This window comes from Streptomyces sp. NPDC059452 (assembly GCF_042750035.1).
Lineage (GTDB): Bacteria > Actinomycetota > Actinomycetes > Streptomycetales > Streptomycetaceae > Streptomyces.
Window position 1 is genome coordinate 166,852 of record NZ_JBHYVE010000006.1, and the last position, 114,403, is coordinate 281,254.

The window sequence follows — 114,403 nt, forward strand, 5'->3', positions numbered from 1 at the left end:
TACCGACCGCCACCCGGACGTCTGGACTACGTGGCTTCCGCCGGCCGGCTGACGGCCGGGCGCCCGGCCCCTTCCCGGGGCCGGGCGCCCACCGGCGGACCGGTCACCGTACCCGTACGGTGGCCAGCACGTCCCGGTCCGGCTGAAGCGTCAGACTCGGTACGGGCTCGATGACGCCGGGGTCGACGTCCAGGTCGAAGCGGCGGGCCAGCACGGCCAGGATGAGGACCGCCTCCACCATCGCGAAGCGCGTACCGATGCAGACGCGGGGCCCGCCGCCGAACGGGAACCACGCGTACTCCGCGATCTCATCACCCCTCTCCGCGTCCCAGCGCTCGGGCCTGAACTCCTCCGGCTCCGGGAACCACCGCGCGTCACGGTGTGTGGACCACTGGCTGGTCCACACCCGGGTCCCCTCCGGAATCGGCAGCCCGCCGATCCGCGCACCCTCCTTCGCCACTCCGGTGATCAGCCAGATGGTGGGATACAGCCGCAGGGTCTCCTTCACCACGGCCTGGGTGTACGTCAGTTGGGCGTAGTCGTCGAAGCCCGGCTCCCGGTCGCCGAGGACCCGGTCCAGCTCCCCGGCGAGGACCTCCCGGACCCGGGGGTTGCGGGCGAGCAGGTACCACGCCCACACCAGCGTCGAACTCGTCGTCTCGTGACCGCCGATGTACAGCGTGACCGTCTCGTCACGGATCTCCTCGTCGCTGAGCCGTGTCCCGCTCTCGTCGACGGCGGTGAGCAACCGGCTGAGCAGGTCCGGGCGTTCGGTCTCACCGTCGCGGTGCCGGGCCACCACCCGCCCCACCTCGGCGTCGATCACCGCGGCGGCCTTCTTGATCCGCGCCCGGCCGGGGGTCGGCACCCAGTCGGGCAGCAGCGCCCCGATCCCGGCGAACTCCTTGCCGATCTCCATCTGGGCGACGTCCATGGCCCGGCCCATCGCCTCCGAGTCCGCCGGGGTGTCCACGCCGAAGATGGTGCGCACCGCGATCTTCTGCGTCAGGGCCGCCATCTCCCGCTTGACGTCGACGCGTTCACCGTCCGACCAGGCGTCGGCCAGCTCCACCGCGGAGGACGCCATGGTGGCCGCGTACGACTTGACCTGCTTGGGCCGCACCGAGGGCTGGACCAGCGACCGTTTACGCCGCCAGTCCCGGCCCCGCGCCACGATGATCCCGTTGCCCATCACCGAGCGGAAGGCGACCCCGAGCCGGGGCTGGTCGAAGGAGTGCTCCGTCTCGGTGAGCAACTCGCCTATGCAGTCCGGGTCGGCGAGAAACACGCAGCGGTTGCGCCCGAACCGCCAGCGCACCATGTCCCCGTGTCCCCGAAGGAGTTCGAAGAAGGCGAGCGGGTTCTTCGCGAACCGCGGCAGGTTCCCCAGCAGCGGCAGCCCCTTGGGCCCCGGTACGAGCGCATGGCCGCGGGCCGGGGTGTCGAGCGCCGGGCCGGTCTGCGTGGACATCGAAGGACTCCGCTCCCTGGGGCGCGCCACGGGCGGCGCGCAATCGTTCGAACCCATCGAACGCGATGGGTCGGCACCCCGCCAGGACGTCGGACCGCCGTGGCCGGAATCCGTCATCAGCCTTGTGGGGCAGGTGAGTTGCCGAGCGTAGCCGCAGGAGCTGCCGGATTCGAAGTGCCGAGGAGGTCGGCCCACTCCTGGGGACGTACAGAGCCTGGCCGGATCAGGGCTCGACAACCGGTACGGGTCGGCGGACCATGCGCGTATACGCGTGAGCTACGGGGGATGAGTATGAGTGGCGCGGGAGATCCGGACGGCTGGGCGTCGGCGGGTCGCTCCAGGGCGAGCGGCAACCCACCCGGTGGGGCCTCAGGCGGTTACGGCGGGATGATGCCCCCGCCGGTCAGGAACCTGCGCGTGCTGCTGACCGTCCTCGGCGGGGTGCAGGCCGTCGTCGGACTGGGGCTGTTGACCAACAGTGTGGCCGTCGCGACGGCCATCTGGGGCGAGGGTGACGCGTCGACCCCGTGCTGCACGACTCCGGGCGAGGACCACGCGGGGATCATCATCTTCGTCGGGGTGCTCGTGCTGGCGATCGCCGCCTGGGGCATCCTGACGGCCCTCAAGTTCCCCGCACGCCAAGCCGCTGTGCGCCTCTCCGCCGTTGCTTACGGCTGGACCGCACTGGCCTTCACCTGGGTGCTCTTCCAACTGCTGCCCATGCTTGCCCTGGGGATCGCCTGGGTGGTCGTGGTGATCTTTTCCCTGGTCCGCGCGAGTCAGCCGGAGTCCCGGGCCTGGTTCAGCGAGCGTGCCTGACCTGATGACCTGATGACCTGATGACCTGATGGCCGGGGGCCGGGGGACTGCCGTCACGGGCCGTGTGAGCGCCGGGGTGGGTCAGTTTCTGTTCAGGGTGCGGGACACACCGGCGACGACGGCTGTGGTGAGGAGCCAGCCGGCGGCGATCAGGAGGTAGGCCAGCCACTGGGTTGTTCCGGTCCAGTGCCAGGCGCTGCGCTGGCCGAAGTCGCCGATGGGGAAGAGCAGGTCGACGGTGTAGATGAGCGCGTTGAACGGGTCGCCCTCCCCGTCCTTCGTGCGGACCGGTGAGCGGGTGCTGAACACCAGGCTGCCGAGCAGGCAGAGCAGGGTCATCCACAGGGCGGCCAGCCAGGGCCGGTAGCCGTAACCGACGGCGCCGTCGAGCAGATATCCCCACACCCGCCCGGGCGCGCGCAGGGTGCCGCGGCGGTGGCGCTGCTTCTCCAGCAGCACCCTGCGGGCGTCGTCCTCATGGCCCGCCTGGCGGTAGCAGGCGGCGAGCTGTTCGTACGGCTGCGGGGTGTAGCCGGGGTTCCGGCGGAGCCAGGCCAGGCGGTGGGTCACATCTTTCTGCGAGGGGGTCCCCTCGGAGCGGAGGGAGCCGTAGACGAAGCCGTCCAGCCGCACCTCCTCCGGCCAGCTCCGCTCACGGTCGAGCAGGACGGTTGCCCGGGCGCCCTGCAGGTCCACCGCTCCCGCAGGCTGTGCGGCGAGGCCGAAGTCGAAGGTTCCCACCTGCATCCCGACGCCGAACAGCGCCGTGCCGCTGCCGCCGAGGGTGGCTCCCTCAAGGGTCAGCAGGTCCGATATCTGCGCACCCCGCAGCCGCAGGGTCCCGGTTGCGCCGAAGCCACCGGACAGGTCCACCACCGTGGTCGTCACATTGTCCGCGACCAGCGCCTCACCATCGGGGTTCTCCACGCGGGCGCCCTGCATGAACAGGCCACCGGGCAGTTGTGCGCCCACCAGCCGCACCCCGCCCCGCGCGGTGAAGCCGTTCCGGCAGAAGACGGCACCGCCCATGACCAGGCCGCCCGCGAAGACCGCCCACCGCCTGGACGCCGATATCCGGGCCCCGTTCAGGAGCAGCTCCCCGGCCACATGGGCGTTGATGAGGGAGAGACAGTTCGCCTCCATCACGGACCCGCTCAGATCGAGATGGCCATCGACACGAGCCAGTCCGCCGTCCACGCCGGGGACCCAGCTGCCCGTGATCCGGATCGTCCGCGTCGAGGCCGCCGAGAAGCCGACCGCCTGCTCCAGGCGGCATTCCTTCAGCCAGAGCAGATGGCTGATCTCCGCACCGGCCAGATCGAGGTGTCCGGTGATCCGTGCGCCGGCCAGGCGCAGGGAAGCGACGCTGCCCGACAGCTCCGTGTTGCCGCCCAGCAGAAGGGCGGCCACGACCTCGGCGCGGACCGTGCGCTCGGCCCCCCACCGCGCCCCTCCGGCGGGATCGTCGTCCTCGGGCACTCCGGTGCGCAGGTCCACCCACCGCCCTTCGGGGAAGGAGTCCCACAAGGCACGTTCGGTCGCGGTCAGTTCGCCGTAGGTCAGCACCGGTACAGGCTACGACCGCTTCATGGCTGCCGCGTACGGCTGCAATGATCAGGCCGTCACGGGGCAGCCCTCAGAGGCCCACGATCAGCTGGATGCAGACGATCTTGACCAGGATGGCCAGCGCGAAGAGCGTCGAGTAGCCGTTGTTGATCCGGCTGTCGCTCGCCCGGCTGTTCGCGTACGCCACGATCGCCGGGTTGCCCACATAGCCCGACAGCAGCCCCATCGTCCGCTCCCGGCTCTGCCCCAGCGCCTTGGCGACCAGCACCATCAGCGAGTAGCTGACCACCGCACCGATGGCCAGCACCGCCACCAGCTTCAGGCCGAAGAGCGAGAAGGCGTTCTCGCGGAACGAGTAGCCCGAGGTCAGCCCCACCACGGCGAGGAAGAGCAGCAGGCCGATCTGGCGCAGGGTCAGGTTGGCCCGGGTCGGCAGGGTCCAGACCAGGGGCCCGGTGCGGCGGCGCCACCCCAGGATCATGCCCATCACCAGCGGTCCGGCTCCGGTGCCGAGGGCGAGGGTGGTGGAGCCCAGGGTGAGGGAGGGGATGCCGATCAGGAAGCCCAGTGCGAGGCCGAGGCCCAGGCTGACCGCGCTCACCTCGCTGACCTTCGCCTCCGTGTCGCCCAGGTACGTCGTGACCTCGCCCGTCCGCTCGCGCGGCATGACCACCCGGACGCGGTCGTCGAGCTGGAGCAGCAGATCGTCGTGGGCGAGCATGTCGAAGTCCCCGCGCCGCACGCGGCTGACCACGGCCCCGTACTTCTCGCCCAGGCCCAGTTCGGCCACCGTGCGCCCGGCCAGGTCGGGGTTGGTGAGCAGGACCCGCCGGTAGTCCACCGTGGAGCGGTCGTCCAGGAGGTGATGGGGCGCCTGTGTCCCGAGCGCCCGCGTCGCCGCCCGTACGTCGTCCTCGCCGCCCACCAGGACGACCTGGTCACCGGGGGTGAGGCGGTCCAGCTCCCGGGCGACCCGCGAGGTGGCCCCGGCGGGGCGGTACACACTGGCCAGCACTCGGTGCGCGGCCACCCCGGGGACCTCGGCCCAGCGGGTTTCCCGGGCCACCAGGACCGTACGGGTGATGAGGGTGGAGGGGAGACCCGAGCCGGGGTCGCGGCGGGCCACCCAGGTGCGGCGGGCCGCGACGGCCGAGACGAACATGATCGTGATGACGACGGCGAGCGGGTAGCCGATGGCGTACCCGACAGCGGGCTGGGCCGGGTCGGCCGAGGCGTCCTGGGCGGCGGCCAGACCGGGGGTGGTGGTCCCGATGCCCGCGTAGCCGCCCGCCAGGAACGGGCCGCTGATGCCGAACCAGCCGTGCCCGACGAGGCCGACCACCACCGCCGTGACGGCCAGGGCCACCACGGCCCCCGCCATCACCGCGAGCTGGCCGCGCAGTTCACGGAAGAACGAGGGGCCCGACTCCAGGCCGACCGTGTACACGTACAGGGCCAGACCCAGCGCCGAGACCCCGGCGGGTACGGCGGCGGCGATGTCCTCGTCCAGCGCGCCCACAAGCAGGCCGACGAAGAGGACACCGGCCGCCCCCAGCCTCACCGGGCCGAAGCGGACCAGGCCGAGCAGCGCACCCAGCGCGATCACCGCGAACACGGTCACCCAGGGGTTGTCCGCGAAGAACTGCCACACCGGCCGTGCCTCCCCGTCTCGAAGCGGTCCCGTTCAGGATCTTCGAGGGGCGGGGAGGCTGCCAGTCGGCGACACCCCTGGACGGGCCGTCAGGCCCCGACCGTGGGCCCGGGAGGCGCGGCCGCAGGCCTCCCGGACCCTGTACGGAAAGCGCGGCCGCGGCTCTCTCAGACCCCGTGCGGTACGTGCGCCGGGCGGCCCCGGCCCCGCGTCAGCGAGTAGCCGAACACGGCCGCGAGCGCGGCGAGCACCCCGCCGCCGACCGTCCACAGCCAGCGGCCGGTCCACCAGCCGGAGGCCCAGCCGTCCTCCGGATCGGCGGCCGTCGGGGCCTTGGGCGCCGCCGAAGCGCCCGCGTCACCCGCCGAGGCGATCGAAACGCCCGGCACCAGCGGCTCGGCGAGCGTGCCGTCCACGTGGTGGGCGCCGCCCTGGTCCACCGAGTCGGCCCGCACCTCGGCCTCGAACGGCAGCCCGAGCTCGTCGGCCGGGAGGTTCACGACCGTCAGCCGCACGTAGTAGCTGCCCGGCAGCGGGTCGTTGGCCCACGGTTCGGACCAGGACCGTACGGTGCGCAGCACACAGGACAGCTCGACCGCCGACGCGTCGGCCACCGCCTTCCTGGTCTGGTGGCCGTACTGGCACGCCTGGCGGCGGCGCAGCCCGTCGTACACGTCGATCTGCCAGGTGGAGCCCGAGCGCTTCGCCTCGTCCTGCGGCAGCTTGACCGTCGCTCGGACGGTGGCGCGCTGGCCGATGTCGGCGGGGAACACCCAGTACAGGTAGTCGCCCGCCGACGCCTTCGCGCTGCCGGTCTGGCCCTGCTGGAGCGGGGTCGCCGTGCGGAAGGTGGTGCCCGCCTCGGTGGGTCCCGAGCCCTCGTCACCGGGGCTCGCGCTCGCCGACGGGCCGTCGGCCACGGCCGCGCCCGCCGAGGTGAACAGGGTCAGCCCGGCGAGCAGCGCCCCGGCGAACGCGCGCCGCGCGGTGCGGGGACGGGAGCGGCGGGATGTCGTCGTCACCATCAGTGGGTCCTCCATACGGCGATGCGCCAGCGCGTGAGCCAGCCGGTCAGCAGACCCGCGACCAGTCCGGTCAGGACGAGGACGCCGAGCAGCCACCAGCCCCGGCCCAGGCCGAAGGCCGCCACGTCGGACGCCCGGTCCGGTCCGTCCACCAGGTCCACGGTCAGCTCGACCGGCAGACCGGGCGACCTCTTCACCGAGGCGGGCGCGGAGAAGGAGTTGGCGAGCTGGAGGCATACGGTCTCGGCGGCGGGCTTTCCGCTGCCGTCGTCGCCGTCCGCCACTTCGGCCTTCGGGTAGCGCAGGCCGGACGAGATCACATCCGTACGTCCGGTGCCGGACTCCGAGCCCCGGACGATCTCGCGGCCATGGACCGTCACCGCGCGCAGCAGCACGCCGTAGTCGTTGTCGACGGCACGGTCCGCCGCCACGCTCGCCGAGGCGCGCAGCTCCTGGCCGGGCAGCACGTCGACCCGGTACCAGCGGTGTTCGCCGATCTTCTCGCGGTCGGTGTAGAGGCCCGGCTCCAGCTTGGGCGCGGCGGCGCAGCTTGCCGCCCCCTCGGTCGCCACCGGGGTGACCGTCGGCTCGGCCGCCCGCTCCACCAACTGCGTGACGCGGCGCGAGAGTTCGTCCTTGTGCTGGACGGCGGTGTAGGTGCCGCCGGTGGCGTCGGCGATGCAGGTGAGCTGCTGTCGGATCTTGGCGTTGGGCACCAGGCCGAGCGTGTCGATGACCAGGTGGGTGCCGCGCGCGGCGATCTCCCGGGCCACCTCGCACGGGTCGAGCGGACCGCAGGTGTCCTCGCCGTCCGTGATGAGGACGATCCGGCGGGTGCCGTCGCCGCCTTCGAGATCGTCGGCCGCGCCGAGCAGCGCGGGGCCGATCGGGGTCCAGCCGGTGGGGGCGAGGGTGGCGACAGCGGTCTTGGCCTCGGTACGGTCCAGCGGGCCGACCGGGTAGAGCTGCCTGGTGTCCTTGCAGCCGACCTTTCGGTCGTCGCCCGGATAGTCGGCGCCCAGGGTACGGATGCCGAGGTGGACCTGTTCGGGAACCGCGTCCAGGACGTCGTTGAACGCCTGCTTGGCGGCGGACATCCGGGACTGGCCGTCGATGTCGCGGGTGCGCATGGAGCCGCTGACGTCAAGGACCAGCTCGACCTTGGGGGCGGGGGGTGCGGGTGGTCCGTCGGCGGCGGCCGGGAGCGCGGAGCCGAGTCCGGCGGCCAGGGTGGCGAGCGCTATGCACACCCCGGTCGTCAGCCGTTTTCTTGTGATCATCGCCGGATCTTATGGAAAATCAGTTGGTATTCCCAACTGGGGTCGTCGGCAACCGGCGTCGGTCCGCCCGTCAGCCGCCGAGCAGTGGCGCAGAGGCCCGGTCCAGCACCGAGGTGACCCGCTGCCAGGTCTCCATGTCCCGCTCCCGCGCGTCGAGTTGGTGTCCCGTGTCGCCCGCGCCCCAGGAGGTCGCCAGCGCCACCGGGTCCCCGCCGCCCGCTGCGGAGGCGGCGAGCGCCGCCGCGCCGAGGGCCACCAGCTCGCCGCCCGCCGGGATGACGAGCGGGCGGCCGGAGAGTCGGCGGACCGTCTCCACCCAGCTTCGCCCCTGCGCCCCGCCGCCGATCAGCCGCAGCGGGCGGGCGGCCACCTCGGGGGCGTCGGGATCCAGGCCGCAGGCCCGTAGCAGCGTGTCCAGCGCCCGCAGGACGGTGACGGCCGCGCCCTCGTAGGCGGCGCCGAGGAGTTGCTGCGGGGTGGTGTCGTGGCGCAGGCCGGTGAGGAGGCCGGAGGCGGTGGGCAGGTCGGGGGTGCGTTCGCCGTCGAGGTAGGGCAGGAGTACGGCTTCGCCGCCGGGGGCCGTGTCCTCGCGGTGCAGGCCGAGGAGGGTGGCGACCTTGTCCACGGCGAGCGTGCAGTTGAGGGTGCAGGCCAGCGGGAGGCACGTACCGTCGGCGGCGGCGAACCCGGAGAGCGCCGGGTCGGTGGAGCGGGTACGGGAGGCGGCGAAGACCACGCCCGAGGTGCCGAGGGAGAGGACCGGGTGGTCCAGCAGCCCGGACCCGCCCAGCCCGAGGCCCACGGCCGCGCTCATGTTGTCGCCCGTCCCCGCCGCCACCGCGATGCCCGGGGGCAGCCCCAGCGCCTCGGCCGCCGCGTCCGTGAGCGAACCGATCCGGGTGGCCCCGGTGGGCGCGACCTCGGGGAGGAGGGCCGGGTCCAGGCCGAGGAGGTCCAGCAGTTCAGGGTCGTACGCGCCGGTCGCGGTGGCGTACCAGCCGGTGCCGGAGGCGTCCCCGGGGTCGGTCGCGGCGGTGCCCGCGAGGCGTTCGGTCAGGAAGTCGTGCGGCAGCCGCACACCCACGGCGGCCTTCGCCGCCTCGGGGTCGTTCTCGCGCAGCCACTGCCACTTGGCGGCGGTGATCGAGGCCACCGGCACCGAACCGGTCCGCGCGGTCCAGGCGCCGGGCCCGCCGAGCGCGGTGGTGAGGGCGGCGGCCTGCGGGGCGGAGCGGGTGTCGTTCCACAGCAGCGCGGGCCGCAGCGGACGGCCCGAGCGGTCCACCACGACGAGCCCGTGCTGCTGTCCGGCCACCGCGATGCCGGTGACCGAGCGGGCGGGCAGCCCTGACTCCTTCAGCCCGGTCACCACCGCGTCGCCCAGCGCCCGCCACCAGATCTCCGGATCGCTCTCCCGGGCGCCGCCCTCCCCGGTCACGACGTGCGGGGCGCGACCCACGGCGAGCTGCTCACCGGTCACGGCGTCGATCACGGCGGCCTTGGTGGACTGGGTGGAGCTGTCCACGCCGATGACGACGGTACGTGACGACATGGGCGGCCTCTTTCGGGTGGCGAGGTGGGGCTCATTCGGCTGTGCCGCGAACAAATTACGTGATCCACGGCCCGGGCAACAGGCCCCCGGCCCGCTCGCCTTCAACCAGGGGGTTACGCCGGGCGGAGGCCGTGTGCATGATTAGTCATGACAGTAAACAAATAGGGTGCCGGGCGCGCGGCCTCGGCTCCCGACGGCAGGCGAAGGCGGTCGGACGACGATGACGGAACGCTTCACCCCCACCTCCGGGGACAGGTTCACCCCCACCCCCGAGGACAGGTTCAGCTTCGGTCTGTGGACCGTGGGCTGGCAGGGCCGCGACCCCTTCGGTGATGCCACCCGCGCGGCCCTCGACCCCGTCGAGTCCGTACAGCGGCTGGCCGGACTGGGCGCCTGGGGCGTCACCTTCCACGACGACGACCTGATCCCCTTCGGCTCGACGGAGACGGAGCGCGAGGCGATCGTCAAGCGGTTCCGGCAGGCGGTCGACGCGAGCGGGCTCGTCGTGCCCATGGTGACGACGAACCTGTTCACCCACCCGGTCTTCAAGGACGGCGCTTTCACCGCCAACGACCGGGACGTACGCCGTTACGCGCTCCGCAAGACCCTGCGCAACATCGACCTCGCCGTCGAACTCGGCGCCACCACCTTCGTCGCCTGGGGCGGCCGCGAGGGATCGGAGTCCGGCGCGGCGAAGGACGTCCGCCTCGCCCTGCACCGGCTGAAGGAGGCCTTTGACCTGCTGGGGGAGTACGTCACCGAGCAGGGCTACGACCTCCGCTTCGCCATCGAGCCCAAGCCGAACGAGCCGCGCGGTGACATCCTGCTGCCCACGATCGGCCACGCCCTCGCCTTCATCGAGCGCCTGGAGCGCCCCGAGCTGGTCGGCGTCAACCCCGAGACCGGCCACGAGCAGATGGCCGGGCTCAACTTCCCGCACGGCATCGCGCAGGCGATGTGGGCGGACAAGCTCTTCCACATCGACCTCAACGGCCAGTCGGGCATCAAGTACGACCAGGACCTCCGCTTCGGCGCGGGCGACCTGCGCCAGGCGTTCTGGCTCGTCGACCTGCTGGAGAGCGGCTACGAGGGCCCGCGCCACTTCGACTTCAAGCCCCCGCGCACCGAGGACCACGACGGCGTCTGGGCCTCGGCCGCCGGGTGCATGCGCAACTACCTGATCCTCAAGGAGCGTACGGCGGCCTTCCGCGCCGACCCCGAGGTGCGGGCGGCGCTGCGGGCCTCCCGCCTGGACGAACTGGCCCGCCCGACGGCGGGGGACGGCCTCGCGGCCCTGCTCGCCGACCGCACGGCGTACGAGGAGTTCGACGTGGCCGGTGCCGCGACCCGCGGGATGGCCTTCGAGGCGCTGGACCAGCTGGCCATGGACCATCTGCTGGGGGTGCGCTGACGGTACGGGGGTGTGGCCCGGCTCCTGGAGAGGCGCCGGGCCGGTGCCTCACGCCCCGGGCGCCGCGGGGCCGGTGTCCCGTACGCCCCCTTGGTCGCCCCCGCCTCACACCCCCGACGGCTCCGCGTACGCCACCGGGTCGTCCAGCACGTCCTGCACCACCAGCGCCGCCGCGCCCCGTGCCGCGTCCCCCGCCACCGATGAGGCGCGGAGCCGACCGCTGTCCCGGGTCCAGAGCCCCGACACCACCCGGCCGGCCAGCTCCTCGTCGGCGGGCGGTGCCAGCCACGGCATCAGGCCCCGGTAGATCCCGCCGAGCACCACCGCGTCCGGGTCGACCAGGTTCACCGCCCCCGACACCACCCGGCCCAGCATCCGCCCCGCCCCGGAGAGCGCGGCCACCGCCCGTTCGTCCCCGGCCCGCGCGCGCCGCTCCAGCTCCACCACTCCACCGCCGCCCCCGGCCCCCTCGACCCAGGCCGTCCGCAGCAGCGCCGTCTGTCCGGCGTACTGCTCCAGACAGCCCCGGGACCCGCACCGGCACTCCGGCCCGTCCGGGTCCACCACCACATGGCCGATCTCCCCGGCGAACCCGTGCGCACCGCGCAACAGCTCACCGTTCAGCACGAGCGCGCCGCCGACCCCGATCTCACCGGTCAGATACAGGAAGCTGCGTACGTCACCGAGGCCGCCGAACCACAGCTCGGCCAGCGCCGCGAGATTGGCCTCGTTCTCCGAGGCGACCGGCAGCGCCCGGTGGCCGGGGCGCAGCGTGGCGAGCGCGTCCGCGAACAGCTCCTGTGCCGGGACCTCGTTCCAGCCGAGGTTGGGGGCCTGCCGTACCGCTCCGCCGGAGACCAGACCGGGCAGCGCCAGCGTGGCGCCCACCGGCCGCAGCTCCTGCTCGCGCGCCGAGTCCAGGGTCCGCGCGGCGATCCGGGCGGCGCGGGCGAGGACCTCCTCGGCGGACGTGCCCCGGTTGTCGAGGTGTTCGGTCTGCCGGACCCGGCCGGTCCCCGCGAGGTCGACGACGCAGACCGAGACGTAGTCGATGTTGATCTCCACGCCGAGCCCGGCGGGACCGGTGCGGGCCACCTTCAGCGCGGTGCCGGGGCGCCCGGCCTGCCCGCTGAACGTCTTGCCCGACTCGGTGAGGAAGCCGCTGTCCATGAGCTGCTCGACGAGCGAGGAGACCGCGGCCCGGGTCAGTCCGACCCGGGCGGCCACTCCGGCGCGGGTCGCCTCCCCGCTCTCGCCCTCGTCCCGCACGGCTCGCAGTACCAGGCTCAGATTGTGCCGCCGCACGGTGTCCTTGTCGGCCTTGGGCCCCAGCGGAGTGAGGATGCTCTTCATATCGTCGCCGAGCCTATGTGATGCCGGGCACCACGGGCAGTACGGCGGGGGCGGCCCCCTCCCGGAGACCCCGGGAGGATCCGGGAACGTCCGGGGAGCGGGGCCGCCCCGCACTCACGGCTTGGCGCCCCGGGCCTTCAGCATGTCCGTCATCAGCCCGATCTCGGACTCCTGGCCCTTGACCATGCCCTGTGCCAGGTTCCGGATGACGTCCGTCCCGGCCTTCTCGACGCCCGCCTGAGCCATGTCGACACCCGCGCGGTGGTGCACGGTCATCAGCCGCAGGAAGAGCACCTCGGCCTTCTTGCCCTCGGCGGCCTTCAGCGCGTCGAGTTCGGCGTCGGTGGCCATGCCGGGCATCAGCGAACCGTCGTCGGTCGGCTCGAAGGCGTGCCCCATCCACGCCATCGGCGGCTCGGCCGAGCTCTTGGGGAGACCCCACTGCTCCAGCCAGCCCAGCATCATGCCGCGCTGGTTGGCCTGGGTGTTGATGATGTCGTACGCCAGCCGCCGCACGTCCTCGTCGTCGGTGCGGTCGCGCACGATGAACGACATCTCGACCGCCTGCTGATGGTGGATCATCATGTCCCGGGCGAACCCGGCGTCCGCCGACTCCTCCGCCGGAGCGGACAGCGCCGCCCTCCCGGACGGGGAGGCCGCGGACGGCCGTACGACCATCAGCACCACCAGCCCCACCGCCAGCAGCAGCACGGCGGCGCCCGCGAGCACCATCCGGCGGGTGGCGGGCCCGGGGCTCGTCAGGGCGGTCACTTGTCGCGCCCGCCCGTGCAGGCGGCGCCCGGCTCGGGCGTCTGCGGGCCCTGCACGTACTTGCTGAAGAACTGCCCGACGCGGGAGTCCGAGGCGTCCTTCACCGTGACCTGCTTCCCCCACGCACTGAGCATCAGCGGGTCCTTCTGGTCCTTGACCGGGCTCATCAGGGAGTACGGGGTCTTCTTGACCTTCTCCGTGAGCGTCTTGATGTCGGCCTCCGAGGCGTCTTCGTTGTACGTGACCCAGACGGCACCGTGCTCCAGGGAGTGGACGGCGTTCTCGTTCGGTATCTCCTCGGTGTAGACGTCCGCGTTGCAGTTCATCCAGACCTGGCTGTGGTCACCCCCGACGGGCGGGGTCATCGGGTAGTCGACCTTCGTCTCCACGTGGCCCTGCTTCAGGTCCTTCCACGTGCGCTCACCGGAGATGGGGCCACTGGCGGCCTTCTCCTTCTCGTTCGCCTGGTACACCAGGTAGCCGCCTCCGGCGACCAGCGCGGTGACCACGGCGACCGACGCGCCGATGGTGAGGAGACGGCCCCGGCGCTCACGGGCGCGCTCCTTGCGGCGGGCCTCTTCGAGCTTGGCGCGGCGGACGGCGGCGGGGGAGTTCTGGTTCTTGGCGGCAGCCATGAAAGGTCCTCGTCGTTCAGCGGATGCTGCGGACGCATCCGGTCGATGCAGGGATGGGTCGATACAGGGGTGGGGAGGGGAAACAGGGCATACGGGCGGCCGCCCCCGGACTCCGGCACGAGGCGCGGAGGGGGAGCGGACCCGGCTCTAGATCCGTTGAACCTGAAGACGCAGCTGATCGACGGAGTGGGCACCGTCGTGGGCGGGCCCCCGGATGGCGGCCGTCCCGGTCAGCGGGGCGACGGGACGGAGGGCCACGGGGGAGGGGAGCGCAACGGGGGCGGACGGCACCGGGAGCACGATGGCCGCCGAGTGGGTCGAGCCGCCGTGGCACGAGGTGCCGAGCCCCCGGTCGGCGGGGACGGCCATGACCATGCGTTCGACGGCCGCGTCGGGCACCGGAGTCAGTGTCCGTACGGGGGCGGGGCTCCCGGCGCCCACCGCCACGGGCGCGGCGGCGGCCGAGGCTGCGACCGAGCAGCAGAAGAGCACGGCGAGCAGGACGAACACCCAGCCCAGCGAGACGGGCACGCGTGAGCGGTACCGCTGCCGGTCGGTCCGAGCGCTCACCGTGGTCATGGCCCGTCATCGTAGTAGGTGTATGAAGATTCAAAGAATATGGGTCACTGGGCCTGCGGGATAGTGTGCCCCAGTGACCACGCAATCGAACATAGCCGCGGGCTGGTTCCCGGATCCTCATGGCGCGCCTCAGCTGCTGCGCTACTGGGACGGCAGCCAGTGGACCGGGCACACGCATCCCGCCGGCGGCCAGCAGCCCCCGGCCGCCGCGGGGCTCCCCGCCCAGCAGCCGGCCGCCCAGCAGTCGGTCGGGCAGCAGCCCGCCGGTCAGCAGCAGCCCGCCGGTCAGTATCCGGATCCGGTCGGCCACCAGGCCGCCGGTCAACAGCCCGTCTCCGGTGGCTCGCTCTTCGATCAGCCGGTCCTGGTGGTGAACCAGAAGGCCAAGCTGATCGAGGTGACGAACGAGTACCGGGTGTTCGACCAGCACGGTGCGACCGTCGGCTCGGTCGTCCAGGTCGGCCAGGGTGCGCTGCGCAAGGTGCTCCGCTTCCTCACCAGCATCGACCAGTACCTGACGCACCGGCTGGAGATCCGCGACGCGCACGGCCGGCCGCAGCTCCTGCTGACCCGCCCGGCGAAGTTCATCAAGTCCCGTGTCATCGTCCAGCGCCCCGACGGGCAGCCGGTCGGCGAGATCGTGCAGCAGAACGCGATCGGCAAGATCAATTTCGCGATGATGGCCGGGGGTGTGCAGGTCGGCGCGATCAAGGCGGAGAACTGGCGCGCCTGGAACTTCGCCATCGTCGACCAGCACGGCACCGAGATCGCCCGGATCACCAAGACCTGGGAAGGCCTCGCGAAGACCATGTTCACGACGGCCGACAACTACGTGCTCCAGATCCACCAGCGGCTGCCCGAGCCGCTGCTGAGCCTCGTCGTGGCCACGGCCCTGACGGTGGACACCGCGCTCAAGCAGGACGCCCGCGGCCTCGGCTGACCGTGCGCCACCTGGGACCGACCCGGCGCCGCCGCCCCTTCGGGGGTGGCGGCGCCCTGCTGTTCCCGCCTCCCCGCCGTCAGTCTTTTACGGGTGTAACACCTGCTAACGTGTATGGGTGAGTGATACACCTGTCCGCCCCGGGCGGCCCGCCGGCCGCACCTTCCCCCTGGTGGCCCCGCTCCGGCTCCAACGCCCCTCGGACATCTGGTTCAAGCCCGCGCTGAGCGTGGTCGTCGCCTCCGCCGTACCGCATCTGACGCTCCTGGCCGTCGGCCGGCTCGACCTCGTGATGTACACGATGGCCGGTTCGCTCTGTGCGCTGTACGGGCACGGCCTGCCGTACGCCCGGCGCGCCCGGACCGTGGCGGGCGTTGTCCTGGGCATGTCCGCCGGGCTCGCGGTCGCGCTGGTCACCGCCTCGCTCACACACTCCACCGCCGTGCTCGTGGCGGTCGGCGCGCTCCTCGCGGCCGCGCAGAAGGTCCTGTGCGACGCGCACCGGACCGGCCCGCCCGGCCAGGTGATCCTGACCTTCGTCAGCTCCGCCGCGCTGTTCGCCCCGCAGCGCCTCGGCCAGGTCCCGGCCCACCTCGCCCTGACCCTGGCCGCCGGGGCGGTCGCCTGGCTGGTCTGCGTCGGGCCCGCGCTGATCCGCCGGGAGGGGCCCGAGCGCCGGGCCGTCGCGCGGGCGCTCGACGCCGCCGCCGACTGCGTGGCCGACCCCGGGCCCCGTACGCGCCACGGGGCGGCCACCGCCGCGCACGCCGCCTGGCAGTGCCTGCTCGCCTCCGGCCGGCCCACGCCCGTACGGCGCGCCCTGGAACGGCTGGTGGCGCACGCCGAAGCGGCCACCGCCGGGGTGTGGCCTGGGCCCGGCCGGGCCTCGGGACCCCTCGGGCGAGGCGCGGCCGCCCCGGACCGGCTGCGATCCTGGGCCGCCCTGACCCGTGCCAGGGGCCCCGTCCCCGCACCGCCGCCCGCCCCCGGCACGGCCGACGAGCTGTACGGGTCCGGGGTCGAGCGGACCGAGCCGTACGGGATCAGAGCCGAGCGCACCGAGCCGTACGGGATCGAGGCCGAAGGTGCCGTCCTGCGCGGGCCCGAAGGCCGTCGCGCCGCACGCCGTGCCCTGCTGCGGAGCCTCGGCCCCGGGTCGCCCCTGCTGCCCGTCGCCGCCCGTACGCTCATCGGCTGCGCGCTCGCCGGTTACCTCTGCGCCGCCCTCGGTGTCGGCCGCCCCTACTGGGCCATCGTCACCGCCGCCTCCCTCTACCAGGCCAATGTCACCCTGACCTGGAACCGGGCCCTCCAGCGCACCCTCGGCAACCTCCTGGGCGTCCTCGTCTTCGCTGCCGTCCTGCCGCTCTCCCGTACCGGACCGCTCGCGCTCGTCCTGTGCTGTCTCTTCTTCGCCTTCGCCGCCGAGGCGCTGATCACCCGGAACTACTGGCTCGGCTCCGTCGCCGTCACCCCGATGGCCCTCCTGGTCCTGGAGTTCGGCGGCGCCCACCCGGCCGGGGAGCTGATCGGTGACCGGGTCCTGGACACCGTCCTCGGCGCGCTCGTCGGCTTCCTGGCCGCGACGCTCGTCACCAACCGGCGGGCGGCTGGGCGGGTGGAGCGCGCGTTGGAGGCCACCGAACGGGCCCGCACCGCCACCGAAAGGGCGTACGCCGAACGGGCCCGGGCCGCCGCCCGCCCCGAACGGGCCCACGTGGCCTCCGCCGAACGGCCCCCCGCCGCCTCCGCCGAGCTGGACCGGGCCCGCCGCGCACTGACCGCGAGCCTCGTCGAACTGCGCGAGGCCGCCGACACGGCGGCGGGGGAGTGGTGGCAGCGCGTCCTGCCCGAGCAGCGGCTTCTCGCGGCCGAGCGGGCCGGACACCGTACGCTCGCCGCTACAGCACAACGGCTGGGACCGCAGGTCCGCGCCCCGCAGACGCGGCGCGGCGGGGTGGTCCACGCCCTTTCGATCGGAGCGGAGTGACCGACGACATCGTTGCCTCGGTGGTGCGGCAGTGGAAGGCCGTCAACCCCGAGCTGGACACCGGACCGATGGAGCTCATCGGCCGGATCAACCGCTGTGCCGCGCTGCTCCAGCAGGCGGAGGACGCCCCGCTGCGCTCCGCCGGGCTGACCCGGCCCGAGTTCGACCTGCTCGGTGCCGTACGCCGTACCGACCGCGAGCTGACCCCGGGTGAGCTGGCCCGCGAGACCTTCTCCTCCGGCGCGGCCGTCACCAAGCGGCTGCGGGCCCTCCAGGAACGCGGCCTGGTGGACCGCCGGGGCGACGAGCGGGACCGGCGGGTCGCCCACGTCCGCCTCACCGAGGAGGGCCGCGCCCTGGTCGACCGGCTGCTGCCCGAGCAACTTGCGTACGAGCGGACCGTGCTCTCCGGACTCGACGAGCAGAGCCGGAGCGAACTCAGCACCCGGCTCAGCGCGTTGCTGGTGCAGTTGGAGGGGCGGATCGGCGGGGCGCGGCGCTGATCGGGGCCGTACGGGCGGGGTCATGGGCCAGGCGTCGGCCCGGACCGTACAAGCAGCGCCGCCGACTCCCGTAGCCGCTCCGCCCGTTCGGCCAGCGCGGCGTCGTCGGACCGGTCCGTCGGGGCCGCCGCCACCAGGGCCAGCCGGTCGCGCCAACTGGACCCGGCCAGTGATACGGCCACCGTGGTCATGCCCGGGACGGACGCGCCCCGGCTGACGGCGTGCCCGGTCCGGCGGATCAGGGCCAGCTCGTCCAGCAGGGCCGTCCGCGAGGTGAGCGTGGCCGGGGTGACCGGCTCCAGCTCCTCGTACGGATAGAGCGCGCACACCTGGTCCGCCGTCATCCGGGAGAGCAGCAGCTTGCCGCCCGCCCCCGCGTGGGCCGAACCCGTCCGCCCCAACTCCAGTGCCACGCGCACCGGATGGGCCGACTCGCGGCCGTCGGTGACGATGACCTGGTCGCCGATGAGCGCCACGCTCCACACCGTCTCGCCGGTCCGCCCGGCCGCGTCCGCCAGCACCGGCCCCAGCCGTTCGCGGGCCGCGCGGCCGAATCCGGCGGGCCGACCCAGCCGCACGAGCTCCGGCCCCGCCGCGTAGCCGCGCCCCGAGGTGTCCCGGATCGCGAACCCCCGGCTCTCCAGCGTGCTCAGCACCCGGTGCGCGGTGGACCGTCCGACGGAGAGCCGCTCGGCGGCCTCGGTGACCGTGAGGGTGTCATGGGTGAGGAAGAGCCGCATGGCGCGGAGCCCCGTATCCAGCGAAGCGATCGTGTAGTCACCCGTCCCCGTCATGCTCCCGCCCGCTTCCTCTCGTCACTCCGGGTATGCCGTCGGCGCCACCGCAGGGGTGGTGCCGACCGCCATGATTCCCGCTGCGGCACCGTGAGCGCCCGGGTTCGGCCGGTCCGGGAGCGGGTCCGTGGAAACGGCGGTTGTATACGCGTCAGACCAGCGATTTTCCTGGTCACCCCCCGAGTGGTCGGGAATCTGCTTCTTTCGATCCGGTTCGATCATCTGTGCCTCTGTCCTGCTGTGCGGTACGAAGTCGGCTGCGGGGCAGCGAAAGTGACCGGCTGTCAGGCATCCGGGGCCCATCGCTGTCCCTCCAGCCGGTACGCGGCAGGAGCTGAGCGGCTGGATTTTCGCCACCGTCACTCCATGCGCACGCTTCACAGCGGTGAGTGCAAAAACTGGTGAGTGTATTCCTCTTCGCGCGCTCCCGCAGGGGGTTGGGTGAATATGCCGATCCCCTGTTCTGATCTGGCTAAGCTCACGCGCAGTGAAGTCGAGTTGATACGAATTCGAGCACTTGTTCATGAGTCTCCGCTCACGTGCGTATACATCCCGGTACATCCAGGAATCAACCGCCAGAGGGTTTTAGATGGTCCGTGTTGAATCACCGCCGACCGACAGAGCAGTCCCCGTCGTCCGCGTAGTCCTGCCGCCCGTGGTCCTGCTGGCCGGCGCCACCGCCGCCGGTGCGGCCCTGGTGGTCCCGGCCGCGCGGATACCAGTCGCCGTGTGCGGCGCGATCACCACGATCGTGGTCGCCGTGCTCACCGTGGCGCTGCACCGCCGCAAGCGCGCCATGGCCGCCCAGCGCGCGGAGTACGAACAGCGCATCGCCTATCTGGAACACCGCATCCTCAGCCATGACTCCGAGACGGTGCGGCTCACCAAGGAGGTCATGCCCGCCGCCATCCGGCGTCTGCGGGTGGGCAATTCGCCCGAGGAGGTGATGCGCGACATCGTCGACGCGGATGCGGCCAACCGCCATCTGCCCAAGGCGCTGCGCGAGCAGATCTACCAGGTCCTCGAAGTCATCGACAACGAGGAGGCCCGGCGTGACTCCGCCCAGCGTGCCTTCGTCAGCGTCGCCCGCCGGGTCCAGGCGATCGTGCACCGGCAGGCCAGTGAACTGCGGGAGATGGAGGACCACTACGGGCGCAACCCCGAGGTCTTCGACGACCTGCTCCGTATCGACCACGGCACCGCGCTGATCGGCCGGCTCGCCGACTCCATCGCCGTTCTCGGCGGGGCCAGGCCGAGCCGTCAGTGGCCCAAGCCCGTACCGCTGTTCAGCGTGTTGCGCGGCGCGATGTCCCGGATCCTGGAGTACCAGCGCGTCGATCTGCACTCGATCGCCAAGGTCGCCATCGTCGGCACCTCGGTCGAGCCGCTCATCCACGCCTGCGCCGAGCTCCTCGACAACGCGACCCGCTACTCCCCGCCCCAGACCCGGGTGCACGTCACCGCGGTCGAGGTGCAGACCGGCATCGCCATCGAGATCGAGGACGGCGGCGTCAGCCTCAGCGAGGAGGCCCGCGCCCGGGCCGAGAACATGCTCGCCCAGGCCCAGGCCGGCATCAACATGAACGACCTCGGCGAGTCCCCCCGGCTCGGCATGGCCGTCGTCGGGCGGCTCTCGCGGATGTACCAACTCCAGGTCTCCCTGCGTCAGTCGGCGTACGGCGGTGTCCGCGCGGTCCTCATCGTGCCGCGCGACATGATCACCACCGGGCCCGCCCCGGGCATCGCCCACGGCATCGGCGCCACCTCGCGGCCCACCAGCTCGCTGGACATGTCGCAGCTCCAGCACGTCGTGCCGCCGCCCGGCAAGCGCAAGCCCAAGCCCGCCGCCACCGGCCCGGTGCCGTCCGTCTCCGCACCGGCCCCCACCGGCGCCCCCACCGCGGCCGCCCGTCCGGCCGTGCCCGCAGCGGCCATGGAGGACGACCTTCCGGTGGTCACCGAGTGGACCGAGAACGGACTGCCGCAGCGCCGCAGCCGGGGCCGCGCCCCGCTCGGCTCGCACAACCTGCCGCAGCAGCCCCCGCCGCCCGCCCCCGTCAACGGCGGGCTGCCGAGCCGGGGCGGACACCCGGACGGCGGCGGCCACGGCGGACAGGGCGGCCACGGCGGTTCCGGTGGCGAGAAGCCCCCCGGCCTCTGGCTGGAGGCCTTCACCAAGGCCGTCAACGGCGTACCGCAGGAACCGAAGCACGGCGAAGACTCCGATGACGCGTGGGACAAGGGAGACCTGAAGTGATCCAGCAGCGGGGAAACATGGACTGGATGCTCAAGGAGCTGGCCGACGACGTGCCGAGCATCCACCAGATCGTGGTGCTCTCCTCGGACGGGCTGCGCATCGCCATGCACGGCGGCGACCCCGATGTCGCCGACCGGCTGGCGGCGGCCTGCGCCGGGCTGCAGAGCCTGGCCGCTGCCGTGGCCACCGAGATCCCCTACAGCGACGGCCTGATGAAGCTCGTCGTCATCGAGGTGACCGGCGGCTTCTTCTACCTGATGGCGGCCGGGACCGGGGCGTATCTCGCCGTGCTGGCGGGCGAGACCGTGGACGCCGGACTGGTCGGCGCCCGGATGCGGGACATGGTCGTGCGGATCGGTGCCCACCTGACCAGTCCGCCCCGCCACGGCGGGCAGTCCGGATGAGCGGACCCCGACGAGAACGCCGCAAGACCGATCCGGCGCTCATCGACCCGGAACGGCTGTACGTGATCACCGGTGATCTCGACGACAGCGAGCGGGCCGCACTCGACCTGGTCACGATGGTCGTCGCGCAGGCCGAGCCCTCGCCGACGTTCCAGCCGGAGCAGGCCGCGATCCTGCGGCTCTGCCAGGCCCCGTTATCGGTCGCCGAGATCTCCGCCTACCTCAGCCTGCCGTTCAGCGTGGTCACCTCGCTCCTGAGCGATCTCCTCGCGACCGAACTCATCGAGTCGCGTGCGCCGATCGTCCGCGCCACACTCCCCGACAGGTCCCTTCTCGAAGCGGTGATGCATGGACTTCAGAAGCTCTGACACGATCACCGGACCCCGCAGCGAGGACGTCCTCCCCACCACGGCCACCGCCGCGGTGAAGGTCGTGATCGTCGGCGGGTTCGGGGTCGGCAAGACGACCATGGTCGGCTCGGTCAGCGAGATCCGGCCCCTGACGACCGAAGAGACCATGACCCAGGCCGGCGTCGGCGTGGACGACAACGCCGGGGTGGAGACGAAGACCGCCACCACCGTCGCCATGGACTTCGGCCGGATCAGCCTCAGCGAGGAGCTGATCCTCTACCTGTTCGGCACCCCCGGCCAGGAACGCTTCTGGTTCCTGTGGAACGGCCTCTTTGAAGGGGCTCTCGGCGCCGTGGTTCTCATCGACACCCGGCGGCTCGAAGTCAGCTTCGACGTCATCGGGCGGCTGGAGGAGCGCGGAGTGCCGTTCGTGGTGGCCGTCAACACCTTCCCCGACGCACCGCACCACCCGGTCGAGGCCCTGCGCAGAGCCCTCGACCTGCCGGACGAGGTCCCGATGATCGACTGCGACGCCCGGCTGCGGGCCTCCAGCCGCGATGTGCTGATGACCCTGATGCGCTATCTGCACAGCCTGGCCGTCCCGCTCGCCTGACGGCCGGGAACGGTCGCGGCCGATCCGCCCGCCGAGGGCCCGGAACGGCTCCGGCCGCCCCCCTCGCCCAACGCCCGTCGGCCTCGGGACGGTTCCCGGCCGTCCCGACGCCGGGGGCGTGCGCCGGTCCCCCGGTGCGCGCTCCCGTACACCCCCGTACACCCCTCTTGCCTGCTGCCCGTGCTCGAACCTCGGCCCTCCTGATCCCTGGAGCCACTGTGACAACCCCCTTCCACCACGAACCCGGCGCCGTCCCGCCGCCCCAGTGCCCGGCCCACAACCTCGGCATCGGCCCCGGCGGCCTGCGCCGGCTCTACGGCCCCGAGGCGGAGAACGACCCCGCGGGCCTCTACGCCAAGCTCCGCGCCGAACACGGCACGGTCGCCCCGGTCCTGCTCCACGGCGACGTGCCCGCCTGGCTGGTCCTCGGCCACAGCGAGAACCTTCACCTCACCCGTACGCCGTCCCAGTTCTCCCGGGACTCCCGGCGCTGGCGGGCCCTCCAGGACGGCAGCGTCGCCCCGGACCACCCGCTCGCCCCGATCTTCACTTGGCAGCCCGTCTGCGTCTTCGCCGACGGCGCCAAGCACGAGCGGCAGCGCGGCGCGGTCACCGACAGCATGGAGCGCATCGACACCCGGGGCGTGCGCCGCCACATCAACCGCTTCAGTAACCGCCTGGTCAACGACTTCTCCGAGAAGGGCAGCGCCGACCTGGTGAGCCAGTTCGCGGAGCATCTGCCGATGATGGTGATGTGTGCGATCTTCGGCATGCCCGAGGAGTACGACGAGCGGCTCGTCCAGGCGGCCCGCGACATGACGCGCGGCACCGAGACCGCCGTGGCCAGCAACGCCTACATCGTCGGTGTGCTGACGCGCCTGGTGGAGCGCCGCCGCGCCGAACCGGCCCCCGACTTCGCCTCCTGGCTGGTCGAGCACCCCGCGACGATGACCGACATCGAGGTCGTCGAGCATCTGCGCCTCATCCTCATCGCGGCGTACGAGTCCACCGCCAACCTCATCGCCAACGTGCTGCGCATGGTCCTCACCGACCCGCGCTTCCGCGCCCGGCTCAGCGGCGGCCACATGACCGTGCCCGAGGCGGTGGAGCAGACCCTCTGGGACGAGCCGCCCTTCACCGCCGTCTTCGGCCGCTGGGCGGTCGGCGACACCGAGCTCGGCGGCCAGCAGATCAAAGCGGGGGACGCCCTGCTCGTCGGGATCGCCCCGGCCAACACCGACCCCACGGTCCGCCCCGACCTCACCGCCAACATGGAGGGCAACCGCGCCCACCTCGCGTTCAGCGGCGGCCCGCACGAGTGCCCCGGCCAGGACATCGGCCGGGCCATCGCGGACGTGGGTGTCGACGCCCTGCTGATGCGGCTGCCGGACCTGGAGCTCGCCGCCGACGAGAGCGAGCTGCGCTGGGTCGGCAACATCATGTCCCGCCACCTGGTCGAGCTGCCGGTGAAGTTCGCCCCCAGCCCGCAGCAGAAGCTGGACTCCGATCCGCTCTCGGTGATGGCCCGCGCGGTCCGCCCGGCGGGTGACTGGGAGATCTCCTCCCCGGCCCGCCCCGTTCCCGAGCCCGCGCACTCCGTCGCGGGGATGCAGCCCGCCCACGCCCCGGGCGCACCGCCGCAGCACCGCCCGGCCGCCGCCCCCGCGCCCGTACCCGCCCCGGCGACCGGTGAACCGGCCCCCGGCACGGCGGTGATCCCGAGGCAGCGCCGCCCGGCCGCCCCCGCCCGGCTCTGGCAGGCCGTCTCCCGCTGGTGGAACGGCTACTGACCCGCTCCGGTGGTGGCCCCGGACCCGTACCTGCGGACTCCGGGGCCACCGCCGAGCGCGAGCCGGGGCCGCCGCTCCGGCGTGCGCGGACCCCACCCCCGTACCATCGAGCAGCGTGAAGCTGACAATTCTTGGCGGTGGCGGATTCCGGGTGCCTCTCGTGTACGGGGCCCTCCTCGGCGATCACGCCGAGGGCCGCGTCTCCCGGGTCACCCTGTACGACACCGACACCGACCGGCTCACCGCCGTCGCCCGCGTCCTGGCCGAACAGGCGCGGGGCATCCCGGACGCGCCCGCAGTCGTCGCCACCACCGAGCTCGACGAGGCGCTGCGCGGCGCCGACTTCGTCTTCTCCGCGATCCGCGTGGGCGGCCTGGCCGGACGGGCCGCCGACGAACGCGTCGCCCTGGACCTCGGCGTACTGGGGCAGGAGACGGTCGGTGCCGGAGGCATCGCGTACGGGCTGCGGACCGTCCCCGTCGCCGTCGAGCTGGCCCGGCGCATCGCCCGGCTCGCCCCGCACGCCTGGACCATCAACTTCACCAACCCGGCCGGACTGGTCACCGAGGCCATGTCCCGCCACCTGGGCGACCGGGTCATCGGCATCTGCGACTCCCCGGTGGGGCTCGGCCGCCGCATCGCCCGGATCCTGGGCGCCGACCCGGACCGGGCCTGGATCGACTACGCGGGCCTGAACCACCTCGGCTGGGTGCGCGGCCTGTACGTCGACGGGCGCGACGAACTGCCCCGGCTGCTGGACGATCCCGCGCTGCTGGGCTCCTTCGAGGAGGGCCGCCTCTTCGGCACCGATCTCCTCCGCTCGCTCGGCGCGATCCCCAACGAGTACCTGCACTACTACTACTTCAACCGCGAGGCCACCGCCGCCTACCAGGAGGCCGAGCAGACCCGGGGCGCCTTCCTCCGCGACCAGCAGGAGGGCTTCTACGCCCGGATGCGGGAGCCCGGCACGCCCGCCCTGGCCACCTGGGACCGCACCCGCGCCGAGCGCGAGGCCACGTACATGGCGGATAACCGGGATGTCGCCGGGGCGGGCGAGCGCGAGGAGGGCGACCTGGAGTCCGGCGGCTACGAACAGGTCGCCCTCGCCCTGATGCGGGCCATCGCCCGCAACGAGCGCACCTCGCTGATCCTCAACGTCCGCAATCGCACGGCCCTTTCGGCGCTGGACGCCGAAGCTGTGGTGGAGGTGCCCTGCCTGGTCGACGCCAACGGGGCCCATCCGGTGGCCGTTTCGCCGCTCCCGTACCACGCCGTCGGTCTCGTCACGGCGGTGAAGGCCGTGGAGCGTACGGTGCTGGAGGCGGCGGAGAGCGGGTCGCGGGCGGCGGCGGTGCGGGCCTTCGCGCTGCACCCGCTGGTGGATTCCGTCGCGGTGGCCCGGCAGTTGGTGGAGGGCTACCGCGAGGCCCACCCTCAACTCGCCTACCTCGACACTCCCTAGGGCGCGGGAACCGCGCTCCTGGCCCAGCTCGGCGCGACCCCCGCGAGCTGGCAGACCATCAGGAACAGCGGGATGGGCGGGGTGTACGGGGTGAGGCTGTCCGGCGAGTGGATCAGCTTGGGGCGCACGGCGGGGACGTCGGCGCCCCGGGCGTACATCACCTGCTCGGGCCAGTCCAGATCCAGGTCCGATCCGGCCGGGACGATCCACCACCAGCGGTCCGCGTCGGCGAACACACAGCCGGTGCGCGGCAGATGGGACATCAGCCGGAAGCCGTGCCGGGCGGGCACGCCGACCGCGTCACAGCCCAGGGTGGCCGACATCGAGGGCGGCAGCGACAGCTGGACCCGGCCGCCGCCGGCCTCCTCGGCGGGGCGCGAGCGGTGCGCACCGCGCAGCCGGGACAGGGCGTTCCTCAGCATGGCCGCTCCGAGCCGTGCGCCAGCTCCGCCCAGACGATCCGGCCGGAGTCGTCCCCCGCGTCGTGCGAACCCCATGAACTGCTCATCGAGTCGACCAGCAGCAGACCCCGCCCGTGCTCGTCGTCCGAACAGCGGCGCAGCCGGGGGCCGCCGGGCTGGTGACCCTGGTCCTGCACGGCTATCCGCAGCCGTCCGCCCAGACAGCGCAGCTCGCAGACCACACGGGTGCTCGCCGTGTGCACGACCGCGTTGGTGACCAGCTCCGACACGATGAGGACGGCCGCGTCGTACACATCGCCGCCGACCTTCCAGGTCTCCAGCCTGGCCCGGGTCAGCTCCCGTGCCCCGGCCACCGACTCCGGGTGCGCGGGCAGCGCGAAGCAGTAACGGAGCGCTTCCGTCCCGGGGCTGAGATCCATGAGCCGGGGGATGAGCGCACTGCCAGGTGCCACGACCGATTCCTCACAGTGGGGGCTGCGTCACGCCCCGTCCCCCGGTGTCCGGGAAGCGGCCATGACTGAGCGAACTGGTTCGACATCCAACTCTCCCCCTGTCGAGGACACTTGGCAAGGGGCACTCTGAAAATTGCAGAGTGGCTGTGTCGTTGGGGGCGCACCCATGGCACACTGCTGGCAAAACAGCGCATGGGGAGGTCTGAAGTGAGCGAACCGCGGTCCGCCCCGACCGTGGGCCAGGTCGTGCTCGGCAAGCGGCTGCAGGACCTGCGGGAGCGCGTCGGTCTGACCCGTGACCAGGCGGCGAAGGTGCTCCGGGTCGCCCCCGCGACCATACGCCGGATGGAGACGGCCGAGGTCGGCCTCAAGATCCCCTACGTCCAGCTGCTGTTGAAGGCGTACGGGGTCGCCGACGCCGAGGCCGACGCCTTCGTCGAACTGGCCGAGGAGGCGAACAAGCCGGGCTGGTGGCAGCGGTTCCACGACGTCCTGCCCGACTGGTTCAGCATGTACGTCAGCCTGGAGGGCGCCGCGAGCCTGCTGCGCATGTACGAGCCGCACTTCGTCCCCGGACTGCTCCAGACCGAGGAGTACGCGCGCTCCGTGATGCGTACCGGAGCCGTCGGCCAGACCCGGCCCGAGGAGATCGAGCGCCATGTGGCCCTGCGGATGGAACGGCAGGCACTGCTCGCCAAGGACGACGCCCCCAGACTCTGGGTGATCATGGACGAGACCGTCCTGCGGCGGCCCGTCGGCGACGCGCAGGCGATGCGCGCCCAGACCGACAAGCTGCTCGAAGCCACCGAGCTGCCCCATGTCACCCTGCAGATCGCGGAGTTCGCGACCGGCCACCACCCGGGCACCTACGGTCCCTTCGTCCTCTTCCGGTTCGCCATCCCCGAACTGCCGGACATGGTCTTCAGCGAGTACCTCACCGGAGCGGTCTACTTCGACGCCCGCCCCGAGGTGGCCTCGTACCTCGAAGTCATGGACCGCATGGCGGCCCAGGCCGCGACTGCACAACGCACGAAGGAAATCCTCCGGGACTTCCGCAAGGAGCTGTGATGAACCACATATACAACGGCATGCCGGCCGCCGACCTCGGCTCCGAAGGCTGGTACAAGCCCTGGAGCGGCGGGAACGGGGGCAACTGCATCGAGGCCATGAAGCTCGCGGACGGCCGGGTCGCGGTCCGCCAGTCCGCCGATCCGGACGGCCCCGCGCTCATCTACTCCAACGGCGAGATCGCCGCGTTCATCCAGGGCGCCAAGGCGGGCCAGGCGGATTTCCTTCTCACCTGACGCACCATCACGTACATCCGGACCACTACCCATGGAGTGCGCCATGACCGGGCAAGACCCTCAGGCCGTCGAGATCGACACCACCAAACCGCATCCCGCCCGGATGTACGACTGGTTCCTCGGCGGCAAGGACAACTACCCGGTCGACGAACAGATGGCCCGGCAACTGCTCCAACTGGACGCCCGGGGCCGGGACATGGCCCGGGTCAACCGGGCGTTCATGCACCGGGCCACCCGCTGGCTCGCCGAGCAGGGCGTACGCCAGTTCCTGGACATCGGCACCGGCATACCGACCGAGCCGAACCTCCACCAGATCGCCCAGCGGACCGCCCGCGACGCCCGGATCGTCTACTGCGACAACGACCCGATCGTGCTGGCCCATGCGGCGGCCCTGCTGCGCTCCACCCCCGAGGGCGCCACCGAGTACATCCAGGCCGACGCCCGCGAACCCGGGACGATCCTCGCCGAGGCGGGCAAGGTCCTGGACTTCACCCGGCCGGTCGCGCTCTCCCTGCTGGCCCTGCTGCACTTCATCGACGACGAGGACGGCGCGGCCGAGCTGGTGGACAAGCTGGTCGACCAGCTCCCCTCCGGCAGCTATCTGGTGCTCTCGCACACCACCGGCGACTTCAACCCGGAGGGCGCGGCGCAGGCCCGGGCCATGTACAAGGAGCGCGGGATGACGCTGCGGCCCCGTTCCCGCGCCGAGCTCACCGCCTTCTTCGACGGCCTGGAACTGGTCGAGCCGGGCGTCTCGCTCTCCGCCGACTGGCACCCGGAGCTCGGCGAGGTCATCGACGTCCCCGGTGACGAGCCGATCCCCGGCTACGCGGGAGTCGCCCGCAAGCCCTGACCGGACACGGCCGGACCGCGCCCCGTCAATGGCGGCTGACGGACCGGGTGATGCCCGCGGCGATCGTCGTCGCGAGCAGCCACCCGGTCACGATCAGCAGATACGCCAGCCACTGGTACCACCCCTGCGGGTTGAACGCCTTCTCCTGGCCGAAGTCGACGATCGGCAGCAGCAGGTCCAGGGTGTAGAACAACGGGCTGAACGGCGGCGCCTCGTCCTCCTTCAACGGCCCGGGATGGTGCGTCGCGTACGCCACCGTCCCCACGAGCAGCAGCGAGAACAGCCAGCCCGCCGCCCGCACCGGCCGGAACCCGTACCCCACGGCGGCGTCCTGGAGGTACCCCCAGAGCCGGCCGTACGCGGGCAGGGTCCCGCGCCGTCTGCGCTCCTTGGCCAGGAGCACCGTACGGGCCGCGTCGTCGTCACCGATCCGCCGGTACGCCGCCGTCAACTGCTCGTACGCGAACGGTACGTACCCCTCCTCCTCCCGCTCCAGCAGCGGCAGCCGCCGGGCGGCGGGCAGATGGGGGAGGAGCGAGGTGTAGGTGAGCCCCTCCAACTGGACCACGGGCGGCCAGACCGACGGATCGGCGTGCAGCACGTCGAGCTGGGAACGCCGCAGGTTCACCAGGCCCTCGATCGGGGCCGCCTCCCGCAGCCACAGCTCTCCCACGGTCATGCTGCTCGCCCGCAGAGCCACCCCGCCCGGGTGCGTGAGGCGGGCGTACGCGAAGTTCAGCTGGCCCGGTATCCGGCAGCCCCGCAGGTTCACCCGCCCCCGGACCCGGACGCGCATGGCGTGCAGGTCCGAGCCGACCGTGACGTTCTCCGCCTGGAGTGCGGTGCCGCCCGGGTTCCACAGCTCGGAGTCGTCCATCCGGATCTGCCCGGTGACGGCCGCCCCGTCGATCCTGGCCTCGCCGTGCACCACCAGCCGGGGCCACCACAGATCGTCCTCGACCACCGCGTGGTTCAGCCGCAGGACCGGCTCGTCGTTCGCGGCGGTGGAGCCGTCCGCGTGCACCCCGATCCTGGTCCCGTCCAGGACGAGGGCGCGGGCGATCCGGGAGGCGCCGAGCCGCACCGGACCGGGTATCCGGCAGCCGCTCAGCTGCACCACCCCGTCGACCCGGATCGTCCCCGCGACCAGCCCGGGCAGCACCGAACCGCTCAGGTTCAGCTGCCGCAGCTGCGCCCCGTACAGATCGGGCGCCTCGTCGAAGTGGCAGCCGGTCAGCAGCACCGCGCACTCCGCCACCGCGTAGCGCCCCCGGAGTGGCCCGGTGATCCGCGCCCCCATGACCCGTAACGCCGGAACCTCCCCCGGCGTACGCTCCCCGCCGAGCAGCAGGGCGCGCAGCACCTCGGCCCGCACGGTCCGCTCCGGCCCCCAGTCGGCGCCGCCCTCGGGGTCGTCCGCCGCCGCCGATCCCGTACGGAAGTCGACGGGGGCACCGCTGGGGAAGGCGTCCCGGACACGGCGTTCGGCGGGCGTCAGCTCGTTGATCTCCACGCGCCGGACTCTCGCCCGAGGCCCCGCGAGGTGTCAACCCCTGCTGTGAGCGGCCGTGTTCCCCCGGTGACCGGGCGCCCGCCTGCCGGGCCGGTCCTGCCGGGCCACAATGGACCCATGTCACGACGCCCCTCCCGCCCCCGGCAGCCCGCCGCCCCGCGCATCACTCCCGCCTCGCCCTGCCCCTGCGGCCTCACCGCTGCCTACGGGGAGTGCTGCGGCCGCTTCCACTCGGGCAGCGCCGCCGCCCCGACCTGCGAGGCCCTGATGCGCTCCCGGTACGCGGCCTTCGCCGTCCAGGACGCGGCGTACCTGCTGCGCACCTGGCACCCGGAGACCCGCCCGCCCGGCGTCGACTTCGACCCCGCGATGCGCTGGACCGGGCTGGAGATCCTGGACACCACCGAGGGCAGCGCCTTCCACACCACCGGGACCGTCACCTTCCGCGCCCGCTACAACGACGACGGCCGCCCCGACTCCCTCCACGAGCAGAGCCGCTTCGTCCGCCACGAGGGCGCCTGGGTCTACGCGACGGCGGTCTTCGCCGACTGAGCTCCGCCCCGCTCCTGGGACCGCGTCCGGCCCGAGGGCTCAGGCCGGGGCCCGGAGGAGTCAGGCCGGGGCCCCCACCCGCGTCGAACCGCCCGGGTGGGGGTCCGGGGACAGCTCCTGGGCCAGGTCCTCCGCCAGCAGCCGTTTCGCGATCATGTCGACGGCGATCCGGAGCTGGGCGTCGTCGGGCCGGGCGCCGTCCTCCGCCAGCCGCTCGTTGAGCCAGCGGCCCCAGGCGTCGGAGATCACGGTCGCCTCGCGCCGCCCCGCCGCCGTATGGGAGAAGAGCCGGCCGTCCCCGGTGAGGTAGCCCTCCTCGATCATCCGGTCGAAGACGGGGACCAGGACCTCCGGCGGCAGCCGGTGCCGGGCCGCGATCAGCCTCAGCCCCGCATGGCCCACCAACCGGGTGAAGAGGTCCACCTGCATCACCGCCCAGGCCCCCGCCAGGTCCAGCCGCGTGTCGGACTCCCTGACGATCCGGCGGGCCGTGTCCGGACCGGCGCCGTGCAGGATCGCGGCCACCGAGATTTCGAGAAGCTTCTCCGAGTCGCCGCTGCCGGGCTGGGCGAAGCCGTCGCCCATGTCCGTCGACGCGAGCCGGGCCGAGTCCCGCAGCTTCACCTCCTTGAGGAAGAGCGCGACGACGAAGCCGATCAGCGCCACCGGAACCGTCCACAGGAACACGGTGTGCAGCGTCTGCGCGTACGCCTGGGCCAGCGGCTCCAGCTGGGCGGCGGGCAGTGCGTGCAGCGCCTGCGGGCTCTCCGAGGCCCGGGCCAGCACCGCCGGGTCACCGCCCGCAGCCACCGCCTGGGCGACCCCGTCGGTGAGGTTGGGCGTCAGCGCGTTGGCGTAGATCGTCCCGAACACGGCCGTACCGAAGGCGCTGCCGAGCGTACGGAAGAACGTCACGCCCGAGGTCGCCGTACCCAGGTCCGCGTAGTCGACCGTGTTCTGCACAGCGATCGTCAGCACCTGCATGGCGAGCCCGATCCCGATCCCCAGCACCACCATGAAGAGCGACTCCAGCCACACCCCGCTCTCGGGCCCCATCCGGGAGAGGAGGAAGAGCCCGGCCGCCATGACCAGCGTCCCGACGATCGGGAACACCCGGTAGCGGCCGGTCCTGCTGACCACCGAGCCGCTGAAGACCGAGGCGACCAGCAGGGCGGCGACCAGCGGCAGGGTCCGCACGCCCGAGAGCGTCGCCGAGTCCCCGTCCACGTACTGGAGGTAGGTCGGCAGGAAGATGATCGAGCCCAGCATCGCGAATCCCACGATGAAGCTGAGGACCGAGCAGACGGTGAAGACCGGGTTCTGGAACAGCCGCATGGGCAGCATCGGTTCCTTCGCCCGCGTCTCCACCCGGCGGAACAGCGTCAGGGCGACGATCCCGGCGAGGAACAGCCCGATGATCACGGGCGAGCCCCAGGCGTACTCGTTCCCGCCCCAGCTCGTCGCGAGGATCAGCGCGCTCGCCCCGGCGGCGACCAGCGCGATGCCCGCGTAGTCGATGACCGGCCGTCCCACGGCCTTCACCGAGGGGATGTTGCGGGCGGCGGCGATCACCACCACGATGGCGATGGGCACGTTGACGTAGAACGCCCAGCGCCAGGTCAGATGGTCGGTGAACAGCCCGCCGAGCAGCGGCCCGATCACCGTCGAGATGCCGAACACGGCCCCGATCGCACCCTGGTACTTGCCCCGCTCGCGCAGCGGGATCACATCCGCGATCAGCGCCATCGACGTGACCATGATGCCGCCCGCGCCGATGCCCTGCATACCGCGCCAGATGATCAGCATCAGCATGTCCGGGGCGAGACCGCAGAGGAACGAGCCGGTGATGAAGATGACCGTGGAAATCTGGAAGACCAGCTTCCGCCCGAACAGGTCACCGAACTTGCCGACCAGGACGGTGGCCACCGTCTCGGTGAGCAGATACGCGGTGACCACCCACGTCATGTGCTCGCCGCCGCCCAGGTCCGAGACGATCGTCGGCAGGGCCGTGCCCACGATCGTCTGGTCCAGCGCCGCCAGCAGCATGCCGAGCACGATGGTGGTGAAGATGATGTTGCGCCGCCGCCGGTCCAGGACGGGCGGCGGCGCGGCGGCACTCTGCGCGGCGGGGGCTTGCTCGCTGGCAGTGGTCACGTCTGCACCCTCACACCGGCCCCCGCCGCCCGCATGCGGGGAAAGGCCGGACGGGGGTCAGCCGGCCGACGAGGCCAGCGACCTCTTCAGCCGTGCCACGAACGCCTCCCGGACCTCCTCGTCCACCCGGTCGAGCGAGAGATACGGATTGAGGTCCTCCAGCTCCACGAGCAGCAGCCCGCCCTCCGCCGTCCGGCAGGCGTCGACCCGCTGGATGCCGCGGTCGAGGGAGTTCCACGCGATGAAGCGCCGCGCGAACGCCAGATCCGCCGCGTCGGCCGCGTACGGCTCCAGCACCCACCGCCGCTCCGGGTCCGGCGCGTACAGCGCGTACTGGAAGTCGTGGTCGACGAAGTAGAAGGAGACCTCGTACCGGAAGTCGATCCGGGGCTGGACGAGCAGGCTCCCCCCGGCCGCCCGCTCCAGCTCAGCCGAGGCCTCCGCCCCCGTGACGAACCGCAGCCCCACCGAGTCCGCCCCCAGCTTCGGCTTGACCACGTACTCCCGGGCCTCCGGCAGCAGCCCCAGATCCGCCGCCCGGTCCACGGTCGGGATCACCGGATACCCGGCCCGGCTCAGCTCCACCAGATACTCCTTGCCCGCCATGTCCCCGCGCCCGTCCAGCGGGTTGCGGACCGGCACCCGCAGCTCCCGGGCGCGGGCCCGGAACGCCTCGTACGCCTCCTGGTAGTGCAGGACAGGACCACTGTTGCGTACGAGGGCGAGGTCGAAGCGGTCCACCAGCGCGGCCGCGTCCCGGGGGTGGCAGAGCGCGACGTCGAACTCCTCGCGCAGCCGGGAGGCCAGGAAGATGTCCTCGTCGCAGTAGCGCCGCCCGCGCGCCTCGTAGCCGAGGTCGGTGACGAGGAGGAGGGAGGGGCGGCGGCCTTCGCCGCCGGGGAGAAGCACGGGGGACATGGGGTCTCCGGGGAGGGATACGGATGGACGCCCACTATCCCCGACGGCTCGGCCCGGGCCTGCTACCGGGGGCGTACGGGGGCGCTGCTGGTTCCCCGTACGCCCCCGGTGACTGTCAGCCGCCCCACGCCCCCACGGACGCCTTCACGAAGTCCGTGAAGTCGCGCGATTCACGGCCGAGCGCCCGGCGTACGCCGTCGGAGAGGTGGCTGTCCATCCCCCGCCGGATCGGGCCCACCGCCTCCGCGTAGTCCTGCGCGGCGGCGGGCGGCCAGCCCTGTGCGGTGAGTTCGCCGACGAACTCCTCGTGCGAGAGCGGGACATAGCGCAGCTCGCGGCCGGTCGCCCCGGAGATCTCGGCGGCGGCCTCGGCGAAGGTCAGGGCGCGGGGGCCGGAGAGCTCGTACGTCCGCCCGGTGTGGCCGTCCTCCGTGAGCGCGGCGACCGCGACCGCCGCGATGTCCTCGGCGTCGACGAAGGAGGCCGCACCGTCCCCGGCGGGCAGCCGCAGCTCTCCGGCGAGGACCGCGTCCAGGAAGAGGCCCTCGCTGAAGTTCTGGGCGAACCAGGCGGGCCGCAGGACGGTCCACGCGACACCGCTGCCGCGCACCGCGCTCTCCCCGTCCACATGGGGGGCACCGGCGAGGTTGGCCTCGCCCGAGTACCCCGGGACGTCCACACCGCGCCCCGATACGAGGACGACGCGTTCGACGCCGAGCTGTGCGGCGCGCTCGACGAAGGGGCGGGTCAGGAGCTCCCCGTCGAGCGGTACGAGACATACGGCCTTCACGCCGTCGAGGGCCGTGTCCCAGGTGGTGCGGTCGTTCCAGTCGAAGGGCGGCTCACCGGAGCGCGAGCCCACCCGGACCGGAGCGCCCCGCTCCCGCAGTCGGGACACGACCCGGCCGCCGATCTTTCCTGTACCGCCGGTGATCAGAAATGGATGGTTGGTCATGCGGCCAGTCAAGCCCCTCCCCGCCGGGCGATCCATGGCTCCGAAGCTCGCTTGCCTACCTGTACGTCTACGGTGGAGGCGTGGACGTGATCTCCGAACTGCTGGACGGAGTCAGAGCGCGGGGCGCCCTGTTCCGGCAGACCGTCATGGACGGGCCCTGGTCCCTGCGCTTCGCCGCGGGCTCGCCGCTGACGCTGGCCACCATGGTGCGCGGCCGGGCGTGGATCGTCCCCGCCACGGGTGAACCGGTCGCGGTGGAGACCGGGGACATCGCGGTCCTGCGCGGCCGGGCCCCGTACACCGTCGCGGACGACCCGGCGACCCCGCCGCAAGCCGTGATCAGCGGCGCCGAGTACTGCGTCGGCGGCGACGGCGCCCAGTCCGGGGAAGGGCCGGACGGCTCGGCCCTCCTGCTCAGCGGTGCCTACACCGGGCGGGGCGAGATCGACGAGCGGCTGCTCCGGGCGCTGCCCGAGGTGCTGGTGCTCGCCGAAGCCGACTGCGACCGCACGCTGCGGGACCTGGTCGTCGAGGCGGTCGCCGCGGACGGCCCCGGACAGCAGGTGATACGCGACCGGCTGCTGGACCTGATGCTGCTCTCCACGCTGCGGACCTGGTGCGTCGGCTCCGGTGCGGACACGACGCTCTGGTCCCGGGCCATGGACGACCAGGTGGTGGACCACGCGCTGCGGCTGCTCCACGACGACCCGGCCCGGCCCTGGACGGTGGCCGGGCTGGCGGCCGCCACGGGGGTCTCCCGCGCCGCGCTCGCCCGCCGCTTCACCGCGCACGTGGGCGAACCGCCGATGGCCTATCTCGCCTCCCGGCGCATCGCCCTGGCGGCCGACCTGCTGCGCGGCACGGACGCCACGGTCGGCGCGGTCGCCGGGCAGGTCGGCTACGCCAACGCCTTCGCCCTGAGCGTCGCCTTCAAACGGCTCCGCGGCATCACTCCGACCGAGCACCGCGCCACGGCGCGCTGACCTCCAGGGGTGTCCGGCGCGTGGCAGGCGGGCGTCCGGCGGTTCAGGAGAACGAGCCCGGCCCCACCGTCAGCCGGGGGTGGTGGGCGGCCAGCACCTTGTTGGCGCGGGCCAGTTCGGACAGGGCCTGCTCGCGGTCGGCCTGGTCCTCGACGCCCAGCCGGGGCCCCCGGAACCTGCGGACCTCGCGGGCCGCGCAGTCGGCCTCGAACTCCGCCTCCAGGATGTGCGGCGGGATGCACGAGCCGATCAGCGCGGCGACCCGGTCCGGGATCGGCACGGGGACGAGGAGGTGCGAGGCGGTCATGGGGTGTTCCCTCTCGGATGGTCGGCCAGGAGGCGGTGCACGGGTGCCGCCGCTGGATGAGCGGCGGACTCCTCCTTGTGTACGGGACGCGGTTCCGGGTTTCTCGTCGGATACGTCTCCGTGTCGCAACCGTTTGGGACTGACCGTGTATTTCCCCTTACGCGCGGGTAAGTTGACCTGTCGCGCCGAACGTGATCCGGATCAGGGGGATGTGCCGGCCGGGCGGGCCCGCAGTCGCAGCGCGCGCAGCACGGCCTCGGTGGCGAAACGGCTTTCCGGATCGACGAGTTGGTCACCGAAGATGGTCTCCAGGCTGCGCATGCGGTAGCGCACGGTCTGCGGGTGCACATCGAGCAGTTCGCCCATCTGGGCCGCCGTGCCCCGGGTGTCGAGCCAGATCCGCAGTGTCTCGATCAGCCGCTCGCGGCGGGTGGCGCTGATCCCCGCCACCGCTGCCAGCTCCCGCTGGGCGAGCTGGTCGAGGAGGGCGGGGTCGGAGAGCAGCCACAGGGTGATGAGGTGGTCCTCGCAGCGGATCAGCGGGGCGTCGTCGATCACGCCGGAGTCGACGAGCTCCAGCACCCGGCGGGCCCAGCGGATCGAGTCGCCGGCCAGGTCGGTCGGCACGGTCAGCCCGATCGCGGCACGGGTGGCGGGCAGGGCCTGTTCGAGCATGGATCTTCGCGCGCCGTCCAGGGGGCCGGGGATGAGTAAGTGCGGCTGCGGGTCGCTGAGATCGAGCAGGACGTCCCGGTCCGCGCTGAGCCGGTCCAGCGCCGCCGGGGCGCGGACGGCGACCAGGGTGACCTCGGCAGGCAGGGGCCAGCCGGTCTGTTCGCAGAGGTCGGCGATGGCGCTGCGGGGAGCGGGGCGTCCGGCGAGGATGAGGTGGAGCAGTCGCCGGCGCAGTGCCTCGCTCTGCTCCCCGGACTGCGACTGGACCTCCAGGAAGCCTTCGCGGGAGAGCGATTCGAGCTCGTCGACATAGGCGAAGAGCGCGTCGGCGAAGCTCAGCATCAGGGTGGGGGAGAGGTGGTAGCTCTGCCCCACCTTCTTGGCCCGCCGCAGCGCCACCCGCGCCCCGAGCCGGTAGGCGCCCTGAAGGGCCTCCATGCTCCGGCCCTCGTACGCCTCGAACCGCCCGAACCGCCGGCACATGTCGTCCCGCAGGGTGGTGGAGGCGGAGGGCTCGGCCACCAGGTCGACGAAGGAGGCCAGGCTCTGTTCCACGCCCACCCGGATCGCCTGGCCGTTCGGGCCGTCCAGCAGCCGGGCGTAGACCGGATAGGCGCGGGTCACCTCGACGCCGATCTCCTTGATGAGGCTCGGGAGTTCGGGCCGCATGATCGCGGCGAATTCCTGGGGGAGCGGCCCCAGGGGGTCTTCGGTGTCCAACGGCTGTATGAGGTGTGCCATGCCATGTCCCCTCTGCTCTCGGCGCCCGGTGGTGGGGTGAGACGGTGAGGGAAAGCGCTCCCACGAACCGACAGGTGCGTACCAAGTCCGCGACGAAGATAGACCAAGGAACAAGCGCTGCACACCACTTGGACAAGATCGGAGTGCAGGGGGCACGCATCTCGTCCGTGCGGTGGGACTTTCGCGCAGGTCGGGCGCCACTACGCGCTTTCGGACAATGAATTTCGGCCGCCTGCTCCGGTGGTGACAACGGCGGCGACGGGCCCCGAGCCGTTCCGGCGCGGGGCATCCGGGGCCGGGTTCCGGCCGCCGCTCCCTATTCCGGCGGTTCCGGATACGCATTCCTTGATAAAGGGGTGACCCCCGGTTACTCATCTGCGGATCAAAAACAGGGCTGCGGAAAAATTCTTGAACGGACGGATTGTGTCGCTGTGTTTCCCGCGAGTAACATCACGCTTCGTTCAATTCGGTCAAGAAATCTGCCCGAAATTTGACGCTCAGATCTTCCTCCCCCGGGTCCACCCCGCCTCTCCGCTCCTGCCGACGACGCCCCCGTCGCGGTGGTGGCGTGCACGCGTCGGCGAACCGGTCAACTCCGCGTACAGGGCCGCAATGGTGGCGGCCGACAAGAGGGGACGCCATGAGATCCGTTTCCAACCGCACCCGCGTAGGGCTGCTCGCGGCAGTCACGGCGTTCAGCGCCGTGCTCTCCACCGGCTCGGCCGCCGCGGCGCCCCAGCTCAACGGCGACTGGGCACCGTTCGACCGCTGCCCGGTGGACGCGCCCGCCATGCTCGCGGCGGACGGCATCACCGATATCGCCACCTGTATCTCGTCGAGTTCGGTCACCGGCTCCATCACGCTCGGCAAGAGCCGGGTCCCCACCGGCAACAGCGATCTGCAACTCGGCGTCATCCAGCACAGCAACGGCACCAACTCGCTGGTGGCACCCCCCGGAGGAGCGCTCACCGCCGACCCGGCCGACGTTCCCGGCGGGCTGCTCGGGCTGATGTGCCCCAGCGCGATTCCCTTCGTCTCCGCGATCTGCCGCCAGTTGACGGACAACAACCTCAACCGGATCACGGCCACCATCGAACCCGCCGGTGCGCCGAGGGACTTCAATATGGGCGCGGCTTTCTCCACCGGAGAGCCCATTCTCACCATTCCGGTCCGCATCCACCTCAAGAACCCGTTCCTCGGTGACAAGTGCTACATCGGCACCACCGCCAACCCCGTGCTGCTGAAGCCACAGAACCTCAACGCGCCGAGCCTCTCGCTCCAGCGGTTCGCGGCCGACGGAACCCGCGACGACGAGGGCGAGATGGGCCGGTACACCTTCGCGGGCGCCGACCAGAGCGACGCCGCGTTCGCCGTCCCGGGGGCGAGCGGTTGCGGAGCCGGACTCCTGGACTGGGCGGTCAACCTCAAGACCGGTCTCCCGTCCGCCGCCGGGAAGAACAGCGTGAAGCTCGACAACACCTCGACCTACTTCGGCAGCCCCTACGACCCGGCCGGCCTGGCACCGGACGAGGGCCGGAAGCTGTCGGAATTCTGGCACTCCGCGAAGCGGTAGCGGCCGACGCCCTCCATTCCCCCGAGGGCCCCGCACAACCCGAAGAAGGAGGTGCTCCGGTCCAGTTCGAAGCGTGCCGCCCGATTCCTCGTGCGCACGTCCATTCGTATCCCCAACGGGACAAGAAAAAGAAGGAGCAATTCCATGATCAAGCGATCCGGTGTACTGACCGCGATCGGTGCCGCCGCGGCATCCCTCGCCCTGGCCGTTCCCTCGGCCGTCGCCGCGCCGTCCAGCTGGACCATCACGCCGACCGGTGCCTTCACCGGCAGCGCCGGGGTGACCGTCCTGACCGACAACAACGGCAACAAGATCCAGTGTGCGACCTCCGCGGCGTCGGGCTCGGCCCCCACCTCCCCGGTGTCCGGCTCCCCGGCGCAGCTCGCCTCCATCTCGGCGATCTCGTTCAACTCGCCCTGCACCGGCCCGTTCAGCTCGACGTGGACCGTGACCACCACGGTTCCGTGGCAGATCTGGGGCCTCGACTACGCGGCGGGTGCCGGCACCAACTCCACCGGCCAGGTGACCGGTGAGATCCGGGCGATCAAGGCGAAGGTGAGCGGGAGCAGCCTGCTGGGCCCGTGCACCTTCGACGTCGCCGGCAAGGTGGCGGGCAAGTACAACAACCCGAGCACCGGCGGGAGCAACGGCACGCTGAACACGGCGGGCGGCGGTCTCACGCTGACCATCAGCAACAAGGTCGGCGGCGGCTGCGGCATCGTCGGCACCACCGCCGGCTTCCAGGGCCTCTACACCATCGTGAACACGGCCTCGGGCAAGTCCCCGGTCATCAGCGGCTGACAGATCTCCCGTCATCGGCGGCTGATCCCAGGCCGACGATGTGCGGTTCGTGAGCGTGGTGCCCGGCCGTGCGGTCCGGCGGCCGGGCACCTGCCTGCATTTCCACTCACTCGCCGACAACTCTGCGGGACGGAATTGTCATCGCATGCCAAGAACCGCATTCCCGCGAAACGGCTGAATTCCCGGCTCTTCCCAGGCGCCCGGAAGGGTGCGTAGCGTACCCGTCGGTAGGGACCATTCCGAGTCCGTCCGAAAGGCCGTTGCCGAGAAGTGGACCCCATTTCGCAGCCATCGCACCGATGGGCCCGCGCGCGCCGGAAGGACACCATTCGTATGACCGTCGATGCACGCGCCGCGGCGAGACGACCGCTCCACCTGGCCGTGGGCGGGGCCCTCGTCGTCGCCACCGCGCTCATTCCGGGCGCCGAATCGGTGGCGGCCGACCAGACCTCCGAGGTCACCGTCCCCTATACGTGCACCTTCCCCTCGGGCCCGGAAAAGGCGGACGTCGCGATCAGGGCCGTACTTCCCCTCTCGGCCGCGACGGGGGAGGAGATCCGCCCCGGTGACGTCTCCGTCGAGGTGAGCCTGGAGCCGTCGGCGCTCGGCCGGTTCACCGACCTGGAGGCCACCACCCTCACGGCCACCGCCGAGCTGACCGTACGCAACACCTCCGGCGAGCACACCGCCGACGCCGCCTGGCAGGGGCTTGAGGCGCCCGAGACCCCCCTGCCCACGGAGGGCGGCGTGGTGCTCGCCACCACCGGAGACGTCCCCACCGTCACCTTCGGCACCCCCGGCCCCGCCACCATCGCACCGGCCGGGCTCACCCTCACCCTGGCCTCCTTCACCGAGGACGGCGCCCCCACCTCACCCCCGGAGCTCACCGTCGCCTGCGAGCCCGCCGACGACGAGGAACGCCCCCTCGCCCGTATCACCGTCCGCGACAGCGCCACGCCGACGGCCCCCGCGCCCACACCCGGCGACCCCGCCCCCGCCCCCGCCCCGGGGGAGGACACACCGGAGCCCCCCGCACCCCCCGCCCCACCGGCCCCCGGGCTCGACCCCGACGCCCACCGGAAGATCGACGACCTCACCGAGGAGCGGCTCGAAGCCCTCGACGACGAGGACCCCGGAAGCTGCCCGATCGAGATCCCGCCCGAGTGGGTGATGACCACCGCCGAGACGTACGCGGCCGGGTACGCCAACGCCGTGAAGCTGGACGGGGCCGCCGCCCTGGGACCCGCCTTCATGAAGGTGGTCCTCAACAAGCGGTACATCAACGACTCCTGCGCCTCGACCGTCGACGTCACCTCCGAGGTGGAGTTCGACTACGAGGGCAAGCGTCAGCTCCCGCCGACCAAGGCGACCTTCCTCGCCTACGGGTTCATGCCGACGACCGCCACGATGGTGCTGGAGCAGGTGGGGCCACCGGCCGTCGTCCAGACCCACACGGTCACCAACACCCCGACCTACCCCGAGGAATCGACGGTCACCGCCCAGCTCTCGATGCGCCTGTACGACGTCGAGGTCAACGGCGTACCGCTGGACGTGGGCCCGAACTGCCGCACCGAACGGCCCTTCGAGCAGGTCCTGAAGGGGTACGGACAGAGCTATCCGCCGGCCGGTTATCTCGTGGCGACCGGCGGAAACCTGACCGGATACGCGCACATCCCGCCGTTCAAGGGGTGCGGGGTCGGCGAAAACCTCGACCCGCTCTTCACCTCGGCCATCTCCAGCGTCGGCAAGAAGGCCGACAACTACACCAAGATGCGGCAGGCACCGCTCTGCGTGGCGACGAACCCGGACGGGCCCGACTGCCCGCCGAAGGTTCCCCGGCCCGAACGGTGACCGCGTCCGTCACCGGGTGAACCCGTCACCTCTTTCCTTTCTCCCGCTTACTTCCGACCGCCGGAGCGCTGACAGATGACGATCGCCACCACCCCTTCGAAGGAGGGCCGATGGGAATCGAAGTAGTCGTCGAGGGCCTGACGAAGTCCTTCGGCAAGCAGAACATCTGGCAGGACGTCAGCCTCACCCTGCCCGCCGGTGAAGTGAGTGTCATGCTCGGCCCCTCCGGCACCGGGAAGACCGTGTTCCTGAAATCCATCATCGGACTGCTGAAACCGGAACAGGGCCGCGTCCTCATCAACGGCGTCGACATGGTGAACAGCTCCGAGCGCGACATCATGGAGACCCGGAAGCTCTTCGGCCTGATGTTCCAGGACGGGGCCCTCTTCGGTTCCATGTCCCTCTTCGACAACATCGCCTTCCCTCTGCGCGAACACACCCGCAAGAAGGAATCCGAGATCCGCCGTATCGTCATGGAGCGGATCGACATCGTCGGACTGCTCGGCGCCGAGGAAAAGCTCCCCGGCGAGATATCCGGCGGCATGCGCAAACGCGCCGGTCTCGCCCGGGCCCTCGTCCTGGACCCGCAGATCATCCTCTGCGACGAACCGGACTCCGGACTCGACCCCGTGCGCACCGCGTACCTCTCGCAGCTCCTCATCGACCTCAACGCGCAGATCGACGCGACGATGCTGATCGTCACCCACAACCTCGACATCGCGGCGACCGTCCCCGACAACATGGGGATGCTGTTCTGCCGCAACCTCGTCACCTTCGGGCCGCGCGAGGTGCTGCTCACCAGCGACACCCCGGTCGTCGCCCAGTTCCTCGCCGGACGCCGCGAGGGGCCCATCGGGATGTCCGAGGAGAAGGACGCGGCCACGCTCGCCGCCGAGCAGCAACGTAACGCCTCCCTCGGCAACGCGGACACGATCGCCGTCCCGAGGACCGTCGTCCCGCAGCTGGAGCCCTCGCCCGGCCTGCCCGTACGCCAGGGGGCGCTGCGCCGCCGCGAGCGGGTCATGGCGATGATGGGCCAGCTGCCGGAGGCCGCCCGTACGGCCATCCTGAACAGCTACGCCCCGGCCGCGGGGGGTGCGAGAGCGTGACCGCCCCGATGCCGGTGCGGCCGCCCGAGCCGCCCGAGAAGCCCCCGCCGGCCCTCGCCAGGAGCACCGAGCAGGCCCCCGGGCAGCGGCGCCCCAGCCGACTGCTCGCCCCGCTCCGGGAGACCGGCAAGCTGTTCGCGCTCGGCATCGCCGTGGGCCGCGCCATCTTCCGGAGGCCCTTCCAACTACGGGAGTTCATCGAGCAGTTCTGGTTCGTCGCCAGCGTCACGATCCTGCCCGCCGCCCTCGTCTCCATCCCGTTCGGCGCGGTCATCGCCCTCCAGGTCGGCTCGCTCACCCAGCAGCTCGGCGCCCAGTCCTTCACCGGCGGCGCCAGCGTCCTCGCGGTGATCCAGCAGGCCAGCCCCATCATCGTGGCGCTGCTCATCTCCGGCGCGGCGGGCTCCGCGATCTGCGCCGACCTCGGCTCCCGCAAGATCCGCGAGGAGCTCGACGCGATGGAGGTCATGGGCGTCTCGCCCATCCAGCGGCTCGTCGTCCCCCGCGTCCTGGCCACCATGCTCGTCGCCGTCCTGCTCAACGGCCTGATCTCGGTGGTCGGCACGCTCGGCGGCTACTTCTTCAACGTGATCATGCAGGACGGCACCCCGGGCGCCTACCTCGCCAGCTTCTCCGCCCTCGCCCAACTGCCCGACCTGTACGTCAGCGAGTTCAAGGCCCTGCTCTTCGGTTTCATCGCGGGCATCGTCGCCGCCCACCGCGGCCTCAACCCGCGCGGCGGCCCCAAGGGCGTCGGCGACGCGGTCAACCAGTCCGTCGTCATCACCTTCATGCTGCTGTTCTTCGTGAACATGGTCATCACGGCGATCTACCTCCAGATCGTCCCCGCGAAGGGGGGCTGAGGAGGATGGCGATGCTCAGCTGGCTGGACCGGTCCGGCGACCAACTCACCTTCTACATCAGGGCCCTGGTCTGGATCCCGCGCACCCTGCGCCGCTACCTCAAGGAGGTGCAGCGGCTGCTGGCCGAGGTCGCCTTCGGCAGCGGCGGCCTCGGCGTCATCGGCGGCACCATCGGTGTGATGGTCGCGATGACCCTCTTCACCGGCACCGTCGTCGGCCTCCAGGGGTACGCGGCCCTCGACCAGATCGGCACCTCGGCGTTCACCGGGTTCATCTCCGCCTACTTCAACACCCGGGAGATCGCGCCCCTGGTCGCCGGGCTCGCCCTCTCCGCCACCGTCGGCGCGGGCTTCACCGCCCAGCTCGGCGCGATGCGGATCAACGAGGAGGTCGACGCGCTCGAAGCGATGGGCGTGCGGTCCATGCCCTACCTCGTCACCACCCGGATCATCGCCGGGGTCGTCGCCATCATCCCGCTGTACGCGATCGGGCTGCTCTCCTCGTACCTCGCCTCCCGCTACATCACCATCCTCTTCAACGGGCAGTCGGCGGGCACCTACGACCACTACTTCAATCTCTTCCTCTCCCCGGCCGACGTGCTGCTGTCGGTGCTCAAAGTGCTGATCTTCAGCGTGCTGGTGATCCTCGCCCACTGCTACTACGGCTTCCACGCCTCCGGCGGCCCCGCCGGGGTGGGCGTGGCCGTGGGCCGGTCGGTGCGCAACGCGATCGTGCTCATCAGCATCACCGACTTCTTCCTCTCCCTCGCCATCTGGGGCGCCACGACGACCGTGAAGGTGGCCGGCTGATGAGTGCACGCGCCGCACGGACCGTCCGCCGCAGACTCGCCGGAGTCGCCTTCCTCCTGGTCCCCGCCGTCCTGGTGTGGGTCTCCGTCTCGGTGTACGACAAGGACTTCACCGACGACGTCACCGTCACCGTACGGACCGGCGCGGTCGGCAACGAGATGCACGAGAACGCCGATGTGAAGCTGCGCGGGGTCGTCATCGGGCAGGTGCGGTCCATCGCCACCGACGGCGAGGGGGCCCGCCTCACCCTGGCCATCGAACCCGGCAAGCTGGACCGTATCCCCGCCGACGTCACCGCGCAGATGCTCCCCACCACCCTCTTCGGCCAGCGGTTCGTCGCCCTCGTCCCGTCCCGAACCCCCTCCGTACGCACCCTGAGAGCGGGAGCGGTGATCCCGCAGGACCGCTCCAGCAACGCCATCGAGCTGGAAGAGGTGCTGGACAACGTCCTGCCGCTGCTGACCGCCGTAAAGCCGGAGAAGCTCTCCGCCACCCTGAGCGCCGTCTCCCAGGCGCTCGAAGGACGCGGCGAGAAGCTCGGCGAGACGCTGACCACGCTGGACGCCCACCTCAAGAAGTTCAACCCCCAACTCCCCACGCTGAACGAGGACATCAAGCAACTCGTCAAGGTCAGCGCGCTTTACGCGGACGCCGCCCCGGACGTGCTCGACGCCCTCACCGACGCCACCACCACGAGCGGCACCATCGCCGAACAGGAGGCGCGACTCGCCGAGTTGTACGGCACCACCACCGCCTCCGCGCGCGATGTCACCTCCTTCCTGCGGGAGAACAAGGACAACCTGATCCGGCTCGCCTCCTCCGGCCGCCCCACGCTCGAACTCCTCGCGAAGTACGCCGACTCGTTCCCCTGCACGCTGCGCACGGTCGCCGGATTCGTGCCCGCCATGGACAAGGCGCTCGGCAAGGGGACGGACCGGCCGGGACTGCATGTGACCGTCAAGTCCGTTCCCGCCAAGGGGAAGTACGTCCCCGGCAAGGACACCCCGGTCTACGACGCGACCGGCGGCCCGCGCTGCTACTCGGTGCCGTACACCGGCAAACGCGCCCCGACCGCCGACGCCCACCGGGCGGCCGACGTCACCGCCCCGCCCCCGGGCCGGGACACCGCGCTCGGCCTGCCCAACTCGCCCCAGGAGTCCCAGCTCGTCAACGAGTTGGTCGCCCCCTCACTGAAAGTCCAGCCGCAGACTCTGCCCGACTGGAGCAGCGTGCTCATCGGTCCGGCCTTCCGCGGTGCGGAGGTGAAGCTGAAATGAAACGCCGCTCCCTCGCGGGACCGCTCACCAAGTCCCTCGTCTTCGTCCTGGTGACCGTCCTCGCCACCACCGTCCTCGGGCTCTCCATTGCCAACACGGGGGTGGGGGACACCACGACGTACAAGGCACGGTTCACCGACGCCACCGGGCTCATCCCCGGCGACAGCGTCCGTATCGCCGGGGTGAAGGTCGGGCAGGTCGAGTCCGTACGGGTCGCCGACCGCAGGGTCGCCGAGGTCACCTTCGGCGTACGGAAGGGGCATACGCTCCCCGCCTCGGTGACGGCGTCCATCAAGTACCTGAACATGGTCGGCCAGCGGTACGTGGACCTCGGCCGGGGCGCCGGTCCGGTCGGCCGGCCCTTCGTGGCCGGGGCCACCATCCCGCTCTCCCGCACCACACCGGCGCTCGACCTCACCCAGCTCTTCAACGGCTTCCAGCCCCTCTTCGAGGGCTTGTCCCCGCCGGACGTCAACCAGCTCGCCGGGTCCATCGTCCAGGTACTCCAGGGCGAGGGCGGCACCGTCGACTCCATCCTGCGCCATGTCGGCTCGCTCACCAGCACCGTCGCCGCCAAGGACAAGGTGATCGGCGAGGTGATCAAGAACCTGAACACGGTCCTGAAGACGGTCAACGACCGGGAGGCCGGATTCGACGACCTCGTCATCACCCTGGAGAAGCTGGTCTCCGGCTTCTCCGGCGACCGCAAACCGCTCGGTGAGGCCGTGACCGCCATGGGTGCCCTGACGACCGTCACCGCTGACCTCTTCCAGGACGGCCGCAAGCCCCTCAAGGACAACATCCGTCAACTGGGGCGCCTCAGCGGTGAGTTGGAGAAGGGGACGCCGCAGATCGAGAACTTCCTCACCAAGACCCCGGCCAAGATGGAGGCGATCGGCCGCCTCACCTCCTACGGCTCGTGGCTCAACCTCTACCTCTGCGAGGCCAGGGTCGGCGGGGTGGCCACCGACGACGGTACCCCACCGCCCACCGGCATCGCCATCACCCAGCCGAGGTGCCTGGCATGACCCTCACCCCCATCCGGGAACGCAACCCGGTCGCCGTCAGCATCGTCGGACTCCTCGTCCTGGCCCTCCTCGCCCTCGCCGCCTGGCGCGCCGACTCCCTGCCCTTCATCGGCGGCGGCACCACCTACAGCGCCGACTTCACCGAATCCGCCGGGCTCTCCGAAGGCGACGAGGTGCGGATCGCCGGAGTGAAGGTGGGCGAGGTCACCGGGGTGTCGCTCGACGGGCCCCGCGTCAAGGTCGACTTCAAGGTCAAGGGCGCCTGGATCGGCAACGCCTCCACCGTGGGCATCGCCATCAAGACCCTCCTCGGCGAGAAGTACCTCGCCGTCGACCCGCTCGGCAACGCCCCGCAGGACCCCGGCTCCCGTATCACCGCGAGCCGCACGACCTCCCCGTACGACGTCACCCAGGCGTTCAACGGGCTGGGCGAGACCATCGGCGAACTCGACACCGAACAGCTCGCCAAGAGCTTCGAGACGATCTCCGCCACCTTCAAGGACTCCCCGCCCCACGTCCGCAGCGCCGCCGAAGGGCTCTCCGCCCTCTCCCGTACGGTCTCCACGCGCGACGCCCAGCTCGCCACCCTGCTCCAGAACAGCAAACGCCTCACGAAAACCCTCGAAGGGAAAAAGAGCAGCTTCGAAACCCTCCTGGAGGACGGGAACCTGCTCCTCGGCGAGATCCAGGCCCGCCGCGACGCGATCCACCTGCTCCTCACCGGCACCCGCAGCCTCGGCACCCAGCTCACCGGACTCGTCGCGGACAACGAGAAGCAGCTGGGGCCGACCCTGGCCTCCCTCGGCCGGGTCACCGCCGTCCTCGTCAAGAACCGCAAGAGCCTGGACAAGGTGCTCGCCATGACCGGCACCTACAGCCGGCTGGTCGGCAACACCCTGGGCAACGGCCGCTGGTTCGACACGTACGCCTGCGGGGTCGTACCCCCGAACTACCTCCCGGCCGGCTCCCTCCCGGCGACCGGATGCATGCCACCGAAGCAAGGCGGCCGCTGACATGAGACGTACACGCATCATCGGCATCGGCGCCGGACTCGCCCTCGTCGCCGTGGCCGCCACCACCGGGGTGAGCGCCCTCCAGGAGGACGCCCGGACCACCGTCACCGCCTACTTCGAACGGGCGACGGGCGTCTACGCCGGGTCCGACCTGCGCATCCTCGGCGTCCGGGTCGGCACGGTCGTCTCCGTCACCCCCAAGGGCAAGGAGGTGGAGGTCGTCCTCCGCCTGGACGAAGGGGTCAAGGTGCCGAAGGACGCCCACGCGGTCGTCGTCGCCCCCAGCCTCGTCGCCGACCGGTACGTCCAGCTCGCCCCCGCCTACGACGGCGGACCGCTCCTCGCGGACCAGGCCGTCCTGCCCGCCGCCCGCAACGCCACCCCCGTCGAGGTCGACGAGCTCTACGCGTCGATCACCGAGATCACCACGGCGCTCGGCCCGAACGGGGCCAACGCCGACGGTGCACTGGCCCGGCTCCTGGAGACGGGGGCGAAGAACCTGGACGGCAACGGGAAGGCCATCGGCGACTCCGTCGAGCAGTTCGGCAAGGCCGCCAAGACGCTCGACCGGAGCAGCGGCGACCTCTTCGACACCCTCACATACCTCCAGTCCTTCACCACCATGCTCAAGGAGAACGACTCCGAGGTCCGCACCGCCGAGCAGCAGCTGAACTCGGTCACCTCGTTCCTCGCGGACGACAAGAAGAACCTCAGTGCGGCACTGAAGGAGCTGGGCGCCGCGCTCGGGCAGGTCAAGACGTTCATCGCGAAGAACCGCGGCGCGCTCAAGAAGAACGTCGACGCCCTGGTCCCCATCACCCAGGCCCTGGTCGACCAGCGTGCCTCGCTGGCCGAGGCGATGGACACCCTGCCGCTGGCGGCGGGCAACGTCCTCAACGCGTACGACCCGGCCAACCGGACCCTCAACGGGCGGGCCAACCTCAACGAACTCTCCATGGGCGGCCCCCTCGTCGACCCGGACGCGGCCGCCGGACCCCCGGCGGGTCTCGCCCCCGTCGACGCGAACCGCCGGAAGTCCCTGCCCGTCCTGCCGCTGCCGGAGGTCGGCACGGTCTTCGGGACCCCGGAGAAACAGTCCGAGAAGCAGTCCGAGAAACAGTCGGCAGAGAAGAAACGGGACCAGCGGAAGAAGGGAGCGGAACGATGAGGGGTTCCCCGCACACCACCACCGGCGTCCGGGCGGCCACCGGAGCGGTCGCCCTGCTCGCCACCGGCGCCCTGATCGCCCTGGCCGTGGTCCGTACCGACGGCCCGGTCTTCACCGGCATCGAACAGATCCCGCTGCCCGGCGGCGCCGACCTGGGCGACAATCCGTACGAGATCACCGCCGAGTTCGGCGATGTCCTCAGCCTGGCCCCGCAGTCCTCGGTCAAGGTCAACGACGTCTCCGTCGGCCGTGTCACCGGCATCGCCCTCGCGGCGGACGGCTGGAGCGCCAAGGTCACCATGCGGGTCAACGGGAAGATCGACCTCCCCGCCAACGCCTACGCCCGCCTCGAACAGTCCAGCCTCCTCGGCGAGAAGTTCATCCAGCTCTCCCCGCCCGCCCAGGGCACCGCCCACGGCTCCCTGTCCGAGACCGGCCGCATCCCGCTCAGCCGCACCAACCGCAACCCCGAGGTCGAAGAGGTCTTCGGCGCCCTGTCCCTCCTCCTCAACGGAGGCGGGGTCAACCAGCTCAAGACCATCACCACCGAGCTGAACAAGGCGCTCACCGGCCAGGAACCGCAGATCCGCTCGATGCTGAACCGGGTCGACACCCTCGTCACCAACCTGGACAGCAACAAGGGCGACATCACCCGGGCCCTGGACGGCGTCAACCGGCTCGCCGCCACGCTCGCCACCCGTATACAGGACGTCGGAACGGTCCTCACCGGGCTCAGCCCCGGACTGAAGGTCCTGGAGAAGCAGCGCGGCTCGCTGCTCACCATGCTGCGCTCGCTCGACACCCTCTCCACCGTGGCCGTCGACACCATCAACCGGAGCAAAGCCGACATGATCGCCGACCTGAAGGCGCTCGCCCCGACCCTGAAGGCGCTGGCCGACTCCGGCAAGGATCTCCCCGACTCCCTCCAGGCCTCGCTGACCTACCCGTTCACGGACGAGGTGCTGCGCGGAGTGAAGGGCGACTACCTGAACGCCTATCTGGACGTCACGGCCGCACCCGGCACCCGGATCATCCCGGCGCTCACCCCGGACGACCCGAGCCTGCCCCCGCCGCCGCACGAGCCGGGCGGGGACGGCGGGGACGGCGGAGACGGTACGGAGGGCGCGGCGGCGGCCCGCAGTGCGCTTCCGCTGCCCCTGCCATCCGTGTCGGGGAGCTCGCGGCCCGAGCGGGGGAGCACCCCGTGATCACTCCCGTCATCCGGCTCAAGAACATCGCCTTCCTCGTCATCGCCGTGCTCGTCCTGGGCTACCTGGGCGTGCGGTACGCCGGTCTCGGCCACTACGTCGGACTGCGCAGCTACTACACCGTCACGGTCCAGCTCCCGCAGACCGGCGGCCTCTACACCCACTCCAACGTCACCTACCGGGGCGTCTCCGTGGGCCGGGTCGGACCCATCGAGCTGACGGAGGACGGGGTGGCGGCCGAGCTGCGGATCGAGAAGGACGCCCCGCCCATCCCGGACAGCCTGCGGGCCGTCGTCGCCAACCTCTCGGCGGTCGGTGAGCAGTACGTCGACCTGCGCCCGACCCGCTCCGAAGGCCCCTACCTGGGCGACGGTTCGGTGATCGACGAGGCCGACACCACGATCCCGGCGCCGCCCACCACCGTCCTGACGAGCGTCAACGACTTCGCGAGCTCGGTCGATCTGGAGCATCTGCGCACGGTCGTCGAGGAGTTCGGCACCGCCTTCGAAGGACGCGGCGACGACCTCCAGGTCCTGCTGGACAGCGGGGGCGAGTTCATCGACGCGGCCGACCGGGCCCTCCCGGCCACCACCCGGCTGATGGCCGACGGCGAGACCGTGCTGCGCACCCAGGCCGAACAGGGCGCGGCGCTCAAGGGCTTCGCCTCCGGGGCCAAGGAGCTGGCCGCCGAACTCAACTCTTCGGACGGGGACTTGCGGCGACTGATCGCGACCACGCCGGACGCCGCCGTCCAGATCAGCGGACTGCTGCGCGACATCGACCCCGGCTTCGGCGTCGTCGTCGCCAATCTGCTCACCACATCGGAGGTCGCCGTCACCCGCCAACGCGGCCTGGAAGAGCTCCTGGTGAAGCTCCCGGCCGTGGTCGCCGCCGGATCGAGCGCGGTCGACGAGGACGGCGCCCGGTTCGGGATGTCCGTCACCTTCTTCGAACCGCTGCCCTGCACCGCCGGTTACGGCGGCACGGCCTACCGCAACGGCCTCGACACCTCTCCCGCCCCCGCCCTCAACACCAAGGCCAGGTGCGCCTCTTCACCCGGCACCGGCATCAACGTGAGGGGCAGCGCCAACGCTCCGAAGGGCGGCCCGGTCCCGGCCCCCGCCAAGCCCGGCTCAATGCTGTTGGGCGACGGCGACGGCGACGGCAGCAGTGGCAGCAGGAGCAGCGGAGTCGGAGTCGGTACGGACGCGAAGCACCGGCTGCCCGGAGCGCTCGGCACCACCCCGCAGACCGCGCCCCCCGCCCCGGGGATGGCCGGACTGCTCGGCCTGGGAGGAGACGGCTCATGACGCTCCGCACCCCCCGGAACCTGGGCGGCTGGGCCGTCCTGCTCGCCGCCGCCCTCGTCTGCTCGCTCGGCGCCTGGTCGTACGCCCAGGCGCGCGGCGACCGCACGCTCTCGTACGCCAAGGCCCGGGACACCGCCCTCACGCAGGGCAAGCGGCACCTCGCCACGCTGAACAGCCTCGACGGCAAGGACGCCACCAGCGTCTCCACCGGACTGCGGGCGTGGCGCGACTCCTCCACCGGCCCCCTTCATGACCAGCTGAAGCGGACCTCGGCCGCCGACGCGAAGACGCTCACCACGTCGGGGGACACCGCGCACGGCAAGGTCACCTCGGCGGCCCTCACCGCCCTGGACGAGCGGACCGGCACGGCGGAGCTGATCGCCACCGTGGACATCCGGGTCACCCCGCGCACGGGCGCCCCCGGCAACCAGCGCAAACGCTTCACCGCCACGCTCGCCCGCACCGGGGACGGCTGGAAGGTCAAGGCGCTCACGGCGATGGCACCGGGAGGCGGCGCATGAGCGAGCGAACAGTGGTGCTGAGCAAGGCCATTGAGGACGAGGAACACCTCGCCGCCATCGAGCCGGACCTCACCGACGAGCCCGACCGCCGCCGCAGGTGGCCCCGTATCGTCGGCGGCCTCCTCGCGGTCGCCCTGTTCGTGACCGGTGGGCTCCTCTTCGCCGAAGGGCGGCAGCTCCGTGACACCCCGGCCACCGCCAACCTCGCCCTCACGGACACCGAGGCGACCACCCGGGTGACCGGGGACGTCAGCAACGCGCTCGGCAGGATCTTCTCGTACGGCCCCGACGCCACCGCCCTCGCCAAGGAATCGGCGCAGCAGGTGCTCGCGGGCAAGGCCCTCCAGCAGTACGCGGCCCTGTTCGGCCAGGTCGAGAAGCAGGCCGCCGACCAGAAGCTGACGCTCACCACCCATGTCGTCCGGGCCGGAGTGACCTGGCTGACCGGCACCAGCGCCCGCCTTCTGGTCTTCCTCGACCAGGTCTACGAGCGCCGGGGGCGGCCCGCCACGACCGCCTCCGCACAGCTCGACGTCACCGCCGAACTCCGGGACGGGCGTTGGCGGATCGTCGAGATCAGCTCCATATGACACCAGGGGAGAGGCAGCACATGGCACGGGCAGGAACGACGAGGAACCCGCTGGTGATCGCGGCGACGGCGCTCGCGCTCGTCGCGGCCGGAGCGGCGGGCTGGGGCGGCTGGCAACGCTACGACGCCGCCCACGACGACGCGGCCTCCTACGCGCAGGCCCGGGACGACGCCCTGGCGGCGGGCGAGCAGGCGGTGCAGAACATGAACACCCTGGACCACCGCACACTGGAGAAGGACCTCGACAGCTGGGAGGAGTCGACCACCGGCGATCTGCACCGCCAACTCGTCGAAGGACGCGACGCGTTCGCCGAGCAGATCGGGGCGGCGAAGACGGTCAGCACGGCGAAGGTCCTCTCCGGCGCGGTGACCGAACTCGACGAACGGGCGGGCCGGGCCGGGGTCATGGTGGCGCTGCGGGTCACCGTCACCGCACCCAAGGGCCGACCGGCGGTGAAGGAGAGCCGGATGCTCGGCACCCTGACCCGGACCTCCGAGGGGTGGAGGCTCAGCGCGCTCGGCCAGGCGCCCGTCGGCTCCACGGCCGGCTGACCCCGCTTCCGTACCCGCTCCCGCCCCGCACCCCGAGAGGACCCCTCCCATGTCGACGACCCGTCACCTCGTCAACCGCCGTCGCAGACTGGCCACTTCGCCGTCGCGTCCGGTCGCGCCTCCGGCGGAGAACCCGGCGGAGGGTACGGAGGAGTCCGACGCGCCACGGAGACGGCAGAAGCCGGAGACCGTAACGCCGGTCGCAGAGACAGAGACAGAGACACAGGTACAGGCAGAAGCACAGCCGGAGGCGGACGAAGACGGCCACCCCGAACAGACCCGCCCTCGCCCCGCCTCCCGACGGCCCGGGACCCGGCTCCCCGCCGTGCTCTGCGCCCTCACCGTCCTCCTCGGGGCCTTCGCCGCCTGGGCGTTCGCCTCGGCCGCGAGCCTGCGCGACGAGCCCGCCCGGCAGAACACCGCGCTCACCGACATCGCCCGCACCAGCGAGGTGAAGGGCCGGATCAGCGAGGCGGTCGGGGCCGTGTTCTCGTACGACTACGCCTCGCCCGCCCGCTCCGACCGCGCGGCGAGCACCTATCTGACGGGCAGAGCCGTACAGCAGCACAAGGACATGCTCGCGGAGGTACGGGCCCAGGCGCCGCGGCAGAAGCTCGTCCTCACCACGACCGTGACCGGGAGCGGGGTGGAGTACCTGGACGGCGACCGGGCCCGGCTGCTGATCTTCGCGGACCAGAGCAACACCCGTACCGGCAAGGACGAGGAGACCACCTACGCGGCGGCCATGTTCGCCGTGGACGCCGTTCGCCGGGGGGACACCTGGCAGATCGCCGCCATCGATACGTTCACCCGGTGAACCGGAGCCCCGGGCAGCCCGGAAAGCCGCCCGGGAGAGGGGAACAGCCATGAGGTTCAACGGCACCGTGCGCCGTCAGCTCACCGGTACGGTCACGGCGGTGGCCGCGATGGCCGCGCTCACCGCCTCCCAGGCGCCCGGCTTCGCCGACTCGGCCTCGCGCGAGGACCGCACCGCAGCGGCCACGGACGACGTGGTGTGGACCGAGGTCCCGGGCGACGACGTGTACCACACCGAGCTGCCCCCGCTGGAGAGCCCGGAACCGCCGCCCGCCCTGCTGAAGCCGCCAGGGGCCGGTACGGAACCCCCGGCCCGGGTGGTGGACCGTTCCCGGCCCGAGGCCGGTATCCCGGCGACCGTGCTCGCCGCGTACCGGAACGCCGAGAAGTCCGTGCGCCGCAGCGACCCCGGCTGCCTGCTGCCGTGGCACCTGCTCGCGGCGATCGGCAAGGTCGAGTCCGGTCAGGCAGCGGGGGGCAGGGTCGACGCGCGCGGGACGACGCTCACCCCGATCCTGGGGCCCGCGCTCGACGGGGTGGGGTTCGCGCTGATCCGGGATACGGACAACGGGGTGTACGACGGCGACCGCACGTACGACCGGGCCGTCGGGCCGATGCAGTTCATCCCCTCCACCTGGGTGAACTGGGCCAAGGACGGCAACGGCGACGGCCGCAAGGACCCGCACAACATCTACGACTCCGCCCTCGCCGCCGGGGAGTACTTGTGCGCCGGAGGCCGTGATCTGAGCGTCCGGGCCGATCTGGACCGGGCGATCCTCAGCTACAACCGCTCCGACGTCTACCTTCGTACGGTACTGGCGTGGCTGGAGTTCTACCGGAAGGGCACCCACCCGGTCCCCGACGGCCGGGGAGTCCTCCCCCTGAGCCCCGGGCCCGGCGGACCGAACCGCCCCAAGGCGCCGGTCGGTTCGGGCGGTTCGGGCACGCCCGAAGGGCCGGGCAAGGGTGACGGCGGCATTGTCATCGGCCCGCAGCCCACGCGCCCGCCGGGCACCAAGCCCACGCCGAGCCCGTCGCTACCTGGCACCCCGAGCCCCAACCCGACCGACCCCGGCCCCGGCCCCACGAATCCAAGCCCCAGCCCGGACCCCACCGACTCCGGCCCTACGGACCCGGGCCCCACCCCCGATCCCACCGATCCGACCGATCCCACCGGCCCGAACCCCACCGATCCCGGCCCGACCGACCCGGGCCCCACCGACCCCGCCCCCACCCCGACGCCCGACCCGACGGACCCCACCCCCGGCCCGAGCCCCGACCCCGGAACCACCGACCCGGGCTGCCCGGGCGGCGACCCGTCCCCGCCCGAGCCCCCGCCGGGCGCCGGAAGCCGGGCCGGGAAGGACGGACCGGACGACCCGTGCACACCGGACGGCACCCCCGGCGGCTGACGGCCCGGACCGAAGGACCGAAGAACGGCCCGGACCGAAGGACCGAAGAACGGCCCAGACCGAAGGACCGAAGGACGAGACGGGCCGCGACCGCCACCGCCACCGAACCCGTCCGTCAGACCAGCGGAACCACGGCCACGATCCGCTTGCCGCCCCCGTGCGGAGTGACGGTCAGGTGCGCGGTGAGCCGGTGGACCAGGGCCCAGCCGTAGCCGCCCTCGCCAACCGTCCCGGGGGTGGGCTCCTGCCGGACGGGATGCCGGGGGTCCGCGTCCTCGACCACGAGGCGGAGCCCGCCTTCCGTGATCCGGGCCGAGAAGCCGGTGACGCCCCCGGCGTGCCGCAGTGCGTTGGTGACGATCTCCGAGGTCACCAGCAGGGCGTCGGCCACGACCACATCCGCGAGCGTCTCGTCCGTCAGCCCGCCGAACTCGTCAGCCAGCAGCCGGGCCACGGTATCGCGAGCCTCGGCCGCGCTGCGGGGCACACGGACGGGTACGGCATCGGCGTGACGTACGGGAGGGGTAAGGTGCACGCCCGTACCTCCTTTCCACGCCGTCGATGAAGGGCGTAGGGCGCATGCGGAACTTCCTGTAGAAACCACCGCATTCCCCCTCTCACCGTCCCCACACCTCCCACGGCCTGCCCCCCGCCGTCCCCGCCGGGTCACCCGCCCGACAGCACCTCGGCCAGGTCGTAGGAGACGACCTCCGCCAACTGCGCGTAGGTACAACCGACAGGATCCCGGTCCGGACGCCACCGCCGGAACTGCGTCGTATGGCGGAACCGGTCGCCCTCCATGTGGTCGTACGCCACCTCGCAGACCCGCTCCGGCCGCAGCGGCACCCACGACTGGTCCTTCTTGCCGGACCAGCGGTTCTGCGTCCCCGGCAGCCGGGAGGCCTCGTGCGCCGCCGCGTCGGCCCACGCGCCCCACGGATGGTCGGCGAACTCGGTGCGCAGCGGGGCGAGTTCCTCGGCCAGCTCGGCGCGCCGCTTCATCGGGAAGGCCGCGCAGACCCCGACGTGCTGGAGTACGCCCCCGGTGTCGTACAGGCCCAGGAGGAGCGAGCCGACGACCGGGCCGCTCTTGTGCTCCCGGTACCCCGCCACCACGACATCGGCGGTCCGCTCGTGCTTGATCTTGTACATCACCCGGGTGTCGGGCCGGTACGGCAGATCCAGCGGCTTGGCCACGATCCCGTCGAGCCCCGCCCCCTCGTACCGGTCGAACCACTCCCGGGCCAGCTCGATGTCCGTGGTGGACGGGGCGAGGAGTACGGGCGCGGAGGCGCCGGAGAGGGCCGCCGTCAGCACCGCCCGCCGGTCGGTCTGCGGGGTGCTCAACAGCGAGGTGTCGTCCACCGCCAGGATGTCGAACGCGATGAAGCTCGCCGGGGTCCGCTCGGCCAGCATCCGCACCCGGGAGTCCGCCGGATGGATGCGCTCGCTGAGCCGGTCGAAGTCGAGCCGCCCCTCGTGGGCGATGACGATCTCCCCGTCGATCACACAGCGCGGCGGCAGGTTCTCCCGTACGGCGTCGACCAGGTCGGGGAAGTAGCGGGTCAGCGACTTGCCCGTACGGCTGCCGAGCTCGACCTCGTCGCCGTCCCGGTAGACGATCGCCCGGAAGCCGTCCCACTTCGCCTCGTAGCTCATGCCCGCCGGGATCTTGGACACCGACTTGGCGAGCATCGGCTTCACGGGCGGCATCACCGGCAGGTCCATGCCCCGATTCTGGACCGGCCCCCTGACCGTGTCTCCCGATATGCGGCATATGTGCGACCGGCCTACGGTGGCCGTCATGGGAGCAGCGGTGGAGCTGGACGCGGGCGGGCGGGCCGTGAGGCTGTCCAACCCGGACAAGGTGTACTTCCCGGAGAAGGGTTACACCAAGCGGGACGTGGCGGAGTACTTCCTGGCTGTGGGCCCCGGGATCACGCGCGCCCTCAACCACCGGCCCACCACCCTCCAGCGCTTCGTGGACGGGGTGGAGGGCGACTTCTTCTACCAGAAGCGCGCCCCGAAGAACCTCCCCGAGTGGATCCCCACCGCCCGGATCGCCTTCCCCAGCGGGCGCCCCGCCGACGAGCTCTGCCCCACCGAGCTCGCCGCCGTGATCTGGGCCGCCAACCTCGGCACCCTTACCTTCCACCCCTGGCCGGTCCGGGCCGGGGACACCGACCACCCGGACGAGCTCCGCATCGACCTGGACCCGCAGCCCGGCACCGACTACGCCGACGCGGTCGCCGCCGCCCACGAGCTGCGCTCCGTCCTGGAGGACCACGGCGTACGCGGCTGGCCCAAGACCTCCGGCGGGCGCGGCATGCATGTCTTCGTCCCCATCGAGCCCGCCTGGACCTTCACCGAGGTGCGGAGGGCCGCCATCGCCGCCGGGCGCGAGCTGGAGCGGCGGATGCCGGAGCGGGTGACGACGGCCTGGTGGAAGGAGGAGCGCGGCGAGCGGATCTTCGTCGACTTCAACCAGACCGCCCGCGACCGCACGATCGCCTCCGCCTACTCCGTACGCCCCTTCCCGCACGCCCCGGTCTCCGCGCCGCTGCGCTGGGAGGAGATCGACGACGCCGAACCGCGTGACTTCGACCTCCGTACGATGCCGGTGCGGTACGCCGAACTCGGGGACGTCCACGCGGACATGGACCAGGAGGCGTTCCGGCTGGACGGGCTGCTGGAGCTGGCCGACCGGGACGAGAAGGAGCGGGGACTCGGCGATATGCCGTACCCGCCGGAGTACCCGAAGATGCCCGGCGAACCCAAGCGGGTCCAGCCCAGCCGCGCCCGCCACGATGACGATGACGACGGCGGCGGGACCACGTGAGTGGGAGCAGCGAGAAGCATGGCAGCGAGAGCCACGGCAGCGAGAGCCACGGCAGTGACAGGCGCGGCAGCGAGCGGCACGGCGCCCACGGCCGGCCGCCGACCCTCCGCGAGCGCTGGGAGGCCTACAAGAGCAGCCCCTTCCTCCCCGCGACCGTCCTCGTCCTCATCATCGCGGCGGCGGCCGGTCTCTTCGCGGGCTCCTACACCTACGCAATGGCCAACCCCACCCCCCACCGCATCCCGGCGGCCCTGGTCACCCAGCCGGAGGTGGCGCGCGGTGAGGCGTTCCTCGCCGGGATGGAGAAGGCACTCGGCACCTCGCTCGAACTGCGCGACTACGAGGACGCCGCCGACGCCCGCCGCGCCCTGGACGAACAGAAGGTCTTCGCCATCGTGCGCGCGTCCGGCGACGGCGACGGGGTCGCGCTCGACGTGGCCGGGGCGTCCGGGGCCTCCGTGGCCGAGCTGCTCGGCAAGGCGGGGATCGAGGTCGGCGACGCCACCGGGGTCGAGGTCACCGTCCGGGACGTCAAACCGCTCCAGAAGGGCGACCCGCGCGGACTCGCCCTGTTCTACATCTCGCTGGCCGCCGTGATCATGGGCTTCCTCGGCGCGATCCAGCTCAGCGTCCACGCCCACGGCCTCAACCCGGCGGAGCGCATCGCGTTCACCGCCGCGTACGCCCTGCTCGGCGGGTTCGCCATCGCGGCGGCCGTGGACTGGTGGCTCGGGGCGGTCGACCTGCCGTTCGCGCAGTCCTGGCTGATTCTCGCCTTCACGATGTTCACGTCCGGCATGGTCTTCACGATGTTCAACACCCTGATGGGCCGGTGGGCGATGATCCCCACCTGGGGCGTCATGGTGCTGCTCGGCAACCCGTCCTCCGGCGGCGCGGTCTCCTGGCCGCTGCTGCCCTCCGCCCTCGGGCACATCGGCCGCTGGCTGCCGCCCGGCGCCTCCGTCAACGCCCAGCACACGGCCGTCTACTACCAGGGCCACCAGTTCGTCTTCCCGTATCTGGTGCTCGCCGCCTGGGCGCTGGTCTCCTGCACGGTCTTCTGGGTGTGGCGCCACCGGCACCCCGGAGGCCGCGCCCGCACGCCCGAGCATGCGGCCACGGCCTCCTGAGTCATTCCGGTCTACAGCTCCTTGATCCGGATGTCGCGGTACGAGATGACGTCCGTGACCCCGTGAACCTGGAGCCCGATGTGACCGGAGGCGAACCGCCGGCCGTCCGTCCCCGGGTCGTCGCCGCGCGGCGGCTCGAAGAGCTGGCCGCCGGTGTTGTCGAACTCGTTGATCAGGACACCGTTGCGGTAGATCTCGTAGTGCTGGTCGACCACCTTGATCTCGTAGTCGTTCCAGGTGCCCTTGGGCGTGACCCCGGCGCCGCCGAGCCCCACCCGGTCGAATCCGTACACCGAACCGGTCTTGTACATGTCGCCGTCCGGCCGGTCGTTGACCTGGATCTCATGGCCGTACTTGATGGCGACCCACTCCGGACGCGGTTCCTCCGGGTGGTCGTGCACCTTCGGGAAGCGGACGAAGACACCGCCGTTGGCGTTGCCGGAGCCCGGGGCGTCGTCGCGCCACTGGAGCTTCAGCGAGAAGTCCCCGTACGCACGGGTCGGGAACCAGAGCATGCCCATGCCGCCCACGGTCGTGGAGCTGGTGATCGAGCCCTCCTCCTCGTTCAGCCCGAACGCGCCGCCGCCCACGTGCTGCCACTTGGCGAGCGAGGCCGCCGTGCCGTCGAAGAGCTTGGTGTACCCCTCGGACTGGCCCGGCTGGCCGATGCCCGACTGTCTGGCGGCCTGGTTGATCGCCCTGCGCTCGCGCTGGTCGATGACGCCGTCGGTCGTCAGCCTGTCGAGGACCGCCGTCACGTGCTTGAGGAACAGCGCGTGGGAGGACCAGTCCTTCTCGTCCTCGATCAGCTCGTTGATCGTGCAGCGGTTACGGGTGATCCGGTTCGGGACGCCCGTGTCGACGGTGCCCACGAAGACCGTGTGCCGCTCGTCGAACTCCGCGCAGTTCGGCGCCGGGACCCCGCCGCCCTGGGCGATGGTGAACGACACCCGCTTCGCCTCGGAGGTGTTGCCCGCCTTGTCCGTCGCCCGGTGGGCGAACGTGTGGTGGCCGACCCGGTCGACGATCACGGGGGTGGTGTACGCGAGGTACGGTCCGCCGTCGAGCGAGTACTCCACCTTTTCCACGCCCGAGTCGTCGTCGGTCGCGGTGACGGTGGCCTTGGCGCTGGTGATGAACGCGCCGTCGGAGTTCTTGTCCCCTTCGACCTTCACCGAGGTCTCCGGAGCCGTCTTGTCCTGCGACGGTGGCTCGGCCACCGTGAACGCGACGCTCTTCTCCTCCGCCACGTTCCCCGACCGGTCGGTGGCCCGGTAGCGGACGGTGTGCTCGCCGAGATCATGGACCATCACGGGTGCGGTGTACGGCTGCCACTCACCGGCCGCGCCGATCGCGTACTCGATGGTGTTGACGCCGGACCCGGTGTCGGATGCGGTCACGGTGACCGTGGCCATGCCCAAGTAGGCCCCGTCGGCGTCCTGTTCACCCGATACGGTCGCCGAGGTCTCCGGCGGGGTCTCGTCGTCGGCCGGCGGGGCCGCCACCGCGAAGTCGACGGACTTCTCCGCCGCCGCGTTGCCCGCCCTGTCGGTGGCCCGGTAGCGGACCGTGTGATCACCGACCTCGCTCACCACGACGGGCGCGGTGTACGGCTGCCACTCGCCGTCCGCTCCGAGCGCGTATTCGACCGTGTCGACGCCGGAGCCCGCGTCGGTCGCCGTGACGGTCACGGTCGCCTGTCCGAGGTACGCCCCGTCGCCGTTCCGGTCGCCGTCGACCTTCGCCGAGGTCGCCGGGGCCTCGGTGTCCTCCCCGCCGCCGCCCTCGGTGACGGTCAGGACGCCCTTCATCTCGCCGTGACCGGGGATCGTGCAGTAGTAGAGGTATGTGCCCGGCGTCAGCGTGACCTCCACGCTGTGCTTGCCGCCCTCGGAGTCACCGGGGTTGGCCAGGATGTTCAGCTGGACGTCGTTGTTGTGCTCCGGGTCCGAGACGCTGAACGTCAGCGTGTGCGGCATGCTCGTCGTGTTGCCGGTCGCCGTGCTGTTCTCGAAGACGATGGTGGCCTTGCCCGCCACCGCCGTCTCCGGCGCGGTGAGGTAGCGGTCGATCGGGTCGCCCGCCGTCCAGGTCAGGACCTGGTCGGCGGCCTTCGCCCCGGGGCCGTCACCGCCCTTTCCGTATGCGGCCGTCGAGGTCAGCCCGAGAACCATCATGAGGGAGGCCAGCAGGGCCACCCAGAGACTCGGCGGCCGGGGCCGCCGCCGTCCGGGGAGCGTCATGGGGTGTCTCACTGCGCTGCCGCCTTCCCAACCAGGTCCTTGACGGCCGGAGTTGCCCCGCCGCCCTTGTACGTCACGCGCCACAGCGCGGACTTGGAGTCGGAGGTGAAGAAGCCGCGCCCGTAGTCCAGGACGTACAGCGAACCGTCCGGAGCGAACCTCCAGTCCATGAGATTGCGGATGCCGTCGTTGCCGACCGGGATGATCTTCTTCAACGACTCGGCGTGCGTGGGCAGTCCGCCCTTCCCGGCCGTCCTCGGGTCGGTGATCACCGCGTGGCGCGGCTGGGTGTCGTCGTAGAAGTCACCGACGAACCACTTGCCGTCCCAGTACGCGGGCCACTTGGCGGTCGAACCGCTCTGCGCGTCGTACCGGTAGACCGGGCCGTTCATGGTCGCCTGCCCGCCGCCCTTGAGCCAGGGCAGCAACTCCTTCTGTTCCTCCGCCTTGTAGCTCGGTACGCCGTCGGCGTCACGCGGATAGTCGACCCCGCCGCCCTGCGGTGAGTACCAGATGGTGTTGGGGGTCACCGGGGGCAGCTTGACCAGCCCGTCGTTGTGCGGCGACTCGTTCTTCGGGGCGTCGCAGTCGTACCAGCCCAGCGGCTTGCTCGGGTCGGGCAGATTACGGTCCCGGTAGGGCTGGTTGTTGCCCATGCAGAACGGCCAGCCGTGGTTGCCCGCCTGGGTGATCGCGGCGAACGTGTCGTACTTCGCCGGGCCCCAGGTGGTGGAGGCCGCGCCCGCGTCGGGGCCGACCCAGCCCGCGTACAGGGTGTCGGTCGCGGGGTCGATGGAGATCCGGGCCGGGTTGCGTACCCCCATCACGTAGATCTCGCCCCGGGTCTTCCCGCCGCCCTCGTCCGGCTCCTTGCCGGTGAAGAGGTTGCCGGAGGGGAGGGTGTAGGTGCCGTCGTCCTCGGGGTGGATGCGGAGGATCTTCCCGTTGAGGTTGTTGGTGTTGCCCGAGGTGCGCCGGGCGTCGGCGAAGGAGACGCCCTTGAAGTTCGGCTCCGGGTTGTTGCCGGAGTAACCGCTGCTGAAACCGGAGGAGTTGGTGTCACCGGTCGCGATGTACAGGTTGCCCTTCGAGTCCCACGCCATACCGCCGCCCGCGTGGCAGCAGCTGTGGATCTGCACCGGCCAGCCGAGCAGCACCTTCTCCGAGGCGAGGTCCAGCTTCCCGGACGCCGAATCGTAGGTGAAGCGCGAGACCTGACGGACCGCCATGTGCTTGTCCCGGTCGATCTTCGCGTGCGGGGTGTAGTGGAGATAGACCCAGCCGTTGGAGGTGAAGTCGGGGTCCAGCTCGATGCCGAGCAACCCCTCCTCGTTCTTGGTCAGTTCGTCGCCGCCGCCCTTGTTGCCGAAGACGTCCAGGGCCCCGGCGAGGGTGACCTTCTTCGTCTGCGGGTCGTAGACGTGGATCTGGCCCTTGCCCTTGCCGATGTCCGGGTTGTTCCAGTCCGTGACGACCGGCTGCGAGCTGTCGGCACCCCCGCGCCCGATGTAGAAGACCTTGCCGTCCGGCGCGGTGACGAGGCCGTGCGGCTCGCCGATCTGGTCGTTCTGCCCCGGCTGGTTGGGCTGGGTCAGGCGCTCGGCGGTGTAGTTGGCGGTGATGGTCGCCTTGCAGTCGGCCTGCGAGGTCCGGTTCGTCCAGGCGAGCGCGCCACGCAAGTGGTCGCGGAAGTCGGTCTCGGCGAAGCTGTCCGCCGTACCGCCCATCGCCGTGTAGAAGGACCGGCCGCCGTCGTAGTCGCGGCACCAGGAGACCGGGTGGTCCCAGCCGTTGGCGCTCGCACCCGGCGCGTACGTCAACTCCCGTACGCGCGCCACGGTGTGCACCTCACCGGACGGGTTCTTCGTCCAGTTCAGCCACTTGTCGGGGCGCTTCCACTCCAGCGGCAGGTTTTTGGTCGCCGGGTGGACCCGGTCCCCGATCTCGACGGTGGCCCGCTGCACGGCAGTTGGGCTGTTGGCCGCCGGTCGGGCCCCGACCAGGCCGGTGAACCAGTCCGAGTACGGCTCGGTGCGCGCCGCGTCATGGATGCCGAGGAAGCCGCCGCCCGCCTCCATGTACGCCTCCAGGCCCGCTTCCTGCTCCGGGTCCAGGACATCGCCGCCGCCGGTCAGGAAGACGACCGCGTGGAAGGAGCCGAGCCGCTTGCCGTTGGTGAAGACGTTCGGGTTGGCGGTGGCCACCGTGGTGAACCGCCCGGCCTCCGGACCGGTCTGCCCGATCCGCTCGATCGCCGCGATCCCGGCATCCGTGTACGGTGCCTCGTCACCGGCCGACGCATGGAAGACCAGCACCTTGACCTGGTTCTTCGCGCCCGGCGGGGACGGCAGAGACAACGTTGTCGCCATTCTCTCGACCAGGTCCCGGTCCGGCGAGGTGCCCGCGCTGGCGGGGCCGCCACCGCCCAGCAGGGACACGGTCAATGCGCCGGCCGCCACGGCCGCCGCGAGGCCGCGTCGGCGTCGTGATCTGGACCGCTGATGCGATGCGTCTTGCACGTGGGTCACCCAACCCTTCTGTGGTCACTGGAGCGTTGACTACGACAGCGCATGAAGCTAGACCTCTTTTCGCGGCCCGCCAATACTTACGGCAGCAATCGCACGAACTTTGTCCTGAGTGTGGATAAACGGTCGGCCCCTGGCTACGGTGTGGCCCGTTCCGGGGCTCCCGGGCCCCGCCCGTCTCCGCCCGTTTCCTTATCGCAGTGGGGAGTTCGACATGGACCGAAGGACCTTCAGCCGACGGATGCTGGTCGGTGGCGCGGCTGCGGCGGCGACCGGTGTGACATCGTTGTCGCTGGGTGCGGTGGAGGCCAGCTCGGCGGAGAACCCGCCGCGCACGGCCCCGGCCGGGGGAGTGGTGCGCAGGCTGAGGATGTACGCCGAGAAGCTGCCGAACGGGGAGCTGGGCTACGGCTTCGAGAAGGGCAAGGCGTCGATCCCGGCCCCCTCATCGAGCTGAACGAGGGCGACACCCTGCACATCGACTTCGAGAACCTGACCGACGGTGACGTCAGCCTCCATGTCCACGGCGTCGACTACGACATCGCCAACGACGGCACCCGGATGAACAGGAGCCACGTCGAGCCCGGCGGCACCCGTACGTACACCTGGCGCACCCACGCCCCGGGCCGCCGCAAGGACGGTACGTACGAGCCCGGCAGCGCGGGTTACTGGCACTACCACGACCACGTCGTCGGCACGGACCGCGGCACGGGCGGCATACGCAAGGGGCTGTACGGACCGCTCGTGGTGCGCAGGAAGGGCGACCCGCTGCCGGACCAGACGTGCACGGTCGTCTTCAACGACATGATGATCAACAACAGGACGGCCCACAACAGCGTCAACTTCGAGGCCACGGTGGGGGACCGGCTCGAATTTGTGATGATCACGCACGGCGAGTACTACCACACCTTCCACATCCACGGTCACCGCTGGGCGGACAACCGGACCGGCATCCTCACCGGCCCCGACGACCCCAGCCGGGTCATCGACAACAAGATCTGCGGGCCCGCCGACTCCTTCGGCCTCCAGATCATCGCGGGCGAACGCGTGGGCGCGGGGGCGTGGATGTACCACTGCCACGTACAGAGCCACTCCGACATGGGGATGGCCGGGCTGCTGCTGATCAAGAAGCCGGACGGCACGATCCCGGGGTACGAACCGCACCACGCTGCGGGCGGGGGGCAGGAGAAGAAGGCCGCAGAGGACAAGGGAGAGGACAAGGGCGAGGGCGAGGACAAGGGCGCGGCGGAGCACCAGCACTGACCGGGTGGCGGGCCCGGCGTCCGGCCTGAGGTCCGGCCCGGCGTCCGGTCACTCCGAGCGACGGCCCAGCCGCTGCTGCTCCTCCTCCACGATCCGCCGGGCCAGATCACCGTCGGACACGTCCACGGCGTCCGGCGCGGCCTCCGCGAGGTCGCTGCGCCGGGCGTACGCGTCGAAGAGGCGGTCCTTGCGGGCCAGCAGCTCCACCATGCGCTGGTCGACGCTGTCCGCCGCCAGCAGCCGGTGCACCTGGACCGTGCGCACCTGCCCCATCCGGTGGGCGCGGGCGACGGCCTGGTGCTCCAGCGTCGGCTTGATCTGCGGTTCGCACAGGATGACCACCGACGCGGCCTGCATGTTCAGTCCGGTGCCCCCGGCCTGGATCTGGCTCAGCAGCACCGCGTGTCCGTCCACGGCGGAGAAGGCGTCGACCAGCTCCTGTCGGCGGGCGGCCGGGAGGCTTCCCGAGATCGGCCCGAACGTGTCCGGCCCCAGCGCCTCGCCGACCGTGGCCAGCACCTCGCGGAAGTAGGAGAAGACGACGACCTTCAGCCCGTTGTCCCGTGCCTCGTCGACCAGTTCGCGCAGCCGCTCCAGCTTGGCGGAGGCGGCGGGATCGGCGTACGCGGCCCGGCGCATCCGCATGAACTGCCCCGACGCCACCGCCTCCCGGTACACCTCCAGGTCCCCGGCGCTGAACTCCTCCCACTCGTCCACGTGCACCAGGGCCGGGAGTTCGGCGAGGACGTCCACCTGGTTGCGGCGCAGATAGGCGGGGGCGACGGCTCGGCGGAAGGCCTCCGAACCGGCCGCCCCGTGCGTCGGGCTCACCACATCGGCCAGATCCGGGCGGAGCTGACGGACCAGGCTCCGGAACTCCTCCACCCGGTTCTCCATCGGCGTCCCGGTGAGGAACAGCACCCGCCCCGCGCGCTCCGCCCACCCGGCGACCGCCTGCGCCCGCCGGGTGGCGGGGTTCTTCACGAAGTGGGCCTCGTCGACGACGAGCATGGAGAGGGCAGGTCCGGCCTCGGGGAGGGTCCGCAAGGCGTCGAACGTGGTGAGCGCGACCCCACCTTCTGACACCCACTCAGCGAACGCCTCCAGCCGGTCCGCCCCGTGCACCGGCAGCGCCCGCAGGGTGGAGCGGGCCCGGACCTCCCGGCTCCAGTTGATCAGCACGCTCGCCGGGCACACCACGAGGAAGTGGGTCTCGCCCCGCGCGGCGAGATGGGCGAGGGCGGCGATGGCCTGCACGGTCTTGCCGAGCCCCATCTCGTCCCCGATGATCACCCGCTCCTGGGCCAGGGCGAAGCGCGCCCCGAACGACTGGTAGCCGCGCAGGGAGACCCGTAGCCGCGAGTCGTCCAGCCGGAGCGCCCGCACCCGGTCCGCGATCCCGGCGGGCAGGAACCCCTCGGCGGCGTCCCGGTCCGGGCCGCTGCCCGACAGCTCGGCGAGCAGGCTGTAGTACTCGGCGGACCGCAGCTCGAAGTCCACCCACGCCCCGGGCGCCGCCTCCGGGGCCCGCAGCAGGTCCACGGAGACCTGCCCGAACAGCATGGGCAGCTCCTGCGCGTCCGCCTCCGCGAGCGCCGCACGCAGCCCCGTTACGGCCCCGACCGCGCGGGCGCGCGCCTCCTTGCCGCTGAACAGCATCCGCAGTCGGCTCCCGGCCGGTGCGGCGGCGGCCACCAGCGGATCGAGCCGCTCGGCCAGCCGCTGGGCCGCCTCCACCGCCCGCCGCGCGTCCGGACCGGCCTCCACCAGCCGGTGCAGGGCGACGACCAGCGCGGTCGTGGCCTCGTCGGGGGCGTCCATGTCGATCCGTACGGAGACGGTCTCGCGCACCGCGTCGGCGATCTGCCCGGCCGCCGCCAGCGCCTGGTCGGCGGTGTGCGCCCCGACCCCGGGAATCTGCCGGAGCTCGTAGCGCCCCGTGCCGTGGACCTGCCCGACGGTCGCGAACCCGGCCTGTTCGAGCGCGCCCAGCCGCAGCCGGCCCTCCGTGACGTCCTTGAGCCGGGCGACCGGGATGGCGGTCAGCTCCCGGTCGACCAGGGAGGAGAGGAGCGGGTCGAGGACATCCCGTACGGCCTCGACGGCACGGGCGTGGTCCTCCCGCACGGCACGGGCCCGGTCGAGCAGCGCACCTGCCTGCGCACGCGCCTCCCGGGCGGCCCTGCCCGTCGCCGCAGGGCGGGCCTTCGCCCCCGTGTCCGTCATCGTCGGTCTCGCTGCCATGGGAAGTGGTTCTCGTCGCCGTACGCCGCCGGGGGCGGATCTCTTCCCCCGCGTACGGTCATCGTCCCACGGCCCACTGACAGCCCCCGGACGCGGAGGCGGGCCAAGGGCGGCGCCCGGCGTCACGGCCGGGTCGGCACCCTCCAGGAGTCGCCGTCCGGGGACCCGTACCAGAGCGTGTGCTCACCGTCCGGGGCCACGGTGAGGCCGAACCGGTCCCAGGTGGGTTTCCCGTGTGCGACCCACCAGGACCACGTCTGCTCGACGGCCTCCCAGAAACCCTGGCCGTGATCCTGGTAGCTGCCCGCGCCCCCTCCTTCCCGGTGGTACGTGACCTCGCCCCACCGGCCGCCCGGCAGGACCAGGCGGCGCATCGGCCCGCCCTCCTCCGTGCCGTACTGGAGGTTCAGGCCGGGCAGCCTCGCGGACAGGAGGAACGCCAGGTGAGGGTCGTCGAAGTCCTCGACGGGGATACCCGAGACGCCTTCGGAGCGTTCACCGAGATCCGCCCACACGGGCCGTACGGGCTCGGCCTCGTGCCGCGCCGCCATGAAGGACCCGCCGTCCTTCGTGAAGCGGCCGGAGAGAGTGCCGTCGGGACGGGCTTCCAGGAGTACGAGAGCGGAGCTCATCGGGCCGAACACGTTGGCAATGAGCCTGCCACCCGGGGCGAGCGCCGTGCGGACGGAGTCCGTGAGGTACGGCAGCCCGAAAGAAAAGATGATCTTGCTGAACTGTCGCTGCCATCGCCACGAGGTGGCGTCGGCCTCGATGACTTCGGGCAGGTGACCCAGCGCCTTCAACCGGTCCTTCGCCGTGTCCGTACCACTGATGTCGCACGTGACGAGCCGGTCCGGCCCGGAGACCAGCTTCAGGATCAACGCGGCCTGGTAGCCGGTGCCCAGCCCCGCGTCCAGAACATCGTCCCCCGGCTCGATGCCGAGGCTTTCGAGCATCCGGGCCGTGAGGCTCGGCTGCGTACTGGACGAGGTGGGAACACCGTGCCAGCCGCCGTCCACCGCCTCGGCCGAGCCCAACTCCGTGACCAGCGAGGCGTTCGCGTAGATCGGCTCCAGCCACCGCGCACCGTCCTCCTCCGTGCGCCGCTGCCACAGCGTCGGCGAGCCGCCGCGCTGTTGGAAGTACGCCGGGACGAAGACATGCCGGGGAGTCGAGGCGACAGCCTCGTACACGGGCCGCGAGGCGATGTCTCCGGACGCCCGCAGGGAGTCCGCCAAGGAGCTTGCCTCGGGGGCCCAGTTCAGAGATCGCACCATTCCTCCAGGAGGGTGGAGATGGCCTTGGCCACCGGCAGGTCGGGGGAGTTGGCCCAGGCCCACTGCCCGGACGGGTTGGCCTCCAGGAACAGCCACCTTCCCGAAGGCTGCACGATGAAGTCCGCGGCGAAATAGGCCAGATCCATCACGGCCGCGTACCGTTGCAACGACTGGAGCACCTCCTTCGGCGTCTCCATGGGAGTGAGCCTGATCGAGTCGTAGTCCGAGCGCCAGTCGACGCGGGCTCGATCGCTCTCGGTGTCGATACGGACGCAGAAACACTCGTCCCCGATGAAGACGGCCCGGACCTCGAAGTCCTTCTCGATCCGCTCCTGGAACAGATGAGCCGTCAATTCGACTCCTTCCAGGGCGTCAAGGTCCGGCTCCCGGGTGTAGAGGGCCTCGTACCCGCCCGCATGGGCTACGACAGGTACGCCCAGCGCCTTGGTGACGACCGGGCCGCGAGTCAGGTGCGAGAACCGCCGCACCGCGTCCGCCTCCGTGGTCACCAGAGTTCGGGGGACCGACAGTCCGGCCGCGCGTGCCACCTGGAGCTGCCTCGGTTTGAACTCGGCGGCCGACGCCTTGGCCGGATGGTTGAGATACGGCACGTCCAGGCTCGTCATCACACCACCGAAACCGATACGGGCGGCGCCCCTGGCGTAGTGCTCGTCCGATGCAGACAGCCCGGAGAATCTGAACCCGCTCGGCCGGTTCCAGTACACGGCCTGGATGGCGGTGAGGTCGACGGTCCTCTCCCCTTGGGTGAGGACACCCTCCCAGCACCACTGGCTGAACGTGGCGCGGAAGTTCAGCTCGGACGGGAACTCGGCCATGTCCATACGGAACATGGGGACCCCCGCCGAGGCCAGCTCGCGGACCACCAGGTCGGTGCCGGCCTCGAACGGGTTGTCCACGATCAGGACCGTCATTCGATGAACCCCGGATCGCTTCCCTCGTCGTGTGACGGTGGGTTCTTGGGGTCGCCGTCCGGATTCGTCTTCTGGCTGGTGGCCATGGTGATCAGTGGCGTGCCGTCCACCATGGTCGCGGTCTGGGTCACCCGGTCGTACACGCGTGTCTCCACACGCGGTACGGACAGGTCGACGGGCGTGAAACGCGCTCCTTGCAGCGCATAGGGGCGTACGAGTGCCGGTCGATGCGCGACCGGCACCGGCCTCCCCAGGGGAAGTGGCTCAATGACGTTCATGGATTCCTCTCGGTGGGGGGAACTTCGCCGTTCAGCAACCAGGTTGGCGGTGTAGCCGTACGATCACCAGGGGTAATAACTTCGAGTCCGTAACGCGGAAAAATGGAGTCGCGCACATGGCGAGGCCACCGAAGGAGCTGACGCCCGAGAAGAGCGTCGAGGACCTGCTCGGGTCGAAAATCCGCAAGCTCAGGCAGGCGCAGGGCTGGGACGTCACCGACCTCGCGGCGAAGGTGTTCGTCAGCCCGGGCCGGATCAGCTCGATCGAGACCGCGAACGACCCGCCGGGGCGGGACCTCACGGTGAAGCTGGAGCAGGTGTTCGGCGTGGACGGCTCCCTGGTGGAGCTCCAGACGCTCATCAAGTCCGAGGCGTTCAAGAACTACTCCCGGCGCTTCCTGCGCGCCCAGGCCAACGCCCGGTCGATACACGAGTTTTCGCCCGGAGTTCCGGGGCTGCTCCAGACCTCCGACTACGCACGCGCGTTGATGGCGCTGGACTTCACGGACAATCCCGAGGGCTTGGAGGACTCCGTGATCCGACGAGCCGAGAGGCAGGAGGTCTTCGGCCGGGAGAATCCGCCGTGGCTGTGGGTCGTTCTGGCCGAGCCCGCCCTCTACCAGGTCCACGGCAGTCCTGAGGTCATGGCCGGGCAGATCGATCACCTGCTGGATATGGGCGAACGCCCGTACATCCACATTCAGGTGCTCCCGATCGATCAGCCTGCGGTGCCGGGCTCGATCAGTCTGCTGACCCTCCGGGACGGCACGCGAACCGCCTACGCCGAGGGGTTCAACACGGGCACCTACTACCAGGAGCCCGGTGATGTCGATAGGTTCCAGAGGATCTACGATCACATCCAGGCTGGCGCGTTGGACCTTGACGCGTCCGCACAGGTCATGAGGGACGCACGAAGGAAGTACCAACGATGACACGGCAGTCCGATTGGCACATCAGCTCGTACAGCGGCAGCAACGACAACTGTGTCGAGGTGAAGGTCGCGGATGCGGGCCTTCCCGGTGTGGTCCGCGCGCGTGACAGCAAGGACATCAGCCTCCCCGAGGTGAGGGTTCCTGCGGCTGCGTGGGGCGTGTTCGTCGCGTACGTGAGTGACCCCGAGGTCTGACAGAAGGAAGTACCGCGATGACATCGCAGTCTGACTGGCACATCAGCTCGTACAGCGGTAGCAACGACGACTGCGTCGAGGTGAAGGTCGCGGATGCGGGCCTTCCTGGTGTGGTTCGTGCGCGTGACAGCAAGGACACCGGCCTCCCCGAGGTGCGGGTGCGGGCCGCCGCGTGGGGCGCGTTCGTCGCGTACGTCAGCCATCCCGAGGTCTGATCGAGGAAGACAGTGGCAACCTCCCCCCGGCCTGAGACCGGGGGGAGGTTTCTTTGTTCCGGCCGGAGGACTCCGGCCCCACGGCCCGGACGGCCCTTCGTGGACTGCGGTTGTCAGTGGGCGGTGCGAGACTCGATGGGACAGGGAACAGCCCCGTTCCGCCGTGCATGTGTGTGCGTGCGTGCGGGGCACGGGAGCCGCTGAAGGAGGCCGCCGCCATGCGCAACCCCGCCTTCCCCGACGGAGCGCCCAACTGGGTCGATCTCGGCACGCCCGACCTGGAGGGGACCACCGCCTTCTACGGGGGCCTCCTGGGCTGGGAGCACGTTCCCGGCGGCCCCGAGGTCGGTGGCTACGGGATGTACACCCTGGACGGCCACACCGTCAGCGGTGTCATGACGGTCCCCGAGGAGCAGGCTGCCAGCACCTGGTCGATCTACTTCCAGTCGCCCGACATCAACGCCACCGCCCAGTTGGTGACCCGGTCGGGCGGGCGCGCCGCGTTCTCGCCGATGGACGTGCTGGACTACGGGCGGATGGGCGGCTTCGCCGATCCGGCCGGGGCGTATTTCGGCGTGTGGCAGCCCCGGAAGAACCCCGGCCTCGGTCTCATCCAGGAGCCGGGCTCGCTCCTGTGGGTCGAGCTGTACACCCCGGACGTTCCGGCGGCGGTCGTGTTCTTCGCCGATGTCTTCGGCTGGCGGACCAATCCGTTGGTGGTGGAGGGCACCCAGTACGTGTACACCACTGTTCACCCCGCGGGCACCGGCCCGGAGCTGTCGTTCGGCGGCCTGGTCACGATGAGCGACGTCCCGGCCGAGGCCGCGCGCGGCACCCACTGGCTGCCGTACTTCGCGGTGGAGGACGTGGAGGCCACGGTGGGCGCGGCAAAGCGGCTCGGCGGTGCGGAGTCGCTTCCGCCGATGGAGGTGCCCGGTGTCGGCACGATGGCCACCATCACCGATCCGTACGGGGCGGTCTTCGCGGTGATGAAGCCCCAGCCGAGGCGGTAGAGGCAGAGGAGGAGCAGAAAGGGGGAAGGGGGAAGAGGGAAGAGGGAAGGGGGGGCGGATGATCAACGGCGATTGATGGATCGTTGATCAGTCGTTTATCGCGGCCGGGCAGCGTGTCTTCCATGCTGATCAATACAGTGACCGAGGACGCGCTCGACTGGCAGGAGACCGCGTTGTGCGCGCAGGCCGGACCCGAGTTCTTCTTCCCGGCCCCCGGCAGTTCGACGCGCGAGGCCAAGCAGCTCTGCGGGGCCTGCGAGGGGCGCGTGGCCTGCCTGGAGTACGCACTCGCCAATGACGAGCGGTTCGGCGTCTGGGGCGGGCTCTCCGAGAAGGAGCGCGAGCGGCTGCGGCGGGAAGAGCGCAATCGGGGCTGAACAGCCCCCGTACATGCCAGACTTCCGCTGTCCGTCACAGGCAGGCATCCGCACCGGGCAGGGGAGTTGCGATGAGCGTGCAGGGGCAGGGGCTGGAACTGAGTCAGGGGCAGGGACTGGGGCAGTCCGGTTCGTCCGGCGAGCGCACCGCCACCTATGACTACATCGTCGTCGGCGCCGGATCGGCGGGCTGTGTCCTGGCCGCGCGGCTCTCCGAGGACCCGACGGTCAGAGTCGCGCTCGTGGAGTCCGGCGGGCCCGACCGGAAGCCGGAGATCCGCATCCCGGCGGCCTTCCCGAAGCTGTTCAAGACCCCGTACGACTGGGACCTGCACACCGTCGCCCAGCCGGGCCTGGACGGCCGCGAGCTGTACTGGCCGCGCGGGCACACCCTCGGCGGGTCCTCGTCCATCAACGCCATGATGTGGGTGCGCGGCCACCGGGACGACTACGACGCCTGGGCGCGGAGCGCGGGGGAGGACTGGTCCCACGACACGCTCGTACGGTATTTCCGGCGGGCGGAGCAGTGGACGGGCCCCACCACCGCGAGCACGCCCCACGGCACCGAGGGGCCGCTCTTCATCTCGCCGCCCCGCGACCCGAGCCCGCTGAGCGCGGCCTTCCTGGCCGCCTGCCGGTCCGACGGCCTCCCCGAGCTGCCCGAGCTCAACGTGCCCGACCACAGCGGCTGTTCCCTCACCCCGCTCAACCAGCGCCGGGGCCGCCGCTGGAGCGCGGCCGACGGCTATCTGAAGCGGCGGGCCGCCCGCCGGGCCAACCTGGACATCCTCACCGGTACGCGCGTCCGCTCCCTCGCCTTCGACGGCCCCCGCGTCACCGGTGTGTACACGGGGACCGGCCGCCCCGGCCGCCTCACCGCCCGCCGTGAGGTGATCCTCAGCGCGGGCGCGATCGGCTCGCCGCACCTTCTGCTCCGCTCCGGTATCGGCGACCCCGAGGCGCTGCGAGCGGCGGGGATCGAGGTGCGCGCCGCCTCGCCGGAGGTCGGCCGGAACCTCCAGGACCATCTGTCCTTCGCCCTCACCGTGCGCTGCCCGCAGCCGGTGACCCTGACCGGGGCCGACACCCCCGCCAACCTCGCGCGCTACCTCCTGGCCCGGCGCGGGCCGCTGACCTCCAACGTCGGGGAGGCCGCCGCGTTCATCCGCTCCACCCCGGAACTGGCCGCCCCCGACCTGGAGTTGATCTTCGCTCCGGCACCCTTCATCAACCACGGGCTGGCCGCGCCCACCGAGCACGGCCTCACCCTGGGCGTCATCCTTCTCCAGCCCGGGAGCACCGGCAGCATCACCCTCGCCGCCGACTCCCAGGGCGTGCGGATCGACCCGGGGTACCTCACCGACGCGTCCGACCTCCGCCGCCTGATCGCGGGCGTCCGCCGTGCGGAGAGCCTGCTCGCCTCCCCGCGGCTCGCCCCGTACACCGGCGAACCCATGGGCTTCTACCCGGGCGTCGTCGACGACATGGAGCTGGCCCGGGCGATCCGGGGCGCGGCCGAGACCCTGTACCACCCCGTCGGCACCTGCCGTATGGGCGAGGACGAGGGCGCGGTGACCGACCCCCGGCTCCGGGTGCGCGGGGTGGCGGGGCTGCGGGTCGTCGACGCGTCGGTGATGCCGAGGATCACGCGCGGCCACACCCACGCCCCGACCGTCGCCCTCGCGGAACGCGCCGCCGAACTCATCCGCGCGGACGCCCGGGCGGAGGCGGGGGCCCGGTAGCCGAACGGGCCCTGGCACCCCGCTCCCGCCCCCCGCTCCGTAAATCCTTAAATCCTTCGGGCGGATGGCCCCCGGCACGGCACAATCCCCCCATGACCGACGCACAGCCCCTCGTCCTCGCCGCCGCCCTCCTCGACGCGCTCGACCCCCTGCCCCACCCGCGGCGGATGCGCGAACTCGCCGTGCGTACAGCGCGGTTGGCGGCTCAAGGAGTGCTGCGCCCGGTGCTCGACGAGCTGGGTGACGGCGATCCGTACGAGCGGCGTACCGCCGTGGTCGCCGCCGCCGTCGGGCGGGACACCGAGTGGATCGGTGCGCACATCGCCGATGAGGACAGTGTCGTACGGAGCCATGCCCTGCGCGCGGCCCGGAGCCTGGGGGTGCCGGACCACGTGTACGAGGAGGCGTTCGCCGACGCGCCCGCCGCCGTACGGCGACAGCTCGTACGGGCGATCGTCCTCGACCGCCGCACCGAGCTCGCCGACCGGCTGATCCCCGTCCTCCGTACGACGTGGGGCGACACCGAGGCGGCCCGGCTGCTGCCCGGGTGCTCGGCCGCCACGGTCCGGGAGCTGCTGCCCGCGCTCTGGCGCTCGGCGGCCTGCTGGTCCGCGCTCGGCCACCGCCACCCCGGCCCGCTGCTCGACGCGGCCGAAGCGGAGCTGGCCGCCCTGCCCGCCGCCGAACTCGACGGCTGGTGGCACTGGTACGGCTACGACCGGGGCGTCGTCGCCGCCGCGCGCGCCCTCCCGCACCGGGTGCTCGACCTCCTCGAACGGTACGGCCCCGCCCGGCTCCCGGGATCGCTGTTCGGCCGCCTCGGCCACCTCGCCACCGCCGACCCCACCCGCTTCGCCCGCCTCCTCCTCGCCCCCGACATCTGCGCGGTACCGGAGCGGGCGCTCAGCCGCACCCTGCTGCACCGGCTGGTGGGCGAGCTGCCCGACGCCCTCCTCACCGAACTGGCCCGCGACACCACCGCTCTCCAGCCCCGACTGCTCCGCGCCCTGCCGCCCTCCCGCCGCGCCGCCGTCCACGAAGCGGTCACCGCGGGGCAGGGGGAGGGCGCCGAAGTAACCGTCGACACCGCGCTGTTGGGCGCTCTGCCCCGTACCCATGTGGCGTCCGTCGCGCGCCGCCTGGCCGACCGCGCCCGGACCCGCGGCGCCGACCGCGCCACTGTGCTCCGGGCCGAGTCCTACCTGCCCTTCGACGAGGTACGGGAACGGCTCCTGGCTGCCGCCCGCGAACCCGCCGCCGACGACCGGGCCGCCGCCTGGTCCCTGCTCGTCCGCAACGCGGGGCGCTCCGGCGACCGGGCGAGCGTCGCCACCGTGCTGGAGGACCTGCTGCGGCTGCGCAACGAACAGGACCCCGTCCGCTCCGCCGCGCTGCGCGCCCTGCTCACCGTCCCGCCCGCGCTCCTCACCGACACCGTGGAACCGCTGCTCGACCGCATCGCCGCCGACACGGTGGAGGCCCGCGACTCCTCCGCCGGGAGCCGCGCGGCCCTCAGCTCGCTCGCTGTCGCCGTCCTGCGCGAACACGCGGTCACCGGGGAGAGCGCCCTGCTCAACTGGGCCCTGCGCACCCTGGTCCGGATCTCCGGCAACAGCGGCAGCGCCGACCTCGGCCGACTGGACCGGACCCTGCGCCGGGGCCAGGAGCACACCGTCCTCGAAGCGCTGCGGCCCTGGCTGGAGGCGGGCGCCGAACGCTCCGACTACGACCTCGTGCTGGCCCTCGCCCGGGCCCTCGGCCGCCGCGCCGACGCGCTGCCCGGCCTCCAGGAGCTGCTGTGGCAGGCCGTGAGCTACGGCGGCGAATCCACCGCCCGCAGCGCCGTCGACCTCTGGCTCCGGCCTCCGGCGGAACGGGACGCACGGGTCGAGCGGCTGCTGACCCGCGACCCGTCCGCCGCCGCGCTGCCCTCCGTACAGCGGATCCTGACCACCCGGCGCACCGATCTGCTGGACGCGTACGTCGGCGGGACCCCGCCATGGGGCCGCTTCCTCACCGCCGGAACGGTGTGGACCATCGGCACGGAATCCGCCGGGACCCGCTGGGTTCCCCGCCAACAGCGCTCCGTACAGGTGCGGTTGGAGCTTACGGTGGCGGACGAGAAGCTTCCGCTGTCCGTACGTGGCGTGGCGCTCGGGCGGCTCGCCCGGCTGCCCGGCCGGGGCGCCGACGCCGTACGGGCCTGGGCGGACGCCCCGGACGTGGTGCTCGCGGAAGCGGCGCTGGCCGCCCTCGCGCACACCGACCGGCCCGCCGACACACTGCCCGACCTGCTGGCCCACGCCGGGGACGACCGGGCCCGGGTCGCGCTGTACGCGGCGGGCCGGGCCGCCGCCCACACCCGCCCCTCCCGGCTGCGCCCCCTGCTCGCCGCCCGCACGGCACCCGGCACCGGCAAGGTGACCAGCCGCAAGGAGACGGTCCGGCTGGCCGCGGCCCTGCTGCCGCTGCCCGAAGCGGCCGCCCTCCTCGCCGACGCGTACGCACAGCCGGACCAGCATCCCGATGTGCGGGCGGCCTGTGTGGCCTCCGGTACGGAGCTGCTGGGCGACGAGCGGATGTGGGAGGTGATGGCGGACGCGGCGACGGGCGGGCGCGCCCTGCGCACCGCCGTCCTGGCGACGCATCCGAACGAGCTGGACCCCGGCCACCGGCCGCGCTACGCCAAGCTGATCCAGCAGGTGTGCGGGTCCGAGGACGATGAACTCGTCGCCCTCGGCCACCGTGCGCTGCGGCCGTGGCTGCCCTGGGCGCCGGGAGCGGCCACCCTCCTGGTCGAGGCCGTCACCGACATGGACCGGCGCTCCACCTGGGGCTCGGCCGCCGACACCCTCGCCGAGGCCGCCCCGGCGACCCCGCAGGCGGCAGCGGCGCTCAAGCGCGCGCTGACCCTGCTGGCGACCGGGGAGACGGCGGACGACGCCGGAGCGGAACGGGACCGGCCCGCCCGGCAGCGCATCGGCCGGCTCACCGGGGCGCTGACGGGGTGTGCCGAGACGTACGGCCCACAGGGCAGGGCCGTGCTCGGCGAGGCCGGGCGGGTCCTCGCCGGTCACCACGATCTCGTACCGCAGGCCGCGTCCCTGCTCGCGGACTCACTGGAGCTGGACGGTACGGACGCCGACGCGCTGCAGGCCGCCCTGGTGGAGCTGGCCGCCCTGCACACGGGCCGCCCCGCGCTCGCCGCCCGGACCGCGGCCGCCGTCGGACGCCGTGCCCGTTTCACCCGTGGCGCGTACGCCGGTGACCCGGAGACTCTGCTGGTCGTCGTCGCACGGCTGTCGGGGACCGGAGACCTGGGCGAGGGGCTGCTCGCCGCCGAGCTGACGGTGGCCTGCGGCCGGCGCACCTCGTGGACCGGGCCGTGGCGCACCCAGCTGCGGATGCTGCGCCAGCACCCCTGCGGAGATGTGCGCGATATGGCGTACGCGGAGGTCACGGCCGTGGAGTGACACGGTGGAACGACAGCGGGCGAGCGCCCGGCGAGGGGGTGGAGCAGCGGCGTCAGGCGCGGCCGCGCGCGAGCATGCGGGCCTTGCGGGCGGCGAGCTTCTCGTCGAACTTCGACGCCTCGCTGTCCAGCCCGCCCATGTACAGACCGAGCTCCTCCTGCGCCTTCGCCCCCTCCGGGCCGAGGCCGTCGATGCTCATGACCTTCAGGAAGCGCAGCACCGGCTGGATCACGTCGTCGTGGTGGATGCGCATGTTGTAGATCTCGCCGATCGCCATCTGCGCGGCGGCCCGCTCGAAGCCGGGCATCCCGTGGCCGGGCATCCGGAAGTTGACGACGACATCGCGCACGGCCTGCATGGTCAGGTCCGGGGCCAGCTCGAAGGCGGCGCCCAGCAGGTTGCGGTAGAAGACCATGTGCAGGTTCTCGTCGGTCGCGATCCGGGCCAGCATCCGGTCACAGACCGGGTCGCCGGACTGGTGGCCGGTGTTGCGGTGGGAGACGCGGGTGGCCAGCTCCTGGAAGGCGACGTACGCGACGGAGTGCAGCATCGAGTGGCGGTTGTCCGACTCGAAGCCCTCCGCCATGTGCGCCATGCGGAACTGCTCCAGCTTGTCCGGGTCCACGGCGCGTGAGGTGAGCAGGTAGTCGCGCATCACGATGCCGTGGCGGCCCTCCTCGGCGGTCCAGCGGTGCACCCAGGTGCCCCAGGCGCCGTCGCGGCCGAAGAGGGAGGCGATCTCGTGGTGGTAGCTGGGGAGGTTGTCCTCGGTGAGGAGGTTCACCACGAGCGCGATCTTGCCGATGTCGGTGACCTTCGACTGGTCCGCCGCCCAGGCCTCGCCGTCCTCGAAGATGCCGGGGAAGTTCCGGCCGTCGGAGAACGGGACGTACTCGTGCGGCATCCAGTCCTTGGCGACCTTGAGATGGCGGTTGAGCTCCTTCTCCACCACCTCTTCCAGCGCGTACAGCAGCTGGGCGTCGGTCCACGCCTTCGAACTGCCGAGATGGGGAGAGGTGATCGTCACGGGGAACTCCTGGGGACGGGAGGTGGGGACGGGAGGTGGGGACGGGAGAATTACCTACGGCTTCGTAGGTTACGAGACCGTAGGTTAAGGCGACGGTAAGGGCAAAGCCAAGCCCGCCCCCGGGGGCACCCGATTACGTACCGTTATCCGCGCAGCTCGCGACCGGTCCTGGTCGGTCCTGGAGGGCCCTGGAGGGTCCTCGCAGCTCACCAGGGCTCTTCCTGGCTCTTCCTGGCTCTTCCTGGATCTCCCGGGCTCGTCAGGGGCTCGTCAGGGGCTCTTCCGAAGGCTCTTCGGGGGTTCTTCGGGCAGGCCGAGGTCCCGGCGCAGATACCGGGCGGTAACCGAAGCGCGGTCCGTGAGCATCCCTTCCGGTGTCCCCTCGTAGACCAGCTCCCCGCCCTTCTTCCCGCCGTCCGGGCCGAGATCGATCACCCAGTCCGCCCGCTTCACCACCTCCAGGTTGTGTTCCACGCAGATCACCGTGTTCCCCGCGTCGACGAGCCGGTCGAGCAGGTCCACCAGCGCGCTCGTGTCGGCCAGGTGCAGCCCGGTCGTCGGCTCGTCCAGGACGTACACGCCGGAGGTCCGGTGCAGCTGGGTGGCGAGCTTGATCCGCTGGCGCTCGCCGCCGGAGAGCGTGCTGAGCGGCTGCCCGAGGGTGAGGTAGGTGAGCCCGACCTCGTCGAGCGTACGGAGCTTCCGCAGCAGCGCGCGGTCCTCGGACCGCCCGGCGAACAGCCCGACCGCCTGCGCCGCCGTCATCTCCAGCACGTCGGCGATGGACCGGCCGCCGACCCGGTGCTTCAGTACGTCGTCGTGGAAGCGGCGGCCCTCGCACTCCTGGCAGGTCGTGGTGACCGGGTCCATGAAGGCCAGGTCGGTGGAGATCACCCCCCGGCCCGAGCAACCCGGGCAGGCCCCCGAGGAGTTGAAGCTGAACAGCCCCGCGTCGACACCGTTCTCCCGGGCGAAGACCTTGCGGATGGTGTCCAGTGCGCCGATGTACGAGGCCGGGGTCGAGCGGGAGGAGGCGGTGATCGCGCTCTGGTCGACGACCAGCGCCTGCGGGTGGGCCGCTGTGAACACCTCCGACACCAGCGTCGACTTGCCCGAACCCGCCACACCCGTGACCACGGTCAGCACCCCGGTGGGGAACGACACGTCCAGCCCTTTGAGGTTGTGCAGATCGGCTCCCTTGACCGGGAGTTGACCGGTGGGGGAGCGGAAGTCCGTCTTGAGCGGCGTGCGTTGGCGCAGGCACCGGCCGGTGAGCGTGTCCGCCTCACGCAGCCGGTCGAACGGTCCCTCGAAGACGATGTGCCCACCCTCCGCACCGGCCCTCGGACCCATGTCGACGATATGGTCCGCGACCGCCATCACATCCGGGTCGTGCTCGACGACCAGCACCGTGTTCCCCTTGTCGCGCAGCCGCACCAGCAGATCGCCGAGCCGCCCGACATCCCGGGGGTGCAGCCCGACGCTCGGTTCGTCGAAGACGAAGGTCAGCCCGGTCAGTGAACTCCCCAGATGCCGCACCATCTTGAGCCGCTGCCCCTCGCCGCCCGACAGGGTGGTCGTCTCCCGGTCCAGGCTGAGATAGCCGAGCCCGATCCCCACGAGCCGCTCCAGCCGCTCGCGGGCCGCCGCCGCGATCGGGCCGCCCACCGGATCGTCGATCCGCCCCAGCACGCCGACGAGATCGGAGACCTCCATCCGCCCGTAGTCGGCGGGCGAGAGCCCGTCGACGCGGCTGGCGAGCGCCGCCGCGTTCAGCCGCGCCCCCTCGCAGGAGCCGCATACCCGCTCGACGGTGAACCGGTCGGCCGCCGCGCGCCGCTTCTCCGACAGCGATGCCGTGTCCCGCTTGAGGTAGAGCCGTTCGAACCGCGTCACCACTCCCTCGAACCGCATGTCCGCCGAGCCCGTACGCAGATCGAGCCGGACGGTGAACCCGGAGCCGTACAGCAGGAGTTGACGCTCATCCTCGCCGTACGCGGAGAGCGGCAGGTCGTTGTCGAACCGCCCCGACCCGCCGTACAGGTTCCATTCCCAGCTGCCCACCCCGAGGCCGGGCAGCAGCAGCGCCCCCTCGTTCAGCGACTTCGACCAGTCCACCGCCCGGTCCAGATCGAGCCGGACCGTACGCCCCACCCCGTCGCACTCGGGGCACATCCCGGTGGGGTCGTTGAAGGAGTACGCGGTCGCCCCGCCCGCACTCGGCGTGCCGTACCGGGAGAACAGCACCCGGATCACCGACCAGATGTCCGTCGCCGTGCCCACGGTCGAGCGGACGTTGCCGCCCAGCGGCTTCTGGTCGACGACGACGGCCACGGACAGGTCCTCCATGGACTCCGCCCGTGGCCGCTCGTACTTGGGCAGCCGGTTCCGCAGGAACGAGGTGAAGGTCTCGTTCAGCTGCCGCTGGGACTCCACGGCGATCGTGTCGAAGACGACCGAGGACTTCCCCGAACCGGAGACGCCCGTGAAGACGGTGATCCGGCCCTTGGGCAGGGTGAGGGAGACATCGCGCAGATTGTTCTCGTGCGCTCCGGTGATGGTGATGCCGCGTTCGGTGGGGCGGGGGTGGGTGTTCGTGGCGGTGGTGTGCTGGGTGGGACGGTGGCGGGCGGCCGGGGTCGTGCCTGTGCCGCGTTCGGTGCTGTGATCCATGCCCGTGACGCTAGGCGCGATACCCGACAGCTTCTGTCGCCTTTTCCCGTGGATCTTGAGCTTCTGCCGCCCTGTCCTGCGGGACCCGCAGGACCCGTACGACCTGCGCAGCCTCTCACCGCCCCGCCCGCACCTCCTCGGGGGTCGTGTCCCGCAGCTCCCCGTCCAGCCGCAGCCACCGGGTGACCCCGATCGACTCCAGGAACGGTACGTCGTGGCTCGCCACGATCAGCGCCCCCTCGTACGCCGCGAGCGCTTCCGTGAGCCGCCGTACGCTCGCCAGGTCCAGGCTGTTCGTCGGCTCGTCCAGCAACAGCAGCCGGGGCGCCGGGTCCGCCAGCAGCAGCATCGCCAGCGCCGCCCGGAAGCGCTCCCCGCCCGACAGCGTCCCGGCCGCGTGATCGGCGGCGCCCCCCTTGAACAGGAAGTGCGCGAGCCGGGCCCGGATGCCGTTGTCCGTCAGGCCGGGGGCCGACCGCTTCACGTTCTCCACCACGGACAGCGCCTCGTCCAGCACGTCCAGGCGCTGCGGGAGGAACCCCAGCGGCAGCAGCGCCGTCGCCTCCCCGGAGACCGGGGCGAGCTCGCCCGCGATCGTCCGCAGCAGCGCCGTCTTGCCCGCCCCGTTGCGGCCGGTCAGCGCGATCCGCTCGGGGCCGCGCACCGTGAACTCCCCGTGCAGCGGCGGCCCGTAGGGCGGAACCGGGTCACGCAGGAGCAGCACCTCGCTCCCCGGATGCACCCGGGTCCGGGGCAGCGCGATGCGGATCTCCTCGTCCTCGCGCACCGCCGACTCCGCCTCGTCGAGCCGCTCCCTGGCCTCCGCCAGCCGCTCGGTGTGCAGGATGCGGTGTTTGCCGGCCGACTCCTGGGCGGACCGCTTGCGCTGGCCCATCACCACCTTGGGCTCCCGCTTGGTGTCCCACATCTTCTGCCCGTACCGCCTGCGCCGGGCCAACTTCATGTGAGCATCGGCCAGTTCGCGCTTCTGCCGCTGCACATCCGACTCGGCGGCCCGCACCATGCGCTGGGCCGCCTCCTGCTCGACCGCGAGCGCCTCCTCGTACGCCGAGAGGTTTCCGCCGTACCAGGTGACCGAGCCCTCCCGCAGATCCGCGATCCGGTCGACGCGCTCCAGCAGCTCAGGGTCGTGGCTGACCACGAGCAGCGTCCCGGTCCAGGCGTCCACGGCGTCGTACAGCTTCCTGCGGGCGACCGCGTCCAGGTTGTTCGTCGGCTCGTCCAGCAGCAGCACCCCGGGGCGGGCCAGCAACAGCGCGGCCAGCCGCAGGAGTACGCACTCGCCACCGGACATCTCCCCGACGGTGCGGTCCAGCCCGATGTGGCCGAGGCCGAGCCCGTCCAGGGCGGCGCGGGCGCGCACCTCCACGTCCCAGTCGTCACCGATCACCGTGAAGAGCTCCTCGCGGACATCGCCCGCCGCGACGGCGTCGATCGCCGCCCGCAGGTCCGCGATGCCCAGCACCTGATCGACCCGCAGGGCGGTGTCCAGGGTCACGGTCTGCGGCAGATGGCCGAGCCCGCCGACGGTCCTGATCTGCCCCTCCAGCGGGGCGAGTTCACCGGCGATGAGCCGCAACAGGGTGGATTTGCCGCACCCGTTGAGCCCGATCAGCCCGGTACGGCCGGGGCCCACGGCGAGATCGAAGCCGGAGAGGACTTCGGTGCCGTCGGGCCAGGAGAAGGAGAGGGAGGTGCAGCTGATGTGGGTGTCGGACGCAGACATACGGATCTCCTGGTACGTCGGTCGGGAAGTGAGCGAAAGGACGGCTGACGAGCTGAGATCGCACACGGGCACCCGGGGCTCACGACAGGCGTGGCGGGTGCTGCGCGGTGCGGGGGTCTCAGATCAGCAACGTCCTTCTCCGTCCGACGACAACAGGAACATCACGAAGGTAGGGCCGGGGTGTCCGGCCCGGCAACCGGTTTTCTCCGCTGTACGGCTAAGGCTACGACTGCGGCTACGACTTCGGCTGGGGGCAGGGGGCGCGGCTATGACGCCCTGGAGAGTCCGCCGGTGCCGGTCAGCAGGCGCCGCCGAGGAGATCGGTCAGGTCCCGGTCCAGATCCAGATAGCGGTACTCGTCGCCCACCGGTACCAGCTCCTGCGCCCGGTCCAGGAAGCGGCGCAGCTCGGCCGTGCGCACATGGACCATGGCGATGCCCTCGGCCGCGTGGAACTCCAGCACCGTGCGCTCGTACCCGAACGGCCGGACCCGGACGTCCCCCTCCCCGGCGGGAGTGTCGATCCCGGCCGTCAGCAGCTCGCGGGAGAACTCCCAGGACACCTCGGTCCCCTCCAGGGTCGCCGGGGCCGGGAACGCCATCCGCACGGCGAAGGGGTCCTTGCGGTCGTAACTCAAAGTGGCCGGCAGGGTTTCCATCCGCGGGGCGGACGCGACCATGCGGGCCTGCACGGACTGCTCGATAACGCTGGACAAGACCTGCTCCCTTTCGCGGCTGGGTGAACGGTTCCCGGCATTGGAGTAGACGACGGAAAGCATCGATCCGTGCACCGGCGGGTGGCGTGAGCTGCGTCACCGCCCACGCCCCGCTCCTCCGCCAGGCTCTCCTGCACCCCTGCCCTCCTGCCCGGTTCTCGGCCGCGCACCCTGGGCCGTGTGTGCACCGAGCAGGGGGAGAGAGGCCCGCCCAGCCCTACTGACCGGGCAACTCCTGCTTGAACGGGGCCAGTTCGGGTGCGGTCTTGGTCGCGATGAACTCCGTGATCCGGTAGGCGCAGACCCCGTGCGCGGCGAAGGGGTCGGCCGCGGCGATCTTCTCGATCCGCTCCCGGTCGTCCCCGACCGCGAGGATCACCCCGCCGTCCCGGGGGTTCTTGCGGCCCGAGGCGATGAAGACGCCCGCCGCGTACTGCTCGTCCAGCCAGGCGATGTGCTCCCGCATCAGCGCGTCCGCGCGCTCGACCGGGGCGGTGTAGGTCAATTCGAGTACGAACATGGCCGTCAGGCTACGGGAACGGCGATCCGCGAAAAGGCGGTGCGGGGCCGCGACACCCCGGGCGCGGGGCCGTGAGCAGGACGTCTGCGGCGGAAGAGGGACCGGACACCGCCTAAGCTGCTGGACATGACGACGCAGCCCACTCCCGCCCATGAGACCCCCGCAGACGAAGCCGAGGGCCGGGCGATCCAGGACCGCCTGCGCGGCCTGGTGGTGCTGGACGAGCCGGGTCCGCCGGCCGGGACCGGGCTGGTGACCGGGGTCGACGTGGCGTACGACGACGAGAAGGACACCGTCGTCGCGGCGGCCGTGGTGCTGGACGCCGAGACCCTGGAGACCGTGGACGAGGCCACCGCCGTCGGCAGGATCACCTTCCCCTACGTCCCCGGGCTGCTGGCCTTCCGCGAGCTCCCCACGGTGCTGGAGGCCCTGGAGTCGCTGACCGTCGACCCGGGCGTCGTCATCTGCGACGGCTACGGGCTCGCCCACCCGCGCCGCTTCGGGCTCGCCAGCCACCTGGGCGTGCTCACCGGGCTCCCGGTGATCGGCGTCGGCAAGAACCCGTTCACCTTCACGTACGAGGCCCCCGGCCCCCGGCGCGGCGACTTCTCCCTGCTGCTGGACGGCGACGAGACGGTGGGCCGTGCGCTGCGCACCCAGGAGAACACCAACCCGGTCTTCGTCTCCGTCGGCCACCGCATCAGCCTCGACAACGCCTGCGCCCACACCCTGCGCCTGGCCCGCCGCTTCCGCCAGCCGGAAAGCACCCGCCGGGCGGACGCCCTGTGCCGCCAGACCCTGCGGGAAGCGACCGCCTGAGGCGCACCGCGCCCTCACCAGCCGGGCTGTGCCTCGCCCAGCACTTCGCTGCCGATGTGCGCGGCGAGCTTCCGGGCCCGGGGCAGGTCGCCCCACTTGTCCACGTGGACGAAGACCGTGTGCTCCTCGGTCCACTGCCCCCACTGGGCCTCATCCCCGTGGAACACGATCTGCACCCCGTCGTACTTGCCCACGCCGGACAGCTCCGCCGCCGGGTCGTCCGGCCACAGGCCGTGCCAGTCGACCGAGGCCATGCCCCGGCCGAGAGCGGCGGTGAAGCGTTCCTCCACGCTTCCCGCCGGGGCGTCCGCCGTCAGGTCCAGCGGCAGATGCGGCCGGAGCGCCGTGTCGTCCGTCGCCGCCACGTCCAGGTCGAACCAGAGCTCCTCGCCCGCCGGACCGGTCCGCTCCTCCCCGTACTCGAAGACCGCCCGGGGCAGGAGCCCGGCCATCCGGCGCACCTCCGCGACCGTCCGCAGCTCCGCGAAGAGCTTGACCTCCTCCTCGCGCGTCGCCAGGAGGGCGCACAGGCGCTCGGCCCGCGCGTACGCCGACGACGCGTCGGTGGTCCTGAAGACGGGATATGCCCGGGAGTTGCCCATGGGGTGAACCGTCACACGCTCCTGCCGGCCCGCGCCACCGGATTTCCCGGTAGCCGGCCGTATACCGGCGGCCGCCGCGTACCGGTGGCCGACTGAGTATCCGTACGGATGGCGTAAACCGATCTTGCTGGGCAGTCTGAATATATGAACACCTCTCGCGCAGCCGTCCGCCCCGCGCCCCTCGACCCCGCCCAGCGACGCGTCGCGCTCGGCATGGCCCTCGGCGGGGTCGTCGGCCTCGTCTGGCTGGGCGCGATCCTCTACACGCTGGTCAGCTGGATCTTCTAGCCCGGACCTGTCGGCGGGGGCCTTTCACCGCACCGCCGCCACCCGGAAGCGCAGTCCCGCCGCCGTCAGGCGTTCCAGCAGCGCGTCGCCCATCGCCGTCGCCGTGGTGACCTGGCCGGAGGTCTCCGGGAGCTTGTCCAGTGCGAGGCACAGGGCCGACTCGGCGAGGATCTTGGCCGTCTCCTCGTAGCCCGGATCGCCGCCCGACACCTCGGTGAAGACCCGTCGGCCGCCGCCCTCCCCGACGAAGCGGATGGTGAACCAGCTCCGCCTGCGGCGCTCCGCGTCCGGCCCCTGCCCCGCCTCGTACCGCCCCATCAGCCACTCCCGTACGCCTTCGATCTGCGCGGCCGCCACCAGCGCACCGATGGCCGCCGGGCCGCCGAGGGCCATCGGCAGGGTCTTGACCGAGGCGAAGTGGCGGTAGCGGAAGTCGGGGCCGTACCGCTCCAGCGCCCGCGCCGAGCGGCCCACGATCGCCGGGTCCACGGTCGGCAGCGGCAGCGCCCAGGTGCGGGTGGCCCCGTTGAAGTGCGGGGCGCCCGCCGGGGTGCGGACCCGGCGGCCCACCTGGCGCGGCTCGTGCAGGCGCCGCTCCTTGGCGGCGAGCAGCGTCTGCGGGCCGCGTCCGATGGCGGTGAGCGCCGAGGCGAACGTACCGCCGGAGAACATCGCGTTGCTGCGGACGAAGCCGTCGACGGTCAGGGGCACGCCCTCCGGCAGCTGCCGGACCGTGAAGTACGCCCCCAGGTCGTGCGGTACGGAGTCGAAGCCGCAGGCGTGCACGATCCGGGCCCCCGTCTCCCGGGCCCGTGCGTCGTGGCGCACATATGTCCGGTCGATGAACTCCGCCTCGCCGGTGAGGTCCAGATAGTCCGTCCCGGCCTCGGCGCAGGCGGCGACGAGCTTCTCCCCGTACAGGATGTAGGGCCCCACGGTCGTGGCCACCACCCGTGCGGAGGCGGCCAGTTCGCGCAGCCCGTCCTCGTCCTCCGCGTCGGCCTCCAGCAACGGCAGCTCCGCGCAGCCCGGTTCGATCGCCGTCAGCCGCTCGCGCAGCCGCTCCAGCTTGGTACGGCTGCGGCCGGCCAGCCCCCAGCGCAGCCCCTCGGGGGCGTGCGCGGCCAGATACTCGGCCGTGAGCACCCCCACGAAGCCGGTGGCACCGAAAAGGACGAGGTCCAGGGGGCGTGCCGCCCCGTTCTGGCTGTTCACGAGTACCTCCGGGCGCGGGGGACGGGTGGAGACGTGGCAGGCAGGCTAGCGGAGGGGCGCGGACGGCGTGCGGCCGGGCGTGGGCAGAGGTGGGGACAGAGGTGGGGGCGGTGGCGTGGGCAGAGGTGTGGGCGTGGTCGCGTGGACGGTCCGGCGGGGATGCGGGAGGATCGCGATCGAGGGAAAGAACTAAGCGCTTGCTCGGCCCAGGGGGTTGTGCCGAGCGGGGCGCGTTCTTAGCATCGTTGATGTTACATCGGTTGTGTCACACCCCTGGGGGCTCACGGATGGCAAGGACCGGGCAGCACGGCCCACTGACAGGAGTCCGTGTCGTCGAGCTGGCGGGGATCGGCCCCGGACCGTTCGCTGCGATGCTGCTGGCGGACCTCGGCGCCGATGTCGTACGCGTGGACCGGCCCGGCGGAACCGCGCTCGGCATCGACCCCGCGTACGACCTCACCAACCGCAACAAGCGCTCCGTCCTCGTCGACCTCAAGAGCGAGGGCGGCGCCGAACGGGTCCTGGAGCTGGCCGGACGCGCCGACATCCTGATCGAGGGGTACCGCCCCGGCGTCGCCGAACGGCTCGGCGTCGGACCGGACGCCTGCCTCGCCCGCAACCCGCAGCTGGTCTACGGGCGGATGACCGGCTGGGGCCAGGACGGGCCGCTGGCCGAGCGGGCCGGGCACGATGTCGCGTACCTCGCGCTCACCGGCACCCTCTCCATGATCGGCAAGCCGGACGAACCGCCCGTGGTCCCGGCCAACCTGGTCGGGGACTACGCGGGCGGCTCGCTCTACCTCGTCGTCGGGGTCCTCGCCGCCCTCCAGCACGCCCGCACCCCCGGCGGCGCGGGCCAGGTGGTGGACGCGGCGATCGTCGACGGCGCCGCCCACCTCGCCACGATGATCCACGGCATGCTGGCCGCCGGAAGCTGGCAGGACCGGCGCGGCGCCAACCTGCTGGACGGCGGCTGCCCCTTCTACGGCACCTACGCCACCTCCGACGGCGGCCATATGGCGGTCGGCCCGCTGGAGCGGCAGTTCTACGCCGAGTTCATCGGCCTCCTCGGCCTGGCCGACGCCTTCCCCGCCCAGTGGGACCTCGCCCGCTGGGACGAGCTGCGCGCCGCCGTGACCGAGCGCTTCGCGACCCGTACGCGTGCGGAGTGGACCGAGGTGTTCGAGGGCACCGACGCCTGTGTGGCCCCCGTGCTCTCGCTCCGCGAAGCCCCGCACCACCCGCACCTCGCCGCCCGCTCCACCTACGTCGAGCACAGCGGCATCACCCAGCCCGCCCCCGCCCCGCGCTTCTCCGCCACCCCCGTCTCCGTCCGCGGCGGCCCCGCACGGCCGGGCGCCGACACGGAGGCGGTCGCCGCCGACTGGGACGTACCGGGGCTCCGGCCCACCTCACACGACTAGGAGACCCCGTGCAACGCACCATCTTCACCGAGGAGCACGACGCGTTCCGCGAGACCGTCCGGGCCTTCCTGGCCAAGGAGGTGCTTCCGTACTACGAGCAGTGGGAGCAGGACGGCATCGTCTCGCGTGACGCCTGGCTCGCCGCCGGGCGCGCCGGGCTGCTCGGCCTCGCCGTCCCCGAGGAGTACGGGGGCGGCGGCTCCGCCGACTTCCGCTACAGCGCCGTCCTGGCCGAGGAGTTCACCCGCGCCGGGGCGCCCGGCCTCGCGATCGGCCTGCACAACGACATCATCGGCCCCTACCTCACCGGCCTCGCCACCGAGGAGCAGAAGCGGCGCTGGCTGCCCGGGTTCTGCTCCGGCGAGACCATCACCGCCATCGCCATGACGGAGCCGGGTGCCGGATCGGACCTCCAGGCGATCCGCACCACCGCCGAGGACAAGGGCGACCACTGGCTGCTCAACGGCTCCAAGACCTTCATCTCCAACGGCATCCTGGCCGACCTGGTGATCGTCGTCGCCAAGACCACGCCGGACGGCGGGGCGAAGGGGCTCTCGCTGATCGTCGTCGAGCGCGGGGCCGAGGGCTTCGAGCGGGGCCGCAACCTCGACAAGATCGGCCAGAAGTCCCAGGACACCGCCGAACTGTTCTTCAACGACGTCCGCGTCCCCAAGGAGAACCTTCTCGGCGAACTCGACGGCGCGTTCATCCACTTGATGACCAACCTGGCCCAGGAGCGCATGGGCATAGCGGTCGCCGGGATCGCCGCCGCCGAACACCTGCTGGAGATCACCACCCAGTACGTCAAGGAGCGCGAGGCCTTCGGGCGCCCGCTCTCCAAGCTCCAGCACATCCGCTTCGAGATCGCGGAGATGGCCACCGAGTGCGCCGTCACCCGGACCTTCCTGGACCGGTGCATCGTCGACCACTCCGACGGGACGCTGGACGCGGTGCACGCCTCCATGGCCAAGTGGTGGGCCACCGAACTCCAGAAGCGCGTCGCCGACCGCTGCCTCCAACTCCACGGCGGCTACGGCTACATGAGCGAGTACAAGGTCGCCAAGGCGTTCACCGACGGCCGTATCCAGACCATCTACGGCGGCACCACCGAGATCATGAAGGAGATCATCGGCCGCTCGCTGCTCGCCTGAGCCCTCCCGGCTCCCCTCGTTCTTCACCACCACCCCCGAAAGGCAGCTGTCTTGAGTACCGAAGCATTCGTCTACGACGCGATCCGCACCCCGCGCGGCCGGGGCAAGGCCAACGGCGCCCTGCACGGCACGAAGCCGATCGACCTGGTCGTCGGCCTCATCCACGAGATCCAGGGCCGCTTCCCGGACCTGGACCCGGCCGCCATCGATGACATCGTCCTCGGTGTGGTCAGCCCGCTCGGCGACCAGGGCTCCGACATCGCCCGGATCGCCGCCATCGCCGCCGGGCTCCCCGACTCCGTGGCCGGGGTCCAGGAGAACCGCTTCTGTGCCTCGGGCCTGGAGGCCGTCAACCTGGCCGCCGCGAAGGTCCGTTCGGGGTGGGAGGACCTGGTGCTCGCCGGGGGCGTCGAGTCGATGTCCCGGGTGCCGATGGGCTCCGACGGCGGGGCCTGGGCGATGGACCCGATGACCAGCTTCGAGACCGGCTTCGCCCCGCAGGGCATCGGCGCCGACCTCATCGCCACCATCGAGGGGTTCAGCCGCCGCGACGTCGACGAGTACGCCGCCCTCTCCCAGGAGCGCGCCGCCGCGGCCTGGAAGGACGGCCGGTTCGACCGCTCCGTCGTCCCCGTCAAGGACCGCAACGGCCTGCTGGTCCTGGACCACGACGAGCACCTGCGCCCCGGCACCACCGCCGACTCCCTCGCCGGTCTGAAGCCCTCCTTCGCCGCCATCGGCGACCTGGGCGGCTTCGACGCGGTGGCGCTCCAGAAGTACCACTGGGTCGAGAAGATCGACCACGTCCACCACGCGGGCAACTCCTCCGGCATCGTCGACGGCGCTGCCCTCGTCGCCATCGGCTCGAAGGAGGTCGGGGAGCGCTACGGCCTCACCCCGCGCGCCCGGATCGTCTCCGCGGCCGTCTCCGGCTCCGAGCCCACCATCATGCTCACCGGCCCCGCCCCCGCCACCCGCAAGGCGCTCGCCAAGGCCGGGCTCACCATCGACGACATCGACCTGGTCGAGATCAACGAGGCCTTCGCCGGGGTCGTCCTGCGCTTCGTCAAGGACATGGGCCTGAGCCTGGACAAGGTCAACGTCAACGGCGGCGCCATCGCGCTCGGCCACCCCCTCGGTGCGACCGGCGCGATGATCCTCGGCACGGTCATCGACGAACTGGAGCGCCGCGACCAGCGGTTCGGCCTGGTCACCCTCTGCGTCGGCGGCGGCATGGGCGTCGCGACCATCGTCGAACGCATCTGACTTCCAGGGCCTGTCGTCAAACTGCCGCCTGCCGCGCGACGCCTGGCACGCACGCTCGCGGCGTTGCCGAAATGCCCTGGTAGCTCCGCTACAAGACCATTCCAGCGCCTTGCGATCGCACGCACCAGACGCCGCGCGGCCGCCCTCCGGGCGACGACGGCAGTTTGACGACAGGCCCTGGCCGGCCCCACCTGCTTACGGAGAGAACACCGACATGACGACCGAGAGCACCACCATCCGCTGGGAACAGGACGAGACCGGCGTCGTCACCCTCGTCCTCGACGACCCCAACCAGTCCGCGAACACGATGAACCAGGCCTTCAAGGACTCCATCGCGGCCATCGCGGACCGCGCCGAGGCCGAGAAGGACTCCATCCGCGGCATCATCTACACCTCCGCCAAGAAGACCTTCTTCGCGGGCGGCGACCTCAAGGACATGATCAAGGTCGGCCCCGAGAACGCCCAGGCCGCCTTCGACACCGGCACTGAGATCAAGCGCTCGCTGCGCCGTATCGAAACCCTCGGCAAGCCTGTCGTCGCCGCCATCAACGGGGCGGCCCTCGGCGGCGGTTACGAGATCGCGCTCGCCTCCCACCACCGCGTCGCCCTCGACGCCCCCGGCTCCCGCATCGGCCTCCCCGAGGTCACCCTCGGCCTGCTCCCGGCGGGCGGCGGCGTCACCCGTACCGTACGCCTCATGGGCATCGCGGACGCCCTGCTCAAGGTGCTCCTCCAGGGCACCCAGTACACCCCGCAGCGCGCGCTGGAGAACGGCCTCGTCCACGAAGTCGCCGCCACGCGCGAGGAGATGATCGAGAAGGCCCGCGCCTTCATCGACGCGAACCCCGAGTCCCAGCAGCCCTGGGACGTCAAGGGCTACCGCATCCCCGGCGGCACCCCCTCCAACCCCAAGTTCGCCGCCAACCTCCCTGCCTTCCCGGCCAACTTGAAGAAGCAGATCGCGGGCGCGCCCATGCCCGCGCCCCGCAACATCCTCGCGGCGGCCGTCGAGGGCTCCCAGGTCGACTTCGAGACGGCCCTGACCATCGAGGCCCGGTACTTCACCGAGCTGGTCACCGGGCAGGTCTCCAAGAACATGATCCAGGCGTTCTTCTTCGACCTCCAGGCCGTCAACTCCGGTGCCAACCGCCCCAAGGACATCCCCGAGCGCCCGGTCCGCAAGGTCGCCGTGCTCGGCGCCGGGATGATGGGCGCGGGCATCGCCTACTCCTGTGCCAAGGCCGGGATCGACGTCGTCCTGAAGGACGTCTCCACCGAGGCGGCCGCCAAGGGCAAGGCGTACAGCGAGAAGCTGCTCGCCAAGGCGCTCTCCCGGGGCCGTACGACGGAGGCCAAGCGCGACGAGCTGCTGGCCCGGATCACCCCGACCGGCGACGCGGCCGACCTCGCGGGCTGTGACGCGGTGATCGAGGCCGTCTTCGAGGACACCGCGCTCAAGCACAAGGTGTTCCAGGAGATCCAGGACGTCATCGAGCCCGACGCGCTGCTCTGCTCCAACACCTCCACCCTCCCCATCACGGTCCTCGCCGAGGGAGTGTCCCGCCCGGCCGACTTCATCGGCCTGCACTTCTTCTCACCGGTCGACAAGATGCCCCTGGTCGAGATCATCAAGGGCGAGCGGACCGGTGACGAGACGCTGGCCCGCGCCTTCGACCTCGTACGACGCATCAAGAAGACGCCGATCGTCGTCAACGACTCGCGCGGCTTCTTCACCTCGCGCGTCATCGGCCAGTTCATCAACGAGGGCGTGGCGATGGTCGGCGAGGGCGTCGAGCCCGCCTCGGTCGAGCAGGCCGCCGCCCAGTCCGGCTACCCGGCCAAGGTGCTCTCCCTGATGGACGAGCTGACCCTGACCCTGCCCCGTAAGATCCGCAACGAGACCAAGCGGGCGGTGGAGGAGGCGGGCGGCACCTGGCCCGGCCACCCCTCGGACGAGGTTATCGACCGGATGGTCGACGAGTTCGGGCGCCCCGGCCGCAGCGGGGGAGCGGGCTTCTACGAGTACGACGAGGAGGGCAGGCGCACCGGTCTCTGGCCGGGCCTGCGCGAGCACTTCACCACCAAGGCCGACGCGGACGTCCCCTTCGAGGACATGAAGGAGCGGATGCTCTTCTCCGAGGCCCTGGACAGCGTCCGCTGCCTGGAGGAGAACGTCCTGATCTCCGTGGCGGACGCCAACATCGGCTCCATCATGGGTATCGGCTTCCCGCCGTGGACCGGCGGTGTCCTCCAGTACATCAACGGGTACGAGGGCGGCCTGCCCGGATTCGTCGCCCGCGCCCGGGAGTTGGCCGAGCGCTACGGCGACCGGTTCCTGCCGCCCGCGCTGCTGGTGGAGAAGGCGGAGAAGGGCGAGACGTTCCACGACTGAGGCCGTTCCGGAGCGCGTTGACCGTCACTCGGCGGTGAACGCGCTCCGCAGCTCCTCCTTCAGCGAGCGCTGAAAAGCCGTCACCAGAGCCTGCACCACAATGGGTTGCATGTGAGCGGAGAGCGACTTCATCGCCGCCACATGCTCCGGATCGCCCTCCCGCTCCCGGTACGGGTTCCACACCTCGTCCCGGAAGAGCCGGGTCATCTCCTGCGCGGCCGACCGCGTGTGCTCCAGCAGCACGGTCCGGGCGGCGAGGATCGTCTCGTGCGCGATCGGCACGTCCAGCAGCTCCACCCCCAGCCGCAGCAACCCGAGATCCACCCGGTAGGCCGTGTCATCCCCCTCCGGCCGCACCAGCACCCCCATCGCCGCCAGCCGATCCACATCCGGCTCGCCGAGCGCCCGCCCCGCCCGCTTCTCCAGCTCGGCCCGCGTCAGGTCCTCCGCCGTGTCCGGCGCCCAGGACGCCACCAGCGCCCGGTGGATCGCGAGATCGTGGGCGCTCAGGTCCGGCGGCAACTGCTCCAGATAGCGTTCGATCGCGGCGAGCGTCATGCCCTGGTGCTGAAGCTCCTCGATCAGCGCGAGCCGCGAGAGGTGGTCGGCCCCGTAGTGCCCGACCCGGCGCGGCCCGATGACCGGCGGCGGCAGCAGACCCCGGGTGCTGTAGAACCGCACGGTACGCACGGTGACCCCGGCGCGCGCCGCCAGCTCGTCCACCGTGAGCGTGGGCTCGTCGGTCCCCGTCGCCATCTCTGCTCCCCGTAGTCGAACGCCCGTATCGGACAGTGCCGCTGTCTCACCACTACTGTGAAAGTCTCCGCCACCGAAGGCACGCCGTCCACCCCGGCCGCGTTCGAACCGGTGGGAGTAGGGTCCGGCCATGACTCAGGAGCACCCTCATGTGTGGGCCGCCGAGGCGATTCGACGGGTCGGGGCGAGTGGCCCGCAGACGCCGACGCCTCTGCGCCGGCTTCCGCTTCCGGCACTCGCGGACATCGAGGTCTACTTGAAGGACGAGTCCGCGCACCCCACCGGCAGCATGAAGTACCGCTTGGTGCGGGCCATGTTCCGCGAGGCGATCGCCGGCGGCGCCATCGGGCCCGGCACACCGGTGATCGCGGCTACGAGCGGAGCGGTCGCCACCGCCGGAGCGCACTTCGCGAGCCTGCTGGGCCTGGACTTCACAGCCGTCGTACCGGCCAGGACCCCCGGGGAAGCCCTGGCCGGGATCGAGAGGGCGGGCGGGCGGGCGGTGGCAGGTGGCGGAGCAGCCGCCGGCCGCGGTGCAGGAGGAGGCGAGGGCGTTGGCCGAGCGGCTCGGTGGCCACTTCCTCGACCATTTCACCGACGCGGAGCGGGCGACGGCCGTGTGGGGTGAACCGACGGTTGCCGACGAGATCTTCGTTCAGCTGAGCCAGGAGCCGTACCCGATTCCGGAGTGGATCGTCACCGGCGCCGGGACAGGAGCGACCTCTGCGGCGGTCGGACGCCACCTGCGGCGACACGGCCATCCGACTCGGCTGGCCGTGGTGGATCCCGAGAACTCCGCCTATTTTCCCGCGTGGGCGAGCGGGTGCGGCGACTACGCCACGGGGATGCCCTCGCGGATACCCGGCATCGGCCGTCCGCGAACCGAACCCGGTTTCCTGCCGACGGTGATAGACCTGATGATTCCGGTACCGGACGCGGCGTCCGTCGCGGCTCTGCGGTGGCTCCGTACGGCTGCCGGGATCGAAGCCGGACCGGCGACCGGCACCAACTTCTGGGGGGTGTGCCACCTGGTGGCACGGATGCGCGAAGCAGGGGTGCGGGGCAGCATCGTCACCCTCATCGGCGACACCGCCGATCCGTACCTGAACACCCATCTCAGCCCGTCCTGGGTCCGTGCGCGGGGACTCGACCCCACACCGTACGAGGCCGACATCGAGCGTTTCGTCCGCACCGGGGAGTGGCCGGCCGGGAAGGGGCCCGTGTGATGCCCGGGCATGCGCAGCTCCGCTGATCACCACGGCACCGGCCCTGCGGCCGCCCCGGAGGCCCGCCCCTCCGCTCCTCCCGCACGCGAGGGATCATGGAGGGACGGGACGGGCAGCGCACGGCAGGCCCGCCGGGACCTCGGGAGCAGCGGATGAGCAGCGCGAAGGACGTGGAGGAGCCTCTGCCGCCTCCGCCCGGTGGCGTTCTGTGGAGTCTGTCGGGCGACCTCCGGGCCCTGCTCATGCTGCCCGCCGCCCTCACCCTCCAGGTCGCCCACCCGGCCGTCGGCGCGGGCGTCGACGAGCACTCCGTCTTCCGTACCGACCCCTGGGGGCGCGGCGAACGCTCCCTGCGCTCGCTCCAGCTCTGGGTGTACGGCGGCCCCGAGGCGGCCGAGGAGGGGCGCAGGCTGCGCCGGCTCCACCGGACCATCCAGGGCACCGACACCCGGGGCCGCGCCTACCACGCGCTGACGCCCGCCAACTACGCCTGGGTGCACGCCACCGGCTTCCCGGTCTACCGGCACGCGGCGCGTTATCTGATCCGGCCGATGAGCCCGGCCCAGGAACGTGCCCTGTACGGGGAGTGGCTCCAGGTCGGCCGGATCCTCGGCATCCACGACCGGGACATGCCGCAGACGATCGAGGAGTTCTGGCCGTACTGGGAGAAGATGCTCGCCGGGGAGATCGAGGCGACCCCGGTCGTACGCGAACTGGTCGACGTCGACCAGCCCGTACCACCGCCGGACCGTGGCCCCTGGCCGCTGCGCATGGTCCTGCGGGCCCTGTGGCCGGTGCTGCTGCCGCCGCTGGCCCGCGGCCGCCGGTTCGTCACCATCGGGCTCATGCCGCCGGACGCCCGCGCGGCGATCGGGCTGCCGTGGACGGCGGCGGAGGAGCAGCGGCTGCGGCGGCTCTGCGCGGTGCTGCGGGTCGTCGTCCCCGTACTCCCGGAACGGCTCCGCTACCTGCCGAGGGCACGGGCGGCCCGGGCCGCGCACGCCGCACGGGAAGCCCGCGCCGCACGGCGGTCGGCTGTGCGGGGGGCCGGCCGCAGTCGGAGCGGCTGAGCACGCCACCGGGGCCCCACGGAACGGCTGGACCTCGCCGCTCCGAGGGGCCCCGGCGTACCCCCGAACCGCAGGGTCAGCGGTGGCTGTGCCCTTCGTGGCCATGGCCGTGACCGTGGCCGCGACCCTCATCCCCGTGGTCGTGGATCGTGTTCGTCGCCGCGATCTTCTTCCACGACGCCGGCCGCTCCGGCTTGACCGCAGCCCGGGACGACAGCGCGCCCTTCGCGATCCCCGCCGAGGCCGCCGCCGGGAGCGCCGGGCGCTTCGGCTGGTACAGCCAGGTGTCGAACAGCGCGGCCAGCGGCTTGCCCGAGACCCGCTCCGCGTACCGCAGGAAGTCGCCCACGGTCGCGTTGGAGTGCGCCTTCTCCGTCGGCCAGCCCTTCAGCAGGGCGAAGAACGTCTCGTCACCGACCTCGTTGCGCAGCGCCTGGAGCGCCAGCGCGCCCCGGTCGTAGACGGCGATGTCGAACTGCTTGTCGGGACCCGGGTCGCCCGGCTTCACCTTCCAGAACGGGTCGTCCGCCGGGCGCTGGGCGTAGGTGTAGTCGGCCAGCTCCTGCGCGGTGCCCTCGCCCTCCTTCTCCGACCAGAGCCACTGGCTGTAGCGGGCGAAGCCCTCGTTGATCCAGATGTCCTTCCAGCCGTCGACCGAGACGCTGTTGCCGTACCACTGGTGCGCGATCTCATGGACGACGACCGAGACGTTGGCGCCGTTCGCGAACTGCCGGGGGCTGTAGAAGGGCCGCGTCTGGGTCTCCAGGGCGAAACCGCTCGTCACATTGGGTACGTAGCCGCCCAGCGCGTTGAACGGGTAGGGGCCGAAGACCTCGGTCAGCCACTCGGCGACCTCGGTGGTCCGCTCGACGCTGGCCCGTGCGGCACCGGCGTTGGCGCCGAGGTCCTTGCTGTACGCGTTCAGCACCGGCAGGCCGTCCGCCGTCGTGTCCGTCGTGATGTCGAACTTCCCGACCGCGAGCGTCGAGAGGTACGTGGCCTGCGGCTTGTCGGAGCGCCAGTTGAAGCGGGTCCAGCCGAGCTTCGAACTCTGCGAGACGAGCACCCCGTTGCTGATCGCCTGCGTGCCGTCGGGGACGGAGACCGAGATGTCGTACGTGGCCTTGTCCAGCGGGTGGTCGTTGCTCGGGTACCACCACACCGCCGACTCCGGCTCCTGGGCGGCGACGCCGCCGTCCGGGGTGCGGGCCCAGGCGGTCCAGCCGTTGATCTTCAGCTCGGAGGGCTTCCCGGCGTACCGGACGACCACGGAGACGTCCTTGCCCTTGGCCAGGCGGTCCGCCGGGGTCACCTCCAGCTCCTGGTCGCCGCTCTTGGCGAAGCCCGCCTTCTTGCCGTTGACCCGCACCTCGGAGACGGCGAGCCCGAAGTCGAGGTTGAAGCGGGTCAGCTCCTGCGTGGTGGTGGCGAGGATCGTCGCCGTGCCCTCCAGCAGGTCGGTCCTCGGCTCGTACTTCAGCCGCAGGTCGTAGTGGGAGACGTCGTAGCCACCGTTTCCGCTGGCCGGGTAGTAGGGGTCGCCGATGCCCGGGGCGCCCACGGTGCCGGTGGAGGCCGATGCCGGGATCGCCAGCAGAAGGGTGGCCGCCAGTGCGCTGGGGACGATGAATCTGCGGTGCACGCATGCTCCAAATCGTCGTGACGGTCCGACCGGGCGGAGGATGGCCCGCCGGGCCGGGAGCCGGACGGAGGATGTCCCCGCCCGGTCGGTGAACCGGGCGGGGGGTGGTTCCGACCGGCTCGATACGAGGCTAAGCAGCCCCGGGGGCAGGACGGCCGATTCCGGGCATCCCTGTCACACGATCGCCATGCCCTCGTCACGACTGGTAGTGATCGCCCCCTGTTGCCCAGGAGTTGACCGGGGTAACGTCCGCAACGCCGACAGACCGGCGGGCATCGCGGTGTCCGCAGTTCGCACCCCGGGAGGCAGCCGCTGATGACCCCTCGCATCACCCGCGCGCTCCGTATGCTCAGCCCGCATCCATGGCTCGGACCGGCCACGGGACCCGGCCGCCCGCCGTCCGGCGCGCCCCGCCGGGGCCCGGCGGTCCTGCGCCGGGGCGCCGCCGCGGCCGTACTCGCCGCGCTGGCCGCCCCCTTCGCGATCGCACCCGCCGAGGCCGCGCCCCACCCGCCGCGCACCGGGTTCGAGACCAGCCACGGGGCGCGCTGGACCGGGCTGGGGGAAGAGCAGGCGTTCCTCGGAGCGGTCGACCGGGCGAGCGACCGGATCGCCGTCGACCGGATCGGGACCACCAAGGAGGGCCGCCCCCTCCAGCTCGTACGCATCGGAAAGCAGCGCCCCGCCGCCACCACCGTCCTCCTGGTGTGCAGTCAGCACGGCGACGAACCCGCCGGGCGCGAGGCCTGTCTGACCACGCTGCGCGACCTGGCCTTCGCCCAGGACCGGGCCACCCGCGCCTTCCTCTCCCGTACGACGGTGCTGGTGCTGCCCACCGCCAACCCGGACGGGCGCGCCGCCGACACCCGGGGCAACGCCGACGGCGTCGACATCAACCGGGACCACATCGCCCTGAAGACCGCGGAGGGCCGGGCGATCGCGGCCGTCGTGCGCGACGAACGGCCCGATGTCATCTACGACTTGCACGAGTACGGGGCCACGCCCCCGTACTACGACAAGGACCTCTTCGTCCTGTGGCCCCGCAACCTGAACGTGACGCCCCGCGTCCACGACGTCTCCCGGACCCTCTCGGAGCGGTACGTACGGCCCGCCGCGACCGAGGGCGGCTACAGCAGCGGTCACTACGGCATCTGGACCGACCCGGTGACCGGCGACCCGATCAAGCAGACGGCCGGTGACGGCCAGGAGCGCATCCTGCGCAACGCCTCTGGCCTCAAGCACGCGGTCGGCCTGCTCATCGAGTCGCGGACCGACGCCCTGAGCGAGGCGGAGAAGGCCGACCGGGCGCTCAACCAGCGCCGCAGGGTCGACTCCCAGCGGACCGCGCTCGGCGGGCTCTTCGCCTTCACCGAGGAGCAGCGGGCGCGTATCCGGGCGGCCACCGCGCTCTCGCGGCTGACCGGGTTCGCGGACCGGGGCCCCGTCTACCTGGGCGGCGCCGACAACGACCCGGCCGGGCCCGACGAGATCCTCACCGACCCGCCGTGCGGCTACCGGCTGGACGCGGCCCAGTACGCCGGGGTGAAGGACACCCTCGCCCTGCACGGCGTCCGCTCCCACCAGGACGGATCTGGCGCATTTGTGCCCCTCCGTCAGTCGGCCAGGAACCTGATTCCGCTCCTTCTCGACCAGCGGGCGACATATTCCATCACCCAGGGGCAGGCAAATACCGCTTGTTGATCCTTCGAGATCACTGGCTGGTGTGGTACTGCCTACAAAGAGTGTTTTTCGGACTCGGTGAAAGGTGCCATTTGTGTCCCAGGACGACCAGTCAGCGGAGGGCCGGGAGGAGCTGTCGGTCACGGCGGACCTTCCCCCCGAACCGGTCAGCACCCGGGCCCCGACCACCGACCGGGTGGTGTTCGGCGTCACGGCGGTCCTCACCCTCGCCTTCGTCATCTGGGGCGCGACCGCCACCGGGTCGCTGGAGACCGCGTCCGGCAAGCTGCTCAACGGGCTGATCCACAACGGCGGCTGGGCCTTCATGCTCGCCGCTTCGGGCTTCGTCATCTTCGCCCTGTGGCTGGCCATCAGCCGGTACGGGAAGATCTCCCTCGGCCAGGAGGGCGAGCAGCCGGAGTTCCGGACCATCTCCTGGGTCGCGATGATGTTCAGCGCCGGTATGGGCATCGGGCTGATGTTCTGGGGCGTGAGCGAACCCCTGGCCCACTACCGCACCCCGCCGCCGGGCACCGACCCCGCCGACGCGGCGGCGGCCATGCAGACGGCGATGGCCACCACCCTCTTCCACTGGACGCTCCACCCCTGGGCCATCTACGCGGTGGTCGGGCTCGCCATCGCGTACAGCGCGTACCGGATGCGCAGGCGGCAGACGATCAGTGCGGTGTTCGAGCCGCTGATCGGCAAGCGCCACGCCCGCGGGGGTACCGGACGCGTCATCGACATCCTCGCCATCTTCGCGACCCTCTTCGGCTCGGCGGCCTCGCTGGGCCTCGGCGCGCTCCAGATCGGCAGCGGCATCCAGGAGCTGGAGTGGCTGGCCAAGGCCGGCACCGGCCTCCTCGTCGCCATCATCGCCGTACTGACGGCCGGCTTCGTCGCGTCCGCCGTCTCCGGTGTGGAGAAGGGCATCCAGTGGCTCTCCAACATCAACATGGTGCTGGCCCTGCTCCTGGTCCTCTTCGTCTTCATCGTCGGCCCCACGATCTTCGTGCTCGACCTGATCCCCACCTCGCTGGGCGCCTACATCAGCGACCTCGGCCAGCTCGCCGGACGCACCGAGGCGACCGGCGGCGGTGAGGTGGCCGACTGGCTCGGCGGCTGGACCGTCTTCTACTGGGCCTGGTGGATCTCCTGGACGCCCTTCGTCGGCATGTTCATCGCCCGGATCAGCCGGGGCCGTACGATCCGCCAGTTCGTCGGCGGCGTCATCCTGGTACCCAGCACGGTCAGCCTGATCTGGTTCGCCGTCTTCGGCGGTACGGCCATGAAGCTGGACGAGGCGGGCAAGCTCACCGGCGCCGACACCCCCGAGGCCCAGCTCTTCGGTGTCCTCCAGGAGTACCCGATCGCCACCGTGACGAGCATCCTGGTGATGATCCTCGTCGGCATCTTCTTCGTCTCCGGCGCCGACGCCGCCTCGATCGTCATGGGCACGCTCTCGCAGAAGGGCGTCCTGGAACCGAGCAAGTGGGTCGTCATCTTCTGGGGTGTCGTGACCGGGGCGGTGGCCGCGATCATGCTGCTCATCGGTGACGGCAAGGAGAACGCGCTGGAAGGGCTCCAGAACCTCACCATCCTGGTCGCCGCGCCCTTCGTCGTCGTGATGGTCGGCATGTGCGTGGCCCTGATGCGGGACCTGCGCCGGGACCCGCAGATCGTCCGACAGGAGTTCGGCGTGGAGGCGGTCGAGTCCGCGGTGATCGAGGGGCACGCCAAGTACGACGGCGACTTCGAGATCCGTATCGGCCCCGGTACGGCCGTCACCACGGACGAACGCCACAAGGAGGAGCGGATCGAGAAGCGCCCCGAGAGCTGAGTCCGGGGGTCAGGCGGGGCGGTGGCCGCCCCGCCTGACGGCCCCCCGTACGACGGCATCCCACGCGGGGGTGTCGACGGCATCCGTACGGCGGTGTCGACGGCACCCGCGCGGCGGTGTCCAGAGTGGAGGCATCGACGGCATCCCGCGCGGCGGTCCTGACGGCACCCCGCCTGACGGCACCCCGCGCGGAGGGATCCAGTGCGGCGGCGGCTCAGCCCACCAGGGCGGCCGCCGCCCGCGCGCAGCCCCAGGCCACGGTCACGCCCGCACCGCCGTGCCCGTAGTTGTGCACCAGCAGACCGCCGCCCGGCAGCTCCTCCACTCCGATCCGCACCCCGCCCTCCCGCACCGGCCGCAGCCCCACCCGGTGCCCCAGCACCCGGGCGCTCGCGATCTCCGGCCGGACCTGCGCGCACCGCGCCACGATCTCCCGCGCCGTCCCCGGATCGGGCTCCCGGCGCTCGTCGTCCGCCTCGGCCGTACCGCCCAGCACCAGACCGGCCGGCTGCGGGAAGAAGTACGTGGTCGCGGCCGACGCCGAGTCCGCCTCGGTGAACCACTCCGCGATCCCCGGGTTCTCCACCACGACCAACTGCCCCCGGACCGCCCGCACCCCTGTGTCCGGCACCAGCTCGCGCGCCCCGAGCCCCGTGCAGTTCACCACCACCGGGGCCTGCTCCGCCGCCTCCCCGAACCCCGCCACATCCCGCCGCTCCACCGCACCGCCCGCCGTCACCAGCCGCCGCTCCAGCCACGCCAGGTGCACCGGCATGTCCAGCAGCGGCAGCACCACCCGCAGCCCCTCGGCCACCTCCACGGCGCCCTTCAGCTCCGCGGCCCACGGCCCCAGCGCCGCGAACCGCTCACCGGAGTGCACCCCCGCCACCAGCCGTACGCCGGTCTCCTCGGGCCCGGCCGCTGCCAGCTCCTCGTACACGGCAAGCGTCTCCAGCGACCAGGCGCCCACCCGCTCGGCCGGCTCGATCCGGTACGGCCACCACAGCGCCCCCGCCACCGCCGAGGTCGTCGCTCCGGCCGGATCACGCGACCAGACCCGCACCCGCAGCCCGCGCTCCGCCAGCGTCACGGCGGTGGTGAGGCCGATGACCCCGCCGCCCACCACGATCACATCCGCCTTCACGGCCACTTCCGCCACTGTGCCGACCGTCCTCTCGCCGCGCGTCCGTCGCTCCGGTGCGCGTCCGTCGCTGAACGGACGCTAACGGAAGCCGGAATCCTGAGGCCAGGGCGGGGGCGGGCGCGGGCCGGACTCGGGGCCGGGCGCGGAGGCGGACGCGGGGACGGGTTCGAAGAGTTGAGGCAGGCTCGTTGACAGTTGTTGGCGGCGGCGGGATTCTGAGAGCGCTCTCAGAATCCAGGTGATGTACCCCCGTACCACCCGCGGATTTCCCCGTTCCACCCACGGATTTCGCCCGATGAGGAGGACGAGCATGCCCGCTCCATGGAGAGGCCTCGCTTCGCTGACCGCCGCGCTGGCCCTGGCCCTCGGTCTGACCACCGGCCTCGGCGGGACCCCCGCCGAGGCCGCGGTGCCCGCCACCATCCCGCTGACCATCAAGAACGACTCGGGACGCGCCGACCAGATCTACGTCTACAACCTCGGAACGCAGCTCTCCACCGGCCGCCAGGGCTGGGCCGACGCGAACGGCACGTTCCATCCCTGGCCCGCCGGGGGCAACCCGCCCACTCCGGCGCCGGACGCCTCGATCGCCGGGCCGCGCAACGGGCAGTCGGTGACGATCCGGATGCCGAAGTTCTCCGGCCGCGTCTACTTCTCGTACGGTCAGAAGCTCGACTTCAGGCTCACCACCGGGGGCCTCGTCCAGCCCGCGGTGCAGAACCCGAGCGACCCGAACAGGAACATCCTCTTCAACTGGACCGAGTACACGCTCAACGACGCGGGCCTGTGGATCAACAGCACCCAGGTCGACATGTTCTCCGCTCCCTACGCCGTCGGAGTCAAGACGCCCAGCGGCTCGGTCAAGAACACCGGCCGCCTCAAGGCGGGCGGCTACAACGCCGTCCTCAACGGGCTCCGCAACCAGTCCGGCGGCTGGGCCGGCCTCATCCAGACCCGGCCCGACGGTACGGTCGTGCGCGCCCTGTCCCCGGGGCACGGCGTCGGTTCCGGTGCCCTGCCGGCCGGGATCATGAACGACTACATCAACCGGGTCTGGAGCCGCTACAGCAGCTCCGTCCTCACGGTGACCCCCTTCGCGCACGAGCCGAACACCAAGTACTACGGCCGGGTCTCCGGGAACGTCATGAACTTCACCAACAGCGCGGGCGCCGTCGTCACCTCGTTCCAGAAGCCGGACTCCGACAGCGTCTTCGGCTGCTACAAGCACCTGGACGCCCCCAACGACCACGTACGCGGTCCGATCTCCCGCACCCTGTGCGCGGGCTTCAACCGCTCCACCCTGCTGAACGGTACGAACCACCCCGACAACAACGCGGCGAACTTCTACCGGGACTCCGTGACCAACCACTACTCCCGCCTCATCCACGCGCAGATGGTGGACGGCAAGGCGTACGGCTTCGCCTTCGACGACGTCGGCGCCCATGAGTCGCTGGTCCACGACGGCAACCCCCAGGAAGCGTTCATCACGCTCGACCGGTTCAGCTGACCGGCTCTCCCTGTTCCCGGACGGGTGGTGTGACACGCTCGGCTGTGTCACACCACCCGCCCAGGATGGGCCCTTCGCCCTCGCCCGGCCAAGAGATGGTCAAGGTGTGGCCAAGGGGAGTCAGGTGCCAACTCGCCTCAGCCGTACGAGGGTTAGCGTCCGGCTGTGAGACTCACCCGACCCGCCCGGACGGCGCCGACCACGCGCCGCACCCTTCTCCGTGCCTCCGCCGCCACCGCGGCGGCGGGCCTCCTCACCGCCGGGTCCTCGCCCGTGGGCGCCACCCCGCGGGCCCCGGCCGCGCCCCCGGCCAGGCCCACGACCCCCGCCGCGGCGCTGAAGGAACTCGCCGCCGGGAACCGCCGGTGGCGCACGCTGCGCCAGCGCCACCCCCACGAGGCCGTCGCGGTGCGCCGCGCGCTGGTGTCCGGGCAGTCGCCCTTCGCACTGATACTCGGCTGCATCGACTCCCGTGTCCCGCCGGAGCTGGTCTTCGACCAGGGGCTCGGCGACCTGATGAGCGTCCGCTCAGCCGGAGAGGTGCTGGACGAGGCGGTCCTCGGCAGCATCGCCTACGGCGTCCTCGAACTGGGTATCCCGCTGGTCATGGTCCTGGGGCACCAGTCGTGCGGCGCGGTCGCCGCCGCCGTGCACGCGGAGGAGACCGGGGAGCGCCTGCCCGCGCACATCCAGTACGTGGCCGACCGGATCAAGCCCGCGATCGTTCACTCGCAGCACGGTGACGCACGCGTGGACGCCACGGTCAGCGCCCAGGTCCGGCTGGTCCGGGACCGGCTCGCGCGCGAGGCCGACCTCGCGGCGAAGGTGGCCGCCGGGAAACTGGCGATAGTGGGCGCGCGGTACGAACTGAGCACCCAGCTGGTCCACCGGATCGGCTGACCGCCCGGCGGGCCCCGGGCAGAAGGACAGAACGGAGAACGCGCTCGGGGCGGATGGACGGACGGCCGCGCGTCGGGCGAGCGACCGCCCGGCGGCCGGGACCGGCTCGACGGCGCCGGGCGGTACCGGGCGCCAGGCGCCCGCACGCCGTCGCCCGGCTGAGGCCGCCTGGCCCGGCCGCGCACCGAAGGCCGCGCACCCGTGGCCGGGCAGGGCAGGGCCGATGCCGCCCGGCGTGGCCAGGTCCGAGCCGACACCGCGCCCCGCGGCCAGGACCAGGCCAACACCGCCCGGCGTGGCCACAGACACGCGGCCATTAGAATCGGCCCCCTGATGACTGCCACCCTCGTCGCCAAGGACCTCGCCGCCGGACACGGTGACCGCACGCTCTTCGCCGGACTCGACCTCGTCGTCGCCCCCGGAGACGTGATCGGTCTCGTCGGAGTCAACGGCGCCGGAAAATCGTCCCTGCTCCGCCTGCTCGCCGGACTCGACCGCCCCGAGGAGGGCGAGCTGCGGCTCTCCCCGCCCACCGCCACCGTCGGCCACCTCCCGCAGGAGCCCGAGCGGCGCGAGGGCGAGACCGTGGCCGCGTTCCTGGCCCGCCGCACCGGGGTCGCCGACGCCCAGCGCGCCATGGACGAGGCGACCGAGGGCCTGGTCGCGGGGGCCCCGGGCGCGGACGACGCGTACTCCGAGACCCTGGAGCGCTGGCTCGCCCTCGGCGGTGCCGACCTGGAGGAGCGGGCCGCGCAGGTCGCCGCCGAGCTGGGGCTCACCGTGAGCCTGGAGCTGCCGATGACGGCGCTCTCCGGCGGCCAGGCGGCGCGCGCCGGACTCGCCTCCCTCCTCCTCTCCCGCTATGATGTCTTCCTGCTGGACGAGCCCACCAACGACCTCGACCTCGACGGCCTGGAGCGGCTGGAGCGCTTCGTCTCGGGGCTGCGGGCCGGGACCGTCGTCATCAGCCACGACCGCGAGTTCCTGATGCGCACGGTCACCAAGGTGCTGGAACTCGACCTCGCCCAGCAGCAGATCAACCTCTACGGCGGTGGGTACGCGGCCTATCTGGAAGAGCGCGAGACCGCCCGGCGGCACGCCCGCGAGGGGTACGAGGAGTACGCGGACAAGAAGGCCGCCCTTGAGGCGCGCGGCCATATGCAGCGCTCCTGGATGGACAAGGGCGTCAAGAACGCCCGCCGCAAGGCCACCGACGGCGACAAGCTCGGCCGCAACGCCCGCAGCGAGGCGAGCGAGAAGCAGGCGGCGAAGGCCCGGCAGACCCAGCGCATGATCGAGCGCCTGGATGTCGTCGAGGAGCCGCGCAAGGAGTGGGAGCTGCGGATGGAGATCGCCACCGCCCCGCGCTCCGGATCGGTCGTCGCGACCCTGCGCGAGGCCCAAGTGGTGCGCGGCGACTTCTCGTTCGGCCCCGCCTCGCTCCAGATCGACTGGGCCGACCGGGTCGCCATCACCGGAGCCAACGGCGCGGGCAAGTCCACCCTGCTCGCCGCCCTGTTGGAGCGGCTCCCGCTCGACTCCGGTCATGCCGCGCTCGGTTCGGGCGTGGTGGTCGGCGAGGTCGACCAGGCCCGCAGGCTCTTCCTCGGCTCCCAGTCGCTGCTGGAGGCGTTCTGTGCCGCCGTGCCCGACACGGAACCTGCCGAAGTCCGCACGCTGCTCGCCAAGTTCGGCCTGCGCGCCGACCATGTGATGCGCCCGGCCACCAGCCTCTCCCCGGGCGAACGCACCCGCGCCGCCCTCGCCCTGCTCCAGGGCCGGGGCGTCAACCTCCTGGTGCTCGACGAGCCGACGAACCATCTGGACCTGCCCGCCATCGAGCAGTTGGAGGCGGCCCTGGAGAGCTACACGGGCACGCTGCTGCTGGTCACCCACGACCGGCGGATGCTCGAAGCGGTCCGCACCACGCGCCGCATCGAAGTGGCGGACGGCCAGGTCAAGGAAGTCTGAGAAGTCCGGGCGGAGTTACGGAGTTACGGAGGTGGGGGCGGGCCGCACGCGGCGATCCGCCCCCACCTCCTTTCCGTCTCAGCGGCCCCGGCCACCCTGCTTCGGGTCGGTCAGCCCGGCCCGCCGCAGCGCATCGGCCATCGCGCTGTTCGCCGGAGCCGGAGCGCCCTGCCCCTGCCGGGAGCCCCCGCCACCACCGCGCCGGTCCCGGCCGCCCCCCTGACGGCCCTGGCCGCCACCGGACCCCTGACCGCCCTGCCCCTGCCGCTGCTTCGGCGGACGGGCGCCCCGCTCACCGCGGCCCTCACCACGCCCCTGCCCGCCGCCGGAGCCACCGCCCGCGCCCGGCTCGTCGTCCAGCCGCAGCGACAGCGAGATCCGCTTGCGCGGGATGTCGACGTCCATGACCTTGACCTTCACGATGTCCCCGGGCTTCACGACCTCGCGCGGGTCCTTCACGAATGTCTTGGACAGCGCCGACACATGCACCAGACCGTCCTGGTGGACGCCGATGTCGACGAACGCGCCGAACGCCGCCACGTTCGTCACGACGCCCTCCAGCACCATGCCGGGCTCCAGGTCGCCCAGCTTCTCGACGCCCTCCTTGAAGGTCGCCGTACGGAACGCGGGTCGCGGGTCGCGCCCCGGCTTCTCCAGCTCCTTCAGGATGTCCGTCACGGTCGGCAGCCCGAACATGTCGTCCACGAAGTCCGCCGCGCGCAGCGACCGCAGCGCCTCCGCGTTGCCGATCAGCGAGGCCACCTCGCCGCCCGCCGTCTTCCCCATCCGGCGCACCACCGGGTACGCCTCCGGGTGCACGCTGGAACCGTCCAGCGGATCGTCGCCGCCCCGGATCCGCAGGAAGCCCGCGCACTGCTCGTACGCCTTCGGGCCCAGCCGCGCCACGTCCTTGAGCGCCTTGCGGGAGCGGAAGGGGCCGTTGGTGTCGCGGTGCGCCACGATGTTCTCGGCGAGGCCGGAGCTGATCCCCGAGACCCGTGAAAGCAGGGGAGCGGAGGCGGTGTTGACGTCCACGCCGACGCCGTTCACACAGTCCTCGACGACCGCGTCCAGCGAGCGCGAGAGCTTTACCTCGGACAGGTCGTGCTGGTACTGGCCGACGCCGATCGACTTCGGGTCGATCTTCACCAGCTCGGCCAGCGGGTCCTGGAGCCGCCGCGCGATCGAGACCGCGCCGCGCAACGACACGTCCATGTCGGGCAGTTCCTGCGAGGCGAAGGCGGAGGCGGAGTACACCGAGGCGCCCGCCTCCGAGACCATTACCTTGGTGAGCTTCAACTCCGGGTGCTTGTCGATCAGTTCACCGGCGAGCTTGTCCGTCTCACGGGAGGCCGTGCCGTTGCCGATCGCGATCAGGTCGACCGCGTGCTCCTTCGCCAGGTGCGCCAGCTTAGCCAGCGCCTGGTCCCACTTGTTGGCGGGCACATGCGGGTGGATCACATCGGTGGCCACCACCTTGCCGGTGGCGTCGACGACCGCGACCTTCACCCCCGTACGGAATCCGGGGTCCAGGCCCAGCGTGGCGCGCGTCCCGGCCGGGGCGGCGAGGAGCAGATCGCGCAGGTTCGAGGCGAAGACCCGTACCGCCTCGTCCTCCGCCGCCGTGCGCAGCCGCAGCCGCAGGTCGATCCCCAGGTGCACCTGGATCCGGGTCCGCCACGCCCAACGCACCGTGTCACCCAGCCACTTGTCGGCCGGGCGGCCCCGGTCCGCGACGCCGAAGCGGCGGGCGATCATGTTCTCGTACGCGGACGGGCCCGGCCGTTCGGCGGCCTCGGGCTCCTCCGGCTCCAGGACCAGATCGAGGGCGTTCTCCTTCTCGCCCCGCAGCATCGCGAGCACCCGGTGCGAGGGCAGCGCGGTGAACGGCTCCGCGAAGTCGAAGTAGTCGGCGAACTTGGCGCCCGCCTCCTCCTGGCCCTCACGCACCTTCGCCGCCAGCCGGCCGCGCGTCCACATGCGCTCGCGCAGCTCACCGGTCAGGTCGGCGTCCTCGGAGAACCGCTCGGTGAGGATCGCCCGCGCGCCCTCCAGGGCCGCCGCCGCGTCCGCCACACCCTTGTCGCCGTCCACGAACGCGGCGGCCGCGGCGAGCGGATCGGCCGACGGGTCGCCGAGCAGGCCGTCCGCCAGCGGTTCGAGCCCCGCCTCGCGGGCGATCTGGGCCTTCGTCCGCCGCTTCGGCTTGAACGGCAGGTAGATGTCCTCCAGGCGCGCCTTGGTCTCGGCGCCCCGGATCGCGGCCTCCAGCGCGGCGTCGAGCTTGCCCTGTTCGCGGACGGATTCGAGGATCGACGTACGCCGGTCCTCCAGCTCCCGCAGATAGCGGAGCCGCTCCTCCAGCGTGCGCAACTGCGCGTCGTCGAGCGATTCGGTCGCCTCTTTGCGGTAGCGCGCGATGAACGGCACGGTGGACCCGCCGTCGAGCAGCTCGACGGCCGCCCTGACCTGTCGCTCACGTACGCCGAGCTCCTCGGCGATCCTGCCTTCGATGGACGTCGTCACGGTTTTCCCGACTCGCCTTCTCGTACTGGCTGTGCTGGCCGTGCCCGTGGTGCGGTGAGCACGCTCTTACCGGGGGTGGTGATCCCCTTCGCCTGCATTGTGCCGGGTGGCCGGGGCCCCTGTCGCCCGACCTCCTGGAACACGCCCGGAGCCCCCGCACCGCGCGCGAGGGCCCCGGTGCGGCAGCGCGGGGGTCAGCGCCCGGTCGCCTCGGCCGGGAACGCGCCCGCCGCGGCCGCCGTGAAGAGGAAGCCGCGCCCCAGCTCGGTGAGCCGCTCCACCCCTTCGGCGCCCAGATGCTCGTACGGGGCCAGGTCCATCCGGTCCGTCGCCTCCTCCACCTCCGCGCGCAGCGCCGTCCCCGCACTGGTCAGCGGGGGCTCCTCGCCCGCCTCCAGCAGCCCGCGCTCCCGCAGCCGGTCCGAGGCCGCCTCCCAGTCGGTGCGGCGCCAGCCCCGGGAGGAGAGGATCCAGCGGATCGCCATCCCCTTGCCGGTGGCGGTGTGGCTGACCAGCGACTCCAGCGGGTCCAGTCCGGCGGCGAGCAGGGCGGCCAGATGCGCGTCGCCCCGGTGCTCGCGCAGCAGGGTCGCCGCGTGCCAGAACGCCAGGTGCGGCTCGTCGGGCACCTCCAGCTCCGCGTGCGCGGCGTACAGCGGCCGGGCGTGCGGGGTGCACGCCTCGGTGGCGCGCAGCGCGAGCCGGGCCGCCTCCGCCATCTCCTCGGAGGCGATGATCTCCTCCCCGAGCACCCGCCGCAGCGTCGCGTCCGCCGCCCGCAGCCGCGCCCCGAGGACCTGCTCCGGCGAGGCCACGGACCAGACGGCGGGTACGTGCCGCGCCACCAGGGCGGGGTTGAAGTTGTAGAACGTGGCGGTGACGGTGCCCGCCCCCACGGCCCCGAGCGCGGCGGCTCGGGTGGCGAAGTAGGCGGCGCTGGGGTCCTCGATGCCGAGCTTGCCCAGCTCGGCGCCCAGGTCGGGGGAGAAGAAGAGGCACGAGTGCAGCGGGTTGACGGCGTTGTGACAACGGCGTTCCGCGCGGGCCGGAAGAGTACGCATACCCGCACGTTACCGACTGGTCGGTACGGCAGGAACCCCGGGGAGCGAAAGGGGAGGGGGCAGGGCGCTGCGTACGTCACCGCCGCCGGAGTCTCACCCGGCAGACCCCGTGGTGTAGGTGAAGCGCGGCTCGCGCCGGTCCAGGAAGGCGGCGACCCCCTCGGCGGTGTCGCCGCTGGAGCGCGCCTGCCCGGCCCAGTACGCGTCCCGGTCCTGCCGTCCCGCCGCGAACTCCTTCGCCGCCGCCTGGGTCAGCTGGGAGCGCGAGGCCAGGACCGCCGCGTACGCCGCCACCCGCTCGTCCAGGCCGCCGGCCGGCAGCACCTCGTCCACCAGTCCGGTGCGCAGGGCCCTCTCCGTGCCGATCAGCTCACCGGAGAACAGCAGGTGCTTCGCCGCGGCCGGGCCGACCAGGGCGACCAGCCGTCGGGTGGAGGACGACGGGTAGACGATGCCGAGCTTGGCCGGGGTGACGCCGAAGAGCGCGCCTTCCTGCGCGAACCGCAGATCGCAGGCGGCCGCGAGCTGGCTGCCGCCGCCCACGCAGTAGCCGCGCACCGCCGCGAGCGTCGGCCGGGGGAAGGCGGCCAGCGCCTCCTCGGCCGCCACCGCAAGCGCCTGGGCGTCCCCGGAGCCCTCCCGCAGCGTGGAGATGTCGGCCCCGGCGCAGAAGGTGTCCCCGGCGCCCGTCAGCACCAGCACCCGGACGGCCGGATCGGCGGCCAGCCGCTCCAGCAGCTCCGGCAGGCCCCGCCACATCGCGGCGGTCATCGCGTTGCGCTTGGCGGGGTGGCTGATCACGACGGTGGCGACACCGCCGTCGACGGAGGGGAGGAGCTGGGGTTCCGTACGGTCCATGGGCCGGATGCTATCCGTACGGTTCGAACCTATGATCAAGAAGGGGTCGCGAAGCGGACACGCACCGTAAGGAGCTGTCGATGGACGGACCCACTGCCGAGGGCAGGAAGCACGGACGCACCGCCACGGGCGGCAAGCGCGGACCCGCCGCCGAGGGGAGGAAGCTGACCCGCAGTTTCAGCTGGCTCGCCCTCCTCGGCACGCTGCTGGTGATCGCGGGGATCATCGGCCTGGTCTACACCGGCCTCGCCACCCTCACCTCCATGCTGCTCTTCGGCTGGCTGCTGCTGATCGGCGGCATCGTCGGTCTGGCGCACGCGATCGAGTCGCGCGGCACCAACTACTTCTGGCTGGGCGTCGTGGTCGCCGCCCTGAACCTCGCCGCCGGTGTGGTGGTCATCCGCCACCCGCAGGGCACCGCCGAGGCCCTGACCATGTTCGCCGCGCTGCTCTTCCTGACCGGCGGGGTGTTCCGGCTGGTCGGCAGCGTCGTCGTACGCGGTCCGCAGATGGGGTGGACGCTGCTGCAAGGGGCCTTCGGGCTGCTGCTGGGGCTGCTGGTGCTGTTCGACTGGCCGCACAGCAGCCTGTACGTTCTCGGGGTCTTCTTCTCGCTGGCCCTGCTCTTCGACGGGCTCGGGCTGATTGCCATCGGGGTGGGCGGCCGACGCATCGTCAGCCTGGTCTCGGATCGGCTCGATGTACCTGGCCCGACTACGGACAGTTCGCCCAAGGCCCCGGAAGACGGACAGAAATAGTCCACCGCCTGGCACCGTCGCTCACCTTCGGTCAAATAGCGCCGATACACAGCTATTTACGATCAGTGGCACGGTATGGACCAAGCCATTCCCAACACTCTTTACTCGACGGTCAGTGCAGTGCGAGTGAGAGCTGGTGCCGGACGATGGAGAGCCTCGGAAGCCCCCCTGTTGATCCCGTGTCGTACGAGGGGGTGTGGCGTTTCACCGCCCCCGCCGTTGACGTGTCCGTGCCCCAGGCCCGGCACGCCGTGCGCGACCTCCTCGGCCGTCAGGGCGTGCCGATCGAGGACGACATCCTCCAAGGGCTGCTGCTGATCGTCTCGGAGCTGGTCACCAACGCCGTGAAACACGCGGCGCTGCTCTCGCCGGAGCTGGCGGTCGAGGTGGCCATCGGCGCCGACTGGGTCAGGGTGTCGGTCGAGGACAGCCACCCCTACCGGCCCACCGCGCTGGAGACGGACTACGCGCAGACCGGCGGCCGCGGGCTGCTGCTGGTCAAGGAGATCACCGCCGAGGCGGGCGGGACCTGCGATGTGGAGCACATCGCGAGCGGCGGCAAGATGATCTGGGCGGCGCTGCCGTTGAAGACGCAGCTCTGACCGCCCCGTACCCGCTCGGAGAGCCGGTCACCAGCCCGCGGACGGCCCCGTCAGCTCACGGATCGCCGGCCGCGCCGCGTCCAGCACGGTCATGAACCACGCCGAGAACGGCGCGTCGGCATGCCGCTCGGCGAGCTCCGCCGCCGTCACGAACGCCGTCTCACCGACCTCCTCGGGATCCGGCTTCAGCTCCTCCTGCGCCATCCCCACGAACAGGTGGTTGAACTCCTGCTCCACCAGGCCCGAAGCCGGGTCCGGGTGGTTGTAGCGGACCGTGCCCGCCTCCGCGAGCAGCGAGGGCGCGATCCCCAGCTCCTCGTACGTACGCCGGGCGGCCGCCGCGAAGGGGGCCTCACCCGGGTAGGGGTGCCCGCAGCAGGTGTTCGACCAGACGCCGGGGGAGTGGTACTTGCCGAGCGCCCTGCGCTGGAGCAGCAGCCGGCCCTGCTCGTCGAAGAGGAAGACGGAGAACGCGCGGTGCAGCTGCCCGGGGGCCTGGTGGGCCGCCAGCTTCTCCGCGGTGCCGATGGTGGTGCCGTTCTCGTCGACCAGTTCGAGCATGATCGCTTCTGCGGTGCCGTTCGACGAGCTGTGCGTCGCGGTGGCTGGTGTGGTCGGCATACCCATCCTTCGCTTTGGTCCCCGGCCTCGTGCGCCGGACCCCTGGAGTCCGGTCAAGTCTGCCGTACAAAAGCCGCTTGTCCGCACTTCGGGTCCGGGCATGTCCGTCCCGCCGCGCCCGGCGAGCGCGACGGGACGGACGGGCCGTCAGACCCCGAAGGCCGCCGGATAACGGATCATGCCCGCCGGAACCGGGACGGAATCGTCCAGTACCAGCGCCATCATCGCCTCGTCCGGCACCTCGAAACCTGGCCGGATCCCGTAACGGGAGGCCGGTACGCAACCGAAGCGCGTGTAGTACTCGGGATCACCGAGCACCACCACGAGCGCCTCCCCGCGCACCCGTGCCGCATCGAGCGCCGCCCGCACCACGGCCTGACCGGCCCCCTGCCGCTGGTATGCGGGCGAGGTGGCCACCGGGGCCAGCGCGAGCGCCGGGGCGTCCCCGACCCGGCACCGGGTCAGCAGCGCGTACGCCGCCACGGACCCGTCCGGCGCCTCGGCGACGTACGACAGCTCCGGCAGCCAGGCCTCCGCGTCGGCCCGCAGGGCGTCCACGAGGCCGGCCTCGTCCGGGGTCGGGAACGCGGCCGTGTTGACCGCGCGCACGGCCTCCCGGTCCGCCGCCGTCTCCGGCCGGGTGGTCCAGCGGGGGTCGGCCGGGCGCAGCACGTACGCGGCGTAGCCGTACTCCGCGCCGTGCTCACGCCGTACGGCCAGCTCCTCACGGGTGGCCGCGAGCGCCCACTCCATGCCGGGAGCCGTCGGGTCGGCGGCCGC

Annotated in this window: 100 protein-coding genes and 1 pseudogene (1 of these 101 cut by a window edge); 59 read left to right on the top strand and 42 right to left on the bottom strand. The window is 71.7% G+C overall.

Going from position 1 to position 114,403, the window contains the following annotated elements; all coding sequences use genetic code 11:
• Nucleotides 1–103: 103 nt before the first annotated feature.
• Complete coding sequence (locus tag ACFW9Z_RS11450) at nt 104–1,471, bottom strand: cytochrome P450 (RefSeq protein ID WP_384637924.1); 1,368 nt, start codon at nt 1,469–1,471, stop codon at nt 104–106.
• Between the two features lie 417 nt (nt 1,472–1,888).
• Here ACFW9Z_RS11450 and ACFW9Z_RS11455 point away from each other — a divergent pair, with 417 nt between their 5' ends.
• Nucleotides 1,889–2,290, top strand: coding sequence for a hypothetical protein (locus ACFW9Z_RS11455; protein WP_384637927.1), 402 nt, complete (start codon nt 1,889–1,891; stop codon nt 2,288–2,290).
• An 81-nt stretch (nt 2,291–2,371) separates the two neighbouring features.
• Here ACFW9Z_RS11455 and ACFW9Z_RS11460 read toward each other — a convergent pair whose 3' ends face one another.
• The 5 genes from ACFW9Z_RS11460 to xylB all read right to left on the bottom strand — a co-directional run bounded on the left by ACFW9Z_RS11460 (nt 2,372) and on the right by xylB (nt 9,364).
• A complete protein-coding gene (locus ACFW9Z_RS11460; protein ID WP_384637930.1) occupies nt 2,372–3,856 on the bottom strand; it encodes an oxidoreductase in 1,485 nt (494 codons plus the stop codon).
• A gap of 70 nt (nt 3,857–3,926) precedes the next feature.
• Nucleotides 3,927–5,507 carry an aspartate:alanine exchanger family transporter gene (locus tag ACFW9Z_RS11465; RefSeq protein WP_384637933.1) on the bottom strand — a complete coding sequence of 527 codons (1,581 nt, stop codon included), beginning with the start codon at nt 5,505–5,507 and terminating at the stop codon, nt 3,927–3,929.
• Between the two features lie 167 nt (nt 5,508–5,674).
• Entirely contained in the window at nt 5,675–6,532 is an 858-nt protein-coding gene (locus ACFW9Z_RS11470) for a hypothetical protein (protein WP_384637936.1), read from the bottom strand.
• Entirely contained in the window at nt 6,532–7,812 is a 1,281-nt protein-coding gene (locus ACFW9Z_RS11475; RefSeq protein WP_384637938.1) for a VWA domain-containing protein, read from the bottom strand. The genes ACFW9Z_RS11470 and ACFW9Z_RS11475 overlap by 1 nt, the downstream gene beginning before the upstream one ends.
• Before the next feature lie 70 nt (nt 7,813–7,882).
• Nucleotides 7,883–9,364 (bottom strand): xylulokinase, encoded by a 1,482-nt coding sequence (gene xylB / locus ACFW9Z_RS11480; RefSeq protein ID WP_384637941.1) that lies wholly within the window; start codon nt 9,362–9,364, stop codon nt 7,883–7,885.
• A gap of 220 nt (nt 9,365–9,584) precedes the next feature.
• Between xylB and xylA the strand changes: the two genes are divergently transcribed.
• Nucleotides 9,585–10,775 (top strand): xylose isomerase, encoded by a 1,191-nt coding sequence (gene xylA, locus ACFW9Z_RS11485; RefSeq protein WP_384637944.1) that lies wholly within the window; start codon nt 9,585–9,587, stop codon nt 10,773–10,775.
• Nucleotides 10,776–10,880: 105 nt separating this feature from the next.
• Here the strand turns inward: xylA and ACFW9Z_RS11490 are convergent, their stop codons facing one another.
• From ACFW9Z_RS11490 to ACFW9Z_RS11505, 4 genes are all read right to left on the bottom strand, one after another.
• A complete protein-coding gene (locus ACFW9Z_RS11490; RefSeq protein ID WP_384637947.1) occupies nt 10,881–12,128 on the bottom strand; it encodes an ROK family protein in 1,248 nt (415 codons plus the stop codon).
• A 114-nt stretch (nt 12,129–12,242) separates the two neighbouring features.
• Entirely contained in the window at nt 12,243–12,899 is a 657-nt protein-coding gene (locus ACFW9Z_RS11495) for a DUF305 domain-containing protein (protein WP_384637950.1), read from the bottom strand.
• A complete protein-coding gene (locus tag ACFW9Z_RS11500; RefSeq protein WP_384637953.1) occupies nt 12,896–13,534 on the bottom strand; it encodes a DUF3105 domain-containing protein in 639 nt (212 codons plus the stop codon). Before ACFW9Z_RS11500 ends, ACFW9Z_RS11495 begins: the two co-directional genes overlap by 4 nt.
• Before the next feature lie 147 nt (nt 13,535–13,681).
• Nucleotides 13,682–14,113, bottom strand: a complete 432-nt coding sequence (locus ACFW9Z_RS11505) for a hypothetical protein (RefSeq protein ID WP_384637956.1) — start codon at nt 14,111–14,113, stop codon at nt 13,682–13,684.
• 73 nt (nt 14,114–14,186) lie between these two features.
• Between ACFW9Z_RS11505 and ACFW9Z_RS11510 the strand changes: the two genes are divergently transcribed.
• From ACFW9Z_RS11510 to ACFW9Z_RS11520, 3 genes are all read left to right on the top strand, one after another.
• Nucleotides 14,187–15,053: a phospholipid scramblase-related protein gene (locus tag ACFW9Z_RS11510; RefSeq protein ID WP_384637958.1), complete on the top strand. Its 867-nt coding sequence runs from the start codon at nt 14,187–14,189 to the stop codon at nt 15,051–15,053.
• A 118-nt stretch (nt 15,054–15,171) separates the two neighbouring features.
• The gene (locus ACFW9Z_RS11515; protein ID WP_384637961.1) at nt 15,172–17,043 is read left to right on the top strand and encodes an FUSC family protein; all 1,872 of its coding nucleotides are present in this window, start codon (nt 15,172–15,174) and stop codon (nt 17,041–17,043) included.
• Nucleotides 17,040–17,546, top strand: coding sequence for a MarR family winged helix-turn-helix transcriptional regulator (locus ACFW9Z_RS11520; protein ID WP_384637964.1), 507 nt, complete (start codon nt 17,040–17,042; stop codon nt 17,544–17,546). The genes ACFW9Z_RS11515 and ACFW9Z_RS11520 overlap by 4 nt, the downstream gene beginning before the upstream one ends.
• Nucleotides 17,547–17,566: 20 nt before the next feature.
• Here ACFW9Z_RS11520 and ACFW9Z_RS11525 read toward each other — a convergent pair whose 3' ends face one another.
• Entirely contained in the window at nt 17,567–18,340 is a 774-nt protein-coding gene (locus tag ACFW9Z_RS11525) for an IclR family transcriptional regulator (RefSeq protein ID WP_384637966.1), read from the bottom strand.
• Between the two features lie 589 nt (nt 18,341–18,929).
• On the opposite strand from ACFW9Z_RS11525, the gene ACFW9Z_RS11530 reads away from it, so the two are divergent.
• From ACFW9Z_RS11530 to ACFW9Z_RS11555, 6 genes are all read left to right on the top strand, one after another.
• Nucleotides 18,930–20,597 (top strand): sensor histidine kinase, encoded by a 1,668-nt coding sequence (locus tag ACFW9Z_RS11530; protein WP_384637969.1) that lies wholly within the window; start codon nt 18,930–18,932, stop codon nt 20,595–20,597.
• A complete protein-coding gene (locus ACFW9Z_RS11535) occupies nt 20,594–21,001 on the top strand; it encodes a roadblock/LC7 domain-containing protein (RefSeq protein WP_006128841.1) in 408 nt (135 codons plus the stop codon). Before ACFW9Z_RS11530 ends, ACFW9Z_RS11535 begins: the two co-directional genes overlap by 4 nt.
• A complete protein-coding gene (locus tag ACFW9Z_RS11540) occupies nt 20,998–21,369 on the top strand; it encodes a DUF742 domain-containing protein (RefSeq protein ID WP_084751934.1) in 372 nt (123 codons plus the stop codon). Before ACFW9Z_RS11535 ends, ACFW9Z_RS11540 begins: the two co-directional genes overlap by 4 nt.
• Nucleotides 21,350–21,964 (top strand): ATP/GTP-binding protein, encoded by a 615-nt coding sequence (locus ACFW9Z_RS11545; protein ID WP_003964952.1) that lies wholly within the window; start codon nt 21,350–21,352, stop codon nt 21,962–21,964. The genes ACFW9Z_RS11540 and ACFW9Z_RS11545 overlap by 20 nt, the downstream gene beginning before the upstream one ends.
• A 218-nt stretch (nt 21,965–22,182) precedes the next feature.
• Nucleotides 22,183–23,754 carry a cytochrome P450 gene (locus tag ACFW9Z_RS11550; RefSeq protein WP_384637972.1) on the top strand — a complete coding sequence of 524 codons (1,572 nt, stop codon included), beginning with the start codon at nt 22,183–22,185 and terminating at the stop codon, nt 23,752–23,754.
• Between the two features lie 115 nt (nt 23,755–23,869).
• The gene (locus tag ACFW9Z_RS11555) at nt 23,870–25,216 is read left to right on the top strand and encodes a 6-phospho-beta-glucosidase (RefSeq protein ID WP_384637975.1); all 1,347 of its coding nucleotides are present in this window, start codon (nt 23,870–23,872) and stop codon (nt 25,214–25,216) included.
• Here ACFW9Z_RS11555 and ACFW9Z_RS11560 read toward each other — a convergent pair.
• On the bottom strand, nt 25,213–25,638 hold the full coding sequence (locus ACFW9Z_RS11560; RefSeq protein ID WP_384637978.1) for a hypothetical protein: 426 nt from the start codon (nt 25,636–25,638) through the stop codon (nt 25,213–25,215). The two genes, ACFW9Z_RS11555 and ACFW9Z_RS11560, sit on opposite strands and share 4 nt — an antisense overlap.
• A complete protein-coding gene (locus tag ACFW9Z_RS11565) occupies nt 25,632–26,090 on the bottom strand; it encodes an ATP-binding protein (RefSeq protein WP_384637981.1) in 459 nt (152 codons plus the stop codon). Before ACFW9Z_RS11565 ends, ACFW9Z_RS11560 begins: the two co-directional genes overlap by 7 nt.
• 207 nt (nt 26,091–26,297) lie before the next feature.
• Here ACFW9Z_RS11565 and ACFW9Z_RS11570 point away from each other — a divergent pair, with 207 nt between their 5' ends.
• Genes ACFW9Z_RS11570 through ACFW9Z_RS11580 form a run of 3 tightly spaced genes read left to right on the top strand, consistent with a single transcriptional unit; the run spans nt 26,298 to nt 28,247 of the window.
• Complete coding sequence (locus ACFW9Z_RS11570) at nt 26,298–27,158, top strand: helix-turn-helix domain-containing protein (protein WP_384637983.1); 861 nt, start codon at nt 26,298–26,300, stop codon at nt 27,156–27,158.
• On the top strand, nt 27,158–27,394 hold the full coding sequence (locus ACFW9Z_RS11575; protein ID WP_030573999.1) for a DUF397 domain-containing protein: 237 nt from the start codon (nt 27,158–27,160) through the stop codon (nt 27,392–27,394). The genes ACFW9Z_RS11570 and ACFW9Z_RS11575 overlap by 1 nt, the downstream gene beginning before the upstream one ends.
• Before the next feature lie 43 nt (nt 27,395–27,437).
• Nucleotides 27,438–28,247, top strand: coding sequence for an SAM-dependent methyltransferase (locus ACFW9Z_RS11580; RefSeq protein WP_384637986.1), 810 nt, complete (start codon nt 27,438–27,440; stop codon nt 28,245–28,247).
• 25 nt (nt 28,248–28,272) lie between these two features.
• Here ACFW9Z_RS11580 and ACFW9Z_RS11585 read toward each other — a convergent pair whose 3' ends face one another.
• Nucleotides 28,273–29,760, bottom strand: a complete 1,488-nt coding sequence (locus ACFW9Z_RS11585; RefSeq protein WP_384637989.1) for a membrane-associated oxidoreductase — start codon at nt 29,758–29,760, stop codon at nt 28,273–28,275.
• A 117-nt stretch (nt 29,761–29,877) separates the two neighbouring features.
• Here ACFW9Z_RS11585 and ACFW9Z_RS11590 point away from each other — a divergent pair, with 117 nt between their 5' ends.
• Entirely contained in the window at nt 29,878–30,312 is a 435-nt protein-coding gene (locus ACFW9Z_RS11590) for a YchJ family protein (protein ID WP_384637991.1), read from the top strand.
• Between the two features lie 60 nt (nt 30,313–30,372).
• On the opposite strand, the gene ACFW9Z_RS11595 is transcribed toward ACFW9Z_RS11590, so the two are convergent.
• The 3 genes from ACFW9Z_RS11595 to ACFW9Z_RS11605 form a co-directional block, all read right to left on the bottom strand.
• Nucleotides 30,373–32,466: an MDR family MFS transporter gene (locus ACFW9Z_RS11595; protein WP_384637994.1), complete on the bottom strand. Its 2,094-nt coding sequence runs from the start codon at nt 32,464–32,466 to the stop codon at nt 30,373–30,375.
• A 57-nt stretch (nt 32,467–32,523) separates the two neighbouring features.
• A complete protein-coding gene (locus ACFW9Z_RS11600; protein ID WP_384637997.1) occupies nt 32,524–33,384 on the bottom strand; it encodes a hypothetical protein in 861 nt (286 codons plus the stop codon).
• A 115-nt stretch (nt 33,385–33,499) separates the two neighbouring features.
• Nucleotides 33,500–34,339: an NAD(P)H-binding protein gene (locus ACFW9Z_RS11605; RefSeq protein WP_384638000.1), complete on the bottom strand. Its 840-nt coding sequence runs from the start codon at nt 34,337–34,339 to the stop codon at nt 33,500–33,502.
• Between the two features lie 80 nt (nt 34,340–34,419).
• Here ACFW9Z_RS11605 and ACFW9Z_RS11610 point away from each other — a divergent pair, with 80 nt between their 5' ends.
• Entirely contained in the window at nt 34,420–35,322 is a 903-nt protein-coding gene (locus tag ACFW9Z_RS11610; RefSeq protein ID WP_384638002.1) for an AraC family transcriptional regulator, read from the top strand.
• Between the two features lie 43 nt (nt 35,323–35,365).
• Here ACFW9Z_RS11610 and ACFW9Z_RS11615 read toward each other — a convergent pair whose 3' ends face one another.
• The gene (locus ACFW9Z_RS11615) at nt 35,366–35,629 is read right to left on the bottom strand and encodes a hypothetical protein (RefSeq protein WP_084751960.1); all 264 of its coding nucleotides are present in this window, start codon (nt 35,627–35,629) and stop codon (nt 35,366–35,368) included.
• Between the two features lie 201 nt (nt 35,630–35,830).
• Nucleotides 35,831–37,045, bottom strand: coding sequence for a helix-turn-helix domain-containing protein (locus ACFW9Z_RS11620; RefSeq protein ID WP_384638005.1), 1,215 nt, complete (start codon nt 37,043–37,045; stop codon nt 35,831–35,833).
• A 640-nt stretch (nt 37,046–37,685) separates the two neighbouring features.
• Between ACFW9Z_RS11620 and ACFW9Z_RS11625 the strand changes: the two genes are divergently transcribed.
• The 17 genes from ACFW9Z_RS11625 (at nt 37,686) to ACFW9Z_RS11705 (ending at nt 54,945) form a co-directional block, all read left to right on the top strand.
• Nucleotides 37,686–38,618, top strand: coding sequence for a hypothetical protein (locus ACFW9Z_RS11625; protein WP_384638007.1), 933 nt, complete (start codon nt 37,686–37,688; stop codon nt 38,616–38,618).
• A gap of 144 nt (nt 38,619–38,762) precedes the next feature.
• Nucleotides 38,763–39,419: a hypothetical protein gene (locus tag ACFW9Z_RS11630; protein WP_384638010.1), complete on the top strand. Its 657-nt coding sequence runs from the start codon at nt 38,763–38,765 to the stop codon at nt 39,417–39,419.
• Nucleotides 39,420–39,752: 333 nt separating this feature from the next.
• Nucleotides 39,753–41,270, top strand: a complete 1,518-nt coding sequence (locus ACFW9Z_RS11635; protein WP_384638013.1) for a DUF6801 domain-containing protein — start codon at nt 39,753–39,755, stop codon at nt 41,268–41,270.
• Between the two features lie 110 nt (nt 41,271–41,380).
• Nucleotides 41,381–42,379: an ABC transporter ATP-binding protein gene (locus ACFW9Z_RS11640; protein WP_384638017.1), complete on the top strand. Its 999-nt coding sequence runs from the start codon at nt 41,381–41,383 to the stop codon at nt 42,377–42,379.
• On the top strand, nt 42,376–43,242 hold the full coding sequence (locus ACFW9Z_RS11645; protein ID WP_384638019.1) for an MlaE family ABC transporter permease: 867 nt from the start codon (nt 42,376–42,378) through the stop codon (nt 43,240–43,242). Before ACFW9Z_RS11640 ends, ACFW9Z_RS11645 begins: the two co-directional genes overlap by 4 nt.
• Before the next feature lie 5 nt (nt 43,243–43,247).
• Complete coding sequence (locus ACFW9Z_RS11650) at nt 43,248–44,051, top strand: MlaE family ABC transporter permease (RefSeq protein ID WP_384638022.1); 804 nt, start codon at nt 43,248–43,250, stop codon at nt 44,049–44,051.
• Nucleotides 44,051–45,328: an MCE family protein gene (locus ACFW9Z_RS11655; RefSeq protein WP_384638025.1), complete on the top strand. Its 1,278-nt coding sequence runs from the start codon at nt 44,051–44,053 to the stop codon at nt 45,326–45,328. Before ACFW9Z_RS11650 ends, ACFW9Z_RS11655 begins: the two co-directional genes overlap by 1 nt.
• Nucleotides 45,325–46,356, top strand: a complete 1,032-nt coding sequence (locus tag ACFW9Z_RS11660; RefSeq protein WP_384638028.1) for an MCE family protein — start codon at nt 45,325–45,327, stop codon at nt 46,354–46,356. Before ACFW9Z_RS11655 ends, ACFW9Z_RS11660 begins: the two co-directional genes overlap by 4 nt.
• The gene (locus tag ACFW9Z_RS11665; protein WP_384638031.1) at nt 46,353–47,369 is read left to right on the top strand and encodes an MCE family protein; all 1,017 of its coding nucleotides are present in this window, start codon (nt 46,353–46,355) and stop codon (nt 47,367–47,369) included. Before ACFW9Z_RS11660 ends, ACFW9Z_RS11665 begins: the two co-directional genes overlap by 4 nt.
• Nucleotide 47,370: 1 nt before the next feature.
• Nucleotides 47,371–48,537 carry an MCE family protein gene (locus tag ACFW9Z_RS11670; RefSeq protein WP_384638034.1) on the top strand — a complete coding sequence of 389 codons (1,167 nt, stop codon included), beginning with the start codon at nt 47,371–47,373 and terminating at the stop codon, nt 48,535–48,537.
• On the top strand, nt 48,534–49,745 hold the full coding sequence (locus ACFW9Z_RS11675; protein ID WP_384638037.1) for an MCE family protein: 1,212 nt from the start codon (nt 48,534–48,536) through the stop codon (nt 49,743–49,745). The genes ACFW9Z_RS11670 and ACFW9Z_RS11675 overlap by 4 nt, the downstream gene beginning before the upstream one ends.
• A complete protein-coding gene (locus ACFW9Z_RS11680; protein ID WP_384638041.1) occupies nt 49,742–51,055 on the top strand; it encodes an MCE family protein in 1,314 nt (437 codons plus the stop codon). Before ACFW9Z_RS11675 ends, ACFW9Z_RS11680 begins: the two co-directional genes overlap by 4 nt.
• Nucleotides 51,052–51,576, top strand: a complete 525-nt coding sequence (locus tag ACFW9Z_RS11685; protein ID WP_384638043.1) for a hypothetical protein — start codon at nt 51,052–51,054, stop codon at nt 51,574–51,576. The genes ACFW9Z_RS11680 and ACFW9Z_RS11685 overlap by 4 nt, the downstream gene beginning before the upstream one ends.
• A complete protein-coding gene (locus ACFW9Z_RS11690) occupies nt 51,573–52,166 on the top strand; it encodes a hypothetical protein (RefSeq protein WP_384638046.1) in 594 nt (197 codons plus the stop codon). Before ACFW9Z_RS11685 ends, ACFW9Z_RS11690 begins: the two co-directional genes overlap by 4 nt.
• Nucleotides 52,167–52,186: 20 nt before the next feature.
• Complete coding sequence (locus tag ACFW9Z_RS11695; protein WP_384638049.1) at nt 52,187–52,717, top strand: hypothetical protein; 531 nt, start codon at nt 52,187–52,189, stop codon at nt 52,715–52,717.
• Between the two features lie 49 nt (nt 52,718–52,766).
• A complete protein-coding gene (locus tag ACFW9Z_RS11700) occupies nt 52,767–53,534 on the top strand; it encodes a hypothetical protein (protein WP_384638051.1) in 768 nt (255 codons plus the stop codon).
• A gap of 49 nt (nt 53,535–53,583) precedes the next feature.
• Entirely contained in the window at nt 53,584–54,945 is a 1,362-nt protein-coding gene (locus ACFW9Z_RS11705) for a lytic murein transglycosylase (RefSeq protein WP_384638053.1), read from the top strand.
• Between the two features lie 115 nt (nt 54,946–55,060).
• Here ACFW9Z_RS11705 and ACFW9Z_RS11710 read toward each other — a convergent pair whose 3' ends face one another.
• The gene (locus tag ACFW9Z_RS11710) at nt 55,061–55,480 is read right to left on the bottom strand and encodes an ATP-binding protein (RefSeq protein WP_384638056.1); all 420 of its coding nucleotides are present in this window, start codon (nt 55,478–55,480) and stop codon (nt 55,061–55,063) included.
• Between the two features lie 131 nt (nt 55,481–55,611).
• Complete coding sequence (locus ACFW9Z_RS11715) at nt 55,612–56,673, bottom strand: ATP-dependent DNA ligase (protein WP_384638059.1); 1,062 nt, start codon at nt 56,671–56,673, stop codon at nt 55,612–55,614.
• A 76-nt stretch (nt 56,674–56,749) separates the two neighbouring features.
• Here ACFW9Z_RS11715 and ligD point away from each other — a divergent pair, with 76 nt between their 5' ends.
• Both ligD and ACFW9Z_RS11725 read left to right on the top strand, forming a co-directional pair.
• A complete protein-coding gene (gene ligD / locus ACFW9Z_RS11720; RefSeq protein ID WP_384638062.1) occupies nt 56,750–57,784 on the top strand; it encodes a non-homologous end-joining DNA ligase in 1,035 nt (344 codons plus the stop codon).
• Nucleotides 57,781–58,914 (top strand): ABC transporter permease, encoded by a 1,134-nt coding sequence (locus tag ACFW9Z_RS11725; RefSeq protein ID WP_384638065.1) that lies wholly within the window; start codon nt 57,781–57,783, stop codon nt 58,912–58,914. Before ligD ends, ACFW9Z_RS11725 begins: the two co-directional genes overlap by 4 nt.
• 11 nt (nt 58,915–58,925) lie before the next feature.
• Here ACFW9Z_RS11725 and ACFW9Z_RS11730 read toward each other — a convergent pair whose 3' ends face one another.
• Nucleotides 58,926–61,157, bottom strand: a complete 2,232-nt coding sequence (locus ACFW9Z_RS11730) for an OmpL47-type beta-barrel domain-containing protein (RefSeq protein WP_384638068.1) — start codon at nt 61,155–61,157, stop codon at nt 58,926–58,928.
• Between the two features lie 8 nt (nt 61,158–61,165).
• Nucleotides 61,166–63,616: a ThuA domain-containing protein gene (locus ACFW9Z_RS11735; protein WP_384638255.1), complete on the bottom strand. Its 2,451-nt coding sequence runs from the start codon at nt 63,614–63,616 to the stop codon at nt 61,166–61,168.
• A 280-nt stretch (nt 63,617–63,896) separates the two neighbouring features.
• Between ACFW9Z_RS11735 and ACFW9Z_RS11740 the strand changes: the two are divergent.
• Nucleotides 63,897–64,945 (top strand): annotated as a pseudogene (locus tag ACFW9Z_RS11740) (multicopper oxidase domain-containing protein).
• 48 nt (nt 64,946–64,993) lie between these two features.
• Here the strand turns inward: ACFW9Z_RS11740 and ACFW9Z_RS11745 are convergent.
• The 4 genes from ACFW9Z_RS11745 to tgmA form a co-directional block, all read right to left on the bottom strand.
• Nucleotides 64,994–67,189: a DEAD/DEAH box helicase gene (locus ACFW9Z_RS11745; protein ID WP_384638071.1), complete on the bottom strand. Its 2,196-nt coding sequence runs from the start codon at nt 67,187–67,189 to the stop codon at nt 64,994–64,996.
• Between the two features lie 122 nt (nt 67,190–67,311).
• Nucleotides 67,312–68,466, bottom strand: coding sequence for a protein-L-isoaspartate(D-aspartate) O-methyltransferase (locus ACFW9Z_RS11750; RefSeq protein ID WP_384638074.1), 1,155 nt, complete (start codon nt 68,464–68,466; stop codon nt 67,312–67,314).
• Complete coding sequence (locus ACFW9Z_RS11755; RefSeq protein WP_384638077.1) at nt 68,451–69,398, bottom strand: MvdC/MvdD family ATP grasp protein; 948 nt, start codon at nt 69,396–69,398, stop codon at nt 68,451–68,453. The genes ACFW9Z_RS11750 and ACFW9Z_RS11755 overlap by 16 nt, the downstream gene beginning before the upstream one ends.
• Nucleotides 69,395–69,676, bottom strand: coding sequence for a putative ATP-grasp-modified RiPP (tgmA, locus tag ACFW9Z_RS11760; protein ID WP_384638080.1), 282 nt, complete (start codon nt 69,674–69,676; stop codon nt 69,395–69,397). The genes ACFW9Z_RS11755 and tgmA overlap by 4 nt, the downstream gene beginning before the upstream one ends.
• 116 nt (nt 69,677–69,792) lie before the next feature.
• On the opposite strand from tgmA, the gene ACFW9Z_RS11765 reads away from it, so the two are divergent.
• The 7 genes from ACFW9Z_RS11765 to ACFW9Z_RS11795 all read left to right on the top strand — a co-directional run bounded on the left by ACFW9Z_RS11765 (nt 69,793) and on the right by ACFW9Z_RS11795 (nt 77,622).
• A complete protein-coding gene (locus ACFW9Z_RS11765) occupies nt 69,793–70,608 on the top strand; it encodes a Scr1 family TA system antitoxin-like transcriptional regulator (protein WP_384638082.1) in 816 nt (271 codons plus the stop codon).
• On the top strand, nt 70,605–70,802 hold the full coding sequence (locus tag ACFW9Z_RS11770) for a DUF397 domain-containing protein (protein ID WP_384638085.1): 198 nt from the start codon (nt 70,605–70,607) through the stop codon (nt 70,800–70,802). Before ACFW9Z_RS11765 ends, ACFW9Z_RS11770 begins: the two co-directional genes overlap by 4 nt.
• A gap of 17 nt (nt 70,803–70,819) precedes the next feature.
• A complete protein-coding gene (locus ACFW9Z_RS11775) occupies nt 70,820–71,017 on the top strand; it encodes a DUF397 domain-containing protein (protein ID WP_384638087.1) in 198 nt (65 codons plus the stop codon).
• Nucleotides 71,018–71,235: 218 nt separating this feature from the next.
• Entirely contained in the window at nt 71,236–72,030 is a 795-nt protein-coding gene (locus tag ACFW9Z_RS11780; RefSeq protein WP_384638090.1) for a VOC family protein, read from the top strand.
• 122 nt (nt 72,031–72,152) lie between these two features.
• Entirely contained in the window at nt 72,153–72,407 is a 255-nt protein-coding gene (locus ACFW9Z_RS11785; protein ID WP_109162605.1) for a WhiB family transcriptional regulator, read from the top strand.
• Nucleotides 72,408–72,478: 71 nt separating this feature from the next.
• Complete coding sequence (locus ACFW9Z_RS11790; RefSeq protein WP_384638093.1) at nt 72,479–74,149, top strand: GMC family oxidoreductase; 1,671 nt, start codon at nt 72,479–72,481, stop codon at nt 74,147–74,149.
• A 92-nt stretch (nt 74,150–74,241) separates the two neighbouring features.
• Nucleotides 74,242–77,622 carry a hypothetical protein gene (locus tag ACFW9Z_RS11795; RefSeq protein WP_384638096.1) on the top strand — a complete coding sequence of 1,127 codons (3,381 nt, stop codon included), beginning with the start codon at nt 74,242–74,244 and terminating at the stop codon, nt 77,620–77,622.
• Nucleotides 77,623–77,674: 52 nt separating this feature from the next.
• Here the strand turns inward: ACFW9Z_RS11795 and ACFW9Z_RS11800 are convergent, their stop codons facing one another.
• The 5 genes from ACFW9Z_RS11800 to ACFW9Z_RS11820 all read right to left on the bottom strand — a co-directional run bounded on the left by ACFW9Z_RS11800 (nt 77,675) and on the right by ACFW9Z_RS11820 (nt 84,304).
• Nucleotides 77,675–78,649: an acyl-ACP desaturase gene (locus tag ACFW9Z_RS11800; protein ID WP_384638099.1), complete on the bottom strand. Its 975-nt coding sequence runs from the start codon at nt 78,647–78,649 to the stop codon at nt 77,675–77,677.
• Between the two features lie 270 nt (nt 78,650–78,919).
• On the bottom strand, nt 78,920–81,322 hold the full coding sequence (locus ACFW9Z_RS11805) for an ATP-binding cassette domain-containing protein (protein ID WP_384638102.1): 2,403 nt from the start codon (nt 81,320–81,322) through the stop codon (nt 78,920–78,922).
• A gap of 115 nt (nt 81,323–81,437) precedes the next feature.
• Entirely contained in the window at nt 81,438–83,069 is a 1,632-nt protein-coding gene (locus ACFW9Z_RS11810; RefSeq protein ID WP_384638105.1) for an ABC-F family ATP-binding cassette domain-containing protein, read from the bottom strand.
• A 298-nt stretch (nt 83,070–83,367) separates the two neighbouring features.
• A complete protein-coding gene (locus ACFW9Z_RS11815; RefSeq protein WP_384638108.1) occupies nt 83,368–83,784 on the bottom strand; it encodes an SsgA family sporulation/cell division regulator in 417 nt (138 codons plus the stop codon).
• A 217-nt stretch (nt 83,785–84,001) separates the two neighbouring features.
• Complete coding sequence (locus ACFW9Z_RS11820; protein ID WP_384638111.1) at nt 84,002–84,304, bottom strand: YciI family protein; 303 nt, start codon at nt 84,302–84,304, stop codon at nt 84,002–84,004.
• Nucleotides 84,305–84,430: 126 nt separating this feature from the next.
• Between ACFW9Z_RS11820 and ACFW9Z_RS11825 the strand changes: the two genes are divergently transcribed.
• On the top strand, nt 84,431–85,123 hold the full coding sequence (locus ACFW9Z_RS11825) for an endonuclease V (protein WP_384638114.1): 693 nt from the start codon (nt 84,431–84,433) through the stop codon (nt 85,121–85,123).
• A 14-nt stretch (nt 85,124–85,137) separates the two neighbouring features.
• On the opposite strand, the gene ACFW9Z_RS11830 is transcribed toward ACFW9Z_RS11825, so the two are convergent.
• On the bottom strand, nt 85,138–85,725 hold the full coding sequence (locus tag ACFW9Z_RS11830) for a hypothetical protein (protein ID WP_384638117.1): 588 nt from the start codon (nt 85,723–85,725) through the stop codon (nt 85,138–85,140).
• Nucleotides 85,726–85,869: 144 nt separating this feature from the next.
• Here ACFW9Z_RS11830 and mmpA point away from each other — a divergent pair, with 144 nt between their 5' ends.
• On the top strand, nt 85,870–86,013 hold the full coding sequence (mmpA, locus tag ACFW9Z_RS11835; protein WP_384638121.1) for a morphogenic membrane protein MmpA: 144 nt from the start codon (nt 85,870–85,872) through the stop codon (nt 86,011–86,013).
• A gap of 24 nt (nt 86,014–86,037) precedes the next feature.
• Here the strand turns inward: mmpA and ACFW9Z_RS11840 are convergent, their stop codons facing one another.
• Complete coding sequence (locus tag ACFW9Z_RS11840; RefSeq protein ID WP_384638125.1) at nt 86,038–87,228, bottom strand: saccharopine dehydrogenase family protein; 1,191 nt, start codon at nt 87,226–87,228, stop codon at nt 86,038–86,040.
• Nucleotides 87,229–87,476: 248 nt separating this feature from the next.
• Here ACFW9Z_RS11840 and ACFW9Z_RS11845 point away from each other — a divergent pair, with 248 nt between their 5' ends.
• The 4 genes from ACFW9Z_RS11845 to ACFW9Z_RS11860 all read left to right on the top strand — a co-directional run bounded on the left by ACFW9Z_RS11845 (nt 87,477) and on the right by ACFW9Z_RS11860 (nt 93,461).
• Nucleotides 87,477–88,652, top strand: a complete 1,176-nt coding sequence (locus ACFW9Z_RS11845; RefSeq protein ID WP_384638128.1) for a CaiB/BaiF CoA transferase family protein — start codon at nt 87,477–87,479, stop codon at nt 88,650–88,652.
• A gap of 8 nt (nt 88,653–88,660) precedes the next feature.
• Nucleotides 88,661–89,803, top strand: coding sequence for an acyl-CoA dehydrogenase family protein (locus ACFW9Z_RS11850; protein ID WP_384638131.1), 1,143 nt, complete (start codon nt 88,661–88,663; stop codon nt 89,801–89,803).
• A gap of 51 nt (nt 89,804–89,854) precedes the next feature.
• Nucleotides 89,855–91,069 (top strand): acetyl-CoA C-acetyltransferase, encoded by a 1,215-nt coding sequence (locus tag ACFW9Z_RS11855; RefSeq protein WP_384638134.1) that lies wholly within the window; start codon nt 89,855–89,857, stop codon nt 91,067–91,069.
• Between the two features lie 214 nt (nt 91,070–91,283).
• On the top strand, nt 91,284–93,461 hold the full coding sequence (locus ACFW9Z_RS11860) for a 3-hydroxyacyl-CoA dehydrogenase NAD-binding domain-containing protein (protein WP_384638137.1): 2,178 nt from the start codon (nt 91,284–91,286) through the stop codon (nt 93,459–93,461).
• A 24-nt stretch (nt 93,462–93,485) separates the two neighbouring features.
• On the opposite strand, the gene ACFW9Z_RS11865 is transcribed toward ACFW9Z_RS11860, so the two are convergent.
• A complete protein-coding gene (locus ACFW9Z_RS11865; protein ID WP_384638140.1) occupies nt 93,486–94,217 on the bottom strand; it encodes a MerR family transcriptional regulator in 732 nt (243 codons plus the stop codon).
• Between the two features lie 130 nt (nt 94,218–94,347).
• Here ACFW9Z_RS11865 and ACFW9Z_RS11870 point away from each other — a divergent pair, with 130 nt between their 5' ends.
• The 3 genes from ACFW9Z_RS11870 to ACFW9Z_RS11880 all read left to right on the top strand — a co-directional run bounded on the left by ACFW9Z_RS11870 (nt 94,348) and on the right by ACFW9Z_RS11880 (nt 96,513).
• Entirely contained in the window at nt 94,348–94,845 is a 498-nt protein-coding gene (locus ACFW9Z_RS11870) for a pyridoxal-phosphate dependent enzyme (protein ID WP_384638143.1), read from the top strand.
• On the top strand, nt 94,727–95,443 hold the full coding sequence (locus ACFW9Z_RS11875) for a pyridoxal-phosphate dependent enzyme (RefSeq protein ID WP_384638146.1): 717 nt from the start codon (nt 94,727–94,729) through the stop codon (nt 95,441–95,443). The genes ACFW9Z_RS11870 and ACFW9Z_RS11875 overlap by 119 nt, the downstream gene beginning before the upstream one ends.
• Before the next feature lie 152 nt (nt 95,444–95,595).
• A complete protein-coding gene (locus ACFW9Z_RS11880; RefSeq protein ID WP_384638149.1) occupies nt 95,596–96,513 on the top strand; it encodes an oxygenase MpaB family protein in 918 nt (305 codons plus the stop codon).
• Between the two features lie 76 nt (nt 96,514–96,589).
• Here the strand turns inward: ACFW9Z_RS11880 and ACFW9Z_RS11885 are convergent, their stop codons facing one another.
• On the bottom strand, nt 96,590–98,155 hold the full coding sequence (locus ACFW9Z_RS11885; RefSeq protein ID WP_384638152.1) for a M1 family metallopeptidase: 1,566 nt from the start codon (nt 98,153–98,155) through the stop codon (nt 96,590–96,592).
• 315 nt (nt 98,156–98,470) lie between these two features.
• Here ACFW9Z_RS11885 and ACFW9Z_RS11890 point away from each other — a divergent pair, with 315 nt between their 5' ends.
• Complete coding sequence (locus ACFW9Z_RS11890) at nt 98,471–99,856, top strand: M14 family metallocarboxypeptidase (protein WP_384638155.1); 1,386 nt, start codon at nt 98,471–98,473, stop codon at nt 99,854–99,856.
• Between the two features lie 73 nt (nt 99,857–99,929).
• A complete protein-coding gene (locus tag ACFW9Z_RS11895) occupies nt 99,930–101,675 on the top strand; it encodes a BCCT family transporter (protein ID WP_384638158.1) in 1,746 nt (581 codons plus the stop codon).
• A gap of 214 nt (nt 101,676–101,889) precedes the next feature.
• Here the strand turns inward: ACFW9Z_RS11895 and ACFW9Z_RS11900 are convergent, their stop codons facing one another.
• Nucleotides 101,890–102,825: an FAD-dependent oxidoreductase gene (locus tag ACFW9Z_RS11900; RefSeq protein ID WP_384638161.1), complete on the bottom strand. Its 936-nt coding sequence runs from the start codon at nt 102,823–102,825 to the stop codon at nt 101,890–101,892.
• 304 nt (nt 102,826–103,129) lie between these two features.
• Here ACFW9Z_RS11900 and ACFW9Z_RS11905 point away from each other — a divergent pair, with 304 nt between their 5' ends.
• The 3 genes from ACFW9Z_RS11905 (at nt 103,130) to ACFW9Z_RS11915 (ending at nt 107,197) form a co-directional block, all read left to right on the top strand.
• On the top strand, nt 103,130–104,326 hold the full coding sequence (locus ACFW9Z_RS11905; RefSeq protein WP_384638164.1) for a glycoside hydrolase family 64 protein: 1,197 nt from the start codon (nt 103,130–103,132) through the stop codon (nt 104,324–104,326).
• 165 nt (nt 104,327–104,491) lie between these two features.
• Nucleotides 104,492–105,226, top strand: a complete 735-nt coding sequence (locus ACFW9Z_RS11910) for a carbonic anhydrase (RefSeq protein WP_384638167.1) — start codon at nt 104,492–104,494, stop codon at nt 105,224–105,226.
• Between the two features lie 333 nt (nt 105,227–105,559).
• Complete coding sequence (locus tag ACFW9Z_RS11915) at nt 105,560–107,197, top strand: ABC-F family ATP-binding cassette domain-containing protein (RefSeq protein WP_384638169.1); 1,638 nt, start codon at nt 105,560–105,562, stop codon at nt 107,195–107,197.
• Nucleotides 107,198–107,275: 78 nt separating this feature from the next.
• On the opposite strand, the gene ACFW9Z_RS11920 is transcribed toward ACFW9Z_RS11915, so the two are convergent.
• The 3 genes from ACFW9Z_RS11920 to ACFW9Z_RS11930 all read right to left on the bottom strand — a co-directional run bounded on the left by ACFW9Z_RS11920 (nt 107,276) and on the right by ACFW9Z_RS11930 (nt 111,642).
• Nucleotides 107,276–109,723: a Tex family protein gene (locus ACFW9Z_RS11920; protein ID WP_384638172.1), complete on the bottom strand. Its 2,448-nt coding sequence runs from the start codon at nt 109,721–109,723 to the stop codon at nt 107,276–107,278.
• A gap of 194 nt (nt 109,724–109,917) precedes the next feature.
• Nucleotides 109,918–110,784, bottom strand: a complete 867-nt coding sequence (locus tag ACFW9Z_RS11925; protein WP_384638175.1) for a hypothetical protein — start codon at nt 110,782–110,784, stop codon at nt 109,918–109,920.
• Nucleotides 110,785–110,877: 93 nt separating this feature from the next.
• The gene (locus ACFW9Z_RS11930) at nt 110,878–111,642 is read right to left on the bottom strand and encodes an enoyl-CoA hydratase/isomerase family protein (protein ID WP_384638177.1); all 765 of its coding nucleotides are present in this window, start codon (nt 111,640–111,642) and stop codon (nt 110,878–110,880) included.
• An 80-nt stretch (nt 111,643–111,722) separates the two neighbouring features.
• Here ACFW9Z_RS11930 and ACFW9Z_RS11935 point away from each other — a divergent pair, with 80 nt between their 5' ends.
• Entirely contained in the window at nt 111,723–112,400 is a 678-nt protein-coding gene (locus ACFW9Z_RS11935) for an HdeD family acid-resistance protein (protein ID WP_384638180.1), read from the top strand.
• Nucleotides 112,401–112,546: 146 nt separating this feature from the next.
• Nucleotides 112,547–113,002 carry an ATP-binding protein gene (locus ACFW9Z_RS11940; RefSeq protein WP_384638183.1) on the top strand — a complete coding sequence of 152 codons (456 nt, stop codon included), beginning with the start codon at nt 112,547–112,549 and terminating at the stop codon, nt 113,000–113,002.
• 27 nt (nt 113,003–113,029) lie between these two features.
• On the opposite strand, the gene idi is transcribed toward ACFW9Z_RS11940, so the two are convergent.
• A complete protein-coding gene (idi, locus tag ACFW9Z_RS11945) occupies nt 113,030–113,623 on the bottom strand; it encodes an isopentenyl-diphosphate Delta-isomerase (protein WP_384638185.1) in 594 nt (197 codons plus the stop codon).
• Nucleotides 113,624–113,770: 147 nt separating this feature from the next.
• Nucleotides 113,771–114,403 carry the 3' portion of a GNAT family N-acetyltransferase gene (locus tag ACFW9Z_RS11950; protein ID WP_384638188.1) on the bottom strand. 636 nt of this gene lie beyond the right edge of the window, so the window shows 633 of its 1,269 coding nt (coding positions 637–1,269); the start codon falls outside the window, past its right edge; its stop codon occupies nt 113,771–113,773.

Coding starts and splice junctions, on each gene's coding strand:
- ACFW9Z_RS11805 (WP_384638102.1), bottom strand. CDS start 81,322: ATGGATCACAGCACCGAACGCGGCACAGGCACGACCCCGGCCGCCCGC.
- ACFW9Z_RS11905 (WP_384638164.1), top strand. CDS start 103,130: ATGCCCGCTCCATGGAGAGGCCTCGCTTCGCTGACCGCCGCGCTGGCC.
- ACFW9Z_RS11915 (WP_384638169.1), top strand. CDS start 105,560: ATGACTGCCACCCTCGTCGCCAAGGACCTCGCCGCCGGACACGGTGAC.
- ACFW9Z_RS11545 (WP_003964952.1), top strand. CDS start 21,350: ATGGACTTCAGAAGCTCTGACACGATCACCGGACCCCGCAGCGAGGAC.
- ACFW9Z_RS11930 (WP_384638177.1), bottom strand. CDS start 111,642: ATGGACCGTACGGAACCCCAGCTCCTCCCCTCCGTCGACGGCGGTGTC.
- ACFW9Z_RS11475 (WP_384637938.1), bottom strand. CDS start 7,812: ATGATCACAAGAAAACGGCTGACGACCGGGGTGTGCATAGCGCTCGCC.
- mmpA (WP_384638121.1), top strand. CDS start 85,870: ATGAACACCTCTCGCGCAGCCGTCCGCCCCGCGCCCCTCGACCCCGCC.
- ACFW9Z_RS11635 (WP_384638013.1), top strand. CDS start 39,753: ATGACCGTCGATGCACGCGCCGCGGCGAGACGACCGCTCCACCTGGCC.
- ACFW9Z_RS11790 (WP_384638093.1), top strand. CDS start 72,479: ATGAGCGTGCAGGGGCAGGGGCTGGAACTGAGTCAGGGGCAGGGACTG.
- ACFW9Z_RS11560 (WP_384637978.1), bottom strand. CDS start 25,638: ATGCTGAGGAACGCCCTGTCCCGGCTGCGCGGTGCGCACCGCTCGCGC.
- ACFW9Z_RS11695 (WP_384638049.1), top strand. CDS start 52,187: ATGGCACGGGCAGGAACGACGAGGAACCCGCTGGTGATCGCGGCGACG.
- ACFW9Z_RS11730 (WP_384638068.1), bottom strand. CDS start 61,157: ATGACGCTCCCCGGACGGCGGCGGCCCCGGCCGCCGAGTCTCTGGGTG.
- ACFW9Z_RS11580 (WP_384637986.1), top strand. CDS start 27,438: ATGACCGGGCAAGACCCTCAGGCCGTCGAGATCGACACCACCAAACCG.
- ACFW9Z_RS11770 (WP_384638085.1), top strand. CDS start 70,605: ATGACACGGCAGTCCGATTGGCACATCAGCTCGTACAGCGGCAGCAAC.
- ACFW9Z_RS11825 (WP_384638114.1), top strand. CDS start 84,431: ATGACGACGCAGCCCACTCCCGCCCATGAGACCCCCGCAGACGAAGCC.
- ACFW9Z_RS11755 (WP_384638077.1), bottom strand. CDS start 69,398: ATGACGGTCCTGATCGTGGACAACCCGTTCGAGGCCGGCACCGACCTG.
- ACFW9Z_RS11700 (WP_384638051.1), top strand. CDS start 52,767: ATGTCGACGACCCGTCACCTCGTCAACCGCCGTCGCAGACTGGCCACT.
- ACFW9Z_RS11505 (WP_384637956.1), bottom strand. CDS start 14,113: ATGACCACGGTGAGCGCTCGGACCGACCGGCAGCGGTACCGCTCACGC.
- ACFW9Z_RS11605 (WP_384638000.1), bottom strand. CDS start 34,339: ATGACCAACCATCCATTTCTGATCACCGGCGGTACAGGAAAGATCGGC.
- ACFW9Z_RS11785 (WP_109162605.1), top strand. CDS start 72,153: ATGCTGATCAATACAGTGACCGAGGACGCGCTCGACTGGCAGGAGACC.
- ACFW9Z_RS11750 (WP_384638074.1), bottom strand. CDS start 68,466: ATGGTGCGATCTCTGAACTGGGCCCCCGAGGCAAGCTCCTTGGCGGAC.
- ACFW9Z_RS11685 (WP_384638043.1), top strand. CDS start 51,052: ATGACGCTCCGCACCCCCCGGAACCTGGGCGGCTGGGCCGTCCTGCTC.
- ACFW9Z_RS11880 (WP_384638149.1), top strand. CDS start 95,596: ATGAGCAGCGCGAAGGACGTGGAGGAGCCTCTGCCGCCTCCGCCCGGT.
- ACFW9Z_RS11525 (WP_384637966.1), bottom strand. CDS start 18,340: ATGACGGGGACGGGTGACTACACGATCGCTTCGCTGGATACGGGGCTC.
- ACFW9Z_RS11690 (WP_384638046.1), top strand. CDS start 51,573: ATGAGCGAGCGAACAGTGGTGCTGAGCAAGGCCATTGAGGACGAGGAA.
- ACFW9Z_RS11540 (WP_084751934.1), top strand. CDS start 20,998: ATGAGCGGACCCCGACGAGAACGCCGCAAGACCGATCCGGCGCTCATC.
- ACFW9Z_RS11845 (WP_384638128.1), top strand. CDS start 87,477: ATGTTACATCGGTTGTGTCACACCCCTGGGGGCTCACGGATGGCAAGG.
- ACFW9Z_RS11775 (WP_384638087.1), top strand. CDS start 70,820: ATGACATCGCAGTCTGACTGGCACATCAGCTCGTACAGCGGTAGCAAC.
- ACFW9Z_RS11620 (WP_384638005.1), bottom strand. CDS start 37,045: ATGGCACACCTCATACAGCCGTTGGACACCGAAGACCCCCTGGGGCCG.
- ACFW9Z_RS11780 (WP_384638090.1), top strand. CDS start 71,236: ATGCGCAACCCCGCCTTCCCCGACGGAGCGCCCAACTGGGTCGATCTC.
- ACFW9Z_RS11665 (WP_384638031.1), top strand. CDS start 46,353: ATGACCCTCACCCCCATCCGGGAACGCAACCCGGTCGCCGTCAGCATC.
- ACFW9Z_RS11660 (WP_384638028.1), top strand. CDS start 45,325: ATGAAACGCCGCTCCCTCGCGGGACCGCTCACCAAGTCCCTCGTCTTC.
- idi (WP_384638185.1), bottom strand. CDS start 113,623: ATGCCGACCACACCAGCCACCGCGACGCACAGCTCGTCGAACGGCACC.
- ACFW9Z_RS11865 (WP_384638140.1), bottom strand. CDS start 94,217: ATGGCGACGGGGACCGACGAGCCCACGCTCACGGTGGACGAGCTGGCG.
- ACFW9Z_RS11575 (WP_030573999.1), top strand. CDS start 27,158: ATGAACCACATATACAACGGCATGCCGGCCGCCGACCTCGGCTCCGAA.
- ACFW9Z_RS11765 (WP_384638082.1), top strand. CDS start 69,793: ATGGCGAGGCCACCGAAGGAGCTGACGCCCGAGAAGAGCGTCGAGGAC.
- ACFW9Z_RS11675 (WP_384638037.1), top strand. CDS start 48,534: ATGAGGGGTTCCCCGCACACCACCACCGGCGTCCGGGCGGCCACCGGA.
- ACFW9Z_RS11935 (WP_384638180.1), top strand. CDS start 111,723: ATGGACGGACCCACTGCCGAGGGCAGGAAGCACGGACGCACCGCCACG.
- ACFW9Z_RS11715 (WP_384638059.1), bottom strand. CDS start 56,673: ATGGACCTGCCGGTGATGCCGCCCGTGAAGCCGATGCTCGCCAAGTCG.
- tgmA (WP_384638080.1), bottom strand. CDS start 69,676: ATGAACGTCATTGAGCCACTTCCCCTGGGGAGGCCGGTGCCGGTCGCG.
- ACFW9Z_RS11860 (WP_384638137.1), top strand. CDS start 91,284: ATGACGACCGAGAGCACCACCATCCGCTGGGAACAGGACGAGACCGGC.
- ACFW9Z_RS11450 (WP_384637924.1), bottom strand. CDS start 1,471: ATGTCCACGCAGACCGGCCCGGCGCTCGACACCCCGGCCCGCGGCCAT.
- ACFW9Z_RS11745 (WP_384638071.1), bottom strand. CDS start 67,189: ATGGCAGCGAGACCGACGATGACGGACACGGGGGCGAAGGCCCGCCCT.
- ACFW9Z_RS11615 (WP_084751960.1), bottom strand. CDS start 35,629: ATGACCGCCTCGCACCTCCTCGTCCCCGTGCCGATCCCGGACCGGGTC.
- ACFW9Z_RS11795 (WP_384638096.1), top strand. CDS start 74,242: ATGACCGACGCACAGCCCCTCGTCCTCGCCGCCGCCCTCCTCGACGCG.
- ACFW9Z_RS11600 (WP_384637997.1), bottom strand. CDS start 33,384: ATGTCCCCCGTGCTTCTCCCCGGCGGCGAAGGCCGCCGCCCCTCCCTC.
- ACFW9Z_RS11590 (WP_384637991.1), top strand. CDS start 29,878: ATGTCACGACGCCCCTCCCGCCCCCGGCAGCCCGCCGCCCCGCGCATC.
- ACFW9Z_RS11625 (WP_384638007.1), top strand. CDS start 37,686: ATGAGATCCGTTTCCAACCGCACCCGCGTAGGGCTGCTCGCGGCAGTC.
- ACFW9Z_RS11830 (WP_384638117.1), bottom strand. CDS start 85,725: ATGGGCAACTCCCGGGCATATCCCGTCTTCAGGACCACCGACGCGTCG.
- ligD (WP_384638062.1), top strand. CDS start 56,750: ATGGGAGCAGCGGTGGAGCTGGACGCGGGCGGGCGGGCCGTGAGGCTG.
- ACFW9Z_RS11500 (WP_384637953.1), bottom strand. CDS start 13,534: ATGGCTGCCGCCAAGAACCAGAACTCCCCCGCCGCCGTCCGCCGCGCC.
- ACFW9Z_RS11630 (WP_384638010.1), top strand. CDS start 38,763: ATGATCAAGCGATCCGGTGTACTGACCGCGATCGGTGCCGCCGCGGCA.
- ACFW9Z_RS11940 (WP_384638183.1), top strand. CDS start 112,547: ATGGAGAGCCTCGGAAGCCCCCCTGTTGATCCCGTGTCGTACGAGGGG.
- ACFW9Z_RS11870 (WP_384638143.1), top strand. CDS start 94,348: ATGACTCAGGAGCACCCTCATGTGTGGGCCGCCGAGGCGATTCGACGG.
- ACFW9Z_RS11810 (WP_384638105.1), bottom strand. CDS start 83,069: ATGTCTGCGTCCGACACCCACATCAGCTGCACCTCCCTCTCCTTCTCC.
- ACFW9Z_RS11470 (WP_384637936.1), bottom strand. CDS start 6,532: ATGGTGACGACGACATCCCGCCGCTCCCGTCCCCGCACCGCGCGGCGC.
- ACFW9Z_RS11490 (WP_384637947.1), bottom strand. CDS start 12,128: ATGAAGAGCATCCTCACTCCGCTGGGGCCCAAGGCCGACAAGGACACC.
- ACFW9Z_RS11670 (WP_384638034.1), top strand. CDS start 47,371: ATGAGACGTACACGCATCATCGGCATCGGCGCCGGACTCGCCCTCGTC.
- ACFW9Z_RS11925 (WP_384638175.1), bottom strand. CDS start 110,784: ATGCGTACTCTTCCGGCCCGCGCGGAACGCCGTTGTCACAACGCCGTC.
- ACFW9Z_RS11890 (WP_384638155.1), top strand. CDS start 98,471: ATGACCCCTCGCATCACCCGCGCGCTCCGTATGCTCAGCCCGCATCCA.
- ACFW9Z_RS11640 (WP_384638017.1), top strand. CDS start 41,381: ATGGGAATCGAAGTAGTCGTCGAGGGCCTGACGAAGTCCTTCGGCAAG.
- xylA (WP_384637944.1), top strand. CDS start 9,585: ATGACGGAACGCTTCACCCCCACCTCCGGGGACAGGTTCACCCCCACC.
- xylB (WP_384637941.1), bottom strand. CDS start 9,364: ATGTCGTCACGTACCGTCGTCATCGGCGTGGACAGCTCCACCCAGTCC.
- ACFW9Z_RS11530 (WP_384637969.1), top strand. CDS start 18,930: ATGGTCCGTGTTGAATCACCGCCGACCGACAGAGCAGTCCCCGTCGTC.
- ACFW9Z_RS11650 (WP_384638022.1), top strand. CDS start 43,248: ATGGCGATGCTCAGCTGGCTGGACCGGTCCGGCGACCAACTCACCTTC.
- ACFW9Z_RS11705 (WP_384638053.1), top strand. CDS start 53,584: ATGAGGTTCAACGGCACCGTGCGCCGTCAGCTCACCGGTACGGTCACG.
- ACFW9Z_RS11820 (WP_384638111.1), bottom strand. CDS start 84,304: ATGTTCGTACTCGAATTGACCTACACCGCCCCGGTCGAGCGCGCGGAC.
- ACFW9Z_RS11655 (WP_384638025.1), top strand. CDS start 44,051: ATGAGTGCACGCGCCGCACGGACCGTCCGCCGCAGACTCGCCGGAGTC.